We start from the raw sequence: 115,343 nt of genomic DNA, 5'->3' as shown, positions 1-115,343 counted from the left end.
GAGGCCCAGGGCGCAGGGGCAGGCGATGATCAGCACGGCCACGGCGGCGGTGAACGCGGCCGTCACCTCGCCCGTGGTCAGCAGCCACACGGCCAGGGTGCCCAGCGAGATCACCAGCACCACCGGGACGAAGACTGCGGAGACCCGGTCCGCGAGGCGCTGCACCTCCGCCTTGCCGCTCTGGGCGTCCTCGACGAGCTTGGCCATCCGGGCGAGCCGGGTGTCGGCGCCGACCCGGGTCGCCTCGACGACGAGCCGGCCGGAGGTGTTCACGGTGGCGCCCGTGACGGGGTCGCCGACGCCGGTCTCGACGGGTACGGACTCGCCGGTCAGCATGGAGGTGTCCACGGCCGAGGCGCCCTCGACGACGGTGCCGTCCGTGGCGATCTTCTCGCCGGGCCGGACCACGAAACGGTCGCCCACGGCGAGCCGGGCGACCGGGACGCGTACCTCCGTACCGTCCCGGAGGACCGACACCTCCTTCGCGCCCAGGTGCATCAGCGCCCGGAGCGCGGAACCGGCCTTCCGCTTGGAGCGGGCCTCCAGCCAGCGGCCCAGCAGGAGGAAGGTGACGACCCCGGCCGCGACCTCCAGATAGATGGTGGACGTGTCGCCGGTGTGCCGGACGGTGAAGTCGAAGCCGTGCCGCATGCCCGGCAGGCCCGCGCCCCCGAGGAAGAGGGCCCACAGCGACCAGCCGAAGGCGGCCAGCGTGCCGAGCGAGACCAGGGTGTCCATGGTGGCCGCGCCGTGCCGGAGGTTGGCCCAGGTCGCGCGGTGGAACGGCAGCCCGCCCCAGACCACGACCGGGGCGGCGAGGGTCAGCGAGAGCCACTGCCAGTAGTCGAACTGGAGGGGCGGGACCATCGCGAGCAGGACGACGGGGACCGCCAGCACGGCCGAGACGGTCAGCCGCCGCCGCAGCGCGTCGGCAGTGCCGTCGTCCTGGACGTCCGCCCTCTCCGAACCGCCCTCGGCGTCGTTCTCGGCCGCGTCCGCCGGGGCGGTGGGGGCCGGGGGAGCGGGCTCCTGCGCGGTGTAGCCGGTCTTCTCGACGGTGGCGATCAGGTCCTGTACGGAGACGTCCTCGCCCCGGTAGCTGACCTTGGCCTTCTCGGTGGCGTAGTTGACGGTGGCGGTGACGCCGTCCATCCGGTTGAGCTTCTTCTCGATCCGGGCCGCGCAGGAGGCGCAGGTCATCCCGCCGATCGCGAGTTCCGTGGTCGAGTCCTCCGGGGCGCGGGTCCCGGCCTCCGTGGTGCTGTGCATGTTCCGTGACTCTCCAGACGCCGACAGTTCCGGGGGCGCCGACAACTCCGAGAACGCCGACCGGGCCGTGCCCTACCAGTATCTGCTGGCGGGTCCGGCCCGGCTGGGGGAGGGGCGTCGCGGACGTGGCGGACGCGCCCGTGGCGCGGGGGTGCTCAGGCGAGGCCGACGAGCTCGTAACCGGCCTCGTCGACCGCGGCGCGTACCGCGTCCTCGGCCAGCGGGGCCGCGGAGACGACGGTCACCCGGCCCGTGGAGGCCACGGCCTTCACCGAGGTGACACCCTCGATGCCGGAGATCTCCTCGGAGACGGCGCCCTCGCAGTGGCCGCAGGTCATGCCGGACACCTGGTAGACGGTGGTCACGCCGCCCGACCGCGTACCGGCGTCCGCGTCGCTGTGGCAGGAGCCGTTCGGCGTGCAGCAGGAGCCGTTGGCCTGGGGGAGCTGGGTCTCGGCGGTCATGGTCTTCTCCTCTTCGGCGGGCAGGTAGGTGTGCGTCGCCGGAGCCCCGGGAGACCCGGTGCGTTCCGACGTGTTCCACTGTATACCCCTAGGGGGTATGAATGCGAGTCTCCTGCCGTCCATTTGTTCCGGTGCCGCGGGCACTGTGCGCCAGCGACCTCAGCCAGGCCAGCGCGATCAGCGTGATGACCACGATCCCGCCCACCGAGAAGAGGGTGAAGAGGTGCTGCTGCTGGGTGGTGGGGGTCGGGAGGTAGCCCTGCGCGAACAGGTCGCGGCTCAGGTTGGTGTCGGTGAGCCGGAGGACCAGCCAGAGCGCGATCCCGTGCATCGAGTCCCAGAGAGCGTGCAGGACGGAGACGCCGAGGTAGGCGCCGATCACCGGCGCGGCGAGGCGGAACCGCCCGTTCGGCCTCCGGTAGGAGAGCAGCACGCCACCGGCGATCGCGGTCCAGAGCCCGTGCCCGAAGGGGGCCAGTACCCCGCGCAGCACCTCGGTCTCCAGCAGGGCCCGCAGGTCGATGCCCCGCATCGTGACGGCCGCGTTGAAGGCGTACCCCGCGCTCTCGAAGGCGGCGAAGCCGAACCCGACCGCCGCGCCGAGCACCAGCCCGGCCCGCATGCCGCGCACCTCGGGATGGCGGCGGAGTACGAACATCAGGGCCAGGAGCTTCACCGCCTCCTCGATCAGGCCGACCCCCAGGAAGATCCAGACCGAGGGGTGCAGCAGATACGACTCCGCGACGGAGGCGCCCAGCACGCCCAGGATGCCGCCGGTCAGCGAGCAGCCGAGGATCAGCGGGGCGCCCAGGTCCCGGCCGTGCCGCTCGTACGCCCACAGGACGAAGACGGCCGGGACCAGGAAGCTGCCGAGCAGGATGAGCGTCGGCAGCAGATTGGTGTTCCGGGTGGTGTACGTGACGATCGCGGTCAGCAGCCACAGGAGGATGCCGCCCCACAGGCACCGCTTCCACAGGCCGCGACGCGGCTCCGCGGGCCCGGGTGGCCCCCGGTGACCGGCGGGCGGCGGCTGTCGGCCGGGTGCTCCGGTGGGTGGGGACCGCCATCCGGGAGGGGGCTCGGTGGGCGGTGACTGCCATCCGGCTCCGGTTGGCGGTCGGCGGCCGGGGTCGCTGGGCCAGTTCACTCGGACTCCCTCGCGATGGGCGCGTATCCCCCGATTTGTCCGCATCCTATGGCGAGGGATGCGGTGCGGCATGCGGGGTGAGGGAGACGGTGGCGAAAGGTCCGTCCTCCAGGACAGCCCTCAGCCGCAGGTGCGCAGGAACGCGCGGGTGCGGCGGGCGATGGGGAGGGGCCGGTCGGGCGGGCAGGGGTACATGTCCTGTTCGACGATGGCGAAGAGGTCCACGTCCAGCCCCCGGGCGGCGGCCAGCACCGGCTCCAGCGCGGGCACCCCGCCCGGCGGCTCGCACATCACGCCGCGCGCCACGGCCGGTCCGAACGGCACCCCGTCCGCCATCACGCCGGCCAGGATCTCCGGGTCGACCTGCTTGAGGTGGAGGTAGCCGATCCGTTCGCCGTACGTCTCGATCAGCTTCACGCTGTCGCCGCCGCAGTAGGCGTAGTGCCCAGTGTCCAGGCAGAGCGAGACCAGCTCGGGGTCGGTGGAGTGGAGGAAGCGGGCGACGTTCTCCTCGGTGTCGATGTGCGTGTCGGCGTGCGGATGGACGACGACGCGCAGTCCGAAGCGGTCCCGCACCTCGCGGGCCAGTCGCTCCGTCTGTGCGGTGAGATCGCGCCACTGCCCGGCGGTGAGCTCCCGATCCTCCAGCACCTCGCCGGTCCGGTCGTCGCGCCAGAACGCGGGGATGACGACCAGGTGCCCGGCCCCCGTCGACCGGGTGAGTGCCGCGATCCGGGCGACATGCGCCCAGGTCCGGTCCCAGACGCCCGGTCCGTGGTGCAATCCGGTGAAGACCGTCCCCGCCGAGACCGAGAGCCCGCGCCGTCCGGTCTCCTCGGCGAGCCGGGCCGGATCGGTCGGGAGATAGCCGTACGGTCCCAGCTCGATCCACTCGTAACCCGCCTCCGCGACCTCGTCGAGGAAGCGCCGCCAGGACACCTGCTTCGGATCGTCGGGGAACCAGACCCCCCAGGAGTCGGGGGCCGAACCGATGCGGATACGGGACGGGGCCGCTGCGGAGGAGGTCATGCGGTCCAGGGTTACGGCACGGTGACCGAGTGTCAATCAATGGTCCGTATGTCCGGACAAAGCATTGACAGGGGGGCGGGGGCGGGCTAGATCTTGGGGCGGTCCGCCGGGACGGCGGACGAGGTGGGGGAGACGAGGGGCGAGGCCGAGGAACGAGAGGCGGTGTCGGAGGGATGGGCATGTCTGATCGGTACGACGTCATCACCATGGGCCGTATCGGTGTGGATCTCTACCCGCTCCAGACCGGTCTGCCCCTGTCCCGGGTCGAGACCTTCGGAAAGTTCCTCGGCGGCTCACCGTCCAACGTCGCCGTCGCGGCGGCCCGGCTCGGCCGGCGGACGGCGGTGGTGACGCGTACCGGACGCGACCCCTTCGGGACGTATCTCCACGAGCAGCTACGGGAGTTCGGGGTCGACGACCGGTGGGTGACGCCGGTCGACGGGTACCCGACACCGGTCACCTTCTGCGAACTCTTCCCGCCCGACGACTTCCCGCTCTACTTCTACCGGCAGCCCAAGGCCCCCGACCTGGAGATCCACCCCGCCGAGCTGGACCTCGCGGCGATCCGGGCCGCCCGGGTCTTCTGGGCGACCGGCACCGGCCTCTGCGCCGAGCCGAGCCGCTCCGCCACCCTCGCCGCCCTGGCCGCCCGCGACCGCTCCGGCATCACCGTCCTCGACCTGGACTGGCGCCCGATGTTCTGGGACGCCGCGCGGGACGCCGACCCCGGGCCCCTCTACCGCCGCGCCCTCGCCCTGGCGACCGTCGCCGTGGGCAACGTGGACGAGTGCGAGATCGCGACCGGCGAGCGCGAACCGTACGCGGCGGCCCGTGCCCTGCTCGACGCGGGCGCCGAACTCGCCGTCGTCAAACAGGGCCCCGAGGGCGTCCTCGCCGTCCACCGCGACGGCACGGCCACCCGGGTCCCGGCGCTGCCGGTCGAGGTGGTCAACGGCCTCGGTGCGGGCGACGCCTTCGGCGGGGCGCTCTGCCACGGCCTCCTCGCGGGCTGGCCCATCGGGCGCGTCATGCGGTACGCGAACGCGGCGGGCGCCCTCGTCGCCGCCCGGCTCGCCTGCTCGTCCGCCATGCCCTTCCCGCACGAGATCGAGGTGGCGCTCCGCGAGAACGACAAGAGCGCGCAGCGGGGGGAGAGCAAGCGGACCGCGACGAACGAGGAGAGCCGGGCATGACGACCGACGGCCGCACCGGCCACCGCCACCACCTGCCCGCCGGGAGCGCGGCGTGCGGCGCGTACGCCCTGGACATCGACCCGGAACGGGCCGGCTGGGACCGCTCCGCCCTGCGCGTACTGGAGCTCGGCCCCGGCGGTGTCCACACCTTCGACACCGGGGACAGCGAGTGGATCGTGCTGCCGCTGACCGGTGGCTGTACGGTGCGTACCTCAGGTGAGATCTTTGAACTACTGGGCCGGGAAAGCGTGTTCAGCGGCGTGTCCGACTTCGCCTATGTACCCCGCGACGCCCATGCACAGATCGCCTCCGGCGCCGGAGGCCGCTTCGCCCTGGCAGGAGCGAAGTGCGAGCGACGACTCCCCGCTCGCTACGGCCCCGCGCCGGAGGTTCCCGTCGAACTGCGCGGCGCCGGGAACTGCTCCCGGCAGGTCAACAACTTCGCCGCCGCCGACACGTTCGCGTGCGACCGGCTGATCGCCGTGGAGGTCCTCACCCCCGGCGGCAACTGGTCGTCCTACCCGCCGCACAAGCACGACGAGCACCGCCCCGGCGCCGAGTCCGTCCTGGAGGAGATCTACTACTTCGAGGTGGAGCACGACGGTCTCGGCTACCACCGGGTCTCGCCCTCCCGGCCCGGCGGAACGGATCTGCTCGCCGAGGTCCGCTCCGGCGACGCGGTCCTGATCCCGGACGGCTGGCACGGCCCCTCCATCGCCTCCCCGGGCCGCACCCTCTACTACCTCAACGTGATGGCCGGACCGGGGGAGCAGCGGGAATGGCTGATCACCGACCACCCGGACCACCGCTGGATCCGCGACACCTGGCCCCACCAGCCGGTCGATCCCCGGCTCCCCCTCCACCGCCCCGAGGCACGCCCATGACGACCGGCACCCGCAGGCTCACCACCGCCCAGGCCCTGGTGGCCTTCCTGGCCCGCCAGTACACCGAGCGCGACGGCCGTCGACAGCGGCTGATCCCCGCCGTCTGGGGCATCTTCGGCCACGGCAACGTCGCCGGGATCGGCCAGGCGCTCGTCGAGTCCGCCGCCGAGATGCCCTACCTCCAGGGCCGCAACGAACAGGCCATGGTGCACGCGGCGGTCGGCTACGCCCGCCAGTCCGGGCGGCTCTCCGCCCACGCCGTCACCACCTCCATCGGCCCCGGCGCCACCAACCTCGTCACCGGCGCCGCCCTCGCCACCGTCAACCACCTCCCGGTCCTCCTGCTGCCCGGCGACACCTTCGCCGCCCGGCCCGCCGACCCGGTGCTCCAGCAGATCGAGGTCCCGGCAGCGGGCGACATCACCGTCAACGACTGCCTGCGCCCGGTCTCCCGCTACTTCGACCGGATCACCCGCCCCGAGGCGCTCGTCCCGGCCGCCCTGCAGGCCGTACGGACCCTGACCGACCCGGCCCTGACCGGCGCCGTGACCCTCGCGCTGCCGCAGGACGTGCAGGCCCAGGCGTACGACTGGCCGAGGGAGTTCTTCGCCGAACGCGTCTGGTACGTACGCCGGCCCGCCCCCGACCCCGGCGAACTCGACCGCGCGGTCCGGGCGGTGCGCGCGGCCCAGCGGCCGCTGATCGTGGCGGGCGGCGGCGTCCGGCACAGCGGGGCCGAGGAAGCACTGGCCGCCCTCGCCGACGCCACCGGCATCCCCGTCGCCACCACCCAGGCGGGCAAGGGCGTCCTGCGCCACGACCACCCCGCCGAGGTGGGCGGCATCGGCCACACCGGCACCGCGACCGCCGACGCCCTGGCCCGCACCGCCGACCTGGTCATCGGCGTCGGCACCCGCTACACCGACTTCACCACCGCGTCCGGCACCCTCTTCGCCCACCCGGACGTCCGCTTCCTCAACCTCAACATCACCGGCTTCGACGCCCACAAACTCGGCGCGCTCCCGCTGGTCGCCGACGCCCGCACAGCCCTCGAATCCCTCACCACCGCCCTGACGGAAACCACCCGCCACCGCGTCGCCCCCGCCCACGTACGCGAGTACACCGCCGCCAAGGAGGCGTGGGAGCGGCGCGTCACCGCCGCGTTCGCCGCCCCCGACCCGGCCGCCCGCCCCACCCAGGCCCAGGTCGTCGGCGCCCTCGACGCCCTGGTCACCGACGACGACATCCTGATCAACGCCGCCGGATCGCTCCCCGGCGACCTGCACAGGCTGTGGCGGGCCCGCTCCCCGGACCAGTACCACGTGGAGTACGGCTACTCCTGCATGGGCTACGAGATCCCGGCCGCGATCGGCGTCCAGCTCGCCGCCCCCGGCCGCCCCGTCTGGGCGCTGGTCGGCGACGGCACGTACCTCATGAACCCGACCGAGATCGTCACCGCCGTGCAGCGGGAGCTCCCGGTGAAGCTGATCGTCCTCCAGAACCACGGCTACGCCTCCATCGGCGGGCTGTCCGCGCAGGTCGGAGCCGAACGCCTGGGCACCGCGTACCGGATGCGGGCCCCCGACGGAACGTTCACCGGGGAGCCGCTGCCCATCGATCTCGCGGCCAACGCCGCCTCCCTCGGGATGCGTGTCCTGCGCGCCGAAACCGTGTGTGACCTGCGCGAAGCCCTGGCCGAGGCCCGATCGTCGGACCGCCCCACTTGTGTCTACGTCGAGACCGAAACGGCAGACACTCTGTCGGGCCCCCCTCCGGCACAGGCGTGGTGGGATGTTCCCGTAGCGGAGACGGCCACCCGGCCGTCGGCCCTGAAAGCCCGGGAAGAGTACGACCGCCACGTCGCCGACCGTCGCCACCACCTCTGAAGACGCCATTGAAGGAGTACCTGTCATGAAGACCGTCAACCACTGGATCGGTGGCAAGACCGTCGAGGGCGCGTCGGGCAACTACGGCCCGGTCACCGACCCGGCCACCGGTGAGGTCACCACCCAGGTCGCGCTGGCCTCCGCCGAGGAGGTCGACGCCGCGGTCGCCTCCGCCAAGGCCGCCTACGCCACGTGGGGCACCTCCTCGCTGTCGACGCGTACGGCGATCCTCTTCCGCTACCGCGCGCTGCTGGACGCCCACCGCGACGAGATCGCCGCGCTGATCACCGCCGAGCACGGCAAGGTCCACTCGGACGCGCTGGGCGAGGTCGCCCGCGGCCTGGAGATCGTCGAGCTGGCCTGCGGCATCACCACCCAGCTCAAGGGCGAGCTGTCCACCCAGGTCTCCAGCCGGGTCGACGTCTCCTCGATCCGCCAGTCGCTCGGCGTCGTGGCGGGCATCACCCCGTTCAACTTCCCGGCCATGGTGCCGATGTGGATGTTCCCGCTCGCCGTCGCCTGCGGCAACACCTTCGTCCTCAAGCCCAGCGAGAAGGACCCGTCGGCCGCCAACCTGCTGGCCGAGCTGGCCTCCGAGGCCGGTCTGCCCGACGGTGTGCTCAACGTCCTGCACGGTGACAAGGTCGCCGTCGACGGCCTGCTCGCCCACCCCGACGTGGCCGCGGTCTCCTTCGTCGGCTCCACCCCGATCGCCCGCTACATCCACCGGACCGCCACCGCCAACGGCAAGCGCGTCCAGGCGCTCGGCGGAGCGAAGAACCACATGCTGGTGCTGCCGGACGCGGACCTCGACGCCGCCGCCGACGCCGCCGTCTCCGCCGCGTACGGCTCCGCCGGCGAGCGCTGCATGGCCATCTCCGCGGTCGTCGCGGTCGGCTCCGTCGGGGACGAGCTCGTCGCGAAGATCAAGGAGCGCGCCGAGAAGATCAAGATCGGTCCCGGCAACGACGCCACGTCCGAGATGGGCCCGCTGATCACCGCCGCCCACCGCGACAAGGTCGCCTCCTACGTCACGGGCGCCGCCGCCCAGGGCGCCGACGTCGTCCTGGACGGCACCGGCTTCACCGTCGAGGGCTTCGAGAAGGGCCACTGGATCGGCCTCTCCCTCCTCGACAACGTGTCCACCGACTCGGACGCGTACAAGGACGAGATCTTCGGCCCGGTCCTGTGCGTGCTGCGCGTCGACACGTACGAGGAGGGCGTCGCCCTCATGAACGCCTCGCCGTTCGGCAACGGCACCGCGATCTTCACCCGCGACGGCGGCGCCGCCCGCCGCTTCCAGCTGGAGATCGAGGCCGGCATGGTCGGCGTCAACGTGCCGATCCCGGTGCCGGTGGGCTACCACTCCTTCGGCGGCTGGAAGGACTCGCTCTTCGGCGCCCACCACATCTACGGCAACGACGGCGTGCACTTCTACACCCGCGGCAAGGTCGTCACCACCCGCTGGCCGGACCCGGCCGACGCCCCGGCCGGCGTCGACCTGGGCTTCCCCCGCAACCACTGAGCGGATCGCCCCGTCCGCTCGTCCCCGGCGTCCCTGACCGGCGCCACGCGGAAGGGCCGGAGGAGAGCCCGTGCTCCCCTCCGGCCCTTCGGCCGTTCCGTCAGCGGTCGGAACCGGACTCCTCGGTGATCATGTAGATCATCGGAACCGCGCCCACCCGGCCCGACACCAGGAACGCGCCCACCATCGTCACCACCATGACGACCGTGCCGAGCCACACCATCGTCTCCACCGGCAGCGTGTACGCGCCCACCACCCGCACCACGCACTCGCCCAGCAGCGCCGCGCCCCACACCGTCGAGAACCGGTTCTCCGCCCGCCGGAAGGCCGCCGAGGCCGCCGCCGAACCACCCGCGAGCCGCTGCCAGGCCGCGTCCCGGGCCGGAACACCCTTCACCAGCCAGGGCCGCACCGCGTCGGTCATCATCGGCCGGCCCTTCAACGCCGTCACCAGGACGGCGAGCCCGATGAGGCTGCTCACCCCGCTGTCCTTGGCGAGCATCAGCCGCGGGTCACCGGACAGCAGGCTGGTCACCAGACTCACCGCGTTGACCGCCAGGATCAGCGCCGCCAGCCCGTTGAGCCGCCGCTCGCGCAGCACCCCCCACCCGGTCCGCACCGCCGGCAGCGCGCTGCTCCAGGCCAGCGCGGCGAAGAGGCTCAGCCCCGCCCCCTTCAACACGTAGTACGAGGCGAGCGGAACGGCGACGTCCACGAGCAGCGGAAGCAGACCGCCCAGCACCGTCCGGCCCCGCGAGGGCGCGGCGGCAACGGCCGGGGCCGCCGCGTACGTCGTGGCGGGGGCGGCGAGGGTGGCGGCCGGGCTGCTCATGACGGGGTCCTCCTCCGTGGCGGCGGGCTCCTCGGCGGCCCCGCTCTCGATACGTACAGACTGGCCCCCGGGCCCCGGTCCCCGGCAGAGCCGCGTGTACCGGACTCCGTATGACGAATGTCAGGTCCCGCGCATGACGGGCCCGCGCATGACGGGCCGCGGTAATCCGTTCGCCGTGCCCGGCGCCCCGGTGTTCTGATGAGGCCATGACCGTCCCGACCGGCCCGAACGCCACTCACGCCCCGGCTGCCCCGGACACCCCGAGCGCCCCGGACACCTCGGCCGTCCCGCCGTACCAGATCCGCGCCCGGCACACCGACACCACCGTCACCGTGTACCAGGCGTACCGGCCGGACCTCGGCCTCCCGGCCGCCCGGGACGGCCGCTTCCCGGAGGCGTGGAAGCGGGACCGGATGACCTGGATCAAGCCGAGCTTCCTGTGGATGATGTACCGCTGCGGCTGGGGCACGAAGGAGGGTCAGGAGACCGTGCTGGCCGTCGAGATCACCCGCGCGGGCTTCGACTGGGCCCTGGACCACGCCGAACTCTCCCACTACGCCAGGGAAGTCCACCCGGACCGCGACACCTGGCGGCGGAACCTGCGCCGCGCACCGGCCCGCGTCCAGTGGGACCCCGAGCGCGACCTCCACCTGGACCGGCTGCCGCACCGCTCCCTCCAGCTCGGCCTCTCCGGCGAGGCCGCCCGCCGGTACGCCGACGAGTGGACGGTCTCGATCCGTGACGTCACCCCCCTGGCCCGCCGGATCCACGGACTCGTACGCGACGGCCGTCTCGACGAGGCGGCCGCGCTGCTGCCCGAGGAGTCCCCGTACCCGCTGGGCGGCGCCCCGGTCCCGGACCGGACGGCGACACGACCGTAGGCGGCGACACGGCCGTAGGGATGGAAAATCCGGGCAAATCCCCCAGGTTGTTCCCAGGTCCCACTACGCTCCGCGCATGATCCCGCACGCCTTGATGCCCCTTGCCGCGTCCGGTCTGAAGATCGACTGGACCAGGATGCCGACCTACAACACGATCATGTCGGTGGCCGCCGGCGCCGGACTGCTGCTCGTGGTGGCGCTGGGCTACCGGCTGCTCGCCCCCGGGCGGGAGGTCTCCTTCGAAGGCTGGTCGCTCGCTTTCGCGGCACTCGGCTTCACCCTCGTCACCACCGGCCTGCACATGACCCTGACCTGGCCGCTCGCCGGGCAGGGCTTCCCGTTCGACAACGTCATCTTCGGCGAACCGGCCCTGGCCTTCGGCGTCTTCCTGCTCACCGCCTCCTTCTACCTGTGGAAGCGCGGCCCCGAACTCCTCGGCGACGACCGGGTCGTCCGCGCGGCCCGGATCACCGGACCCATCTCGGTGTTCGTCTTCGGCATGGGCCTCGCCTGCTTCGGGATCGCCGCGGCGGGCTGGAAGTACACCCTCTTCGCCGCCCCGCCGGAGGAGCCCATCTCCGGGGAGTTCGCGAAGTGGCCGCTGCTGGAGGCGAGTTTCATGTCCGGGCTGTACGTCCTGGTCGGGATCGGGGCGCTCCTCCTGCCGTTCGCGCTGCGGCGGCCCAGGGGCTGGATGGCCCCGGTCATCGGCGTGGTGTGGGCGATCGCCGGAATCGCCTTCCTGCTCTTCGGCGGGCTGAACTACTTCACCCACATCGGTCTCATCGTCAACACCATGTGAGGCGGGAGACGCCCCGCGGGGCGGAGGGGCGGGCCCGGCCCGGCGCTCACCAGCCCGTGGCGCCCACGACCTCGGCCGCGATGTCCGCGACCGTACGCCCGTCCGTGGCCACCCGGACCGTGTCCGCCGGTACGCCCTCCGCCAGGAGCCGGGCCCTGCGCCTGCTGTTCGCGACCTCGTACTCCAGCCCCGAGCCGATCTCCCGCCCCGCGAGCCGCTCGTACGTCGTGGCGTCGGAGGCGGTGAGCAGTACGCGGACCAGGCGCACGTCCGGCCCCATCGCCCGTTCGAACATCACCGCCGATTCCGGCAGGACGCACACGGTGTTGGTGTAGACGAGGCGGTGGTGGCCGAGCGCCGCGTAGTTCGCCCAGAGGGCCGTCAGATTGCGCCCGGTGATCCCGGCCCGGTGTGGATCGCCGGCCGGCGCCGGATGGACCTGGCCCACCAGATCGCCCTCCAGGAGGGCGTGGGCCGTCCCGGTGCCCCGGAGCAGCGCCGAGACCTCCCAGGCGACGGTCGTCTTGCCCACCCCCGCGCGCCCGCCGATGAGCAGTGCCTCGGCCGGCCGGTGGCGGTCCGTGTGCTCCGTGTGTCCCATGCGCGGCAGTGTGCCGGTCGGCCCGGCCGGACGCGACGGACTTTCCGGCGGGGCTTCTGGTGGGCCTCCCGGAGGGCCTTCCGGCGGAGCCGGTTCCGCTGCGCGCCGCCCGGCCCGCCGTGGGGCCGGGCCGGACGGCGCGGGGCTCAGAGCTCCGACACGTGGTACGGCGAGACGGTCATCCAGCCGTTGCCCGCGGCGCCGTTGCGCTTGCCGCTGCTGGACCTGGCGAGGCTGTACCAGGACTCGACGTAGTCCGGGTCGTCGGTCCACCAGCTGGTGGGGATGGCGTCGAGCAGCGCGTCGGCCAGCGGGATGTACACACCCTGGTCGGTGATGGTCAGCAGGACGGTGGCGATGGCCTTGGCCAGGGCCTGGTAGTTGGTGTCCCCGTCGTCCTCCATCATGACCGCGTCGGCCAGGTCGTACTTGTAGTTGGACCAGTTGACCAGGACCTGGCCCGGGTAGTAGGTGGTGTCCGCCTTGTTCAGGTACGGCATCTCCACGGTGTCCACGCGCGGCTTGCCGTCCTTGCCGAAGCCGGTGACCAGGGTGAAGATCTCGGCGTCGCCCTTGAAGAACGGCTCCTGGACGTCGGCGACCCGCACCGAGTCGACCCGGGTGGTGTCGATGCCCGAGGCGGCGGCCAGGGTGCTCGCGGTGGTGGCGGGCGCGGGGGCGTTGAGGCCCTTGGCGGCCAGGGCCCCGTCGATGACCTTCAGCCCCTCGGCGACCGCCTTCGCCCCGTCGATGCCGACGAGGTAGACGGGGCGGGAGGTGGGGGTGTCCAGGGCCAGCCGGTGTGCGGTGCCCCGGCTGTCGTACGCGGTGAAGGTCGTGGCGCCGTCGTCGTCGGACGGGGCGGCGGCGACCAGCGGGGCGGTGCCCGAGGCGAGCCGTCCGCGCATCGAGGCGTCGGCCAGCCCGATCCGCAGCAGCGGACCCGCGCCACTGCCGAGCCCCTTGGCGGCGGCGACGCCCCGGTCCGCCTCGGCGATCCCGGCGGCGAGGTTCCGCCCGGCCGGTGCGGCGGCGCGGCCGGTCAGCCCGCCGAGCCCGACGGTGTCCGCCGCCAGGGCGGCCCGGCGGACCTCGCCGCGCCAGGCCGGATCGGCCAGCGAACGGGCGAGCGCCCGGGCGGTGGCGTCCTCGATGCCGGAGACGGAGGAGGCGGCGGCCGGGGCGGCGGCGGAACCGCCGGACGCCGGATGCGCCGGGGCGGCCAGGGCGGTGCCCTGGAGCGGAACAAGTGCGGTCGCGGCCAGCGCGACCCCGATCAGGGCCGTGCGCAGCGGTGTGGAAGCACTCAAGACGATGTCTCCTGTGAAGAGATGGAGCACGACGGGGGGTGTCGAAGCGGCCACCGGTGTCCGGCGGTGGGGACGGGGGAGCGGCACATCGATCTATGCGAGTAGACCGTGATTGAGTGTCCATGACAAGACTTGCTTTTCTCTCCGGGTTCCGATCCTCGGACCGGACCCGACGGGCCGAACTCACCGTTCCTGACTGGTCATTCCGCCATATTTCCGGCCGTCGTTGCCGCATCGAGACCCATCCGCAACGGCTTCGTCTGCTTCCGGACGCCCGCCTTGAACGTCACATTCACAGCTGGCCGACAGGGCCACGAAGGCATCGAGGGGGACGAACGACGATGGAACGCCGAGCACCGGAAGGCCGGGCAGGGGAACGCCGAACACGGGAACGCCGGGTCGCGGGAAGCCGGGCGGCGGGAAGCCCGGCCACGCACCGGAGGCGGTACGCGCGTACCCGGCAGGGGGCGCTGGGGGCGCTGCTGGCGGGCGGCATGCTGCTCACCGGATGCTCGGCTCCCACGACCACCACCGACCGGGCCGCCTCCTCCGACCGCCGGGACGCCCCCGTCCCCGCGTACGGAGCGCCGGGCGGCGCCGAGAAGCCGGGCGGTGCCCGCGGGAAGGACAGGGCGGCGGAGAAGGGCGGGGTCGCGGAGAAGGACGGGGCGCGCGAGTCCGCCCAGCCCGACTACCTGTCCACCTTCGCGCTGGACGTCGACACCGCCTCGTACGGCTACGCCCGCCGCACCCTCGGCAGCGGCCGGCTGCCGGACCCCGCCACCGTGCGGCCCGAGGAGTTCGTCAACAGCTTCCGCCAGGGCTACCGCCGCCCGGCCGGCAAGGGCTTCACCGTGAACGTCGACGGGGCCCGCGTCGGGGACGGCGGCTGGTCCCTGGTGCGGGTGGGCCTCGCCACCAAGGCCGCCCTCACCCGCGACGAACGGCCGCCCGTCGCGCTCACCTTCGTCGTCGACATCTCCGGCTCGATGGCCGAACCCGGCCGCCTCGACCTGGTGAAGAAGTCCCTGGGCATCCTCACCGACGAACTCCGCGACGACGACTCGATCGCGCTGGTCACCTTCAGCGGCAGGGCGACGACCCTGCTGCCGATGACCCGGCTGCGCGACCACCGGGGCAGGATCCGCGACCGGATCGACTCCATGGAGCCCACCGCCTCCACCAACGTCGAGGCCGGTGTCCGCCGAGGCTACGAAGAGGCGGTCGAGGGCCGCGTCGAGGGCGCCGGCAACCGGGTCGTCCTGCTCTCCGACGCCCTTGCCAACACCGGCGGGACCACGGCCGGGGCCATCCTGGAACGCATCGAATCCGCCCGTCGCGCCTACGGCATCACCCTCTTCGGGGTCGGCGTCGGCAGCGAGTACGGCGACGCCCTGATGGAGGAGCTCACCGACAAGGGCGACGGCCACACCACCTACGTCGCCGACGAGGAGCAGGCCCGCAAGGTCTTCGTCGACCAGCTCCCCGCCCACCTCGAACTGACCGCCCGCGACGCCAAGGCACAGGTCGCCTTCGACCCGAAGACCGTCAAGCAGTTCCGGCTCATCGGGTACGAGAACCGCAAGGTCGCCGACGAGGACTTCCGCGACGACCGGGTCGACGGCGGCGAGGTCGGCCCCGGCCACACGGTGACCGCGCTGTACGCCGTACGCCTCAGGCCCGGAGCGGCGGGGCACGTGGCGACGGCCACCGTCCGCTGGCTGGACCCCACCACCCGGGCACCGCACGAGCGGAGCGGCACCGTCACCACCGGAGCGATCGGCGTCCCGCTCTGGGGCGGGACGAGCAAGCGCCTCCAAGTAACGGCCGTGGCCGCCTACTTCGCCGAGACGCTCCGAGGCGGGAGCCTCCCCGGCACCCCCCGGCTCGGCGAACTCGCCACCCGCGCCGCCGCCTTGGCCACCGCCACCGAGGACGCCTCGGTGCGCAAGCTGGCGGCGGCGATCGGCCAGGCCGACCGGATCAGGAACGGCGGGACGGACGACAGCGGCTCCGGGGCGGAACGGGAGGGCGAACTGGACTGACCGCCCCGCCCCGGAAACCGAGCGGCCGCGCGGCCGACGAACCCGACCGCGCGGCCCTCCCGTCACCGGGCTCGATCCGACTGCGCGTTCCGCTCTCCATCGGCCTTGACCGGGCTGCGCGTTCCGCTCTCCACCGGCGTCGATCCGGCCGCGCCGCGTTCCACTCCCCATCGCCTTCAATCCGGCTGCACGGCCCGCCCGGCACCGCGAGGATGTCCCCCATGCTGCCCTCTCTCCTCCTGATCCTCGCCATGATCACCACCGGCCTGTACGCCGGGTTCATGCTGACCTTCCTGATCGCGGTCATGCCCGGCCTCGCCGCCCTGCCCGACGAACAGTTCACGGCCGCCATGCGCCGCTTCAACGAGAAGGTGCCGGGCCCGCTCTTCCTGTGCCTCTTCCTCGGGGTGATCGCGTTCCCGGCGGCCGTGGTCGTCGTCGGTGTCGGCGACGACCACGGCGGCGGCGCCGACTGGGTAGCCGCGATAGCCGCCCTGGTCTGCGCGGTCGTCGGCCACCTGGTCACGATCGCCGGGAACATCCCGCTGAACACGGCGCTGGCCCGGTCCGAGGGCGGCGACGACAGCGCCGCCCGTACCGCGTTCGAAGCGCCCTGGAACCGCCTCCACCTGCTCCGTACGCTCCTGACGCTCCTCGCGTTCGCCCTGCTGGCCGCCGCGGGAGCCGGATTCTGAACGGCGGCGGGGAGGACCACCGTTCGCCGTCCGTTCGTGTCGTGGAGCTGTAACAGTCGACTCCCGGACACAACCGTCGCGCAGCACGGGCGGTCTGAATCTGCGCGGTGCCGAAGCCGGCACGACGGCCCCGGCGCCGCCCAGCAGACGACCGAACCCGAACGAAGGAGCCTCCGTGGCATCCCGCGCCCTCGGAACCACCGTGGTCCTCGCCATCACCGTGGCGACCGCCGTGATCACCCTCCCCTCCGCCCAGGCCACGACGCCCGACCGCGCGCCGGCGTCCGTGGGCCGGGCCGCGGCCGCACCGGCCACGAGCCGCGAGGACTTCAACGGCGACGGTTTCCCGGACCTGGCCTTCACCGCGCCCGGCGGGACCGTCGACGGCAGGGCCAAGGCCGGATACGTGGGTGTGGTGTACGGCTCCGAGAACGGACTGCGGACCTCCACCAAGCAGGTCTTCAGCCAGAACTCGCCCGGCATGCCCGGCGGCGCCAAGGCCGAGGGCGCCTTCGGCAGCTCCATGACCTCCGCCGACCTCGACCACGACGGGTACACGGACCTGGTGGTCGGCGCGAGCGGCGAGCAGAACGGCACGCCCCGGCTGGCCGGTTCGCTCACCGTCATCTGGGGCGGCCCGCAGGGGCTGTCCGGCGGTGCCACCCTTCTCTCCGGCGACGAGGAGTTCGCCCGCATCGGCACGCTCGCCGCGGCCGGCGACTTCGACGGCGACGGCAACATGGACGTCGTCACCCTCCAGGGCAGCGACATCCACCTCCTGTCCGGCCCGTTCGAGCGCGACGGCAGCGCCGCGTCCACCCGGCGCATCCGCGACATGAACGACCTGCGCTACACGGACATCGCCGTGGGCGACTTCAACGGCGACGGCCGCGACGACCTGGCCTCCGCCGTCCACGACGGCGACGAGTACGACGCCCGCCGCGTCCTGATCCACCAGGGCGGCGCGGACGGCCTCGCCGCCACCCCCACCACCGTCAAGCGGGCCAACGGCTACCGCCTCCAGGGCGGCGAGACCATCGCCGCGGGCAACATCAACGGCGACCGGTACGACGACATCGTGGTGGGCCGGATCGTCGAGGGCTACGACAGCGACCTCGACTACCCGCTCGCGCTCGGCGGCATGGTCACCTACGTGCCGGGCAGCCTGGCCGGTCCGCAGGGTGCCAAGGCCCAGGTGTTCAACCAGGACAGCCCCGGCGTCCCGGGCGTCGCCGAGGTGCACGACCAGTTCGGCGCCTCGCTGTCGATCGCCGACGTGAACGGCGACGGCTTCGGCGACATCGCCGTCGGCGTCCCCGGGGAGGACATCGGCAGGACGAAGGACGCGGGCTCCGTCCTCGTCCTCCCCGGCACGGCCACCGGTCCCACCGGGACCGGCACCATCGGCTTCAACCAGGACACCCCGGACGTCCCCGGCGTCGCCGAGGCCGGTGACCTCTTCGGCGGCGCCGCCAAGCTCGTCGACGCCGACCACGACGGCCGCGCCGAACTGGCCGTCGGAGCCCCCGGCGAGAACGACAAGGCCGGCTCCCTGTGGGTCTTCCCGTCCTCGGCGAAGGGCCCGACGGCCAAGGGCTCCTTCACCTTCGGCCACGGCGTCCTCGGCACGGTCGCGAAGGCCGCCGCCCTGGGCTCCTCCTTCAACCGCTGACCACACCCGGGCGGCCTCCCCGGCAACAACCCCGGGAAGGCCGCCCGGGCTCAGGCGCGCGGCTGCGGCCGTACGGTGAGGATCTGCTCGGCCTGCCCGACCGGCCCGTGGATGTCGTGCAGCACGGTGCTGGTCAGCCCCTGCCCCGTCGGCCCGAAGGTGACAGTGGTGTCCAGACCGGTCCACGGCCCTTCCGGCTGCCGGTGCAGATGGATCGTCAGGTCGACGTTGGGGAACATCCACTCGGCCGGGTCCTGCTGGACGGCGATCCCGTTCGCGGTGTCCACCAGCGTGATGTACGAGGCCAACGCGCCGCTCTCCTCGCCCGCGACCAGCGCGAGGGGCGTGGAGAGCCAGGCCGCCGTACGCCCCCTGCGGACCGGGGGAGTCCGGCGCACCTCGATGGACGCGATGTACCCCCCGTCCCACTGCCCGTCCATCTCCCACCGGGGCAATTCGTCCGGCGCGGGCATCGGCTCCCGGGGGCTGTCGGCGACGGACGAGGTGTCCAGGGACGCCAGCAGCCAGGCCCGCGCCCGGACCACCGCCCGGCCGCCGATGACGAGGGTCGCTTCGAGGAGCTCGATGGTCCGCCCCGGCCGGACGGTCTCCACGCTGACCTCGCACTCGTCGAGCGCGATCCGCCCCAGGATGTCGTACCCGATCCGCCCGACGACGAGCCCGCCCGCCCCACCCGGACGGCCCGCCAGATACCGCTCGATCTCGTGCGCCATCAGCCCGGCCACCGGACTGAAATGCTGCTCACCCGGACTCCACGCCCCACCCGCATGCGCCGTGGGCTTGAACCGGTCCGCCCCCGTCCGCTCGTAGTAGCTCTCACGGGCGGCGGCACCTGTGCTCACGGGACGGATCTCCTCGGCCGGGACATACGCGGATAGTTGCCTACTCCACGCATCCTAGGGAGCACGAACGCCCCGGGTCACCGTGGGCTGGGCCACAGCCGGGGTACCCCAATTCCGCACCGACCAGCAAAAAGACCCTCCCGAAGGAGGGTCCTCGATCGTGCGCCCCCGGCAGGACTCGAACCTGCGGCCAAGTGCTTAGAAGGCACTTGATGGATAGGGGAGTGGGGTGGCTCTGACCTGCACGGACGTCGTGTGCGGATGATGGGCGACGAAAACTTCGGCCGTTTTCGGGACGGAGGCAAGCTGGCGCACGCACCCAGAGGTGACAGGCCCCGGACTCGGCTGCGCTGTGTTGGGATGCCCAGGTTGGGGCGCGAGGCCATGCGACTGCTGTTCAGCATCCCGTTGTGCCAGCCCCGTAGGTAGCGGAGGCGGAGAGATGCCCTGGGATCTGCAACGGCCACGTCGGACTCCAATGCGGCCTGGCCGATCGCGGTGTACTCGGCGCGACCAGGATCGCTCCATGTGACGGTCCGCAGTTCGGGTGCCTCTATCCGGAGCAGGTACGCCGGATGCAGACATTGGACTTGGAGGACCCCTGCACCGCAGCCTCACGTGATGCCGGAGGCTGCGATGCGTGAGTTTCCCGCTAATGCTGCCGCTACATGTCCCGTACGTGAACAGGAGAGCCCAGTTCACGGATTCGTTCGGCAAGGCCATCAGCGGCCTGGCTGCTGACGACCATTTGAATGCTGCCCTGCAGGAACGAGACGTCGCCTCGATCGATGACGTCGTACAGCTGCCGGAAGAGCTGGCTCAGTGCCTCGGAGTTGCCTGTGTTGTTGAGCATGCTCTGGGTCACAGAAAAGGCGAGCTGCTTCTCCAGCGGCGCTGGCGCGTCCTCGTCCTCATCGCCGCGGCTCTGACCTCCATGGCTCTCGCCGTCACCTTCAGGGTTGGACTCGGATTCGGGCGCTGTATCCGTCCCGTCAGATGACGGTTCGTCGGCGTGAGGGGACGGAAGCAAGGGCTTGCCTAGCCTGAGTCGCTGGCTTGAGAGGTTGATCTCAGAGAAACCTGTGACCGCTACTTCCTCTCCTTCGCTGTCAACGATGCGTAGCAGGCTTGCCTGGACAGCGTCGAAGAGTGCCTGTCGTAGGTCGTTCTGTCCGCTGTAGAGGAGGGGAAGTCGAGGGGTGTTCCAGAACGAATCCCGCAGTTCGTCTAGCGGACGCCCGTAGTCGGATTCCCGGAGGTTGTGAAGCAGAGCTCTCTCTGTGAACGTCCCTTGGTCGAACGACTTGCCCTTTTCGACGAGCGCCTTCCACACGATGGCACCGTTGAGGGCGGTCTCCGTCTTATCGTCGAACGTCACTTCATCGATGACACGCGGCGCGTCGTCGTCAGGCTGAGCCAGGAACAGCACGTGCTGGAAGGCTCGCTTGATCGTCGTCTCGAGGTTACGCTTCGCCTCGTTGCGCTCAGCCACTGCCTTGGACTTCATATCGCCATCGTCTTGCGTCTCTTGGACACCAAGGACGCGCTCTGCAGCCAGGTATGCGGTCGCGAGACGGCGAGCAGCGTGTCGCTGTTGTGTGTTGGCCACAGCGAAGACCGCCGAGGAGGCCCACCTCGTGGGCAATTTCTCGGCTCCGAGCCCGACTGCCGCTTGGACTGCGTCGCGAGTGGCGCGATCTGCGCCATTGCGCAGGGTGAACTGCGCGGGATCAAGCACGACCAAGCGGGTGACGCGAGCATCATCGATGCTGGCACTCGCCAGTACCTCCCGAGGCGTCTGACCCTCTACAGAAGCCCGGACGAACTGCTTACGGTCGAACGGACCTGTGTCGGTGAGCCGTTCGGCGAAGTCGGCAATTACTGTGTCGCGCTCGGCGTCGGTGATGGTGTCACGCATCGCTCGCTGGAGCATGAGTAGCGTTTGCTCGGTGGACAGGAAGTACCGGGCCTGCTGCCCTTTCTGGCCGGGTGTGGTCTCGATGCTAACCAGGCCGGTCTCGGGGTCAGTGACATCTTTGATGACGGCATCAGCATCGGCGAACATGTAGGCGGGATCGGGGACGGCCGTCGCTGCCTTGACCTCTGCATCGGTAGCGCCACGGCGTCCCTGGCTTCGACCGGACACGATGGAGGTGAGGAAAATGGCCGTGGCCGCCCGCTCGGCGGCTCGTGGGTTGGAACGGTGCCAAAGCACGTCTTCATCGGCACCGCGGTTCGTGTCGAGGAGCCGAGCTGTTCCGCTTGTGTCCTTAACGCCAACGATGTCGTTCTGGGCCAGGGATCGGTAGTTGTTCTGGGTCTTGGTGTCACTGATGAGCCCGGAGCCGATGATGGACTCGCGGACCTGGGTGCTGGACAGGGGAAGGTCGCCCGGCCCGATGAGGAGCGGAGCCCAGGCTCCGGTTTTTCCTCGCTGCTGGAGGGCGAAGACGGTGGCGGCGAAGACCTTTATGGTCGAGCGGACCTTTTGGAAGCCGGTTCGGTTGGCCCATTCGTGTTCAGCCATGTGCATGAGCTGAGGGTGGAACGGATAGGTGCGGCTGACTTCCTCGCCGAAGTTCGCCGTCCATGGGGCGTGGAGGGCGTCATAAACCTTGGCCTTCCAAGGTCCGTTGCTCATTGCCTCGTTGTACTCGCGGACCGTGGCGTCGACGACCTCTTTGGCCGGCGGCTGAGCGAAGATGCGGCGACGGAGGATTGCCGCGAAGTCGTCGTTCTCGTGGACGCCGACGGGCTTGCCGTTCCGGTCGAGCAGCCGCTCGAGGTCGAGGCGTCGGCGCTCTCCTTCCGGACTCAGGGAGATGGAGTCCTTGTCCGAGGCGATCATGACGGCCAGCATCGCTGTGCGCTGGGTCTTCGTGACAGCGTCCAGGAGGGCGCGCATGAACGCCTGGTCCTGGGCCGTAAGGGCTTCGTCGCCGACGCCGTCCAGGCCGTTGCCGAAGTAGTTCATGATCTCATCGACGATTATCAGGACGGGCCTGTCGAGAGACCTGATGGCTTCGGAGATCTTAGAAACGTTGCTGAAGTGTTCGCGATAGGTGATGTAGCGCGAGTAGTCGCCGCCGAAGAGGCGCCAGAGGAAGCGCTCGTAGAGGCTCTTCGCCGGGCCGTCATGCTCCTCTACGGTCGCGCCCGGTGTCATGTTGTCACACGGAAGCACGACGACGTGAGGATTCTCAAGATTCTTCGGAAGCGGTCGGCCGAGGATTGTCTCGGCGTGTTCGAGAACGGCCTTACCAACGTCGGTTTTGCCGAGCTTGAGGGGGGCCTTGGCAAGGTGATACGCGCCGATGCAGGCGTGGGACTTACCGCCGCCCATGCCCTGGTCGAGCCGCAGGAGCGCGGGGGACTTGGTGTGTTCGTCGCCGCCGCCGAGCCTGATCGCGATGCGTGCCAGGAGGTCGGTGAGCGCCCCGGTGGGGTGGGTGATTTCGCCGTAGTACGAGGCATCTGCGTACTGGGGGCGCTGATCTTCTGTTCCATACACAGCGTGGTACAGCGACATCTGCACATCAGCGATGGACCCCGAGGCGTCCAGGATCTCAGGGCGGATCCGAAGCGCCTTCCACCACGGCGTCACACCGCTCTGCTTCACCACAACTCCTCGTTTCCTGATAATGGTCTTGATTGCTGCGTTGATTTGCGCTGCTCACCAAAGGGTGGGATGACCCTTTTCGGCAGCCTCGCGTGATGTGCGGATCTGCGCGCTCGCGATGTTTCGTGCTGCGACGTCGACGCCGCGCCGACTGCGCTGTAGACCGTTCCATGCGGCAACGTCGGCCTCGCCCTCGGGCAGTCTGTTCGCCAGGTAGGCGATCGCGGACCACAAGTACTCGTCGTCGTTGTCTCTGGCGGCGTCCACGAGGACTTCGGCGACAGCGTCCAGTCCATCAGGCCAAGACTTGGCCATGGCGAAGGCTACGTCGATGACGGAGGAGTCCGGCGTAATGGTGCTCTTGAACTCCTTTGTGGTGAGGAGGCGACAGCCCTTATCTCCCTGGTGCAGGAGATTCTTGACGTCACCCATATCCAGGTCGCCGGCCAGGACTTGCCATCGAAGTTCCGACTTGGGTGCCAGCTGTCGGCCGTAGAGGCGTACCCACCACAGGGCGAAGCGCGTGCGCGCGTCGAAGGAGTCCAGCGGCAAGGAGACGACCTTGATGTCTGCGGCGTCCTGGACGGCCTTTCGGGCAACGATCAGGAAGCGCTCCAGCCCCACGACATCGCCCGTTACATCCAGGATCTGCGAGTAGCGTCCTGTCACTTCCATCGCCGGTCCGGCGGATGCCATGAGCATGTCGGTGTGCGCAAGGCCCGACCGGTCCCAGAGTTCGACCCTCGACTTGACCTCGGCTTTTACCTGCGCCTCTACGGCGGCGAGGCGCCCTTCCCGACGGTCCAGGGGCGCAGGGCGGCAGGCCATGGTTAGAGTTGTGACGATGTTGGCGGCCGTCGCAGAAGCCCCTCCGGCCTCGGTCTTGGCGGGCCACGACCCTGTGAGGATCAAACCGGCTGCCGAGATCGCGCTGAGCAGGCGATGCCAGACTTCAAGGTCACCGTGTCCGAAGACGATGGTGACAACGCCGTCGTCGGTGACGACACGGCGAGCCTCTGCGAACGCTCGGGCGATGCTGCTGTCGTAATGCTCACGTGTGCGATGGTCCCCAGCGGGCCCGCCACCCCGCTTGACGATAATCTCCTCTGCCTTGTCCTGGACGCCCCCGGGGTGCGTAGTCATGGACAGCATCGGGTCGGCCGTGTTCATGGCCCGCTTCGCCCAGACGAAGAAGACGTCACTGGAGTCGCTGTAGTCGATCATGTCGTCGTACGGAGGGTCGGTGACGACAGCATCGAGCCAGTTGGGCCGGAACGGCAGCATGGTGGCACTGCCGCGTTGCACGGAGGCCGGCAGGGCTGAGGCCCGCTGCCGAATGTTCCGCAGTGCGGTGACAGTCTGCTTCGAAAGGGATTCCCAGGAACCAGGCCCAGACGACAGCCCGCTTTCGAACCAGTCGTAGGAGAAGGAGACTGCCGACTGATTGACGAAGATGTCGCCAACCTGCGCTCCGCCTGCCTTTTGCAGGCGGGCTCCCCTAGTGGAGCGGCGGATCTTGCGCATCATTGCCGCCGTGGCGTAGCCGGCGAGAGTGCGAGCGTAGTCGGGGGAGACGCCAGCCTTCAAAGTCTCCTGTGTCACATCGTTGATAGCGCGGGCCAGCCGGACCAGTCCCAGCGTTTGGCGCGCTTCGCATAGGTCACCATAAGTACGGTCCCCGTAATTTACAGACTGAATCGTCCAGGTATTCCCTGAAGGGATAAGTTCGTCCGGGCGTGCTGGCATCAGGCCGAAAGGCGGCTCATGTTCCAGTGCTTCCGCTGCCTGCTTCGCCGCAGAAAACTCTCGATCGGTAGGCTGTCGAAAGACCTTCGTCTTATCTTCCGGGTCAATATCGGCTGCCGCGAGGAGCATGTCCTCACGCATGCCTTCGGCGCTCAGGCGAGTGTGCACTGCCTTGGAGTGGACATGGTCACAGAACGGGCAGACAGCGACGCGACCGTTTGCTGAGTACTTGCTCTTGCCTGCTTGGACACGTGTCGGTGTGCCGACCGGCGGACCGTCGTGGACGAGAGCTTCGCAGACGCCCGTACTAGAGTCTGCATGGATACGGAAGCTCTGGCCGCTGTCTCCCTTTTTAGGGCGTGGGCGCCGCAACTCCAGTTCGCCGACCAGCGGAAAGCGTCTACCGCATTCCTGGCATGGAAGGGTTGAAGCCCAAAGGTAACCCCAGGGATAGGCGCCGGCGGACTTGGGATAGAACTCGTCCATCGACTTGCGGAAGCGGCGGCCGACTTCCTGGAGAAAGGTCTCTACGTCAGTGACGATGCGGTCCCTGTCCCCTTCGAGGGGCAGGGCTCCGTCGGTCTTCTGGAAGGGCAGAGACGGTTCCTGGCTCCAGTCCCGGAAGGGAAGGTCGGCGAGAAGGGAGCCTCCGAGAGCCGCGAACGGGGAGTAGTCGATGCCGAAGGCTTCGGCCTGGAGTCGACTTGCTTCGAGCGGGATCATGGCGCGTCCGGAAAACGGGTCCAGCACCCGAGGGCGCCGACCGTATTCCTGCTCAAGGATGGCCTGGATCTCGTTCGCACCGTCCGTATGGCCCTTGAGTGCCTTACGGACGAGATTCTGCAGGTCGCGCTGCTCAGCCTCGTCGTCAGGCCAGGGCAGAAGACTGGTGAGTACGGCCGCCTTGGCTTGGGCGACGGGACGCTTCGCGAACCACACCCAGAGGCTCGACTCGGTGTTACCGCTCCCCCAACTCTCGGAGCACGCATCACTGACCTCAGCGCAGGGAAACCAGCGTTCGATCATGCGTGTCATGTGGAGCTCTCCTGAGTACGGTCACGGGCAGTGCGCAGTGAGGACCCGGGGATCCGGAAGACGGCGTCGCCTCGGATGTCACCAGCGAACACGTTAATGGGGTCGCGGAAGCTACCAAAAAGCGCTCCCAGGCTGTCGTTGCACTGATCCACGACGTACAGCCAGTAGTCCCTCCGGTGCTGCATGGCCATGAGCACCTCGTTACCCGTCAGACGGATTCCTCGAGATGCTGCCGAGTCCCATACCCCCTTGACCTCGACCAGTTGCTGGTCACGGCCCCTCACCGCCCGCAGATCGTATCCCCGATTCTCCGTGTGCACGTCCGAGACGACCCACCCCGCCTCCTGGAGGAGGCGCTGCACGTGACGCATGGCGATGCGCTCGGAGTTTTTCTCCTCGACCGTCTTGTCGACCGCACTCGCATAGACCCGCATGCGGCCTACACAGGTAGGTGTGGTGATCTCCACCTTGCTCAGGCGCTCCAGCTCCTCCAGGCGCCGCTGTGCCTGAGCGCGCAAGCGATCACGCAGCGCCAGGCGCTCATCACGGTTCGGGATCTGGTGCGTGAGATCGACGGGTAGGTTCTCCAGGTCACGTCGGGCGGAGGCAAACCAGTCGTCGCGAACCTCCTGGTACTTCTTACGGGTGTCACTGGCGAGCTGGTTGGCACGCTCCTCGGCCAGCTGTCCGCGGGCCGGGTGCGGCACACCCCCCGACTTGGTCGTGGGCACTAGGTTGGCCAACGTCTCCCAGCGGACGGGGTACGCGTCGCCCGTCTCGTCGATGCGGATCAGCCCTGCCCAAGCAGTTCGGCGTTTCCCCCCAACCTCGGTCAGGGTGGCCTCGTAGGCATGCAGCTCGTAGCCGGTGATGCTGGTGGGATCCTCGGCTGCGCCCCCACGGTAGAGGTCGGGGGCAAGCCCATCAGCGACGTACCCGATGAGATCGCCGAACGCGAGGCTGCCGGGACCAAGAGGCAAGGCCCGGGACGTATCCGCGTTTCCTGCGTTGTCCCTCAGAGCCTGGCTGCTGGTGGCCACCAGAGCCTGGTCCCCACCCCCGAGCCCTGCAGGGAGGGCGGCGTCTGAGGTGAGGAGCAGAATGCCGTCACCGGCCGCGGTGTTCTGCACACGCAGAAGGTCGGCGGAATCGAGCCGTTTGAGGAACGCCTCGACGATGGCGGGGTTGATGCGTTCGAGAAGGTCTTGCTGGAGAAGGGTCAGCGCTGCCATGGCTTCGACCTTGCTGGCCAGCTCGGCTTCCTGCGCTCGGGCCTGCCGGGCCCGCCTGCGGAGGTCCGCCACGGTAATCCGGCGGGCGGCTTCTTCCGCGGCCTGCCGCCGCTCCGCGTCATCGCCGTAGAGGGCCTGGAGCCACTCCTCATACCGGATGCCGGCGAGCTCGGCTACGAGGGAGAGGCTGTCGAACATCTGACCGTCGAGCTCGTTGGCAGCAGTGACGAACCGATCGAGAAGGCGATGCAGGGTCGCGCCTTCCCGGGTGTCGACGGCGACGAGGTTGAACAGTTCAACATCTCGGGTCTGGCCGACACGGTGGATGCGGCCCATCCGCTGTTCAAGCCGCACCAGGGACCACGGGATGTCGTAGTTGATCAGGACGTGCGCCACCTGCAGGTCGATGCCTTCGTTGCCTGCGTCGGTGGAAACGATGATCTGGAAGTCGCCGCGCATGAAGGCGGCTCGCACCGCGTCGCGCTCGTTGTTCGGCTGCCGGCCGGAATACATGCGGGCGGTGTAACCCTCACGCTCAAGCCGCTCGGTGATCCACTCCGCAGTGTCCGCGAACTCCGTGAAGATCACTGCCTGCTGGTCGCTGCCGGGGTCGATGCCTTCGGGCGCCAGGCACCCATCGATAAGCACTCGCCACTTTGAGGGAGAGATCATCGGATCCTGGAGGACCTGGTCCACCTGCTCGACAAGATCAGAGATGGCCTTGCGCTCGGCGCGGGATGCGGCCGAGTCCGCGTTGACGACCTGAGCCTCCTCGCGGCCGGCGTCGTCCTCACCGTAGGGATCTGCCTGCACGGAGGCTTCGGCCGCGGCAAGCCGCCCCATATGCTCCTGCCGGCGCCTCAACGTCTCGCGCAGCGCGAAAAGAGAGGAGGCAGCCCGCTTGCCGTAGACCATGCGAGCAAGCGGCTGGGCATTAGGCAGCATGTAGCGGTCCACCATCGCCAGTGCCTGGGTGTAGACCGAGAGCTCCTGGCGGCTCAGCGGAATACGGTGATTCGTGGCCCGGCGGCGCTTGAAGAGACGACTTTGGCCGTCGTAGTCGACCAGGTCCTCCTTCATCCGACGAAGGAAGTGGATCGGTCCGGGCGTGAGCTTGGACAGTTCCTGCGACTGATCGTCGCCGGGATCCGGGTAAATGTCGGGGTCCACCAGATGTAGAAGATGGCGGAACAGCCACTCGGATCCGCGATGCGGCGTCGCTGTCATGAGGAGAGTGCGAGGCGCCCGGGACAGGAGCCGACCCACCCTGTGATACGTCTGCGCCGTGGGGGTCAGCCTGTGAGCTTCGTCGAATACGACGATGTCCCAGCCCGCGCGGTCCGGACGGATGGCCTCCTGTACGGCGCCGTTGACTGCCGCCAGCTCAAGTGACACAACCCACATGTCGTGAGTCACATCGAGGGCGTGCTCACGGACGGTGTCGGCGGTGATCCGGCGAAGCCCCCCATCGAAGAACCGGTCGAAGTCGGCCTGCCACTTGGACACCAGGTTGGCTGGCGCGACGATCAACGCCTTGCGGATGAGCCCGTACCGCTGCATCTCACGGAGATAGAGCCCGGCCATGATCGTCTTACCAGTGCCCGGCTCGTCGGCGAGCATGAAACGCAACCACGGCTGCGGCAACATGGCCCCGTAAACCGCGTTCGCCTGATGCGCATAAGGGTTCAAGGGTGACGACGCGAGGAGGGTGCTGCTCGCATTGGTCGCGGCGGCGCCCATCCACTGAGTCCACATGCCAGCCAAGATTCGAGCGGAGGGAGCACCGCCGTCCCTCACCAGCACCTGCACCCGGGCTGCTTCCTCGGCAGTCAGCTCGGCTTTGTGGAGAGCTTGGTGATCATCGATGACGTACAGAGACCACCCTCCATCAGGCAGCTTTCGCGCCAAGTCGACGGTCACCCAGCCGGGCACAGTTTTCGGCAGGCTGACGCGCTGCCCCTGCTCGAATGCCGTCGCCACGAACCTACTGCTCCCCGCTATGTGTCACGCTCGCTCCGGTCGACCGTCGATGTCGACGGTGCGACTACACCACCCTAGTACCGGGTGTCTGCGACTCGGGTGTGTCGCTTGCCGAGCCCGAAGAAGCAGAACGTAGCCGCAAGGCTCTGAGGGCCTTCCGAGGAAGATCCTTCGATCCGCCCCCGGTCGAAGCCTCCAGGACCTGCGCCCCCTGGCGCAGGTCCTCTCCCGCCCCTTCGGGGGCGGGTACGGCGGAAGCACTGCTTCCGCCCCAACTTGCTCCGCCCGGGGCAGGGCCGGTGGGCACCTGCGGCGGTGCGGGCCAGTCGCTCGGCTGAGGCGGGATTGTCGAGGCAGGGGTGGGGTGCTGCGGGGCGGGTGCCATGTGGGGATCCTTCGGTGGGGCGGCGGGAGGGGAAGTCCGTGCTTCGTGGATGTCTCGACGGGGCTGGAGGCTGTCCGGCAAGGCGGAGGGGACGAGCCGGTCGGTCCGGGTTGGGGCAACCCGGACCGACCGGAATGGGGTTGACCTGCGGTTATTTCCGGTCAGTGGTGCTCGGGGTTTCGGACGGCCCCTTGGGGACCGTTCCGTCGAGGCGGTTTACAAGCTCCGTGAGCCGTCCTAGGAATTCTGAGCAACCCGTCGACGCGCCGTGCCAGCAGGTTCGGTCACTTTAGGGTCGGATTCCCGGTTGGCGAAATCACCACCGGAAATCTCTACGCGGTCCGCATCGCTCACGGCAGACAGGAATGCCCTTCCGGACCGGTCGGCGCGCAAGCTACAACACCACCCATGCCGCCACGCCCCCTCGCCATCGGACCCGCCGGACACGCCGCCGCCCACGCCATCGAACGCACCCGTACCGCTCGCGGCTACTCCCAGCGCCAGCTCGCAGCCCGCGTCACCGCGCTCGGTCGTCCCATGACCTTCACCGCACTCTCCCGCATCGAACGCACCGTCCGCCGCTGCGACATCGACGATCTCGTTGCCATCGCCACAGCCCTCGGAATCGCCCCACAGATGCTTCTCGTCGACGCCCTCGAGTGCTCAGGGGCGGCCGGGCTGGGCGAAACATAGCCGACGATCCCCGGTTTCCCTAACCGGGGATTCTCCGGATCATTATGGGTCCCGGAACGCCCGTCGATCCGATCCCTGCCAGAGTCATGCCCATTTACCGAAAGGGAAACCTTGCGTCGATCCCTGATAACCGCCGCCCGTCGCTCCGAAGAAAAGCTCACCGTCGACGAGCTCTGCGAAGAGCTGCGGATTTCCCGGTCTACCTTCTACGACTGGCGCCAGAAGGGACGCGCGCCCCAGTGCGTGAAACTCCCGAACGGCAGCCTGCGCGTCCGCCGCAGCGACCTGGAGAACTGGCTCATCGACTGTGAGGCCGCTGCGTGACCAACCGGTCCTACAAGGTCCGCTTCTACAAGACGGAGGTCTACAAGGGGAAGCGCGGCACCACCCACACCGTCCGCTGGTCGGTCGACGGCCGGCGACACGGCGAGACGTTCAAGAAGAGCGCGCTCGCCGAGTCCTTCCGCGCCACCCTGCTCGTCGCCGCCAACAACGGCGAGCCCTTCGACCTGGACACCGGCCGCCCAGCCTCACACGCCGCGCCCTCCACCGAGATCACCTGGTACGAGTTCGCCCTCCAGTACGTCGACATGAAGTGGTCCCGCATCTCGGCGAACAACCGCATCAGCACCGCCAAAGCCCTGACCAAGGCCACGCTCGCCCTCCTCCGGGCCGAACCTGTCCAGTACGAGGGCGTCGACGTCCGCAAGGCGCTGCGCCGTTCCTCGCCAGGATCGCGGCGGCGGGCCACCGTACGGTTGACGTCGTCGGGCTGCTCGGCGGCATGGCCGAGAGCGAGGACGAGTACGGGGTGGCGACGGGCGGTGTCCGGGCGGCCGTGGCCGCGCAGTTGGAGCTGCTTCTGCCGTTGCTGGCCGATGCCGAGTCGGACGTCCGGCGGACCGCCGCCTGGGCGGTTTCACACACCCGCGACGGCAGAACCGTCCTGCCCGCCCTGGAGATCCGCTGGGCGGAGGAGACCGAGCCCGCCGTCCGGGCCGAGATCCTGGCCGGGATCGCTCGGCTCGACCCGCAGCGTGGAGCGGCTGAGGCGGCTTCCGTCCTGGACCCGTCCCAGCCTGCCGTGGTGCGGCTGGCCGCCCTCTTCGCCTGCCTCGACTCAGGCGCTCCGTGGTCTGATTCCCTGCACGCGACGATGCTGTCGCTCTTGCCGGCCGACTCCTTGCGCTCCGACTTCGACCTCGAACGCGGCGAGCCGCTGGCCGCTGTCGTCGAGGCTCTCCTGGGGCGGGATCACGGACCGGAGCGGGAGGCGGCGTTCGTCCTGGTCGACGCGGCCCTGCGCGACAGCCGGGCCGAGGTTCGGGCCGAAGGCACCTGGGCAGCCGACCGCGCCTGCATGCTCTCCCGCAGTGCCCCGCAGCAGTTGGCGGAGAGCCTGCGTGCCGCGGCTGTCGACGACAAGGCCGTGGTGGACATAGCCTCTCTCTTGGGGCGGTTGGCCCGCGCCGCCGAACCAGCTGCGGACGCGCTCGCCCCTCTCGCCGGACGGAACCTGGACCGGGAGGACGATCACGCCGACCGCGCTCTGGCCGCACTCGTGCTCGTCGCACCCGAGCAGGCCGCCCCGCTCCTCGCCGCCGGCCTCAAGCACCGCCCGCGCGCCCTCGACGCAGCGACCGGACTGTGGGACGAGGAGAGCGCGGCCTTCCCGTTCGACAGGGAACTCCTCGATGCCGTTCGCTCCCGCCTCTCCCAGCCCGCGGCGCTCAGCGGCAACGAACCGTGGCAGCTGACCAGCCTGTTGGCCGGGTGGGGCGCCGAGGCGGCGCCCGGCCAGGCCACCCGTGCCCTTGCTTCCGTCGCGGCAGACTGCGCTCCAGCGGATCGTGACACGGCCGTCACCGCGCTGCGAGCGGCAGCACAGTGGGACGTCCTCCCGGCGGCGAAGGCCCTGTACGACCTCACGGGCAAACCCGCGCCGCTACTGCAATGCCTCGAACAGGAACTCGGCCGGGGTGGCCGCGACCCCCGCGACGCAGCCAGGACCGCTTCCGTACTCGGTTCCTGCGGAGCGGCTCTGGCACCACTCCTGCGTGAGGCGCTCAGTGATCCGGGCAAGGACACCACGCCCGCGCTGGACACGGACACGGCCCTCGCCGAAGCTCTGTGGCGCGTCACAGGAGACCCTGAACCTGTCGTCGCCGTCCTCGCGTCGGTCTTCGACCGTGCCGCGCAGAGCCAGTGGGCCCGCTGGGCGGTGGTGAGGGCCGCCCGGACGACCGCGCTCCTCGGCCCTGCCGGTCGCCCGCTCACCGCCAGGCTGGAAGCGGCCCTCAGCGATCCGGTGCAGGCGTCGGCCGTCGTCCTGGCCCTCGTAGCCGTGGCGAACCCTGCCGCTCTGGACCAGGCCGCACTTGCCTCCGCCGTCCTGGCCTCGGCCGAGTGGGACGCCGATCCGGCAGGGGCCTGCGACGCCCTGGAGGCCCTCGGAGGCGCAGCCCTGAACGGCGACCACCTGCGCCGGCTCGAAGTCCTCGCAGACGGCGACGCCCGGGTCGTCCGCTCGGGAGTCGAGAACCGCATCATCCGCCAGGACGAAGCCTTCCGGGGCCGCGCCCGGGCGCTCCTCGCCACGTTCAGGAACGCCGCGACGTCCTGAGCGGACGACCACGAGTGTCGTGCCGGCGGCGCGGGACGTTCCCCTGCGCCCCGGCCTACTCGGGCGCCCCGGTCGACTTGGGTTTCGGCATGTGAACGGGCATGACGCCGAGAACGAGGTTCTCCATGGCCTCGGGCATACGGCCGAATCGGGCCGGCCAGTCGTTGACGACGTACAGTTCACCGTCCTCGTCCAGCCCGAGGAACGCGTGGCCGCCAGCGAGTTCTCCGACCGGGAAGAGGCGGTGGCCGATCTCCTCGCCCCATCCGCCGAACCGGTCGGCCTCGCCCAGCGCCAGGAGCGGGTCCAGGTCGAAAGGCTCCCTGGCGCGGGTGATGCCGGCGCCGCCGTGCCCGACCGTCAGCCCGCCGAACTCGCGCAGGAAGCCCTCGGCCGCGGCATGGGAGCGGAAGCCGTCCTGCTCCAGTCGCTGTTTCCAGCCCGCCGTATCGACGGTCCGTCCGGGGTGCCGGCCCGCTTCCCGCAGGACCTGCTCCACCTCGGACGACCAGGCGTGCGGCTCCGCCGGCCTCGCGGCGCCATCGGTGCGCACCAGGCCCGCCGCGAACACGACGGCCTCCGCCGGTTCGGGCGTCGCCAGCCGGACGACGTCTCCCCGCCTGTCGCGGCCCACGACCTCGTACCTGTCGGGGCGGGCGAACATCGCCGGAAGCGGTGCGCGTCCCCACTCCTCCCATCTGTTCCCCGTGGACACGCTCAGCTGCTGCATCGAGACCCAGGGGTACATCGCACCGAGCGTGGTGTCGCGGCCGGCCGCCTCGATCAGGCGTCCAAGGGACGGCGGCCCCTGCCGCTCGTCGGCAGGCCGAGGGCGGTACGTCTTCAACAGCTTCGACCAGGCTGCCGCGTGTGCGGGCGACGCGGAGGTGGAATCCATGCGCCGACCTTGACGGCGCCGAACGCTTCCGTCAATGGACGGCCCTGTGGCCACCGACATCAGCCGTGTGACGATCCCGGTGTGAACGCTCCAGAAGATCTCTCCGCCGCCGAGCGCGCATTCATGCTGAATGCCTTTGAGATCGACATCCTGCCGGGCGTCCGCGGCGATCTGGACGAACCCCTCGCATCGGCGCCGCCTGGAGAGCTGGTTCCCATACTCCTTCCCCTGATCGACAAGGGGTGGATCGATGTGTGCCGCGTCATCCCCTGGACGCCCCCGAGCGGAGGCAGCGGCTTCCAGCCCGGCCCGCCCCTCGCCCGCGAGGAACTGCTGAACGCCCTGACCGACGCGGACAGCTGGGAGTACCCGGAAAGCGGTGACTGGATCGGCTGCGTGACGCTCACGCACACACCGGCGGGCCGTCTGATCTCCTGGTGAGCCCCCTCTCCTCTCCAGCGGTCCGGAGAAGAGCCCAGTTCGCCCGAGGCAGACGGGGAAGAGCGCGAAAGGACTGGTCACGGCCCTGGGGCTATGTCAACGTGGACGACCGCCCGAGCCCTCGACCACGTGGAGGCGCCCCTGTACCCCCAACACTCCAGCGATTTCCGTCCTCCCGAACCTCCGTACTGGGTCACTCCTCGCCACTTGGCGGGCGATGACGAGGCCCTGGCTGACCAGGTCGGCGCGGCCCTCGCCGCCGCAGACTGGCGGATGTGGCCGACCGCCCGTGACACCCTCCTCTACACGAGCCCCAACGGGCTGTGCGGCGCCGAGTGGACGCGCGCCGCCTGCTCGTTCGAACTGGGAGACCTTCCGGTTGCCTGGCAGATCTCCGCCCGGTCGCATCCCGGCAGCACCCTGCCGGAATGGAACGCGTACTTCACCGCTGGCGTCCCCCACGAGACCCTGACTGACTTCCTTCTCGCCTCGACGCCCGCACGGATCCGGCCTTCTGCTTCGACAGCCCAGAGGCTGTCCTGGCGGCGGTCTGCGCCCAGGGCTGGGCCCGCGACATCGACCGTCCGCGCACCGCCGCTCTTGCCTCCGGACTCACGGCCGGAATCTCCCTGGAGGAAGTGCCTTCGCTCGTTCGCGATGCCGACCCGCGGCCCGGGAGACTCGGCTGGCAGGCGTGGGCCGAACCCCGCGTCGGTGATGCCTACCTGTGGTGTGCGACCTTCAGCGGCAGTACGCCGCATGACCTGGCCGCGATCTTCGCCTCCTCCCTCGCCTCGCCACACCCTGTGCAGCGCTCAAGCCTGCCCGCCGGGGTCGAAGGGCAGCTCACCGTCATCCACCCGGGGACCCAACGGCAGCGAAAAGCACGCGGACCGGAGTGAGGCAGGGCAGCGGGCGGCCCCGAAACTTCGGGAAGTTTTCGGGAAGTCCAGCCGCCAAGGGCCGTCTCTGACCGGATCCAGCCGGACGGATCCAGCCACCGGAGGTGCCCTGGCCAGCACCTCCTCCGCTGACCGAAAACCACCCCTGACCAGCAAAAAGACCCTCCCGAAGGAGGGTCCTCGACCGTGCGCCCCCGGCAGGACTCGAACCTGCGGCCAAGTGCTTAGAAGGCAACTTCACTAGCCAAGACTCTAACCAGGGGGAATGCGTTCTGGCCAGTCGGCTGCACCCAGCAAGGCACCTTGCCCAGGAACCCCTAGTGAAGGCGCCTAAGTTCTGTGAGAGCGATCCTAAGGCGGGCCCTCCTATGAGGGACCCGCCGTCAGGCTGTCAGCTCCAGCTCCTCCTTGATCTGCTTGTAGACCCTGGAGACGTACGGCCGAGACTTCCCTACCTTCTTGGCTGCATCCGTAGCGGAGAGCCCTTCCAGGTATGCATCCCTGATTCCCTGCTTGGTAGTGGAGAGCTGCGCCTTATTGGCTCCGCTCTCCGTAACCTTCTTGGGCGTAACCGTAACCTCTGGCGTAACCGTAACCGGCGTAACCATGGGCGTAACCGTAACCTCCTTCTTCCTCTTCTGGTTACGCGTAACTCCCCTCGTAACCTTCTCCTCCGTAACCTCCTGCGTAAGCAGTGCCTCCAGATCCCGGAACTTCCGGCGGTAGATGGGGGCAACCTCTGAAGCACAGATCAGGATTGCAGGGGCTATGGAGTGGATGGCCACTCCCACCCAGTCCCCATCCGCCACAGATCCCCAGGTGTTAAGGAACAGGGAAGCCAGCCCTGTAATCCACCTGAAGGCCACTGGCCAGCCTCCACCACTCAGGCCATGCCTAGAGAGAACTGCATCGGCGGAGATGGAGAGGATGAAGGCTGCATCGGTAAGGACACCTAGAGCCCAGCCAGACCAAGCCCAGGGGGAGTGAGAGGAGACCAGGGGAGTGCTGGTCATCAGTGAGTAGAAGACTGCCCCGGTTACGATCAGCCAGAGCATCGAGTTAAGGAGCTTGCGGGTACGGGTTACGCTCTTCAGTTCCTCGGTTACGTTCATTGGTTACGGTCCCTTCAGTGGTTACGGTTACGGTCTCCTGGTTACGCGTAACCTCCAGTTGGTTACGGTCTCCTGGTTACGAGAGGGCCCGTATAAGCGGGCCCCCTTGGTTACGCAGACTCCTGGTTACGCAGCCAGGACTGAGCAGCGGAGAGCTGGAACTCCTCTAGCTGCAACCTGTAGCGGAACAGGGGGCTGAGGGCGTTCAGCTTCCTGAGGATGGCTACTGCCTCTTCCTTCCGCCTCACCATCCCTTCCGCCCCTCGGTGCCGGTTCTTCCTGTCGGCAACTGCAAGCTGAGTAAGCAGAGCGTTGATTGCGCTGGAGTTGTTCACTGGTTGGCTCCTTGGTTGGTTACGGAGAGGGCCCGTATAAGCGGGCCCCTCCTGGGATACAGACCTATCGGTTACGTACAGCCGGAAGCAGATGGCGGAGGAAGGAAGGGTTGGTAAGCCAGTAAGGGTCCAGCTCCTTCAACTGCTTCCGAGTAAGAACGATGGTCTTGGGCTTCTTGAGCTTGTTCATGGTTGGTCCCTTCAGTTCAGAGCACGCAGCCTTAGCGGAGTGCTCGTGAGTGGTGATAGCTCTAACGGGGATGCCCTCCTTGGGTCGGGGCACCCCTGGACTACAGCTCTAATAGAATTGGCGGAGATGAAGAGGGCTGGCTACCAGAGCGCGTAGGCCCTAGCCGAAGTGCTCGCAAGGTCTGGATACAACTAAGGGCCCGTCTATGCGGGCCCCTGGTTCTCCTTCATCTCCGCCCCAAGGTACGCAGGCCCTAGCCGGAGTGCCGTCAGGTCTCTCAGGCTGTAGGCCCGTCATGCTGTGCGTAGCACGGTCTGACAGTTCTTACAGAGGGAGACTCTTACTCTGTGCATAAGTCAGTTCCAGGACTGCACCCTTACTAGGTACATAAGTCAGGCTCTCTACTCTGTGCATAAGTAGAGCCAGGCACGACGACTCAAAGAGGAGTGCCGGAAGGACCCTTACTCTGTGCATAAGTCAGTCGTCTTCTTCTATGCCGTCTTCCTCTCGGTAGAACCATCCGGACCGGTTGCCAACCTCCAGGGTGTAGGTGGTCTTGGCTCCCCTCTTCTGGCCAACCACGGTCTTGGTGATCCACCCAGACTTCTCCAGGATCTTGATTCCTCCCTGGGTGTAGGCGATGTGCCTGCCTGCCTTGTCGAGTACTCCCACGGCTTCGGCTAGGGACCGTTCGGGGATGGTCACCTCACAGCCTTCACCGGCAAGCCTGGCTATCTGCCGGGCCACATCCCTAGCACTCCGGGGGACATGCAGCCGGACTTCCCAATACCAGTTGGCGGCCTGTCCGATCGGGGGTGTGTGCTCTGCCGCCAGTGCGAATCCCCTCTTCTTCAGCTTCCGACACTTCTCATCCAGTTCCTCGGCGTAGTCCATGAAGAGCTGGCCCGTGGTGTCGTTCATGTACTGGTCTCCTTTGGGCATGCGGAAGGGGCCCTCACCGGTTCTGGTAAGAGCCCCTTGGTTGGTTGGGGGTACTGTTGTTCAGAAAGGGTGGAGGGGCAAACCCCCGACCCCTTCCGTGTGTTTTCCTATGGCTTCCAGCCGGCTGGAGAATGGACCTTTAGTCCTTCGGGCCTGCTGCATGCCTTCCTGGAGGACTTCCAGAGTTCCCCTGGCATCCGTGGCCCAACGGTGGCGAAGATGTGACGCGCGGACCTCACTGCATCAGTTCCCGGGTCAGCCGCTCGTACCTTTCCTGGCTGATGATGACTGCCTGAGTGTTCCCGTACCGGGTCAGCTCTACTGTTTGCCCCTGTTCTGCTGCCCGTACCAACTCGGGGAGCTTTGCCTTTGCTTCGCTGATCGCTGCCTTCATTACCAGTCAACCTCTTCCTCTTCGGTCTCTTCCTTGCCCCTAGGGTCCATGGCCAGTTCTCCAGTGAGCTTGAGTGTGGTGCCCAGTCGCTTTGCCTGCCCGGCTGCACCACTCCTCTTGGGATCCAGGTGCTTCCTTTCCTGCCACCCCTGGAACGCCTCGATCTCCGCTTCTGCGTCGGGGTGGATGCCTTGCTCCTCAGCCCACTTCAGTAGGGAGGGGTCGGCGTAGAACTGCTCCATGCGGCCGGAAACTCGAAGGTGTAGCCACTGGTTGTGTGCCAGAAGCTCTGTACTAGTCCCTCCCTGGAGAACTGCCAGCACCTGGACAGGAACACCCTTGCTCTCCTGAAGGCCGTTGGAGATGTCCTGGAGCCGTTCGCTGAGAGACTTCTTGCCGGTCCCCCCCTTGCCCATCTTTACGTTGCCGTTGTCCATGCGGATCACGTACGTCCAACCCTTGGTGGGCCCGAGGAGTAGGCCCTGCCCCTCTATCTCCGCCACAGCCTCTCTGGCCTTCTCTGCCTGGTGCGCGAACAGATCCCATACGTGGTCCCGGCAGAGAGTGATGTCTATGTCTTGAGTGACGTACTCCGGCTTAGCCTCCCTGGCGCAGCCGATCACTGAACAGCGGTTGGTCTCTTCCATCTCTGGTCCCTTCATCAAGGCGGGGGTATAAGCCTCCGCCGTAGTGCCTGTACGGCCGTCTCCAGGCCTCTGGCTGTCTGTCTGTGCAACTGGTGGTGCTGCTCCCTGACTGCCCCTTAGAGAGGCTTGCAGAGGGATGCCTTCCTCCCTCGCCTTCCAGCCCTGGGGTTGCAGTGCTTACCGAACTCATGGGCGGAAGGGAAGGGCTGGCGGCAGAGGGTGCACTTGACCGAGCCGTCTGCCTGCTTCGAGTAGTGGCGCTGCATGTTGGTCTCCCTTGAATCAAAAAAAGGGCATGCCGGTTATCCGGCTGCCCGTGGATGGGTGCTGCTGTCTTGGTCCACCTCTGGTCAAAAGCAAGAGGGCCGGTTGCCCTGGACTGTGCCTAGGGATCAACCGACCCTCTTGCTCCCACTGAAGGGACCAGCTTCTGTGTACCGCCCGTATAGACGGGCGGGGCTTGTGGAGTGGGGGAGCTGCTTGGCTCTGACCCTCACTTATAGATGTACCCGGATCGCTACTAGACTGGTCGGTCAGTTTGCCAAAGTGTGATGCGGGTCACACTGATTGCCTCTCGGGTGGCGGAGGGGAAGGGGTGTCGATAGTGCCGACGCTCAGTTCTTCCAGGGAACCTGGAGAGCGACTAGCCCTCACTTATAGATGTACCCATGACATGCCCACTTGGTCTCGCCCGATCCTGCAACTTCTTCAGATCTCATCCTTGAGTATGACTCGGCTGCTGCTCATGGAGTTCCGGAAGCATCACAGGAGCCAGTCACAAGGCGAGGGGTAATTCCCTCGCCGTTAGTTCCTCTAGAGATATCCATAAGAGGGTGGCTGCCCTCATGTGTATCAATGCCCATGCCCACGCCCTCTCTTCTTTCCACCTCCGCCGGGCTCCAGGTGAATGCAGAGGGACCGGAAGGCATGCAACGCACAGTGACCAAGACTTTCCCTGATATCGACACAAAGTGACCCGGGGATGTTTAAATGGCCGCGTGTGTATGTGTATGAGACCCACTGGAAATCTGCCATGCATCACAGGACCCAAGGGGATTCGGGGCTGGTCCTGGGCGGGGATGGTTATAGTGCCCCTCTCGATCCGCCATAGTAGTTGAAACATTCGACCACTTTGCCGGCTGGAGGTCATCATTTCTCTCCGCCCAACCGGAAGGGGAGCCCTTTATTGGGCTCCCCGTGAGCAGCTATCGACTGTGCGAGGCTGCTTTCGTGCCAGGCTTATGCCTGAGCACTGGTCTATCAATTCTTGCCCCCGCACCTGGGGCATTCGCACGGCGGGAAGGCTGCTGTCATGAGGGGTTCTCCTGGCTCGACTCCAGCGGTGGGCCGTAATACCTCCTTCTCTCCGGTCCACTGGTTGACCCGGTACACGCCCATGACCATCTGAGGGGGATCTTCCTTCTTCGGCATGACTGGAGAGTGGCCAACCGTAAGGGCGGGCCACGACGACACCAGGGGCGTCATGTAGGTGTCCTGGGGGGCGTCAAAGCGGTGTCATTGCACGGCTGTTCGGTCTACCGTGGCAGTCATGACCACACCTGATCGCTCCCCGTCTTATGCCGGGAGAGCTAACGCGACACTGCGAGCGGTCCGCATGGGCCTGCTGCTCAGTCAGGATGAGCTGGCGAGGAAGCTGAGGGAGGCGGGAGAGAGGGCAGGGGAACCGAACGGAGCATCCAAGCGGCTTGTGCAGCGCTGGGAGTCCGGAGCCAGCAGTTACCCCAGGGCTGTCTACGCAAGGGCTCTGGAGGCTGTTACAGGGCTCCCCATTCATGCCCTGGGCTTTGAGCCGCCGGTACCTGAAGGAGTTTCCGAGGATGGAATGGGAGGGCATGACTTGCAGCCGTCCCCTTCTTCCTCCGCCACTCCGGGACGGGCCCCTATTGTGGGGCCCGCCAAGGGGAACTACTCGGGTGTCTGGCTGTCCCGCTATGAGTACTTCTCCAGTGGCAGGGAGAACACTTTCACCGGACTGCATTACGTAGTCCTGCTCCAGCACGGGAACCGGCTTACTGCCCGCTCTCTTCCTGGCTCCTCCGACTCTCCTCTGACGATGGACCTTGCAGTGGAGGGGAATGTGGTTACGGGAACCTGGAAGGAGCAGACCGCCGGAGAGGGGTACTACCAGGGGGCTGTCTACCACGGAGCAATACAGCTCCTGGCAGAACCTACCGGGCGGAGGATGACAGGGAAGTGGGTCGGTTTCGGCAAGGAGTTTGATGTGAACACAGGCCCCTGGACTCTGGTGTTCAAGGAGTCCTCCACCAATAAGGCTGCCCTGGAGAAGTACAACCAGCGTCCCGAGGCATAGCAGCCGTTCCGGCAAGGTCGGACGGCAAGAGCGTCCGAAGTTCTTCGGCACGCGAAAGGGAGGGCCTGCCTAAGCAGGACCCTCCCGTAAGCCTGTATGACTGTCTGACAGCCTCCCGGTTAGTACCTGTCTCCTTGTGCCTTGACCGCCTTTACGGCCCGGCTGGTGGCCATGTCAGCCGCGTACCTCTTCAACATGGTCCGGTCCTTCCATCCCGCCACAGTCATGACGTCCTCTCCTGAAACCCCGGCGGAGAGAAGGTCATCGGTAAAGGTGTGCCGGAACTGGTGGGGGCTGACAGATCCATAGCCACAGTCCTTGGCCCTTCTCCCGAGCATCCGATACAGACCGGAGTAGGTGAGCCGTCCCCTGTTCCTGGAACCGAGCCACAGCCATTCCCCGCCGCTGAGCTTGTGAGCTTCCCGGACTCGGAGATACCGAGTCAGAGCAACCACGGTCTTGGGCTGGAGAGGAATGATCCGGCCTTCCCCTGCTGCTCTCGCATCCTTCAGGGGAACTACTTGCAACAGCCCCTGTTCCAGGTGGAGATAGTCAAGGCGGAGGGTGAGGAGTTCTTCTGCCCTGAGTCCTTCAGTGAGCACCCGGATGATGGCGTGATCCCGGACCTTCTCAAAGTCCCTGACACGAGGGTGCCCGTTGCCGGTCACCTTCAGCAGTTCCCCGATGAAGTCGGCCGAGAGGGTCTTGGGCTTGACCCCGGTAGGAGGGGCGTACCTCTGGAGCTTCTTGTCTCGGTAGGGGTTGGGTACGTCGTACTCGGCTTCCAGGTAGGAGCAGAAGGTTCGCAGGTTCCTCTGAAGGGTGTTGGTTCCTCCTTGGTCGTGGCCGGTGAAGTACCAGCGGAAGAACCGGTTGAGCATGGCTGTGTCGATGGAGAGGAAGTCCTCTTCCATCCCTTCCGCCGTCATCCACTGGTCCAGAGCCCTGACTGCCTTGCAGTAGGCCGTGACCGTCTTCTCCTGGTAGGGCCTGCCGTGCTTGTTGTTGGAGGCCCTGAGGTGGGTTGCGTAGTCGGAGAGGAAGGCTGCCCTGGCCTCTGACTGGCTCTGCTGGTCCGGGACTGCCCTGAGCTTGGGGCTGCTGGTGCTGGACCTGAGAGGGGACCGAAGCTGTGCCGACACGTCATACTCCCGAGAGTGGGAGCTAGGCAAGGTGGAGTCCGTTAGGCACCTCACCTAGCTGCTGCCAGTAGGTGAGTGTCGTTGCCCTCTGGGGCCCTCCCTGCCTGTTTGTGCAGGTCAGCAAGGAGGGTCCTCGATCGTGCGCCCCCGGCAGGACTCGAACCTGCGGCCAAGTGCTTAGAAGGCACCTGCTCTATCCACTGAGCTACGGGGGCCGGGTGGTGGCCTCGGCGGCCTGGAGCCCTGGGGCCGGGCCGGTCGGTGACCTGCCGGGACAAGGATAGGGCTCCGATCACCTTGTCCTGGTTGCTTCACCTGCGTGGCACGATGTGGAGGTTCGGTGAAGCGAACCGATAATCGCAGGTGGGTGGGATTCGTGCAGCGCTTTTGACGTCTGGCGCGCCGGGTGTTGTGCACTCGTTATGCCTGCACCCCCACTCGTCCGCTCTGTCCGGACTTATTTCCCGGGCGAACCGGCGCGCAGAGGTGTCTATACGCTTCAAAAAGGCTCCAAAGTTGGGCATTCTTCGCATGTGGTGACCTTGGACGTACGGCCTCAGCTCATCGACGCACTCTCCGCCCTCCGCGACCGTGTCGCTGCCGTGCGTCTTCCCCTTCCGTTGCCGGGGGCCGAGCGCGCCCGGCAGAGCCGGAGCGAACTGCTCGCCCAGCTCGACGACTATCTGCTGCCCCGGCTCAGGGACCCCGAGGCGCCGCTTCTCGCGGTCGTCGGGGGATCGACCGGGGCGGGCAAGTCGACCCTGGTCAACTCGCTGGTGGGACAGTCGGTCAGCCGGGCCGGGGTGCTCCGGCCCACCACCCGGACGCCGGTGCTCGTCTGCCATCCGGACGACCACCACTGGTTCGCGGGGGTGCGCGTACTGCCGCAGCTGACCCGGATCTGGCTGCCGCCCCAGGAGGCGGGGGACCCCGGCCGGTGCGAGGAGTTCGACGGGGTCGACCCGCTCGACGGGGCCGGGGAGGACGACGCCGGCGCACTGCGGGTCGAGACCGCGCCCGGACTGCCGCGCGGGCTCGCGCTGCTCGACGCGCCCGACATCGACTCCCTGGTGGTCCGCAACCGGATGCTGGCCGCACAGCTGATCTGCGCCGCCGACGTCTGGGTGATGGTGACCACCGCCTCCCGGTACGCGGACGCGGTGCCCTGGCACCTGCTGCGCACCGCGAAGCAGTACGACGCCTCGCTCGTCACCGTGCTCGACCGGGTGCCGCACCAGGTGATCGGCGAGGTGTCACGGCAGTACGGGGCGCTGCTCACCCGGGCGGGTCTCGGCGAGGTGCCCCGCTTCACCATCCCCGAACTGCCCGAATCGGCCTGCGCCGGCAGTGGACTGCTGCCCGCCACCGCCGTGGCCCCGCTGCGCGCCTGGCTCAGCCACCGCGCCCAGGATCCGGCGGCCCGCCAGCAGGCGGTCGGGCGCACGGCGGCCGGGGTGATCGACTCGCTGGACGTCCGGATGCCCGAGCTGGCCGGGGCCGTCGCCGCCCAGTACGCGGCGGCGGTACGGCTCACCGGGGTGGTGGAGGACGCCTACCGCGCGGAGAGCGCCAAGGTCCGGCGCCGGCTGCGCCGCGGCGGGGTGCTCGCCGGGGACGCCCGTACGAGATGGCGCGGCTACCCCCGGTACAGCACCTCGGCCGAGCTCCTGGACGCACTGGTCGAGAGCCTCTCCGCACTCCTCCAGTGCGCCGTGGCGGCCGCCGACGAGGAGATCCGTACGGCCTGGCAACGCGACCAGGCGGCACGGGAGTTCGGCTTCGAGGGGGTTCGCCGGGAGGAAGGGGGGTGGGGCCCCGCCGAGGACATCCGGGGCCGGATCGCCCTGTCCGTACGCCGCTGGTGGCGGGTGCTGGAGGAACTGGCCGAGGAGGAGGTGCGCGGCATGGAACGCAACGCGGCGCCCGACACCGAGACGGTGACGGCGCTGCTGGCCGCCGCGCTGCTCGGCGGCCGCCGTACCCGGGGCGCGGGGGAGCAGCTCGCCGAACGGATCGGTGCCCAGGGCGCGCTGCGGCTGCGCGACCGGGGCGGGGCGCTGCTCACCGACTGCCTCGACCGGGTGCTGGACGACGAGCGCGACCGGCGGCTGGCCCCGCTCGACGCCCTCGACGTGACCCCGGAGCCGCAGGCCGAACTGATCGCCGCGCTGTCCGTACTGCAGAAGGAGAGGTGGCAGCATGACTGCCGTCACTGACGAAGGGGCCGGTTCCGCCGGGAACCCCGGGTCCGGCGAGGGGCCGGAGGGGGAGACGCAACCGGGTCCGGAGAGGGAGAAGGAGCGGGAGAGGGAGAAGGAGAAGGAGAGCGAGCGGGCCCGGGGGGAGGGGCGGGGCTGGAACGACGGGCTCATCGCGCGGCGGGCCGTGGACCGGACGGCGGAGACCGGATCCGCGACCGACCCCGCATCCGGCCTCGGATCCGCGTCCGTCCCGGACGACGGGGACGCGGATCCGCCCCAGGTCGAGGCGTACGTACCCGCGAGCGGTCCGCTCCGGCCCCGGCTCGACGCGCTCCGTGAACTCGTCGGGCTGTCCCGGGCGCGGCTCGACGGGGACACCCTCGACGAGGCGGGGCGGGTGCTCGACGAGGCGGCGGCCCGGCAGCGGCTCTCCTCCCGGCACACCGTCGTCGCCGTCGCCGGGGCCACCGGCAGCGGGAAGTCGACGCTGTTCAACGCCCTCGCGGGGGCCCCGATCTCCGAGACCGGGCTGCGCCGTCCGACCACCGCCGCCCCGATCGCCTGCTCCTGGACCGACGGCGCCGCCGGGCTGCTCGACCGGCTCGCCGTCCCCGGCCGGCTCCGGCGCAGGCCGCAGCAGACCGGCGGGGGCGCCGACGAGTCCCTGGACGGCCTCGTACTCGTCGACCTGCCCGACCACGACTCGGCGGCGACCGAGCACCGGGAGCAGGTGGACCGGGTGCTCGCGCTGGTGGATGCGGTGATCTGGGTCGTCGACCCGGAGAAGTACGCGGACGCGGCCCTGCACGAGGGCTATCTGCGGCCGCTCGCCGGGCACGCCGAGGTCACCTTCGTCGTCCTCAACCAGATCGACCGGCTGCCCGGCGACGCCGCCGACCAGGTCCTCGACGATCTGCGCCGGCTGCTCGACGAGAACGGCATGGCGCTGGGCGAGCACGGCGACCCGGGTGCCGTCGTCATGGCCGTCTCCGCGCTGACCGGCGACGGGATCGACGAACTGCGCGAGGTGCTGGGCCGGTTCGTCCAGGAGCGCAGCGCGGCGGCGCGCAGGCTCTCCGCCGACGTGGACGCCGCGGCGGCCAGGCTCCGACCGGCGTACGTGGCCGAGGGGCGCGTCGGGCTCGACGAGCGGGCCCGGGAGGAGTTCGCCGACCGGCTGGCCGAGGCGGTCGGGGCGGCCGCCGCCGGCCAGTTGGCCGAGCGCGAGTGGCGCCGCAACGCCGGACGGGCCTGCGGCACCCCGTGGCTGCGGCTCTGGCGCTGGTACGAGTCGACCCGGCGGCCCGGGAGCCGAGATTCCCCGGCCCGGCCGGAGCCGCCCGAGCAGCGGATCACCGCCCGGCAGCGGGTCGAGCAGGCGGTGCGGACGGTGGCGGACGAGGCCGCGCACGGGCTGCCCGGCCCGTGGGCGCAGGCGGTCCGGGAGGCCGCGGCGCACGGCGCGAAGGAGCTGCCGGAGGCGCTCGACGCACTGGTCGAACGGGCCTGGACCGAACGGGTGTCGGGGGGAGGGGGAGCCGGCAGCTGGGGAGCCTCCGGCGCGCCCCGGGCCCGGGACGGCGCCGCGGAGTCCGGTGCTTCCGGAGCGTCCGGCGCCTCCCTCGCGCAGCGGGCGCTCGGGGCTTCCGGCGCGGTGCGGGGCTGCCGGGTGGGTGGAAGGCCGCCGAGGCCGAGGTGGTGGCCGGTCGCGGTGCTGGCGCAGGTGGTGATGACGCTGCTGCAGTTCACCGGCGCCTTCTGGCTGGTGGGCCAGTTGGTCGGTCTGTTCGCGCCGGGCTATCTCACGCCCGCCCTGGTGATGGTGGCCGGGGTGGTCGGCGGCCCGTTGGTGGAGTGGTCGTGCGCGGCGGCGGCGCGCGGCCCGGCCCGGCGGTACGGGCAGGAGGCCGAGCGGCGGCTGCGGGAGGCGGCGGCGGCCTGCGGCCGGGCCCGGGTGCTCGATCCGGTGGCCGCGGAACTCGTGCGCTACCGCGAGGTACGGGAGAGGTACGCGGCGGTGACGGAGATTTCCACAACCGGCGGGTAGTCCACAGGCCCCGGCAGGATTTCCGCCTTCCCTTCACTCTGGAACAGGCGACCGCGACCACGCGGTGGCCGTTTCGAAGACCGAAGGGAAGGCGGATCCATGAACGAGACTTTGGTGACCCTGGTGGGCAACGCGGCGACGGGAGTGGAGTTCCGGGAGACCGCGACCGGCGGAATGGCGCGATTCCGGTTCGCGGTGACGCCGCGCCGCTGGGACCGCGAGAAGCAGCTCTGGGCGGACGGGCGCACCAGCTTCTACACCGTGTGGGCCTGGCGGTCCCTGGCCTGGAATCTGTCCGGTTCCGTTTCGATCGGTGAACCGCTCCTGGTGCACGGCAGGCTGAAGGTGCGTGAGGAGGAGCGGGAGGGGCAGCGCCGTACGTCCGTGGACGTCGAGGCGGTGGCGGTGGGCCACGACCTGTCCCGTGGAACGGCGGCGTTCCGGCGGCTGTCGAAGGCCGAGCCGTCCCCGGCCGTACAGGCGGGGAGCGCGGACGCGGAGCGGTCCCCGACGGAACGTCAGGAAGGGGTGCCCGCACTCGCGTCGGCCCCCTGAGCGGGCCGGACCAGGGCCCCGGTGGCGGGCGCGGGGGCAAGGAGCGGGCGCGTTCGCGACCGGGCGTCGCGGCGGGAAGGAAGTGCCGCGAGAGGCGGTGGACGGGGCCGGAAGGTGAACGGCGGTGTTTCCGGGATAACGATTCCGATTCGGAATGGTTGTACGACGGTATGACGGGGGACTGTTCATCTCTTCGTCCTTAGGATTCCGAGTACTCACGGGGCACTTGAGTCGACTGGCGGGGCAATCCCCACACGCGCATCAGGCGCGGAGGGCCCCGCCCGGAGGGGAATTCTGTGTTTTCTGCTTCTTCAGCGACCGCTTCGTCGTCCTCGGAGGCGACGGCCATATCTCCGAGGCGGCGCGGCATAGCCCGGCTGGCCGCGTCGGTGATGGCATCCGGTCTGGTCATGGCGGGCGCCTTCGTCGGCGCGGGCAGTGCCGTCGCCGACGAGACGCCGCAGCACCAGGGCGGCGCGTCCGCGGTGCTGGACGGCTTGAAGACCTTCGACCGTGCCGTCCTGCACAGCAACGGCCGGAACCAGCAGCTGCCCGCCGGTCTCTTCGAGATGACCGTCGACGGCGGCGGCAAGCTCAAGACGTACTGCATCGACATCCACAACCCCACCCAGGACCAGGCGAAGTACCTGGAGACCCCCTGGAGCCAGACCTCGCTCAACAGCAACAAGAACGCGGGCAAGATCCGCTGGATCCTCGAGCACTCCTACCCGCAGGTCGACGACCTCGCGGAGCTCGCCAAGGCGGCCGGCACCGGCCCGCTCACCGAGAAGACCGCGGCGGCGGGCACTCAGGTCGCCATCTGGCGCTACTCGGACGGTGTCGACGTCGACGCGACCGACGCCCAGGCCGAGAAGCTGGCCGACTGGCTGGAGAAGAGCGCCACCGACCAGGAGGAGCCCAAGGCGTCCCTCGCCCTGGACCCGGCGGCGGTCTCCGGCCGCTCCGGTGAGAAGCTCGGACCGGTCACCGTCCACACCAACGCCGGACAGGTCTCCGTGACCGGTCCCGTCGACGCCGCCAGCGGCGTCAAGGTCACCGACAAGGCCGGCCAGCCCGTCACCACGGCGGCCAACGGCGCCGAGCTGTACTTCGACGTCCCGGCGGGCACCGCCGACGGCACCGCCTCGCTGACCGTCCAGGCCACCACCTCGGTCCCGGTCGGCCGGGCCTTCGCCGGCGTCACCAAGAGCCAGACCATGATCCTGGCCGGCTCCAGCGAGTCCACGGTCTCCGCGACCGCCACCGGTACCTGGGCCAAGAAGGGCGCCATCCCGGCCGTCTCGGCCCAGAAGAACTGCGCCAAGGGCGGCGTGGACGTGACCGCGAGCAACGAGGGTGACGAGGCGTTCACCTTCCAGCTGGCGGGCAAGGAGCACACCGTCGAGGCGGGCAAGACCGAGACGATCACCGTCCCGGTCGCCGAGGACCAGGCGTACGACATCACGGTCACCGGCCCGAACGGCTTCTCCAAGACGTTCAAGGGCATCCTGGACTGCAAGACCAGCGGCAGCGGCAACGGCGGCAACGGCGGCACCGACACGCAGACCGGCGGCGACAAGACCCCGGCCACGTCCGGCGGCAGCTCGACCGGTTCGACCGGCGGCTCGGGCGACCTCGCCGAGACCGGTGGCTCCAGCGCCACCCCGGTCATCGCGGGCGTCGCGATCGCCCTCGTCGTCGTCGGCGGCGGCGCGGTCTTCCTCCTGCGCAAGCGCAAGGCCCAGCCCACCGCGCAGTAGCGGCGGGCGGGAGCAGCAGTAGCAAGGGCGGCCGCGCGACAGCGGGCCCCCGCCGTCACCCCGGCCCCTGGCCGGGGTGACGGACGGACGGCGGACCGTCACCACCGCCCGTCGACGACCCCGGCACGCCGCACCGGCGCGCCGGGGTCGTCCCATGTCATCCGGCGTCCCATGTCATCCGTCGACCGCCGCGCCCCGGGCACGTGCCGACGCGCAGGGTGCCGGAGGGCGCCGGTGGACGCCTGGCGGGGCGTACCGGGGCGTGGCGGGGAAGTGTGCCGGGGCGCCCCGGGCGCAGGGCCCGCCTCCCCGCCGGAGGGCGTCCGGGCGGGCCCGGAATACACCGTGGGCCGTACTGGTTTCCATCCGGGTACCCCCGTCAGGCAAGATGGGTGTATCTGCCCACTCATCGATTGCCGGACGGTTTCTCTTGGCTGAGTACATCTACACCATGCGCAAGACGCGCAAAGCGCACGGCGACAAGGTGATCCTCGATGACGTCAACCTGAACTTCCTGCCCGGCGCGAAGATCGGTGTCGTGGGCCCCAACGGTGCCGGTAAGTCCACGGTGCTGAAGATCATGGCCGGCCTGGAGCAGCCGTCCAACGGTGACGCGTTCCTGTCGCCCGGCTACAGCGTCGGCATCCTCATGCAGGAGCCCCAGCTCGACGAGTCGAAGACGGTCCTGGAGAACGTCCAGGACGGCGCCGCCGAGATCATGGGCAAGCTCAAGCGGTTCAACGAGGTCGCCGAGCTCATGGCGACCGACTACTCCGACGAGCTCATGGACGAGATGGGCAAGCTCCAGGAGGACCTGGACCACGCCAACGCGTGGGACCTGGACGCCCAGCTGGAGCAGGCCATGGACGCGCTGGGCTGCCCGCCCGGCGACTGGCCGGTCGTCAACCTCTCCGGTGGCGAGAAGCGCCGTGTCGCGCTCTGCAAGCTGCTCATCGAGGCCCCCGACCTGCTCCTCCTCGACGAGCCCACCAACCACCTCGACGCCGAGTCGGTGAACTGGCTGGAGCAGCACCTCTCCAAGTACGCCGGCGCCGTCGTCGCGGTCACCCACGACCGCTACTTCCTCAACAACGTCGCCGACTGGATCCTGGAGCTGGACCGCGGCCGCGCCCTGCCGTACGAGGGCAACTACTCCACGTACCTCGACAAGAAGGCCGCCCGCCTCAAGGTCGAGGGCCGCAAGGACGAGAAGCGCGCCAAGCGGCTCAAGGAAGAGCTGGAGTGGGTCCGGTCCAACGCCAAGGGCCGCCAGACCAAGTCCAAGGCCCGCCTCGCCCGTTACGAGGAGATGGCGGCCGAGGCCGAGAAGATGCGGAAGCTGGACTTCGAGGAGATCCAGATCCCGCCGGGCCCCCGGCTCGGTTCCATCGTCGTCGAGGTCGAGCACCTCTCGAAGTCCTTCGGCGACAAGGTCCTCATCGACGACCTCTCGTTCACGCTGCCGCGCAACGGCATCGTCGGCGTCATCGGTCCGAACGGCGCGGGCAAGACCACGCTGTTCAAGATGATCCAGGGCCTGGAGACCCCGGACTCCGGCTCCATCAAGGTCGGTGACACGGTCAAGATCTCCTACGTCGACCAGTCCCGCGCCAACATCGACCCGAAGAAGACCCTCTGGGCCGTCGTCTCGGACGAGCTGGACTACATCAACGTCGGCCAGGTCGAGATGCCCTCGCGCGCCTACGTCTCCGCGTTCGGCTTCAAGGGCCCGGACCAGCAGAAGCCGGCCGGCGTCCTCTCCGGTGGTGAGCGCAACCGCCTCAACCTGGCGCTGACCCTCAAGGAGGGCGGCAACCTGCTCCTCCTCGACGAGCCCACCAACGACCTCGACGTCGAGACCCTCTCCTCGCTGGAGAACGCGCTGCTGGAGTTCCCCGGCGCCGCGGTGGTCATCTCCCACGACCGCTGGTTCCTGGACCGGGTCGCCACGCACATCCTCGCGTACGAGGGCGACTCCAAGTGGTACTGGTTCGAGGGCAACTTCGAGTCGTACGAGAAGAACAAGGTCGAGCGCCTCGGTGCGGACGCGGCCCGCCCGCACCGCGCCACGTACAAGAAGCTCACGCGGGGCTGATCGTCTTGGCCCGTCACCTCTACAGCTGTCCGCTGCGCTGGTCGGACATGGACGCCTTCGGGCACGTCAACAACGTGGTCTTCCTCCGCTACCTGGAGGAGGCACGGATCGACTTCATGTTCCGGCTGGCGCCCGGGGACGGCTCGCCGTCCTTCTCGGGCGGGTCCGTCGTGGCCCGGCACGAGATCGACTACGTACGGCCGCTGGTCCACCGGCACGAGCCGGTGACCGTCGAGTCGTGGGTCACGAAGATCGGTGCCGCGTCGCTGACGATCGCGTACGAGATCAAGGACCCGGACCAGGTGTACGTGCGGGCCTCGACCGTCGTCGTGCCCTACGACCTGGCCGAGTCGCGCCCCCGGCGGATCTCCGCCGAGGAGCGGCTCTTCCTCCAGCAGTACATGGCCGAGGAGCCCGCGGCAGCATGACGGTGCCCGTACGGTCGCTGGAGTTCGCCGACGCGAGGGAGGCCGAGGATCTCGCGGCCTTCCTCGGTCGGCTCCTCCACTACGACCGGGCCGCCGCCGTGCGGATGCAGGCGGGCGGCGGCGCGCTGGCCGTCTTCGGCAGGCCGCCGTCGTTCGAGGTCCTCGCGGTCCGGGCGGCCCGGCTGGCCGGACCGGACGGTTTCGACGTCACCGTGTCCGCCGGTGAACTCCTCGAATCCCTCGGGGAGTCCACCGGCACCGGCGCGCTCCCGGCCCCCGTCACCGGCCCGCCGTGGACCGGGGTCCTCCCGCCGCGCGGCGGCTGGCACGAACAGCCGGGGCTGCCCGGCCCGGTGGACCTGCGCACCGCGCTCTCCGCCGCCGTGACCGAATTCCGCGACCGGGACACGGCGCTCCCCGAGCCCCACCGCACCCGGGCGGAGCGGGACCGGATCGGCCGCGAGATCTGGTCGCGCCCGGTCGGCCCGACCCGGCTCCCGCTGCGCGCCGTGCACGCCGCCCAGTCGCTCGGCTTCCTCCGCGCGGCGCCGGACTTCCCCGTCGCCCTGCTCGCCGCCGGTTCCTGGCTGCGGCTGCGCACCCCCTTCGGCTCCATCGCCCTGCGCGCCCCCGGCAGCGGGCTCGGCGACCTCGCGGTGACCGTCGGAGGCTGACACCCCCTACGGGGCGGCCAGCGCCCGGTCGACCAGACGGAGCGCCGCCAGGTCCTGCGCCTCCTGCGCCGGATCGCCCATCCGCAGGGTGAACGTGGCGCTGGTCGCGGCCCGCGCGCCGTCCGCGGTCACCCCGCTCTCGGAGACGACCCCCAGATGCGTACCGCCGTGGAACCAGACCCCGCCCCGGACGCCGGGGACCGGGCGCCAGGCGATGCCCAGCCCGTACCGGACGCCCGGCGCCGGGCTCCAGTCCTCGGCCGCCACCGTCTCCTTCATCGCCGCCAGCTCGGCCGGGCGCAGCAGCCGCCCGCCCATCAGGGCGCGGAGGAAGACGCCGTGCTCGTGCGGGGTGCTGATGACGGCCCCGTCCGCCCCGCCGCCGGACGCCAGCGTGGTGTCGGTCGGCCGCTTCTCGCCGGGGAACCAGGTGTACGCGCGGGCCGCCGGCTGCGGCAGGTACGGGGAGGTGCCGGGGGTGGACGTCCGGCGCAGCCCCAGCGGCTCGACGATCCGGTCGTGCAGCTCCTGCGCCCAGGGGTTGCCGGTCACCGCCTCGACGACCAGGCCCGCGAGCAGGTAGTTGGTGTTGGAGTAGCCCCAGCGCGGCCTGCCCGGCTCCGGCAGCCACTGCGGCGGGCGGCTCAGCGCGGCGGCGAGCTGGTCGGCGGGGACGGCGGGACGGAACCGGGACCGGCGGTAGCCCTCGGGGGTGAACGCGTCCGCCGCGTCGGGGGAGACGGCCAGGTAGTCGTTGAGCCCGCTGGTCTGGCGGAGCAGATCGGCCACGGTGATCCGGCGGCCGTCGTTCCCGTTCCCCCGCACGGTGCCGGGCAGCCACCGCTCCACCGGATCGGTGAGCCCCAGCCGCCCCTCGCCCACCAGTTGGAGGACGAGCACGGCGGTGAAGGTCTTGGTGTCGCTGCCGATCCGGTACGAGGAGTCCCAGGGCACCGGCTCGTGCGGGGCGCGCAGATCGGCGGATCCGGCGCGGGCGACGGTCCGGCCGGCGGCGCTCTGCACCTCGGCCAGGACGCCGGTGGCGCCGGTGGCCCGGATCGCGTCCACCGAGCGCTGGAGGGCGGTACGGGGGCCGGCGGCGGCCGACGCGGGGGCGGCGGCCGTGGTGACCAGGGCGGCGGCGGTGGCAGCCAGGCCCGTACGGCGGCTGATCACCGGACCTCCCCGGCGGCCGGGCAGGTGAGGTCGGCGGCGGGCAGGGTGCCGTGGCGCAGGTAGTCGTCGACGGCCCGGTCGGCACAGGGGACCGGGGTGAGCCCGTCCGTGCCGCGCCCGAACACCCCGTGCGAGCGGATGTCGGCCGTCACCAGCCGGGAGCCGGTCAGCCGCCGGTGCAGGGCGAGGGCCCCCTCGTACGGGACGTTGTTGTCCCGGCGGGCCTGGAGCATCAGGACGGGCACGTGGTTGCCGATCGCCGTGGCGGGCTCGCGGGAGGGGCTGGTCCAGAACGCGCACGGCGCCGTCATCCCGTTGACGAACGGGCCGAAGACGGGCTGGCCGGACCGGCTGCGCTCCATGTTCCGCCAGTACGTCTCCGGGTCCTTCGGCCAGCCGCCGGCCGGCCAGCCCCGGTCCCCGCACATGAAGAGCGCCCCGCCGAGCATGCTGTCCGCCAGCTCCGGCGAGCCGAGCAGTTCGAGCAGTCCGGCCAGCTCCGGGCCGGGCTCGACCGGCCTGCCCGCCGCCGCGTCGGTCAGGTCGCGCACGGTGGAGGCGAGTGCCGCGTCGTACTCCGTGTGCTGGACGAACTGGCGCAGCACCAGCCGCAGCAGCGGGGCGTCGAGCGGGAGGCCCGAGACGGTGACGGGGCGGTGCTCCGCGCCGTCGAGCAGCCGCTGGACGCTCGCCCGGACGCGGGCGGGGGTGGTGCCGAGCCGGTAGACGGCGTGGTGCCGGGCGGTCCAGGCGGCCCATTCGTCCAGGCCCGCTTCGAGCGGCGCGCCGGACCGCTGGAACAGTTCGTACTGGGTGGCCGCCGGGTCGGTGGAGGAGTCGAGGACGATGCGGTCGGCGCGGCGGGGGAACATCTGGGTGTAGACGGCGCCGAGGTCGGCCCCGTACGAGACCCCGTAGTACGACAGCTTCGGCGCGCCGAGGGCGGCCCGGATCGCGTCCATGTCGCGGGCGACGTTCCTGGTCGTGGCGTGCGGCAGCAGCCGGGCGTTGTCCCCGTGCCGCAGGCAGCGCTCCGCCGTGTCGCGGGCGGACCGCACCGAGCGCTCGAAGTCCGCGCGGGGGCTGGTGACCGGGCCGGGCGCGGGCGCCGGGGCGGCCGGGTCGCAGCCGATCGGGGTGGACCCGCCGAGGAAGCGCGGGTCGAAGCCGATCAGGTCGTAGCGCGCCGCGACGTCCTTCAGCGCCGGGCGCAGCGACAGGGGGTGGGCGAGCCCGGTGCCGCCCGGCCCGCCCGGGTTGGAGAGCAGGATGCCGCGCCGCTCGCTCCGGGGTGCGGTGGCCCGTATCCGGGAGATCGCGATCCGGATCACCGGGCCGCCGGGGTCGGCGTGGTCGAGCGGGACGGTGACCTTCGCGCACCGTGCGCCGGCTTCGGTCAGCTCCGGCTGGTCGGCCGGACAGGGGCCCCAGTCGAGCCGTTGCCGGGCGGTGGCGGTGGCGGGGGCGGTCCCGGGGTCCGGGGCGGCCGACGCGGGCACGCCGCCCGCGAGCAGACCGGCCAGACCGAGCCCGGCGGTGACCAGTGGAACGAGGCGCATCGTGCTCCCAGCGTCGAGGTACGGCTTCCGTCCTCGACGCTAGGGGCGCGCACCCCGGGGAACCATCGGGCCACCCGGCGGAGCCGAGCGGGGGAAAACCCCACCCCAACTGCCGTTACTTGCCCGGCTGTTCACCGTCCGGCCAGATCTCGATGTGGTCCCGCTCCAGCTCCAGCAGCACCCGGTGCTCCATGCCGAGCGCCTCGGTGTAGTCGGCGGGCAACTGGAGCCGCCCCGCGCGGTCGAGCATCGCGTACTCCCGGGCCACCTGGGACTCCAGCCCCGTCGCGGCGTCGACCTCGGTGCGGCGCAGCACCTCCGAAGAGGTGCGACCGTCGCGGATCGCGACCGTGCGGCGCACCTCGTCGGCCACCGCCTGGTCATGGGTGACGATCACGATGGTGGTGCCGAGCTCCTCGTTGGCGCGGCGGAACGCGGCGAAGACCTGCTCGCCGGTGGCCGAGTCGAGCTCGCCGGTCGGTTCGTCGGCGAGCAGCACCGACGGGTTGTTGGCGAGTGCCACCGCGATGGCCACCCGCTGCTGCTGGCCGCCGGAGAGCTGGGCGGGGCGCCGGTCGCGGCAGTCCTCGACCTCCAGGATCCGCAGCAACGACTCGGCGCGGGCGGCCCGTTCGGCGCCCCGCAGCCGCTCCCGGCCGCGCAGCTGCATCGGCAGGGTGACGTTCTGGAGGGCGGTGAGGTAGGGGAGGAGGTTGCGGGCGGTCTGCTGCCAGACGAAGCCGACGACCTCCCGCCGGTAGCGGAGCCGTTCCTTCGGGCCCATCGACAGCAGATCGCGGCCCGCGACCGTCGCCGAACCCGCGGTCGGCACGTCCAGCCCGGCCAGAATGTTCATCAGGGTCGACTTGCCGCTGCCGGACGCGCCGACCAGGGCCATCAACTCGCCCTCGGACACCAGGAGATCCAGGCCCTGGAGGGCCTGCACCTCCACCCCGTCGGCGGAGAAGATACGGACCAGCCGGTCGCAGGCGATCAGCGCGTCGTGCCCGTAGGAGGGCCGGTCGCGGCGGGCGGCGGCCCGCTGTTCGAGCTCGGCGAGGCTGAGGCTGGTGTCGTCCGACGGCGACGTCATCGCGGGTCTCCTGACCTGAGTTCGGTGATCGGTCCGCGGCGGCTCGCCCACCACGCCTGGGCGGCGGCCGCCCCGACGGTGAGGACGACGACGCCGAGTGCCGGGAGCGTCAGCGACCACGGGGCGGGCCGCAGCAGGGCGGCGTCCGGTGCGGCGTCGTCCGTCCCGTTGAAGAGCGCCAGCCCCGCGAGGTCGACGCCCGGCGCCAGCAGCGCGATCGTCGCCCAGCCGACCAGCACCCCGCCGAAGGCCGCGGGCAGCGCCTGGGGCAGCGATTCCAGGGCCAGCAGCCGCCTGCCCTGCCGGGAGGTGAGCCCCATGGTCCGCAGCCGGGCCAGCAGCGCGGTGCGCTCCGGAGCCGTCCGCAGCAGCGACAGCAGGACCGCCAGCAGGGCGTAGCCCGCCCCGACCCCGACCGCCGCCGCGTAGATTCCGCGCGTGCCCCGCTGCATCGGGGTGTCGACGAAGGCCGCCCGCTCCTCGGCGCGTATCCGTACGGAGATGTCCTTGCCCGCCTCCCGGGCCGCGGACCGCAGCGCCTTCGGGTCCGGGGCACCGGCCACCAGCAGGGTGGTGGTCCACTGCCGGGTGAGCACCGCCGAGTCGACGAGCAGGAAGTCGTGGTCGGGGACGGCGGCGGTACGCGGCATGATCCCGGCCACCCGCACCCGGAGGTCCCCGGCCGGGGTGGTCAGGTCGCGCGGGCCGTCGCCCAGCTCGGCGGCGACGGACGGCGACGCGATCACCGGTACGGCCCCGGCCCCGCCCTTGCCCCGGTCCGCGCGCAGCCGGTCCGGCTGGAACGTCCCCAGCTCCGCCGTGCGGGCCAGCCGCGCGTACGCGTCCGGATCGACGCCCAGCACGGTCGCGTTCTTCATGCTGCCGGTACCGTCCGCGCCGGGCGGCAGCGGCACCCCGGACACCACCTGCACCTCGGCCACCCGCCGCACGCCGTCCGCCGCCCGGACCTCCCGGATCAGCCGGGCCGGGAGCGGCGCCGCGTCGAGCAGCCCGCTGATCCGGGCGTCCGCGCCGACCTCCAGCACCGCCGCCCGGTCCCGGGCCTCCGAGACCCCCGCGAGGACCGAACCGCCGAACGCCGCCGTGGTCAGCGCCAGCAGCAGCGCGAGCAGCGGCAGCGCACCGCCCGCCGAACCCCGCCCGGCCCGGGCCAGCGACAGGAAGCCGATCGCCCCGCGCCGCCGGGCGACGGCCCGCGAGGCCAGCCGCAGCGGCAACGGCAGCAGCCGCACCAGGACCAGTGCCGCGATCAGCCCGACGAGCACCGGCGCGGCGCTGACCAGCAGATCGCCGCCGCCCTCCGCCGTGCCGCGCCGCCGCAGCCCGACCACCGCGCCCACCGCCAGCACCAGCACGGTGAGCTCGGCGACCGTACGCAGCCGGGACGGGCGGGCGGTCATCAGATCGTCACGGGCCCCGGGCAGCCGCGGCCGCCGGTGCGGCGCCACCGCCCCCACCGGCACCGCCACACAGACCAGAACGGCGACGGCGACCGGCCCGGCCACCGCGAGCCCCGGCCGGGCCGACCCGAAGAACGGCAGCGCGGCCAGCAGCCCCAGCGCCGCCGCGGGCACCGCGACCACGGCCGTCTCGGCCAGCAGCCGCCCGGCCAGCCCGGCCAGCGAACCGCCGCGCGCCCGCAGCAGCGCCAGCTCCTCCCGGCGCCGCCCGCCGATCAGCCCGGCCGTCATCAGCAGCACCACGGCGGCGACGGCCCCGACCCCCACCGCGGCCACCGTGACGACCGGCCCGATCGCGGTGCGCAGCGTGTCGTACCCGGCGAGGATCTGGTCCAGGCCGGTCGTGAACACCGCGTTGTCACCGGCCGTCGCGCGCAGCCGCACCAGCCCCGGACCGCCCTCCAGCGAGGCGAGCGCCGTGCGCAGCCCCGGCACATCGGCGGCGGTCAGACCGGAGGCGTCCGGCGGGAACCGCCAGAACATCTCCGGCTCACCGGTCGAGCCGAGCAGGGCCGGCGCGGCGTCCTGCGGCAGCAGCACGGTCGCGGTCCAGTAGTGGCGCGGCGGGTCCAGGCTGGGCGGGTTCGAACCCGGCTCCGGCACCAGGGCCGGGGTCCGGAACAGCGGCTCGGCCGACCAGTAGGTGCTCCGCGGCTCCCTGGGGGTGACGATGCCGGTGATCCGTACGGTCAGATGCTCCCCGGCCCGGGTCGGCACGGAGACCGTCGCCCCGAGCCGGGCGCCCAGCGCCTTCGCCGTCGCCCCGGTGACCACGCCCTCCACCTCGTCGGTGTCCTCGGTGACCAGGCCGCGCACGGCGGGCCAGGACCCCGAACGCAGCGTGGCGTGGTCGCGGAGGTCCGACGGGGTGGCGTAGCTCAGTTTCGGGTCGACCCCCTCGGGCCGGGGCAGCCAGGGTTCCGCCGCGGCCATCGGCTGCGCGGTGCGGAAGCCGTACGAGGAGTCGGCGGCACCCGGCCGCACCTCGGCGGGCATCGCGGCGCGCGCCTTGTCGTGGACGGCCTTCAGCGCCGCACCGCGCACCGCCGCCTCGCGCTCGGCCGGGGGCAGTTGGAGGCTGGGCTGCGGGCTGATCAGCTCCAGGACGCTGCGCCCGGCGCCGGCGGAGGTGATGTCCTGGCGCAGCCCCTCGGTCCCCTGGTGCTCCACCGCGCGCGGGAAGACGGCCGAGAGGAACGCGGTGACCAGCACCAGCAGCGCCAGCGCCCAGGCGGTGCCGGGCGCGGTGCGCAGCCGGGTGCGCACCCAGGGCGCGTCGGCCGGGTGCCGGCCGGTGCGAACGGAACGCGAAGTCATGTCAGCTGTCCCCCTGGACACGCAGCGAGGTGGCGGTATCGATGCCGCGCAGGGCGAGGAACACCACGGTCAGCAGCGGAAGCACGGCGACCCCCGCGAGCAGCATCGCGGTCTGCCCGGCGGGCAACCGCACCAGCACCCCGGGGACCGGCGCGGTGGCCTGCCCGGTGAGCACGACGAGCGGCACGACGGCCCGGTTCAGCACCGCCCCGAGGACCGTCCCGACCAGCAGCGCGATCGTGATCAGCACCCCCTGCTCGACGGCGATCATCCGGGTCAGCCGCCTGCGCGGGGTGCCCAGCGCCCGCAGTACGGCGAATTCGCCGTTCCGCTCCCGCTGCGCGCCGACCGCGCTCACCGCGAAGCCGACCGCGGCCAGGGCCGCCGCGGTGACCGCCATCGCGGGCAGCGCGGACTGCGGCCCGGCGCCCAGCGGATCGCCGGTCAGCTCCCGGGCGATCTCGTCCCGCACCAGGATCCGTGCCGGTTCGCTGTCCGGCCGGGCCCGCAGCGCGGCGGCGGCCTCGGCGGTCCGCCCGGGTTCGGTGGCGAGCCACCACTCGTTGGCGGTGAGCACGGCGCCGGGGCGCTGGGCGAAGACCTGGCCCAGCGCCCGGAGGTCGATCAGCAGGGCGCCGCCGTCCCGGGCCGCCACAGGGGCGGAAGATTCCATACCGACACCGGTGGTCGGCAGTTGCCGGACCGTGTCCGCGATCTTCACCCGGACCTTCTCACCGGCCAGCGTGACATCGACGACCTGCCCCTTCCGGGCCCCGGCCGCCTTCAGATAGGCGTCGGTGGCGAGGGCGTTCGGCACCGGGGGCTTCGGGCGGGGCACGGTGACCCGCATCGAGTAGGCCGGGGTGTAGTCCCAGTCGTTCGGGGCGTAGGTGATGTCGTAGCCGACGGTCAGCGGGTGGTCGGCGGAGGCGGACGCGGTCAGCGGCTCGGCGGGCGCGGGTTCGCCGCCGGAGCCGGTGCCGGACAGCGCGGCCCGCCAGCCGAAGCCCGCGGGGACCGGGACCGCCCGCCCGGTGCCGTCCGGGCCCGTGGCCCGCAGGCCCTCGACGGTCAGCCGGTGCCGCTCGTTCCCTTCGAACGGGCGGTTGCCGGTCAGCTCGAAGCCGGTGACCGTGAAGTCGACGCCGTCCGCCACCTCGACGGTGAAGGGGTGCGCCCTGCCGTCCGTCGGCACCGCCCCGGCCACCACCCGGTACGGCAGCCCGTAGCCGTCCTCCACGAGCACCGAGAGGACCGGGTCGTCGCCCGTCGCCCGGTGCTTCGCGTCCGTGGTGATCCGCGCGTCGAACCGGAACCGGGTGCTGCGCCCGGGCAGCGGCAGCCCGGTCCGGGCGGGCCGCGGCGCGGCGAGCGGTTCGAACAGCCGCTGACGGGGCCGGTCGGTGAGGTCGTCGCGGATCAGCATCCGGTCGGGGGCGTGCGCGGTGTCCAGGGCGAGGACCGTGGCGGTGCGCGCGTCGGAGAGCTCGGTCTCCGTCCGGAGCGCGGGCGCCGCGTCCCGCACCCCGGGCAGCCGGGCGTAGCCGACCGCGGCCGCCGGATTGTCCTGGACCCCGGTCAGCACGCGCAGGGACGCACCGGTCCGGAAGTCCGCCTGGTCGCTCTGCGAACGGTCCCAGGAGGCGCGCTGCCCCACGGCCAGCATGCCCATCGCCACCGCGAGGACCAGCAGCAGCACCGGCCCGGCACCCCGCAGGGGGCGGCGGCTGAACTGCCAGCCGGACAGCGCGGCGATCAGCCCCCGGCCGCCCGCCGCCGCCCGCTCCGCGAGCCGGGCCGCCGGCGGCAGCAGCCGCAGCGTCAGCACCGTGCCCGCGAGCAGCAGCAGCGCGGGCGCCGCGACCAGCAGCGGATCGATCCCCAGATCGCCCCGGCGGTCCCCGCTCAGCACGCCGCCGCCGAGCTCCGAGGCCCGACGGTCCAGCTGCCAGTAGGCCACCCCCGCGATCAACAGCAGCCCGATGTCGGCGCCCGCCCGCAGCGGTCCGGGCAGCGACGCCGCCCGCCCCGCCGGACGGTCCCCGGCCCCGGCCGACAGCGCGGGCGCCACCACCGCCAGCGCGCACGCCAGCGCGACACCCACGGAGACCAGCCACACCGCCCCGGTGGCCCCCGCCTCGATCCGCACCCCGACCCGGGCCAGCGCGCCCCGGTCCGCGAGCAGCCGGGTCAACGGCCCGGCGAGCAGCGGGGCCACCAGCGCGGCGGGCAGCGCCAGCAGCAGCGCCTCGATCGCGGCGAGCGCCGTGATCCGGCCGCGCGAACCGCCCCGGGCCCGCAGCAGCCGGGTCTCCCCGGCCCGCTCGCTGCTCAGCAGCCGGGCCACCAGCAGCAGCGCGTACCCCGCGAGCAGCACCAGCTGCACCGCCACGATCATCAGCGTCGAACGGGAGACCAGCAGCGCCCGGTCGATCTGCTCCAGCACCCGGGGCAGCGAGGTCCGCGCGGAGGCCCCGCTCTTGAACTCGGGAGCGGACGTCACCCGCTTCGGGGCGGCCTCGGCGGAGGCCCGCAGCCCGTCGATACGGCCGGTGGTGACCGTACGGAAGTCGGCGGACGCCAGCCAGGACATCGTCCCGGCACTGACCCGCCCGGACCCGGGCACGGCCGCCCCCGTGAGCAGCGGTCCGTACGTGGTGAAGGCGAGACGGCGCACACCGCGCCCGCCCAGCTCGTCGAGCTGCCAGTACGGGTCGGCCGGGTCGGCGACCTCGTACACCCCGGTCACCAGGACGGGCAGCGGCTTGTCGGTCAGCCGGTCGGTGACCGTGAACCGGGCGCCGGGCTCCAGCCGCAGCGCCTTGGCCGCGGGCAGCGGCAGCGCGGCCTCGACGGGCCCGCCGTCCGCCCCGCCGTCCGGTGCGGGCGCCCGGCCCGAGGTGATCCGGACGCGGCTGCGGTCGAGCGCGGCGAAGTGGGCGAGATCGGGGTCGTCGGAGCGGAGGCGGGGGGCCCGCAGTCCGGTCGGCAGCGCGTACGCCCCCGAGGTCTCCAGCGTGCGCACGGTCACCGGCAGACCGTCGAAGGCCGCACCGGCCGCCTTCCGGGCGACGGCGTCGGCCGCCTCCCGCCGGTCGGGCGGCACCTGCGCGGACACCGCGAAGGAGGCGTCGGCCGCCGAGCGGTGGGTGAGGGCGTTACGGAGCGCCGCGTCGCCCACCGAACCGGAGAAGGCGGTCAGCGCCGCCAGCACCGATGTGGTCAGCAGCACGGCGAGGACGGCGGCGCAGAGCAGCAGCCGATGGGCCCGCACCCGCAGAAAGACGAACCCCGTCACTCACGTCCCCCTGAGCCCTCAGCACTCTCACGCCCCCCGGCGTGAGCTCGATGCTTTCAAGGGCTGGAGGCTCTTGGAAACCGCTTGCGTCCGTACTTGATTCGATTGTGACCGTTTATCGGTGCTGGAGGGTCGAATTCCGGCTTCAGCCCGAAGTGTTGATCATCGAGGCGGCGGCGTAGGTGAGGTAGTCCCACAGCTTCCGGTCGTGCTCCGGCGCCAGCCCCAGCTCGTCGAGCGCCACCCGCATATGGCCCAGCCACGCGTCGTGCGCCGCCCGGTCCACCCGGAAGGGTATGTGCCGCATCCGCAGCCGGGGATGCCCGCGCCGCTCGCTGTACGTACGGGGGCCGCCCCAGTACTGCATCAGGAACAGCGCGAACCGTTCCTCGGCCGGGCCGAGATCCTCCTCCGGATACATCGGCCGGAGCAGCGGGTCCTCGGCAACCCCCTGGTAGAAGCGGTGTACCAGGCGCCGGAAGGTCTCCTCGCCGCCGACCTGCTCGTAGAAGGACTGCTCCTGAAGCGTGTCGCGCGGAATCTCTGTCACCCGACCATGGTCGCAGACGCACCGGCCGAGGACCGGGGTCCTAGGTCCCTTCCCTTCCCCTCTTCTCCTTCCGTCCCCGTACCGAGTCCTGGCGACAGGGCGACCGGCGAGGCGGCAGCCGTGAGGACGAGCCCGCCGAGGCGCGCCCCCACGTCCTCCCACATGTGCGTCACCTCCCACCGCCTTACCGCGCGAGCCGGTGCTCAGTGCCCCGGGGACGGAGGTGCCGAGCTCCGGGCGCTGCTGACAGGGGGGAATCGTCGAGAAACCCGCGCGTCCCAAAGCCGGGGTATATCCATCATGGGCAGGCCCCCGGATTGCCCGGGGGCGCAGACTTGGGCAGGCAGGACAGAGACCGATGATCTACCAGCCACCAACGGCGCTTCCGCCGGACCTTCTCGGCGACGAGGACGTACAGCGCGCTTTGCGAGCTCACGATTTCGGGACCGTGTTCCGCATTGCGCGCGAGAGGGCCGGCATCAGCTACTCGAAGATCGCGACCGAGTGCGACACCAAGCCCGACCGGGTCGGGACCCTCGCGCGCGGGACAGGGCGCATCACGTCTTTCGAGAAGGTGGTGCGGATCGCGGACGCCTTACGCGTTCCGGGACACATGGTCGGTCTCGCTCCCCGCCCGTGGGAGTCGGAAAGGGCTTCTGCAGGACCGACGAGTACGAACGGACCGCGATTGCACCGCCGCACAATTCTCCACGTGGCCACCGCCACCGGCCTGGCCGCCGCTCTGCCCGCCCTCCCCGCCGAGCCTCCACCGGACCGGGTCACGAATTCCTACATCGACCGACTCCGCGAGCGTACTGCCCGCCTCCGCAAACTCGATGACGTCCTGGGCGGAGGCGACACCTATCGCGTCTACCTCAGCGAGGTGCAACGGACGAAGGCGCTCCTGCGGAGCCGGTCGTTCTCGGACGATTCCCGGCGCCGCCTGACCTCGCTCATTGCCGAGCAGGCTCAGCAAGCCGGCTGGGCGGCCTTCGACGCCGGCCACGGCCGGGAGGCTGCCTCCCTGTATCAGGAGAGCCGGGAGTTCGCCCGGGAAGCGGGAGACGGGGCGCTCTACAGTAACTCGCTGGCCTTCCTCGCGTACGGGACCCTCGCCAAGGACCGGAGGACCGCCGTCAGCTTCGCGGAGGAGTCCTGCACCACGATCACCGCGAGCACACCAGCCACGGTGCGCGCACTGCTCTGGGAGCGGTTGGCTTGGACCTACGCCGTCGACCAGCAGCCGGTGGGAACGGGCCGGGCGCTCCACGCCGCCCGGACGGCTCTGGAGGAGGCGCCAGACGGCGAGGCTCAGCCGCACTGGTCCGCGTGGGTCGACCAGCAGGAGTTGGACATCATGACCGGGCGCTGCTGGACGGAGCTTCGCCGCCCTCTGCGCTCCGTGCCGGTGCTGTCCTCCGCGCTCAGCCGGTTCCCGAACGAGCACGCGCGCGACAAGGCCCTGTACCTTTCCTGGCTCGCCGAGGCGTACCTGACGGCCGGGGAGATCGAGCAGGCGGCAACGACGACACGCCGCGTGCTCGAACTCTGCACGGGCGTGTCCTCGGCCCGGCCGCGCAGGCGACTCGCGATCGTGGTCGACCGCCTACGCCCATACGGAGACGTCGCGGAGGTCCGGGAGGTCGTCGACCTCGCGGACGCCTAGACCTGGGCCGGGGAGACGGATTCGCTGATCCACGTCTTGCACCGTTCGGCGCCGAGCACGATGGGGACGGCGCACACCTCCGGGTTGTCCCAAGGGTGGTTCTCCAGGAGGTACTTCTCCAGGTCCACATAGCGCTCGGTCGTCGTCTTGAGGAGGAGCTGCCACTCCTCTCCGGTGCCGTACTCCCCCAGGTGCCAGAAGACCGAAGTCACCGGGCCGATGATCTGGGCGCCGGCGGCGAGGCGGTTCTGCACGGCCGGCCCAGCGAGGGCGATGGCCTGCGCTTTGGTCTCCGTGGCGGTCGACACCTGCACGTATTCGCTCATGGCCGGAGCCTAGGCGCTGGCCGCAGTCCCTGGCGGGTGTGCGGCGACGGCCACGACACCCCGCCGTGTTGCCGGAACACCCGAATGCTTCCCCGGGCACTCCTCCCTCTTGCGATGCACCGCGTTCGACGCCGCACGCCGACCGTCGGGGAGTGCGGGGCAAGTTGGCCACGGGCCGAGCTTCACGAGATCAAGCCTTGACAACTCCGATGGGGCGCATGGGACTACGGCACGCACGCCCCCTCCATGGGGATCCCCTGCGTGGTCTGTTCACCGACCGGCCGTCGGTATGCACTGTCGCCATGACCATCCTTTTCGAGCGTGCTGCGTCCACCCCCGATGGCATCAACCCTTCCCGGGCCCGTGACGTCGTCCGGGCCCTCTACAACCGCCCACCGCTCACGGCCGCGGACCTGAGCGCACCTCTCCTCTCCCTGCCCGGGGGCGCGGAGGGTAGGTACTCGCTCCCCGGTGCCGTCCAGCTCTCCGAGGTCTCCACAACGGTGGCCCGCTGGGCGGATCTCGGCATCCGTGGCGTCAAGGTCTTTGCCTTCGGGCACGACCGCGACAGGTACGCCACCGGCGCCACCGCCCCGGACAACCGCATGATCCGCACCATCAAGGCAGTGAAGGAGGCCGCGCCGGCCACGGCCGTCACGACGGAGGTGTGTGGCTGCTCGTGGACGGACCACGGTCAGTGCGTGCTGCGCACCGACTCCGGGGACATCGACCTGGAGAGCACCTACCGCCTCATGGGCGCCATGGCTGTCATGCACGCAGAGGTCGGCGCCGACTGCGTGTCCCCCACCGCCATGCTCGACGGATCGATCCAGGCCGTTCGCCAGGTCCTCGACGCCGAGGGACACCGTGACGTCGGCGTGAACCCCAACCTCGCTATCCACACGAGCCTCTACGGCCCGTTCAAGACACTTATGCAGACCGACCCCCGGTCGGGACACCGCCGCGGCCTCCAGCTCGAACCGGGCCGCGCGCAGCAGGACACCCTCCTCCAGGCCCGCCGCTGGATCGCCGAAGGCGCCGACTCCCTCACCCTCCAGCCCGTCATGACGACCGGGGACGTCCTCGTACGGCTCCGCGACGAGCAGAAGGTACCGATCGTGGCCTACTCGACCTCGGGGGAGTGGGCCGCGCTCCAGGCCCTCGGCACGGCCGGGATGGTCGAGTATCTGGCCATGCTCGTGCGGGCCGGTGCGGACCAGGTCCTCACATTCGCCGCCGAGGCCGTGGCCGAGCACCTGGAGGCGGGCCATGCGTGACGTGCCCTGTCGGCGTCCGGCGCGGCTCGACGCGATTCTTGATGACGCAGCCCGCGCCGAGTTCGCGATGTCCTGCGAGGACCGCACCGGGAGCCTCCTGGCCACCCTCGCCGCGTCCAAGCCGAACGGGCGCTTCCTGGAGCTCGGGACCGGTGTTGGGGCCGGCGCCGCGTGGCTGACCTCGGGCATGACGTCTGGAGCCCGCCTCGTCACCGTGGAGGCGGACGCGACGGTCCAGGCCATCGCCCGCCGTAATCTGGAAGGCGATGCCCGGATCGAGTTTGTTCATGCAGACGCGGACGACTGGCTCACCCGGGAGACGGGGCTGTTCGACTTCGCGTACGTCGATTGCAGGCCCGGCAAGTACCTCCGGCTGTCGGATCTCCTCGCGCTGCTCAAGCCGGGCGCCCTCTACGTCGTGGACGACATGCTCCCGCAGGCCACGTGGCCCGACGGCCACCAGGCGCGGGTGGACGGCTTCCTCGAACGACTGCCCGAGGTGCCCAACTTTCGCGCCACGCCCCTGCGCTGGGCTTCCGGGCTGGTGGTCGCCGCCAGGATCTGAGGGTCTATCGTGCCCTCATGGCCCATGATCTGATTCGCATCGTTTCGCGCGATTCGCCGATGGCGCTCGCCCAGGTGGAGCGTGTCCGCGCCGAGCTGGCCATGCTCCACCCGGACGTCAGGACCACGGTGCTCCCCGTGAAGACGACCGGCGACAAGTGGATGGGCGACCTGGCGAAGGTGGAGGGCAAGGGTGCCTTCACGAAGGAGGTCGATGCCGCACTCCTCGCCGGCGAGGCCGACCTCGCGGTGCACTGCGTCAAGGACGTCCCCGCCGATCGGCCTCTCCCGGCCGGAACTGTGTTCGCCGCGTTCCTCAAGCGCGACGACATCCGGGACGCCCTCGTCCACCCGGGCGGCCTCACCCTGGACGAGCTCCCCGCAGGCGCCCGGATCGGGTCCTCCTCCGTCCGTCGGATTGCCCAGCTCGCCGTCTCCCACCCGCACCTGGAATGCGTCCCGATGCGCGGCAACGCAAACCGCCGTCTGGAGAAGCTGGGGAACGGTGAGGCGGACGCGCTGATCCTGGCTGTCGCCGGTCTGGAGCGGATCGGCCGGACCGACGTCATGACCGAGGTCCTGTCCACCGACGTGATGATGCCGCCGATCGGCGCGGGCGTTCTGGCGCTCCAATGCCGCGAGGGCGACACGGGGCTGATCGATCTGGTCAGCGACCTCGGTGACCGCGACGCGTACCGCGAGACCGAGGCCGAGCGGATGCTCCTCCATGTGCTCCAAGGGCACTGCAACTCCCCCATCGCGGGGTACGCCCGGGTCGAGCGTGGTGGGGAGCTCTCCCTGAGGGCCGCGGTGTTCTCACCGGATGGAAAGATCATGCTCAACGCGCACGAGTGGGCGGGGAGGCTGACCCCTGCCACACTCGGTACCTCCGTGGCTGTCGCGCTGCTGCGGCAAGGTGCCCGCGAACTGATTGACGGCATCCCGCATTAAGGTTGCCCACCCGGGGCCGGCTCCGTCGGCTGGAGGACGGAACGCTGGATCGATGCTGAGCCGTCCGGTCTCCGCGAGATCACGCCTCGCCGCCCGCTGCCGGACAAGTACGCCAAGGCCCTCACCGCGGAGTGGCCCCGCCATACCTGGCGGTCGATGGCATCCGCGCCTGCGAGATCTGCCGACCGGCCGTCGGGCCCCGGCAATCTTCGACCAGGTCCCTTCCGCCCCTCCCGCACGGGCTCCTGGCGACGGGGAGGCCGGCGCGGGAAGGTGGAGGCAGGGAAGGCGGAGGCAGGGACGCCCGCACCGACCCGTTCGCCGGGGCCGGTGCCGAGGAGCGGTGGGCGATGGTGGACGGCATCGTGGCGGGTGGTGGCCTGGGCGACCCGGCCTGGCGGGCCGCGTTCGAGCAGGTGCCGCGCCACCTGTTCGTGCCGTACTACTTCACCGGGGAACGGGACCGGCTCTGGTGCGAGGACCCCGACCCGGACCGGCGGGCCCGCTGGCTGCGCGGGGCGTACGTGGACACCCCGCTGGCCATCCGCATCCGGGACGGCGAACTGATCTCGTCCAGCAGCCAGCCCTCCCTCATGGCCCGGATGCTCGAAGAGCTGGACGTACGGGACGGCCAACGGGTCCTGGAGATCGGCACCGGCAGCGGTTACAACGCCGCACTCCTCGCCCACCGGCTCGGGGACGACGCGGTGACCACCATCGACCTCGACCCGGAGCTCACCGAGGCCGCCCGGCGCCACCTGGACGCGGCCGGACACCACCCGGCCGTGATCACCGGGGACGGCACCCGGGGCTGGCCCCCGCGCGGCCCCTACGACCGGATCATCGCGACCTGCACCCTGCCGTGCGTACCGTGGCCCTGGCTGGAGCAGTGCGTGCCGGGGGCCCGGATCCTGGCACCGTTCGCCACCGGGCTGATCTCCCTGCGGGTGCGGGAAGGGCCGCGGGGGAAGCGCGCCGAGGGGCGGTTCCTGCGTACGGCCGCCTACTTCGTACCGCTGCGCGGCCTGCCGGCCCGGACCGGGTACGACCCCCGGTTGACCGGAGTGCCCCGGCACATCGCCGAGAACGACCTCTTCCGCTTCCTGCTGGCGCTCACCGGGGCCGCTCTCGATCCGGGCGGGGCGCTCCGGCTCTGGCGGCGCGAGCGGCATCCCGGACGCGAACGCTTCGGCATCACGCTCGCCGACGGACGGCAGTGGGCCTGGCTGGACGACCCCGAAGGACCGTACACCTGGCCACTGCCGACCGCCTGACGCGAACGTCCGGAGCGGAACGGATCAGTCGCGGCGGATCGTGATCGTCGTCCACGCCCCGACGTGCACCCGGTCGCCGTCCTTGAGCGGGACGGGGACGTAGGGCTGGATCGGGTCCTCGGCGCCGTTGAGCGTGGTGCCGTTGGTGGAGTTCTGGTCGACGACGGCCCAGCCGCCGCCGGGCTGCTGCACCAGCACCGCGTGCTGGTGCGAGACGCCCGGGTCCTCCGGCGGCACCGACAGGTCGATGTCCGGGGACTCGCCCGTGCTCTGCCGGCGGCGGCCGACCGTGACCTGCGGACCGGAGAGCGAGAGCTGCTGCTCGGGGGAGTACGCGGGCAGGTTCAGCCCGGTCGCCTCGGGACCGCTGCGCTGCATCATCGCCAGGAAGTACTCACGGTCCGGGGCGATGACCGCCGTCCAGCTCGCGGGCGCCGGGTTCTGGCCCTGGCCCGGGAACGGCGGCTGCTCCTGCTGCGGCGGAGCCTGGGCAGGGGTGGGCGGCGACAGCATCCAGTCGTCGCCCCCGCCCTGCGGACCCTGCGGCGCGGGCGGCTGCGGGGCGGCCGGGGCGGGACCACCGGGCCGGTCGAAGGACGGCGGCGCCGAATGCTGCTGGAAGGGCGGCGGCGGTGCGGACTGCTGCTGGAACGGCGGCGGAGGCGGCGGACCCGGCTGCGGGAACGGCGACGGAGACGACTGCGGACCACCGGGGCCGGGCGGCGGCGGGGGCCCCTGCGGCCCCGGGGCCACCGGACCGGGAGTCTGCGGACCCGGCGGGGGAACCAGCGGACCCGGAGCGGGCGGCGGGGACGCCTGCGGACCGGGCGCCCCCGGACCAGGCGCGCCGGGACCGGGCGCGACGGGGCCCGGGGCCCCCGGACCGGGCGGCGGCGGAGGCGGGCCGGGGCGGCTCTCCGGATCGGTGGCGAGCGGCTCGGCGGACCGGTTCACCTGCGAGGGACGCGAGCCCTGGTACTCGAACGGATCGCGCGGCCGCGCCGGACCCGGCGGCTGCTGCGCCTGGAAACCCGGCGGCAGGTTCAGCCCGGGCGGCGGCCCGGAGACGTTGGGCGTGGGAGCCAGCGGCGTGTACGACGTCGCGGTGTTCGTGAGGTAGTTCCAGCGGCACTCCTCGCAGAACGGCGCCATCGCCTCGCGCGGCGTGCGGCACTGCGGGCAGAGCTCGGCCTGCTGGGTCGCGTCGGCCCCCGGCCCCTGCGGGAAGCCGTAGCCGGCGGCGGGCGGCGGGGGCGGCGGCGGGGGGACCGCGCCCGCGGGCGCGCCCGCGCCGGTCATGCGATGGCCGCAGACCTCGCACCAGTCATCGGAACCCGACTGGTGTCCGTTCGGGCAGGTCGGCATGTCGGCGCTTCCCCCTCTCCTGGGCCGGCCCCGGGGCCGGCGTTCTTCCGCTGCTCGACGCCCGGCGGGACCTTCCGACCGGGCGGCTCGAAACCGTGGCTCTGTGGTTATTTCTTGACGCGTACGGTCTTGGTCGAACGCGTTTCGAGGGTCATCTCGTCGGCGTCCGCGACCTTTGCCTTGAGTCGCACAGTACCGGTCGCGGCGTCCACGACGTCCACCACCTTCGAAAGCAGTTTCGCAGTGTCCTCGTTCCCCGAGGCCGACGCCAGCTGCACCGCGCGGCCCAGTTTCGCGGTCGCGCCGTCGAGGTTCCCGGACTTGCGGGCGTCCAGACCCTGCTGGATGACCTGGGCCAGCTCGGCCTGTCCGGTGTAGTGCGCGACCTGCGGATTGATCGAGGTGGACGCCGCCATGTCGTCCGTCCACACGGCCCGTACCAGCCCCTGCGAGAGCGTCTGCGGAGTGGCGCCGCCCGAGGGGTCGGGGAGGATCAGCGAGACCCGGGACGCCAGCATCTCCTGGCCGATTCCGGCCTGCGGGACCCGTACGCACACGTGGTAGTCGCGGGACTCGTCGCCCCAGGAACCCGTCGGATAGTCCCCGGCCCGGGGGCCCGCCGCGGTGCGCCGGCCGGTCAGGTCGACGACCGAGGGCGCGACCTGTTTCACGAAGACGATCTCGGCCCCGACCGGCGTCCAGAGCCGCAGCGCCACGTCCGCGACCTCCTTGCCCATCGCGTTCTCCATCATCCGCGTGAAGTCCGCCGCCAGCCCCGCCGGATCGGCGACGATGTCGGCCGTGCCGAGCAGCGCGGAGGCGATCGCTGTGACTTCTTTCACCTCCCAGTCGGTGCCGACACCGCGGGCGTCGCAGGTGAAACGGCCCGCGCAGGAGTCGAGCGCGGCCCGCAGGTCCTCCGGCGCCTCGTGCTCGTTGCGGCCGTCGGTCAGCAGGACGCCGTGCCGGATGTCCACGTCGGCGGCGCCGAGCAGCCGGTCGGCCAGCCGCAGCCAGGTCCCGATCGCCGTACCGCCCCCGGCGCTCAGCGCCCGCAGCGCCCCTCGCGCCTCGGCCCGGGTCCGGGCGTCGGCCACCGCGAGGGCGCCGTTGCCGGGATAGACCTCCTTGGCCACATGCGTACCGGCGACGACGGCGAACGAGGTGCCGTCGCGCAGGGTGTCGATGGCCGCCGCCGTCGCGTCGCGCGCGTTGCGCATCTTCGTGGGCGGGTAGTCCATCGAACCCGAGCAGTCGACCATGAGCACCACCGCGGCGCTCGCCGCCCGCCCCGCCCCGCGCGGGGCACCCGACAGCGGTGCGCCGCCGGTGGTGCCGCCCCCGGTCGAGGTGACCGTGACGATCGCGTTCACCTCGCGGCCGCCTTCCGGCAGGTAGGCGTTCTGGTACACCTCGACGGAGAACTGCGGCACGGTCGACTTGGAGAAGTTGGCCATCTGGTCGGCTCCTTGGGACTCCGGACGTCGGATGAGGACGGCCGTGAGAGAAGAGAGAAACAAGAGAAGGCGTCGGGGGAGCGGACGGTCGGGAAAGAGGAACCGGGCGTTACGGAACGAGGTTCACGAGGTCCCGCAGGCCGATCCTGCCCCCTGCGGCTCCACGGCGAACGGCACCAGAGCCACTGTTACGTTGTCGTGGCCCCCACCGTCCAGCGCGTGGCCCACCAGCACCTGGGCGCCGTGCAGGGGCCGTTGCGACGCGTCGGCCGGGACCACCGCGGCCAGCTCGGCCGCCGACTCCGCGTAGTTCCACAGGCCGTCCGTGCAGACCACCACCAGACCGGACCGATCCGGCTTGAACGACGCGGTGTGCGGCTCCAGGTCGTACGCGTCGGCGCCCAGCCACCCCGTGATGGCGTGGGCGCGCGCGTCCGCGTACGCCTCCGCCTCGTTCATCAGGCCCGCCGCCACCATCTGCGCGGCCCACGAGTCGTCCTCGGTGAGCCGGGCGGGGCCGGCGGTGCGGTCGTCGGGCACCCAGTACGCCCGGCTGTCACCGACCCAGCCGACGACCAGCAGGCCGTTGGCCATGATCGAACCGACCAGGGTGCACGCCGGGGCGTTCTGCCGGCGGTGCTGCTCCTGCTCCGCGGCCGGGCCGGGCTCCCGCGCCAGGGCGTTGACCGCCTCGGACGCCGCGAGGATCGCGTCGTGCATCGCCTGCTGCGGGTGGGTGCCGCGCGGCAGCGACTCCAGCAGCGACTCGTTGGCCGCGCCCGCCGCCGCCGCCGACGCCTCGTCCGGGCGGCTGGCCGAGGAGACGCCGTCGCAGACGATCGCGACGACCGCCGGGGAGCCGTCGGGCAGCGCCGTGGTCGACACCGCGAACGCGTCCTCGTTGCGGTGGTGGCGCAGCCCCCGGTCGCTGACCGCGGCCACCGAACCGAGCTCCTGCTCCATGTGGTCGCGCTCGCGCGGCTGGGCATGGCCGCAGTTCTCGCAGTAGCCGTCGTCGTCGACCCGGCCCGCCCGGCAGGCCACGCACACCTTTCCCCCGGCCGCCGGGGCAGCCGCCACCGGCTCCGCCGCGGGCGTACGGGGATCGGGCGCGGCGGGGCCGGCGGCGGGAACGGGACCGGGGGCCGCCGCGGCCGCCGGATCCGGCGCGGCCAGCTCGAAGTCGCCCGAACCGGCATCGGACACATCCGGCACGTCCGGCGCGTCCCCGGCGGACGCGGCGGGCGCGCCGGACGGGGCGGAGGGAGCGGGCGGCGGGGCCAGGGCGATCGTCGGCCGGTCCTTCGGGACGGCGGGGACGGCCGACAGGTCGTACCCGCACGCACCGCAGAACAGATCCCCCGGCTCCAGCGGCTCCTCGCAGCCGGGGCACTTCGACAGGGCCGTCTCCTGGGGTTTCTCCGACATTTTCACACCCACGTCCGGGGGCGGAAGCGGTTGGCCCGCTCCACCAGTTCGATCCTCTCATCACCGGGCTCCGCAAGCCTGGCAAGCATCCGGTACGAACGCTCGAGCCCGAACCGCAGGCCCCGCTCGTCCAGCTCACTGCCGAGCAGCGTGCCCGGTCCCGGCGGTACCGGGGCCGGGGCCCCGGGACTGCCGGAAAGCACCCAGTCGAGCGCCGTGCCCAGCACCTCGACCGACAGCTGTTCCCGGCGCACCGCGTCCAGCCCGAACGCGGCCAGCCCCGACACCTGCGCCGAGGCGGCCGTCAGGTCGGCCAGCAGCGGCTCGTCCGGCGCCCGCCCCCGCAGCCGGGCCCGCACCGCCGCGACCCGGGCCGCCGTGTAGTGGATCGACGCCTCGGGCACCGACTCCAGCGCGGCCACCGCCCCGGCCCGGTCCCCGGCGGCGAACCGCACCCGGGCCAGGCCGAAGGCGGCGCTCACGAAGCTCGGATCGGTCGTCCAGACCAGCCGGTAGTACTCCGTGGCGTTGTCCAGCTGGCCCAGCACCTCCGCGCAGATCCCCAGCGCCAGCTTGGGCGCCGGCTCACCGGGGAACGCGTCGTACACCGCGTCGAAGGAGAGCGCCGCGTTCTCGTGGTCGCCGGTCACCAGCGAGGCGACGCCCCGGTACCAGACCACCCGCCAGTCGTCCGCGTGCTCACCCTCCAGCGCCGCCAGGGTGCGGCCCGCGGCCTCCGGCTCGTCCAGCTCCAGGCGGGCGCGCAGCTCGCGCAGCCGGGTCTCCGGCGACGCGGCGGGCACCGCGCCCAGCGCGGCGATCAGCTCGGACGGCGCGGTGGTCATCAGCCCGGCCAGGAAGCCCGCGTTGGGGTCGCCCGCGTCGACCCGGGGCACCGGCAGCGCCAGCGCGGTGGACCGTACGTCGAGGCCGGCCGTCTCCGGACCGCCCGGGGCGGCTCCCCCCGCCACCGCGGCGACCGGCCCCCGGGGCCCCGGGATCGCCGCCGGGGCCGGGGCGGGGGACCGGGCCCCCAGCCGGGACACGTCCGCCGCCCGCTCCGGGAACAGCCTGCTGTCCGTGACCCGGACCTCCGGGCCGAACAGCGTCGACAGCGCCGGCCGCGGCCGCCCCGACTGGAGCGACACCACCTCGCGCAGCACCCCCGTGAGCTGCTCCGACATCTCCGCCGCCGAGGCGAACCGCCGCGCCGGATCCGGGTCGGTGGCCCGCACCAGCAGCCGGTAGAACGACTCGTAGGACCGGAACACCTCGATGTTGTCCGGGTCCGGCAGCGAGTCCACGAAGACGTTGGTGTAGCCCTGGAAGTCGAAGGTCAGCACCGCCAGCGTCCGCGCGACCGTGTACAGGTCGGAGGCGACCGACGGGCCGACCTCCGCGACCTCCGGCGCCTGGTACCCGACCGTGCCGTAGATCGCCGACTCGTCGTCGTCCATCCGGCGCACCGCGCCCATGTCGATCAGCTTCAGCTGGTCCTCGGTCTGGATCGCGTTGTCGACCTTGAAGTCGCAGTACAGCAGGTTGCGGCTGTGCAGATGGCCGAGCGCCTCCAGCGCCTCGATGCCGTACGCGCACGCCTGCTCGATCGGCAGCGGATCGCGCCGCCCGGTGGGGGTGCGGCGCTCGTTGGCGATCTCCTTGAGGGCCTTGCCCCCTACGTACTCCATCACTATGTAGCCGTCCAGCGAACCGGTCCGCTGGTCGAGGTGCTCGACGAAGTTGTAGATCCGGACGATGTTGGCGTGCTCGATCTCGGCGAGGAAGCGCCGCTCGGAGATGGCCGCCGCCATCGCGTCCTGGTCCCCGGTGTCCAGCAGGCCCTTGAGCACCACCCAGCGGTCGGAGACCGCCCGGTCCACCGCGAGGTAGACCCAGCCCAGCCCGCCGTGCGCCAGACAGCCGGCGACCTCGTACTGGCCGTGCACGACGTCCCCGGACCGGAGCTTGGGCACGAAGGAGTACGGATGCCCGCACTTGGTGCAGAACCCCTCCGTACGGCCCGCCCGCCCGCCGCGCGACCGGCCGACCGGCGCCCCGCAGTCGGAGCGCGAGCAGAACCGCTTGCGCTCGGGCACCTCCGGGTTCTCCATCACCGCCGACCGCGGATCGGGCCGCGGCACGTCCGGCACCTGCACCAGACCCGCCCCCAGCCTGCCCCGCGCGGAGGCGCCCGAGGTCGAACCGGAGGACCGCACCGACACCGAGCGCGACGTCGCCGCCCCGGACAGCGCCCGCGACAAGCGCCCGGACACCGAACGCCGCGAGGTCGACGAACGCGACGAGGAGCGCGCCGACGCCCGGGAGGAGGACCCCGAACCACTGCCCCGGCTGCCCGCACCGCCCACCTGCCCGCCGCCCGCGATCCCGGTCGGCGGCGAACTCACCATGCCGTCCCCAAGTTCTCGGCTTGGCTCGAACAGGGGAGACCCCATTGGTGAGACGACCGGCGCCAGACCGCAGGTGTCGCAGTACAGCTCACCGCCGCCCATGTCCTCGTAGCTGCCCTCGCACGCGGGGCGCTGGCACTGCGTACTCATGATCGGTCCCCTTGGTCGCCCCGCCGCCGCAGCGGCCCTTCCACCTCGCGCACCGCCCCGGTCACCGCCGGTCCTCCGGCTCCGGGCGCGGGGACAGCAGCTCGGCCGCCGCCTCCTGGTACCGCAGCACCGCCTGCCCCGCGACCCGCAGGTCGCAGGGCGCGCTCCACAGCATCCGGCGCGCCGCGTCGTACCGCTCGATCAGCAGCGGGTCCTCGGCCAGCCCGTGCCGGGCCACCTTCGCCCTGTACGCGTCGAGCCGCCCGCGCAGCTCCGCCCGGACCGCCAGCGGGGCCGTGACCGCGGTCAGCGACTCACGGGCCCGCAGCAGCTCCTCCTCGGCCTCCCGCTCCAACGTCTCCAGCAGCGGAGACAGCCGGTGCCACTGGGCCCGTCGGCGGTACTCCGAGGCGGCGACCAGCCGCTCCTGGAGCACGGTCGGCGGACCGCTCACCGCGGGCACCTCGGAGGCCGCGATCTTCGCGAGCACCTCGCCGCGCGCCGCCCGCGCCTCGGCCAGGGTGCGGTCCGCGCGGGAGAGCACGTCGCGCAGCTGGACCAGGCGCTGCTCGGCGTCCTGCCGGACCGCGAGGACCGCCTCGATCTCCCGCCGCACCTCCTCCAGCGCCCGCGCCGCCCGGTCGTACCGCTCCGTGTCCGGGCGGCCGCCGCCGGGCGCCGAACTCCCCGGCCCCGGACGCCAGAACGCGAGCGGGTCGGAGACCACCTGCGCCCGCAGCGCGGTCAGTTCGTGGGTGATCGCCTCCAGGTCGTCGCCGGCCGGATGCTCCCCGGGCCGTACGCCCACCGAGTGCGCCAGCGACCGGGTGCGGTGCAGCTCGGCGGCGAGCAGGTCTATCCGGGCGGGCAGCGCGGACCACACGGCGTCGGAGGCGACGACCATGTCCAGCGAACCGGCGTACAGCTCGTTCATCCGGGCGACCAGCTCCTCCAGCGTGAACCGCTCGGAGAGCCGGGCCGGACCGGCGGCCGACGGATCGGGGCCCGCCGCCGCGTGCGCCACCGTGACGCCCTGGCCGCGCAGCAGCTCGGTCAGGGCCACCAGGTCCTCGCGGTTGGGGTAGCGGCGGCGGGAGCGCACCGACCGCGCCTGGGCGAGCGCCCCCGTGTAGGCGTCGAAGTACCCCCACAGCAGGGTGATCGCCCGGTCGGCGGCGGCCCAGCGTTCCTTGGTGACCCCGGTCAGGTCGGCGCCCTCCAGGAGCCGGCGGCCGGCGTGGTCCTGCAGGGCCAGGAGCGAGGTCTCGATCGCCTCGTGCTCCGCGCCGAGCCGGGCCAGCGCACGGTCCGCCTCGTCCCGGTCCATCACCGGGACGCCGGCCGACCGGTCGGGGAAAGGGCCCGCGACGCCCATCGATCACCTCTCCGCTCTCCGCGCCGGGACGGGCCCCGGCAGAATTCTGTTCCGCTGTCTCCTCGGCCGGGGCCGCCCCGGGGGCCGGCCGGCGTCAGTCGCTCCGGTACTTGGGCGTCGGCGGTGCCGTGATGCCCGGCAGCCCCTTCTCCAGCCACCGCCGGTACGAGCGCATCCAGCGGCTGTCCTTCCCGCCCTTGCGGTAGTCGACCAGCACCTGGTTGACCCGGGCCACCAGGTCGTCGGCGCCCAGCTTCGCCGCCACACCGTAGAACTCGGTGGTGAACGGCTTGTCGCCCTTCAGCTCGACCGCCGGGTCCTGCGCGGCCTGACCGGCCGCCAGCGCGTTGTCCGTGACCACCGCGTCGACCTCGTTCAGCTGCAACCGCACCAGGCAGTCCAGCTGGTTGGGGACGGTGAGCCGGTCCTCGTCGGCCGGGGTGCCGTCGTGCCGGTCCCGGTAGACCGCGCCGTACGACTCCTTCTGCAGCGCCTCGTACGCGGTGGAGCCCACGGCCGTGCAGACCCGCTTGCCCGCCAGCGACCTGTCGTAGCCGGTGATCGGCGAGTCCTTCGGCGCGAGGACCTGCTGACCGGCCTGAAAGTAGGCGGTGGAGAACGAGACCTGCTTCAGGCGGGCGCAGTTGATGGTCATCGTCCGCACGACGACGTCGACCTTGTCGTTCTCCAGCGCGGCGATCCGCTGGTTGGTGGGGATGGCCCGGAAGATCACCGCGTCCGGGTCGCCCAGGATGTTCTCCGCGATGGCCCGCACCAGGTCGATGTCGAAGCCTTCGAGGGCGTCCTTCCCGGCGGCGGCCGCCGGATCGCGGTACCCCCAGCTGAAGCTGTTCTGGTCGACGCCCGCGATCAGCTTCCCGCGCCGCTTGATCCGCTCGATGTTCGGACCGCCGGCCGACGAGGGCGGCAGACTCGCCTCCGGGTCCGTGCAGTCGTCCGACCTGATCTGCACCGCCCGCGCCGGACCCGACCCCGCCGGGTCGCCGCCGAGGACCGCGGTGCCGTGCTGGGAGAGCGGCAGCAGGGTGGCCGCGGCCGTCATGGCGCAGGCCACGGCCATGCCCGCCACCCCGCCCCAGCCGCGCAGCCCACCGCGTCCGGGCCGCCCGCCCGTGCGCTTCCTGGTCATCGCTCCTCCGCTCACCGGTACTCCGAGAGCCTGCGGTTGACTCCGACAATCGCCGCCACGGCCCCCAGCACGGCCAGCCCGACGGCCCCGGCCGGCAGCCCGCCCAGCGCCCCGAGCCCGTCCTTCGCGGACCGGGTGAAGGCGACCTGCTCATGGGCGAGCGCCTGCTTCAGGGCGGCGTCCACCCGCTCGAAGGACTCCCCCGTGGAATCCTTCGCCCCGATGATCTGGGCCCGCGCGCCGTCGTAGTCGCCGTCGTCGTCGGCGGTACGGGCCGTGCGGTGGCGGCCCTGCCACTCGGCGACCGCGTCGGCCGCCCTCTTCACCGGGGCGCGGCCCCGGTCGTCGTCGGCGAGCTCCGCGGCCCGGCCCAGCTCCTCGCCGAGCGCCTTCATGTCCGTGGTGTAGTCCGTCTCGTACTTGTCGTTCCTGCCGTCCGGGGTCAGCACCGCACCCCGGGCCACCAGCGTCAGGTTCTCGTTGGCGCGGGCCTTCAGCGAGTCGATCCGCGCGTGGTTGAGGACGTCGAGGGAACGCTGCCCGTTCACCTCCGCCGAACGCAGTTCGGCGCGGGCCACCGTCTGCCCCACGGCCAGCCACAGCAGCAGTACCACGGACGTCGCCGTCGCGAGGAGCATCCCGTGGTTGAACACCCGGTTCGTCCGGCGGTAGTTGCGCCGCTGCGCCCACACCAGCACGGCCAGCGCCACCACACCGAGCCCGAGCGAGAGGAACGGCCAGGCACGGGCCGCGTCGTTGTCCTCGCCCAGCCGGTCCGTCTCCGCCGCGTACAGCCGCTCGGCGGCCGGCAGCAGCACCGTGCTCATCCGCTGGTTGGCGTACCGGAGATAGGCGCCGCCCAGCGGCAGGCCCTGCCGGTTGTTGGCGCGGGCCCGCTCGATCAGGCCCGTGTACCGGGGGAGTTCCTCGTTGAGGGTGGTGATCTCCTGGGCGGAGCGGGTCGACGCGTCCGTGTTGGCGGCGGCCTTCACCAGGAGGCGGGACGCCTCCCGGATGTCCTTCTCGTACCGGTCGTGGACGCCGGCCGGCTCCTGCGCCCCGGCCAGGAAGCCGCTCGCCGCCGAGGTGTCCGCGTCCGCCAGGGAACGGTAGATGGCCGCGGCGTCGGCGCTCAGCGGCTGGCTGCGGCTCACCACGTCGTCGGCGGCGGACGCCCGGTCGGAGATCTCCAGCGCCGTCACCGCGCCGAACGCCACGACCAGCAGGGCCAGTACGGCACCGATGATCTGGAGCCTGCCGGGCTCGGTGGTGGCCGCGGCCCGCACCCGGTCGGCCGCCACGGACAGCGCGCCGCGTCCCGGCGGGACGGGCGCGGCCGCGGGAACGGGCGGCCCGGACCGCCCCTGCTCGGGCGCCGTACGCACACTCGGCGGGTATGTCACTCGACCTCCCCCTCGGTCACTGACGGTGGCCCGGGCCCCGGCCGGTCGGGGACTGGTACCCGGCCATGAAGTATGGCCGCGGGGACCGACGTTCACACCGGGAACGTCCGGACAGACGCCGGGAGCTCCCGGACCGCACATCGGCCCACGGATGCGATCCCCCGCATTCGATCAAGCCATGCGCCGCCGATCAAGCGGATCGGCACACCGGTCCCCGGGAGCGGACCTGCCACCCCACCCCTGAACACGTCCGCAGCCACCGAACGGTTCCCACGCACGAGGGGCGCCCCGCGGCACGACACCGCGGAACGCCCCAGGCCGGCACCGGGATCAGGAGTACTGCGCGCGCAGCCTCCGGTGGACCTCCGCCGGGGCACCCGTACGGTCCAGTCCGAGCAGCGCCGCCCCCAGCACCGGAGGCTCCGTCACCACCCGGACCACCGCCTTCGGCGCGCGCGCCGCGAAGCGCTCGGAGATCATCGCGTCCAGCTGCGGATGCCGGGCGGCCATCACCCCGCCGCCCAGCAGCACCGGCGCCGCCACGTCCAGCAGATCCAGCCGCCCCAGGGCGACCGAGGCCATCGCGACGACCTCGTCCGCCAGCCGCTCCACCAGGGAGACCGCCACCGGGTCGCCGCCCCGCGCGGTCGCGAAGAGCACCGGGGCCAGCTCATGGCGCCGCTCGAACGCGATCCGGCCCAGGTGCAGCGCCTCGATCAGCGCGTACATCGAGTCCAGCCCGAAGTGCGCGGGCAGCGCACGGGCCAGCTCGGTCGGCCCGCCGCGCCCGTCCTCCGCGCGGGCGGCGAACCACAGGGCCTCGTCGGCCAGCCCGCTGCCCCCGCCCCAGTCGCCCGATATCTTCCCTATCGCGGGGAAGCGGGCGGTGCGCCCGTCCGGCAGCATGCCGACGCAGTTGATCCCCGCGCCGCAGACCACCGCGACGCCGCGCGGCTCGTCCACCCCGGCGCGCAGGATCGCGAAGGTGTCGTTGCGGACCTCGGCCGTACGGCCCCAGCCCCGGCCCACGACGGCCTCGGTCAGCTCGGCCTCCTCCACCGGCAGGTCGACGTTGGCCAGGCACGCCGAGACGTGCTCCACCCCGTCGACCTCCCGGCCGACCCCGGCCAGCGCCCGGTCGACCAGCCCGGCCACCACGTCCAGCGCCGCCGCCACCCCGACCGCCGGCGGCTGGAAACCGCCGCCCCGGGCCGTCGACAGCACCGTGCCGTCCTCGCCGATCAACGCCACATCGGTCTTGCTGTTCCCCGCGTCGACCGCGAGGACCGACACCTTCACGCCCACGCCAGGTGCTCCCGGTTGTGCGCGATCAGCTTGTCGGTGAGCGCCTCGGCGTACTCGAACTGGCCGATCAGCGGGTGCGCCAGCAGCGCCTTGAACACCCGGTCCCGGCCGCCGCGCAGCGCCGCCTCCAGGGCCAGGTCCTCGTACGCCGTGACCTGCGAGATCAGGCCGGAGTACAGCGGGTCCAGCATCGGTACGGCGAGCGGCGTCGCGCCCGTGCCGTCGACCCGGGCCTGCACCTCGATCACCGCGTCGTCCGGCAGGAACGGCATCGTCCCCCGGTTGTACGTGTTGACCACCTGCACCGCCGAGCCGCCCGCGCCGAGCAGCGAGGACGCCAGGTCGACCGCCGCCTCCGAGTAGAAGGCGCCGCCGCGCTTGGCGAGCAGCGCGGGCTTCTCGTCCAGTGCCGGATCGCCGTACATGGCGAGGAGCTCCTTCTCCATCGCGGCGACCTCGGCCGCCCGGGACGGCTTGGTGCCGAGCTCGCGGACGACCTCGTCGTGCGCGTAGAAGTAGCGCAGGTAGTACGAGGGCACCACGCCGAGCCGGTCGACGACCGCCCGGTCCATCCGCAGGTCGCCGGCGATCGCGTCGCCGTGCTCCGCGATCAGCCGGGGCAGGACGTTCTCGCCGTCCGGGCCGCCGAGCCGCACCCCGAGTTCCCAGGTCAGATGGTTGAGCCCGACGTGGTCGAGGTGGATCTGCCCCGGTGCGACGTCGAGCAGCCGGGCGAACTTCCGCTGGAAGCCGATCGCCACGTTGCACAGGCCGACGGCTTTGTGCCCGGCCTGGAGGAGCGCCCGGGTGACGATGCCCACCGGGTTGGTGAAGTCGATGATCCAGGCGTTCGGGTTGGTGCGGCGGACCCGCTCGGCGATGTCCAGCACGACCGGCACGGTCCGCAGCGCCTTGGCGAGGCCCCCGGCGCCGGTGGTCTCCTGGCCGACGCAGCCGCACTCCAGCGGCCAGGTCTCGTCCTGGTTGCGGGCGGCCTGGCCGCCGACGCGCAACTGGAGCAGGACCGCGTCGGCGTCGGCGACGCCCGCGTCCAGGTCCGATGTGGTGGTGATCCGCCCCGGGTGGCCCTGCTTGGCGAAGATCCGCCGCGCCAGGCCGCCCACCAGCTCCAGGCGGTCGGCCGCCGGATCGACGAGCACCAGCTCCTCGATGGGCAGCGTGTCGCGCAGCCGGGCGAATCCGTCGATCAGTTCGGGGGTGTAGGTGGACCCGCCACCCACTACTGCGAGCTTCATGGTCAGCCCTTTACTCCGGTCAGTGTCACGCCTTCGACGAACGCCTTCTGGGCGAAGAAGAAGACGAGGATCACGGGGGCCATGACCAGTACGGTCGCGGCCATGGTCAGGTTCCAGTCGGTGTGGTGCGCGCTCTTGAAGGAATCCAGGCCGTAACTGAGCGTCCAGGCGGCCGGGTTCTCCGAGGCGTAGATCTGTGGGCCGAAGTAGTCGTTCCAGGCGTAGAAGAACTGGAAGAGGGCCACCGCGGCGATTCCGGGTTTGGCCATCGGCACGACGACCTTGAGCAAGGTGCGCAGTTCGCCGCAGCCGTCGACCTTCGCCGCGTCCAGGTACTCGTCGGGGATGGTCAGCAGGAACTGGCGCAGCAGGAAGATCGAGAACGCGTCACCGAACGCCATCGGGATGATCAGCGGCCAGAGCGTGCCGGACAGGTCGAGCTGCTTCGCCCAGAACAGGTACATCGGGATGACGACGACCTGCGGCGGCAGCATCATCATCGAGACGACCAGCATCAGCGACAGACGCCGCCCCCGGAAGCGGAACTTGGCGAGCGCGTACGCCACCGGCAGCGAGGACACGACGGTCAGTACGGTGCCGACGCCCGCGTACAGCAGGGTGTTGCGCCACCACACCAGGAACCCGTCGGTCTCGAAGACCCGCCGGTAGTTGTCCCACTCGAAGGGGTGCGGCCACAGGTCGCGGGTGAGTGCCTGCTGGTCGCTCATGAGCGAGGTGAGCACCAGGAAGACGAACGGCAGGACGAAGAAGAGCGCGGCGGCGACGCCGAGCGCGTGCACGGCGATCCAGTGGAGCAGCGCCCTGCGGCGGGCGGTGCGCCCGGCCGGGGTGTCCCCGGCGGTCTCGGGAGCGGTGCTCCGGGGGGTGTCGAGAACCTGCGCCACGTCACTCACCTGCCTGGATCAGCCCGCTGCGGCGCCGCATCAGCAGTGCGGTGAACGCCATGGCGAGGACGAAGAGAATGAGCGCGACCACGCAGGCGGAGCCGTAGTCGAAGCGCTGGAAGCCGAGGTTGTAGACCACCTGCGGAAGCGTCAGTGTCGACTTGTCGGGATAGCCCGGTTCGAACTGCTGCCCGGAGCCGCCCATCACCCCGGACGCGACCTTCCCGGCCACGAACGGCTGGGTGTAGTACTGCATCGTCTGGATGATCCCGGTCACCACCGCGAACAGGATGATCGGCGAGATGTTCGGCAGGGTGATGTGGCGGAAGCGCTGGAGCGCCGTCGCCCCGTCCAGCTCCGCCGCCTCGTACTGCTCCTTCGGTACGTCGAGCAGCGCGGCCATGAAGATCACCATCAGATCGCCGACGCCCCACACCGCGAGCGCGGTCAGCGCCGGCTTGGACCAGGCGGCGTCGGTGAACCAGCCGGGGGTGGGCAGCCCCACCGCGTCGAGCAGTGAATTGGCCGGCCCGGTACCGGGGTTGAGCAGGAAGACGAAGGCGAGCGTCGCCGCGACCGGCGGTGCCAGGTACGGCAGGTAGAACAGGGTGCGGAAGACGCCGGCGCCCGTCTTGATCCGGGTGATCAGCAGCCCGATCCCGAGACCGAAGACCACCCGGCAGCTCACCATGACCACGACCAGCCAGAGCGTGTTGCGCAGCGCCGGCCAGAACAGCGGGTAGTCCTGGAAGACGTACGCCCAGTTCTTCGTCCCGCTGAACGCGGGCGGGGTGAAGCCGTCGTAGGTGGTGAAGGAGAAGTAGGCCGTGGAGATCAGCGGGTAGGCGAAGAAGACGAAGAACCCGATCAGCCACGGCGCCATGAAGGCGGCGGTGCGCAGCGCCGACCGGCGGCGCTTCGCCCGGAGCGTGTATGTGGTCATCGGGCCCCTACTTCGCCTGCGCGATCGCCGCGTCGATCTCCCGGGCGGTCTTCTCCAGCCCCGCCTTCACGTCGGTCTGCTTGCCCTTCTCGATGTCGAAGCCGAGGTTCTGGAGGGACGTCAGGTAGGCGCCGCCGTTCACCGAGGGCGGGGTGGTGGTGCTCTTCGGGTTGGCGGCGATGTCCAGGAAGACCTTGAACCGGGGGTCCTGCTTCAGCCGGGGCGACTTCAGCGCGGCCAGCGTGGAGGGCACGTTGTGGATGGAGTTGGCGAAGTCCACCACCGCGTCGGTGTCGGTCGTCATGAACTTGACCAGCTCCCAGGCCGCGTTCTGCTTCTTGGAGGTGGCGGCGATCCCGGCGATGGTGCCGGTCAGATAGCCCCTGCCGTAGCTGTCGGCCTGGTCGTCGGAGACGGGCATCGGGGCCACCCCGATCTCGAAGCCGGGCTTGGCCGCCTCGGCCATCCCGAGCCGCCACTCGCCGTCGATCTGCATGGCGACCTGGCCGGTGTGGAAGGGGTGCTTGGCGCCCCACTCGTCGCCGAAGGAGGTGCGGAACTTCTCCAGCTTCTCGTAGCCGCCGAGCGAGTCGACCAGCTTCTTCTGGGCCGTCAGCATCTGTGCGAACGCCGGGTCCTTGGCGATGTTCGACTTGCCGTCGGCGTCGAAGTACGTCGGGTCCCAGCTCCCGAGGTAGTGCTCGGTCGTGGACTCGTAGCCGTGGTAGTTGGGCATGAAGCCCAGCCGCTCGTACGAGTCGCCCTTGGTCTTCGTCAGCTTCCTGGCGTCCGCGGCCAGCTCCGACCAGGTCCGCGGCGGCCGCTTGATCCCGGCCTTCTCGAACGCGTCCTTGTTGTAGTACAGGCCGTACGCGTCGCCGAGCAGCGGCACCGTGCAGCGCACCCCGTCGAACTGCGTGTACTCGTTCATCGCCTTGGGGAAGGTGGTCTCCGGGTCGATCCCGTCCTTCTTCAGGAAGGGGTTGAGATCGAGGAACGCCTTCGACGAGCAGAACTTGCCGACGTTGTTGGTGGTGAACGACGAGACGACGTCCGGGGCGTTCGAACCGCCCGCCCGCAGCGCCTGGTTGATCTTGTCGTCGGTCATGTTGCCGACGACCTTCACATGGATGTTGGGGTGCGCCTTGGTGAAGGCGTCGACCACCCCCTGGATCGCCTCGACCTCACCCGGATTGTTCCAGCCGTGCCAGAAGGTGATCGTCGTCTCCTTGGACGGGTCGTCGTTGGCACCGGAGCTGCTCTGCCCCGTACAGGCGGAGGCGAGCAGGGATATGGCGGCGGTCGCGGCGAGTGCGACGGCCGTCTTCCGGCGGTTTCCGGACATGGCGGTCTCCCGGTGGAGGATGGGGGCGGACGTACGGAGGAACGGACGTGCCAGGAAGAGTCAGCGGGACGACGTGTCGAAGACCTCGTCGCGGGTGGTGGCGAGGGCGCTCTCCAGCGCGCCGCGCAGGACGGGACGGTGGATCACCTCGCCGGCGATCAGCCGCGGGCGGGAGGCGGAGAGTTCGGCGAGCTCGGCGGTGACCCGGCGGCGCAGCTCCTCGCCGCCGGCCGCGATCACCGCGCCGGACAGCACGACCACCTCCGGGTCGAGCACGGCGGCCATCGCGGCGACACCGGTCGCCAGGCCGGTGGCGAACCGGTCGAGGAGCCGGGGGTACGGGCCGTCCTCGCCCGCCGCCGCGGCCTCGGCGGCGCGGGCCAGCAGCCGGGCGGCGACCTCGTGGTGGGTCCCGGGGGTACGGATCAGCGCGTCGTCGATGCCGAGCTCGCGGCCGATCCGGGCCAGCACCTGGGCGCCCGCCAGCTCCTGGAAGCCGCCCGCGTTCACCTTGGTGACCTGGCGGACCAGCGGGACGCCCGGCACGGGCAGGAAGCCGACCTCCCCGGCGCCGCCGGTGAAGCCGCGGTGCAGCCGGCCGTTTATGACGAGGGCGGCGCCGAGCCCCTCCTCGTTCCACAGCAGGACGAAGTCCTCGTGCCCGCGCGCCGCGCCCAGGCGCTGCTCGGCCACCGCGACCAGGTTGACGTCGTTCTCGTACTCCACCGGCATGGGCAGGAAGGCGGCCAGCTCCTCCAGGAGCGTGGGGGAGTGCCAGCCCGGCAGGTGCGAGGCGTACCGCAGCCGCCCGGTGCCCGGGTCGAAGGCGCCCGGGGTGCCGATGACGACCCGGTGCACGTCGGAGCGGCTGAGCCCGGCGTCCGCGACCGCCCCGTCCAGGGCCCGGGCCACCTGGCGCACCACGCCGTCCGTCCGCCGCCCCGGGGTGGCCAGCTCGAACTCGCCGACCGTCTCGCCGGTCACATCGGCGACGGCGGCGACGATCCGGCGGGCGTCCACGTCCAGCCCGGCGACATGGGCGGCGCCCGCGTTGACCCCGTAGAGCTGGGCGTTGGGCCCCGGGCGGCCGGCCACCGTTCCGGTCGCGACGACCAGCCCGGCCGCCTCCAGCCGGGCCAGCAGCTGGGACGCGGTGGGCTTGGAGAGCCCGGTCAGCTTCCCGATCCGGGTCCGGGAGAGGGGACCGTGCTCCAGCAGCAGGTCGAGGGCCGCGCGGTCGTTCATGGCCCGCAGTACGCGGGGGGTCCCCGGTGTGGTTCCGGCCATGCGTCCTGCACCCGCCCTCTGTTAGGAAAGTTTCCTATTCGGTGAGAGGACCGTAAGGCGCCTTTGCCGGGCCGTCAATGGGCGGCACCGGCGCGGCAACCAAAGCGTTACCCTGCGGCCGCCTCCCGGTCGTGCGCGACACTCCGGGGGAACGCCCTACCTGCCCCGGGGCTGGGGCGCGGGCGGCGTGATCGGGTTGCTGGCCAGGGTCTGCGGGGAGGTCGCCGAGCTGAAGGCCGAGGGGGCGGCCACCGAGGCGGACGGGTCGGCCGGCGGCTCCTCCGCCTCCGGCGGGACCTCGCCGAACATCCGGATGCCGGCCGCGTCCAGCGCCACCTTGATCCGCCAGCGCAGCTCGCGCTCCACGGACACGGCCTTGCCGGGCATCGTCTTCGCGGCCACCTTGACCGTCATCGAGTCGAGCTGCACCGCGTCCAGGCCGAGCACCTCGACCGGGCCCCACAGCCGCTCGTTCCACGGGTCCTCCTTGGCCATCGCGGCGGCGGCGTCGGTGATGACCGTACGGACCCGCTCCAGGTCCTCGGAGGGGTGCAGGACCACCTCGACCCCGGCGGTGGACCAGCCCTGGCTGAGGTTGCCGATCCGCTTCACCTCGCCGTTGCGGACGTACCAGATCTCGCCGTCGGCGCCGCGCAGCTTGGTGACCCGCAGGCCGACCTCGATGACCTCGCCGGAGGCGACCCCCGCGTCGATGGTGTCGCCGACGCCGTACTGGTCCTCCAGGATCATGAAGACACCGGAGAGGAAGTCGGTGACCAGGTTGCGGGCGCCGAAACCGATCGCCACACCCGCCACACCGGCGGAGGCCAGCAGCGGCGCCAGATTGATCTGGAACGCGCCCAGGATCATCAGGGCGGCCGTGCCGACGATCAGGAAGGACGCCACCGACCGGAGGACCGAACCGATCGCCTCCGAGCGCTGGCGGCGGCGCTCCGCGTTGACCAGCAGCCCGCCCAGCGTGGTGCCCTCGACCGCCTGGGCGCTGCGGTTCATCCGCTCTATGAGCTTGGTCAGGGCGCGCCGGACGGCGACCCGCAGCACCACCGCGACAGCGGCGATGAGCATGATCCGCAGACCGGTGCTCAGCCAGACGGACCAGTTCTCCTGCACCCAGCTCGCGGCGTCGCCGGCCTGCTTGGCCGCGTCGTCCAGCGAACTGACCGGCTCGGGCGACGGGGCCGAGGCCAACAGGGCGGACAGGGACACGGTGGAACCTCCAGGTGGACGACGGCCTTCCAACCACACTAACGGGGTACCGAAGGTGCTCTGGTGCCCCGACAGAGGGGGCGGGAAACACATCAATCGGGGGATACCGAGGGACGTCGGCACGGGCGCGACGGCCCCCGCGGCGGCCTCCTGTGGCCGATCGCACACCCGGCGGCCCACCCGGCCGGGGCGGGCCTCCGTGAAAATCCTCCCGGCCCGTTACCCGCACGTGGTGGCGCTCCGACCAGGCAGGAGTGGAGACTGAGAGCGGATCGTCCCGGCGCGAGCCACGCGCCGCCGGCGTACAAGGAGGCATCCACCGTGCCGCATGTCCTGGTTCTCAACGCGTCGTACGAGCCGCTCGGCGTCGTACCGCTCCGCCGCGCGCTCGTGCTCGTCCTCGAAAACAAGGCCATATGCCTGGAGGAGTCCGGCGCCTTCCTGCACAGTGCCACCCAAGCCGTCCCGGCCCCCAGCGTCGTCCGACTGAAGCGGTTCGTCCGCATCCCCTACCGGGGGCCCGTGCCGCTCACCCGGCGGGCGCTGTTCGCCCGGGACGGGGGCCGCTGCATGTACTGCGGGGCCGCCGCGACCAGCGTCGACCACGTGATTCCGCGCAGCCGCGGCGGGCAGCACGCCTGGGACAACGTGGTGGCGGCCTGCCGCCGCTGCAACCACGTCAAGGCCGACCGGCACCTGCCGGAGCTCGGCTGGCGGCTGCACCGGCCGCCCGCCCCGCCGACCGGCCTGGCCTGGCGGATCATCGGCACGGGACATCGCGACCCGCGCTGGTTGCCGTACTTGCAACCGTTCGGCGCGGAGGACGCCATGGCCCGGATCGACGGCATATCAGCCTGAGATCCGGGCCTTCGTCGTTCCCGGGGCGGTACGGAGGACGGCTCCGTCACTCCGCCTCGGTGACGGCGTACGCCTCCACCGACCAGAGCGAATAGCCGTACTCGGTGGCCCGGGCGTCGCCCTGGACCCGGAGGTAGCGGACGTCCTTCGCGTCCATCCGGACCGACTCGCGCCCGCCCCGGCCCTCCTGGACGGTGGCCGCGGTGCGCCAGTTGCGGCCGTCCGCGGAGACCTGCACGCGGTAGCGGGCGGCGTACGCGTCCTGCCAGTGCAGCACCACCCGGCCGACCCGGGTGGGCCGCTCCAGCTCCGCCTGCCACCAGGAGTCGTCCTCGGCGGGGGAGGACCAGCGGGTCCCCGCGTCCCCGTCCGCGGCGGCCGACGCCGGGAAGTCGGGCGTCTCGTCGGCGGAGGACGACGCGGTGGCGGACCGGAGCAGATCCGGGCCCGCCGTGCGCGGGAACGCCCGGACGGTGAGCGTGCTGCGCTCGTCGCCGAACCGGAACGGCACCTCGTACTCCCCGGCCGGGGTGCCCGCCGGAACGGTGATCTCCACGGGCACCCGGGTACGGGAACCACGCGGCACCCGCGTCTGCTTCGGGACGTCCACCTTGATGCCCCGGGGCGCCCGCGCGACGAGCGAACCCCGCACCTCGACCGGGTGGCGGGCGTCCAGCCGGGCCTCGACCCGCAGCGGCCCGCCGCCGATCTCGGCGTCCGTCTCGTCGCGCGCGAGGTCGAGCCGGGCCGCGGGCTCGTCGCCGAACCACGGCACCAGCGCCCGCACCTCGGGGGCCGGTACGGGGGCCTGGACCGTGCGGCCCGGGGCCATCGGCGCCACCGTCCGGGAGACCACCGGGGGCAGCCCGGTGGAGCCGGTGGGCCAGCTGATCCGGACGGCGTCGGCCCGCAGCCCCTTCGCCGTCGTCTGGGTCCAGCCGGAGGACGAGAGCGCGCCCAGCCGGCGCCACCCCTCGCCCGGCACGTGTGCCTCCAGCACCGCCCCGGCCACGGTTCCCCCGCCGGGCGCGACCATCGCCGTCACGGTCTCCACCGGGCGGGGCCGGTCGAGCCGGACCGTGTAGGCGCCCTCGGACCGGGTCACCGAACCGGCGTCCCGGTCCGCGCCCGTCCAGGAGTCCGCCTCCCGGCGCACCCGGTCCAGGAAGGGGGCCAGCACCCCCTTGCCGACCGTCGCCTTGTCCGCCTTCGCCGCCCCGCGCACCGGCTCCAGGGCCAGCGAGGCCCGCCAGGCCGCGTCGCCGTCGCCGCGCGACTGCGCCTGGAGCAGGTCCACGGCCAGCTCGCCGGCCCGGCCGTACCGGGACAACTGCTCCGCCCACGGCGCGACTTCCGCGCCCAGCCGACCGCCCGCCAGGCCCTTCAGCCGCTGCGGGGTCTCCCGCATCACGGTGAACGCCTCCCGCAGCCGGCGCGCCGCCGTGTCCCGCGCACCGGTGTCGTGCCCCGCTCGGGTCGTCCAGAACGCCTCCAGCAACGGCCGCAGATACGCGGACTCGTCGCCGCCCAGCACCGACTCCGCGCTGTTCCCGGCCAGCGCCCGCAGCGCCTCCCGGCCGCGCGCGTCACCGCCCGCCAGATCGTCCACCGCCGCCCGCCAGGACTCCTGCGGCCGGTAGCCCTCCGGGTTCCAGGCGAAGTCGGCGGCGGTGAACAGCGGGATGCGGGACGCCGACGGCTGCTCCATCGCGTTGGCGAGCAGCGCCGCCGACCCCGTCGCCACCGCGGGCTCCCGGCCGGTGTACGGGCCGAGGAAGATCCGGTCCTGGGCGTAGTCGTTGACCGGGTAGTTGTCCATCGTGACCAGCGGGTGCCCGAACGCGGCGCGCGCCCCGGCCAGCTCCCCGCCGGTGATGGTCCTCGGCACGACCCCGACCCCGGTCCAGGCGACCTGCACCCGCGCGTCCAGCTCGCGGGCGAGCGCCGTGCGGTACTCGGTCGCCCCGTCCTGGTAGAACTCCGTCGGCATCACCGACAGCGGCCGCGCGCCCGGGTACCGCTCCGCGAGGTGGCGGGCCACCGCCCCGGCCACCCGCGCCTGCGCCCGCGCCGCGGCCCGGGGCCCGTTGCCGAAGGCGTCGGCGTCCGCACCACAGTGCCACTCGCTGTAGCTCACGTCCTGGAACTGGAGCTGGAAGACCCGGACACCCAGCGCCCACATCGCGTCGATCTTCTTCGTCAGGGCCCGCACATCGCCGTCCGACGACATGCACATGGCCTGGCCGGGGGAGACCGCCCAGCCGAGCGTCACATGCTCCGCCCGCGCCCGCCGGGCCAGCGCCCGGAAGTCGGCCCGCCGCTCGGCCGGGTACGGATCGCGCCAGCGGGACTGCCGGTAGGGGTCGTCGCCCGCCGCGTACAGATACCTGTTCTGCTTGGTGCGCCCCATGAAGCCGATCTGGGCGAGCCGTTCGTCGAGGGTCCACGGCTGCCCGTAGAAGCCCTCGGTCATGCCGCGCACGGCGGTGCCCGGCCAGTCGCGGACCGCGACCCCCGCGACCCCGCCGTCCCGGATGAGCTGACGCAGCGTCTGCACGCCGTGGAAGAGGCCGTCCTCGCCGGAGCCGTCGAGGGCGACGGTGTCCCGCCCCGCGACCCGGCCGACCGAGAGCAGATAGCCCCCGGAGGGCAGCTCGCCGCGTGCCGGGGCGCGCAGGGCGCGCAGCGCCTCCCGGGCGCCGTCGCCGCCGAGCCGGACGACCGGGCCGCCGCCGGGCAGGGCCTCGTGGACGGTGCGCACGCCCGCCTCCCGCAGGACCGTCCGCGCCGCGTCGACCGCGTACGGGTCCGCACCGGCACCGGCCACCAGCGTGACCTCGGTGGTCAGCGGGACGGACGGGCCGGCGGCCACCAGGGACTGCGGCCGGGGCCACACGGAGGGCGGCGCGCCGTCGTCCGCGCGGTCGGGGGCGGTCAGGGCGAGGGAGCCGGGATCGGCCGGGGCGGCGACGGCCTGCGTCCCCGTGGAGAGGATCCCGCCGAGCACGGCGACCGCGATGGCCGCCGCCTGCTTTCCACGCCTGAGCCGCATCGCCCGTCTCCCTCGTCCCGCTCTGCCCGTCGGTGGGCTTCGAGCCCACCACCCGGGGGCGAAGGTGTCAATGTACGTGGGCGGTGTGCCGGGAATGACCGTTGCGGCAGGTGGGGCGGGGTACGGGGCCGGAAGCGACCGGCGCCGCACGGAGGGCGGGGCGACCGGCCCGCCCGGTCCGGGCACGCCAAGGATGACGCCGGATGGCCGAAATCGGCGGACAACTTACGGAGAACTGGCCCGGGAAGAGCGGAATGTGACCCCGAGGACGTTGAATTCGTTGTGCTGGCGGCCATGTCCGCGACCGGTTTCGTGGGTAGGGCTGTCCCGTGGTCCCCGACGGACCGGCGTGCGGCGCCGGACGCGGTGCACCGTGGCGCGGAGGAACGTCCCAAGGGCCGGAGGTACGCGGACGTTCCGGCGGCGCGGCGAGGCACCGCGTCCGACGCCGCCCGCCCGCCGGGGCCACGAGACAGCCCCAGTGGCTCGCAGTGTCCCGTGTGTCCTGATTCCCACGGCCAGGAGGCCGCCATGCCCGTAGCCGCGAAGCCCCCGCTCCTCTCCTTTCCCGCACAGGCGTCGGCGCCCGCCGCCGCGCCGTCCGGCCCGCTGACCAGCGAACCGCCGCTCGCCGACGCGATACCCCTCACCAGCGAGCCCCCGCTCGCCGACGCCACGCATCTCACCAGCGAACCCCCGCTCGCCGTGCACGCCCCGCTGACCAGCGAACCGGTCGCGCCGAGCGGTGCGGGGGGACCGGAGTACCCAGGAGTCTGAATGGGCCTGTCCCGGCTCGCCGCCCTGCACGGCGTCGCCACCTCCGCCCCGTCCGCCGGCACGGGCGCCCCCGTCCCCGACGCCACCGTCGTCGCCGTGCTCGGCGCGCTCGGGGTGGACGCCACCACGCCCGGGGCGGTCCAGGAGGCGCTCGCCGCCGCCGAGTCCGCCGCCCGCTCCCGGCTGCTGCCGAGGACGGTCGTGGTGTGGGACGGGGAACCGCCGCCCGGGGCGCTGACCGCCCTGCCGCCCGGCACCGCGCTGGAGATCGCCCTCGAAGGCGGCCAGGCCCCGCCGCTGCGGATGCGGGTCGCGGCGCCGCCGGGCGGGGCGGCTTCGGCCGGGGCGGGCCGGGAGGAGGCGCAGCCGCCCGTCTGGTGGAGCCCGCCGCCGCTCGGGGTGCACCGGCTGGCCGCCCGGGCCCCCGGCGGCCGGAGCGCGTCCGCCGTGCTCGTCGTCGCCCCGGCCGCCGCGCCCCGGCCGCCCCGGCGCACCCACGGCCTCCTCGTCCAGCTCTACTCCCTGCTCTCCGCCCGCTCCTGGGGCATGGGCGACCTCGGCGACCTGGCCGACCTCGCCGCCTGGTCGGGGCGGACCCTCGGCACCGGCTTCGTCCAGGTCAACCCGTTGCACGCCGCCGTGCCCGGCCGCCCCACCGACCCCTCCCCGTACCGCCCGTCCTCGCGGCGCTTCCCCGACCCCGTGCACCTGCGCGTCGAGTCCGTCCCCGAGTACGGCCACGCCGAGGACCGGAGCATCCTCGACGACCTGCGGCAGAGCGCCGCCGCGCTCGGCGACACCGTGCTCAACAAGGGCGCCCTGATCGACCGCGACGCCGTACGCGACCTCAAGTACCAGGCGTTCGACGTCCTCCGCCGGGTGCCCCTCACCCCCGGCCGCCGCGCCGCCTACTGCGACTTCCTGGCCGGGCAGGGGCAGGCCCTGGAGGACCACGCCCTGTGGTGCGCCCTCGCCGAGATCCACGGCCCCGACTGGCACCGCTGGCCCGCCGGGCTGCGCGACCCGCGCTCCCCGGAGACCGCCCGCGCCCGCCGCGGACTGCTCGACCGGATCGACCTGCACTCCTGGCTCGCCTGGCTGACCGACACCCAGCTCGCCGACGCCCAGCGCGCCGCCCTCGACGCGGGCATGCCGCTCGGCATCGTCCACGACCTCGCCGTCGGCGTGCACCCCGGCGGCGCCGACGCCTGGGCCCAGCAGGACGCCCTCGCCCCCGGCATGTCCGTCGGCGCCCCGCCCGACGCCTTCAACGCCCGGGGCCAGGACTGGGGACTGCCCCCGTGGCGCCCCGACGTCCTCGCCGCCTCCGGCTACGCCCCGTACCGCGGACTGCTGCGCGGGCTCCTCGCCCACGCCGGGGCGCTGCGCATCGACCATGTGATGGGCCTCTTCCGGCTCTGGTGGGTGCCCGAGGGCCGCCCGCCCGCCGAGGGCGCCTACGTCTCCTACGACGGTGAGGCGATGCTCGCCGTCCTGGTCCTGGAGGCGCACCGGGCCGGCGCGGCCGTCCTGGGCGAGGACCTCGGCACGGTCGAGCCGGGCGTCCGCGAGGCGCTGGCCCGGCGCGGGGTGCTCGGCACCTCCGTCCTCTGGTTCGAACGAGACTGGGCGGGCACCGGCCGGCCGTCCGCCCCCGAGCAGTGGCGCGAGGACTGCATCGCCACCGCCACCACCCACGACCTGCCGCCCACCGCCGCCCGGCTCACCGGCGAACACGTCGCCCTGCGCCACCGCCTCGGCCTGCTCACCCGCCCGCTCTCCGAGGAGCTGACCGCCGACGCGGCGGACACCGCCGAATGGCTGGGCCTGCTCACCGCGCTCGGCCTGCTCCCCGAGGACGAGAGCGACGAGGAGGGCGCCGTCCGCGCCGTCCACCGCTACCTGCTGCGCACCCCCGCCCGCATGGTCGGCGTCTGGCTGCCCGACGCGCTGGGCGACCGCCGCCCGCAGAACCTCCCGGGCACCTGGGACCAGTACCCCAACTGGCGGCTGCCCGTCTCCGACTCCGAGGGCCGGCCGGTCACCCTGGAGGAGCTGGCCACCGCGCCCCGACTCCACCGGCTGATGGCGCTCTTCGCCCCGCGGTCCGGCGGCCCGGCCCCGCGCCACGACGGTCCGGGGCAGCTGCGGTGACCCCGTTCCGGCCCCGTACGGCACCCCCGGGCGCGCGCCCCTCGCGGGCGTTCGCTACGTTTGCACCGTGGACAAGAAGAACGCTATGCGCGCCGGCGCCGTCGCGGCCGGAACGACGCTGATGATGCTGCTCATGTCGTCCCCCGCGCTCGCGCTCACCCGCGACGACGGTGACGACCCGGGGCCCGGCCTGAGCGCGATGGAGACCGTCGGCCTCTACGTCGTCGCGCCCATCGTCCTGTTCCTGGTCATCACGGGCCTGGTCATGGTCCTGGACAAGTCCAGGAAGAAGGCGTAACGCCCACCCCTTCCCGTGCGCCGCGTGCACCACGCGGCGCACACGTGTGTCCGGACACGGAAACGCGGGCCCGGAGGCCACGGGTACGCGGGACCGCGGGGACGACGCGACCGCGGAGCCGTGACGCCGCCCGTAGGCTGCGGCCATGACCGAGTGGGACGTCAAGAAGCTCCGCATCCTGCGCACCCTGCGCGACCGGGGCACGGTCACCGCGACCGCGCGGGCCCTGATGATGACGCCCTCCGCCGTCTCCCAGCAGCTCTCCAGCCTCTCCCGGCAGCTCGGCGTCCCGCTCCTGGAGGCCCAGGGCCGCCGCGTCCGGCTCACCGACGCCGCCCACCTCGTCCTGCGCCACGCCGAGGTCGTCTTCGCCCAACTGGAACGGGCCGACGCCGAACTGACCGGCTATCTGCGCGGCGAGGCCGGCGAGGTGCGGATCGCGGCGTTCTCCACGGCCGTCCCCGCCCTCGTCGTCCCCGCGGTCCAGCGGCTGCGCGCCGAGCCGCGCCCCGGCCCCGACGTACGGATCCAGGAGGCGGAGGCCGGGCGGGCGTACGAGCTCCTGGCCGCCGGTGACGCCGACCTCGCGCTCTCCCTCGCCGCCCACGCCCCGACGGCCCACGACCCCCGGTTCGCGGTGCTGCCGCTGCTCGCCGACCCGCTGGACGTGGCGCTGCCCGCGCACCACCGGCTGGCCGCCGCCCCCGCCCTCCGGCTGGCGGACCTCGCCGACGACCCGTGGATCTACGGCGGCTCCGGCCCCTGGTCGCAGATCACCACCGCGGCCTGCGAGGCCGCCGGATTCGTCCCCGAGCAGGCGCACAGCGCCTCCGGCTGGACGGCCATCCTCGCCATGGTCGAGGCCGGCATGGGCGTGGCACTGCTCCCGCGCATGGCCTCGGCGGAGCGGCGCGGCCGGGACGGGGTGGTGATGCGGGTCCTCGACGCCGACCAGCCGCGCCGCCATGTGGTGGCGGCGGTCCGGCAGGGCGCCGAGCGGGGCCCCGCGGTGGCCAGGGTCCTGGCCGCCCTCACCACCGCCGCCGCATCGTTCACTTCCACTGAATAGACGATGCAAAAACATTCGATGGACCTGATGGGTCGTTCGCGCCGACAGTGGAGCCATGACCTTCGACGAGAACGAGCCCCGACACGACGACCCCCACGCCAACGACGCGGCCCCGTACGGCGGCGGTGACCCGTACGCCGACTACCGCAGCACCGACCTCCCCTTCACCGAGCTCGTCGACCTCGCCGACCGTCGCCTCGGCGCCGGCGTGATCGCCGCCAACGACGAGTTCTTCGCCCAGCGCGAGAACCTCCTGATCCGGGAGCGCGCGGTCTTCGACCCCGAGCACTTCGGCCACAAGGGCAAGATCATGGACGGCTGGGAGACCCGCCGCCGCCGGGGCGCGGACGCCGAGCACCCGTTCCCCGCCCCCGACGAGCACGACTGGGCCCTCGTCCGGCTCGGTGCCCCCGGCATCATCCGGGGCATCGTCGTCGACACCGCCCACTTCCGCGGCAACTACCCGCAGCGTGTCTCGATCCAGGCCACCGCCGTCGAAGGTTCGCCCGGCCCCGACGAGCTGCTCGCCCCCGACGTGAAGTGGGAGGAGCTCGTCCCGCCCACCCCCGTACGCGGCCACGCCGCCAACGGCTTCGAGATCAGCAGCACCCGCCGCTACACGCACCTCCGCCTGTGCCAGCACCCCGACGGCGGCATCGCCCGCCTCCGCGTCCACGGCGAGGTCCTGCCCGACCCGTCCTGGCTCGCCACGCTCGGATCCTTCGACCTGCTCTCGGTCCTGAACGGCGGCAGCTACGAGGACGCCTCGGACCGCTTCTACTCCTCGCCGACCCAGATCATCCTGCCGGGCACCTCCCGCAAGATGGACGACGGCTGGGAGAACCGCCGCCGCCGGGTCCGCGACACCAACGACTGGGTCCGCTTCCGCCTCCCCGCCCAGGGCGCGGTCCGCGCCGTCGAGATCGACACCGCCTACCTCAAGGGCAACGCGGCCGGCTGGATCGCCCTCCAGGGCCGCAACGGCGAGACCGGCGAGTGGTTCGAGATCATCCCCCGCACCCGCCTCCAGCCCGACACCCTGCACCGCTTCCCGCTCCGCGCCCAGGCGATCGTCACCCACGTCCGCCTCGACGCCTTCCCGGACGGCGGCGTCGCCCGGATGCGCCTGCACGGCAGCCTGACCGAGACCGGCGCCGCCGACCTGGCCGAACGCTACGAGCAGGCCCGCGCGTAACGACTCCCGCCCGTCGGACGGCCGCGCCACGGCGCCCGCCCGACGGGCGGTCTCCACCCCGGCCCCGGAACGCGGATTCGGAACGCGGCTTCGGAGCACAGAAGAGGGGCGCCCCCGTCACGCCGGGGGGCGCCCCTCACTGTCGTACGGCCGCTACCTTACGCCGTCGCGGCAGCCGCGTCCGCCGCCCGGGCCTTCAGGGCCCGCTCGACGCCGGACCGCGACTCCGACACCAGCCGGCGCAGCGCCGCGCCCGGCTCGGCCGAGGCGAGCCAGGCGTCGGTGGCCTCCAGCGTGGCCTCGGAGACCTGGAGGGCCGGGTAGAGGCCGATCGCGACCTGCTGCGCCATCTCGTGGCTCCGCGATTCCCAGACGTCCTTCACCGAGGCGAAGAACTTCTCCGTGTACGGGGCCAGCAGCTCGCGCTGGTCGGTCTGGACGAAGCCCGCGATGACCGCCTCCTGGAGGGAGTTCGGCAGCGTGTCGGACTCGACGACCGAGGCCCACGCCTCCGCCTTCGCCGCCTCGGTCGGACGGGCCGCACGGGCGGTCGCCGCGTGCCGCTCGCCCGCCGCCGTACGGTCGCGCTCGTACTCGGCGGCGATCTCCTCCTCCAGCAGCAGGCCGGCGGCCGCCAGCCGCTCCACGAACGCCCAGCGCAGCTCCGTGTCGACGGCCAGGCCCTCGATGGTCTCCTTGCCGTCGAGCAGCGACTGCAGGAGGTCCGTCTGCTGCGGGGTCCGGGCGGTCTCCGCGAAGGCGCGGGCCCAGGCCAGCTGGTGGTCGCTGCCCGGCTCGGCCGCGCGCAGGTGCGCCAGCGTCGCCTCGGTCCACCGGGTCAGCCCGGCCTCGCGCCACTCCGGCGCCGCGTACAGGTCCAGCGCCAGCTTCACCTGGCGGTGCAGCGACTGGACGACGCCGATGTCCGTCTCCTTGCCGATGCTGGACAGCACCAGGGAGAGGTAGTCGCGGGTGGCCAGCTCGCCGTCGCGGGTCATGTCCCAGGCGGAGGACCAGCACAGGGCGCGGGGGAGGGACTCGGCGAAGTCGCCGAGGTGCTCGGTCACCACGGCCAGCGACTCCGCGTCGAGCCGGACCTTCGCGTACGAGAGGTCGTCGTCGTTGAGCAGGATCACGGCCGGGCGGGCGGTGCCGGCCGGGAACGGGACCTCGGTGCGCTCGCCGTCGACGTCCAGCTCGATCCGCTCGCCGCGGACCAGCTTGCCGTCGGCGTCCAGGTCGTAGCAGCCGATCGCGATGCGGTGCGGGCGCAGCGTCGCCTCGCCCTTCGCGCCGGCCGGGAGCGCCGGGGCCTCCTGGACCACGGTGAACGAGGTGACGTGGCCGTTCTCGTCCGTGGTGATCTCCGGGCGCAGCACGTTGATGCCCGCCGTCTCCAGCCACGCCTTCGACCAGGTCTTCAGGTCGCGGCCGGAGGTCTTCTCCAGCGCGCCCAGCAGGTCCGACAGCCGGGTGTTGCCGAAGGCGTGCGCCTTGAAGTACGCCTGGACGCCCTGGAAGAACGCGTCCATGCCGACATAGGCCACCAGCTGCTTCAGGACCGAGGCGCCCTTGGCGTAGGTGATGCCGTCGAAGTTGACCAGCACGTCGTCCAGATCACGGATGTCCGCCATGATCGGGTGGGTGGACGGCAGCTGGTCCTGGCGGTAGGCCCAGGTCTTCTCGGAGTTGGCGAACGTGGTCCAGGAGTTCGGCCACTTCGTGCCCGGCGCGTACGCCTGGCAGGCGACCGAGGTGTACGTGGCGAACGACTCGTTCAGCCACAGGTCGTTCCACCACTCCATGGTGACCAGGTCGCCGAACCACATGTGCGCCAGCTCGTGCAGGATGGTCTCGGCGCGCCGCTCGTACGCCGCGTCCGTCACCTTCGACCGGAACACGTACTGGTCGCGGATGGTGACCGCGCCCGCGTTCTCCATCGCCCCGGCGTTGAACTCCGGGACGAAGAGCTGGTCGTACTTGGCGAACGGGTAGGCGTAGTCGAACTTCTCCTGGAACCAGTCGAAGCCCTGCCGGGTCACGTCGAAGATGTCGTCCGCGTCGAGGAACTCGGCCAGCGACGGGCGGCAGTAGATGCCGAGCGGGACGGTCCGGCCGTCCTTCTCGTAGCTGCTGTGGACCGAGTGGTACGGGCCGGCGATCAGGGCCGTGATGTACGACGAGATGCGCGGGGTCGGCTCGAAGGACCAGACGTCGTCGCGCGGCTCGGGGGTCGGCGAGTTCGAGATGACCGACCAGCCCGCCGGGGCCTTCACGGTGAACCGGAACGTGGCCTTCAGGTCGGGCTGCTCGAAGTTGGCGAAGACGCGGCGGGCGTCCGGCACCTCGAACTGGGTGTACAGGTACGCCTGCTGGTCGACCGGGTCGACGAAGCGGTGCAGACCCTCACCGGTGTTGGTGTACGCGCAGTCGGCGACGACGCGCAGCTCGTTGGAGCCCGCCACCAGGCGCGGCAGCGCGATGCGCGAGTCGCGGAACACGGCCGCCACGTCCAGCGCCTCACCGTTCAGCTCGACCTCGTGCACGGCGGGGGCGATCAGGTCGATGAAGGTCTCGGCACCGGCTTCGGCGGAGTCGAAGCGCACGGTGGTGACGGACCGGTAGGTCCCACCCTCCTGCGCCCCGGAGAGGTCGAGATCGATCTCGTACGCGTCCACGGTCAGCAGGCGCGCCCGCTCCTGTGCCTCTTCGCGGGTGAGATTGGTGCCAGGCACGCGGTCATCTCCTTGGATTGTGAGGTTTTGGCACATCCTTCCATGCCGGGTGCCCGGAGGGAGGAGGGCGTGGGGCGGTGCGTGGGAGGAGTCTGCGGAGGGTACGGAGAAGGGCGGCCACCCGGTGTGGGTGCCGCCCTCCTCGCTCCGGCCCTTCGGACTCCGCCCCTTCGGGCTCCAGCCCTTCCCCGGGACCTCAGCCCTTCAGCTCGTCCGCGACCAGCTCGGCGATCTGCACCGCGTTCAGCGCCGCGCCCTTGCGCAGGTTGTCGTTGGAGACGAAGAGCGCGATGCCGTGCTCCAGCGTCTCGTCGACCCGGATGCGGCCGACGTAGGACGCGTCCTGCCCGGCCGCCTGGAGCGGGGTCGGGATTTCGGAGAGCTCGACGCCCGGCGCGTCCTTCAGCAGCTCGTACGCCCGCTCCACACCGATCGGGCGCTCGAAGCCCGCGTTGACCTGGAGGGAGTGGCCGGAGAAGACCGGCACCCGCACACAGGTCCCGGACACCTTCAGCTCCGGGATCTCCAGGATCTTGCGGGACTCGTTGCGGAGCTTCTGCTCCTCGTCGGTCTCGAAGGACCCGTCGTCCACGATCGAGCCGGCCAGCGGCAGCACGTTGAAGGCGATCGGACGCTTGTAGACGCCCGGCTCGGGGAAGTCGACGGCCCCGCCGTCGTGGGTCAGCCGCTCGGCGTCGGCCACGACCGCGGTGGCCTGGCCGTGCAGCTCGGCGACCCCGGCCACACCGGAACCGGACACCGCCTGGTAGGTGGCGACGGTCAGCGTCCGCAGCCCGGCCTCCTTGTGCAGCGGGCGCAGCACGGGCATGGCCGCCATCGTGGTGCAGTTCGGGTTGGCGATGATGCCCTTGGGCCGGTCCGCGACCGCGTGCGGGTTGACCTCGGAGACCACGAGCGGGACCTCGGGGTCCCTGCGCCAGGCGGAGGAGTTGTCGATCACCACGGCGCCCTGTCCGGCGACCTTCTCGGCGAGCGCCTTCGACGTCGCGCCACCGGCCGAGAACAGCACGATGTCCAGACCGGTGTAGTCGGCCGTCGAGGCGTCCTCGACGGTGACCTCCCGGCCCTCCCAGGCGATCGTGGAGCCCGCGGAGCGCGCCGAGGCGAACAGCCGCAGCTCGTCGACCGGGAACTTCCGCTCGGCCAGGATCCTGAGCATGACTGTGCCGACCTGACCGGTGGCGCCGACGATTCCGACCTTCACAGGGACTCCTCCGAGCGTACGAACGGACACGGTTGCCGCGTCTGCCGCACCCATGATGCGGGTGGCCACGGCTTTCTTGTCCAGTCCATTGTCCGGGGTGTGGACGGCGGGCGCCCACCCGGGCACAGGACGGCGGGGCGGGAGCCCCGTAGAGCGCCCGCCCCGCCGCCTCGTCTGTCGTGCGGATCACACCCCGGTCGTTACGGAGTGACCTTCTCGATCACGACGCTCCCGGTGCCCGCGGCGGTGCCGCGGCTGTTCACCAGGTGGACCTCGCCGAAGAACTGCCGGCCCTCGGGGGCCGCACCGGCGGCCACGACCTCGGCGGCGATCTGCGTCGAGGCGCCGTTGGCCAGCTTCACGGCCTTCGACTCGTCGACCTTGATCGTGCCGAGCGACGGGGCGTAGTACACGTCGCGGTAGTCGTACGTGCTGGTCCCGGCCGGGACGTCGTAACCGTCGATCACGATGGTGTACGTGCCCGCGGCGGGCTTCGCCAGGCTGACCGCCTCCTCGGAGCCGGCGGTGGTCGACTTCCCGACCGCCTTGTCGCCCAGGTAGACGTACAGGTCCAGGTCGGCGTTGGCGTCCGAGGTGTTGCCGATGGCCACGTCCAGCTTCTCGACGCCCTCACCGAGGGTGACCGTGAACTCCTGGGTGTCGCCCGTCTTGATCGAGGGCTTCTCGACGTTGGCCGAACCCAGCGAGCCGCCCTTCAGGCTGCCCTCCAGGTCGCCCGAGACGTTGGTGGCCTTCCAGCTCACCGCGGCCGGCGTACCGATCTTCGCCTCGGCGATGGTCTGCACCGCCGGGTCGAAGGTGGCACCGAGCAGCGAGACATCCAGCTTGTACGGGTTGTCCAGCAGCGGCGAGGTACGCCGTGCCTCGACCTCGATCTCCCAGACGCCCGGCTGCGGGTCCTTGTACGAGCGGACGTCCGGACGGCAGGTGTTGGACGGGTTCTCGTAGTTCGGGTAGCAGTAGATCGTCGCGCTGTCCTCCACCGGCACCCCGTACGGGTGGATGGAGATGAAGCGGGTCTGGCTGCCCGAACGCAGCGCGCCGAGAGCGACCTCGAGGGTCTTGGCGCCCTCCGGCACGGTCAGGAAGTACGAGGTGCTGCTGTTGCGCTGCACCGAACCGGACGCCTTGAACGCGTACGCCGGCTTCACCAGCTCCTGGGAGACGATCACCGTGGAGAGGACCTGCTGGTCCACGCCCACGGTCTTGTTGTCGTCCACCTCCAGGATCGCGCTGTGCACACCCACGGTGCGCGGCTGCGCCTGCACCTTGACGGTGACGGGCTTGCCGAGCGGCAGGGCGACCGAGGCGGGGCCGGTCAGCTTGAACGTGCCGTCGTTGTTCTTCCACGACAGCTTGTGCTTGACGTCCTTGTCCGCGCCCGTGGTGCGGGTGAGGGTGACGTCGTACGACTTCTTCTGGCCGACCTTCAGGCCGCCGTCGCGGTCGTACAGGCCGGTGCCGAAGCCGGGGGTCTTGAGGTAGCTGGAGAGGACCGTGTCGACCGGGGCCTTCACGGAGAACTCGTTCGCCGGGGCGCCCTGCTTCTTGATCAGCTTCCAGGCGTCGACGATGTTGATCAGACCGGCGCCCTGGGCATGCGCGGGCACGTCCTTGATGTGGGTGGCGGAGCTGGTCAGCGCGGTGCGCAGGTCGGCCGGGGGCAGCTCGATGTGCTTCTGCTTCGCGGCGGACAGCAGCAGCGCGGTGGCACCGGCGGCCTGCGGCGAGGCCATCGAGGTGCCCTGGAGCATCGAGTAGCCGGCCGGCAGCGAGTAGCCCGCCTCCTTGACCGGGCCGCCGGGCAGCCAGGTCTGGGTGGTGTTGATCGCCGCGCCGGGGGCGGTCAGGATCGGCGCGAAGCCGCCGTCCTCACGCGGACCGCGCGAGGAGAAGGGCAGCATGTCGTACTTCTTGGTGACGTTCGAGCCGTAGTTGGCGGCCCAGGTCTCCTTGGAGATGGACGCGCCGACGGAGATGACGTGGTCGGCGAGGCCGGGGTCACCGATGGTGTTGACACCCGGGCCGTCGTTGCCGGCCGAGATGACCAGCTGGACGCCGTAGATGTCGACGAGCCGCTTGTACAGCTCGGCGCGGGCGTTGTTGCCGTCGTTCAGCGGCGGGAGACCGCCGATCGACATGTTGACGACGTCGACACCGCGGTTCACGACGAGGTCGATCATGCCCTCGGTGAGCGCGATGTTGGTGCAGCCGCCGTCCCAGGTGCAGGCCCGCGAGGACACGATCTTCGCGCCCGGCGCGGCACCGTTCATCTTGCCGCCGAACAGCCCGTTCGCGGCGGTGATGCCCGCGACGTGGGTGCCGTGCTCGCTCTCGATGACACCGATGTTGACGTAGTCGGCGGTGTCACCGGCGGCGTTGTAGACGACCTTCTTGCGGTTCTCGACGACGAACGGGATGCGCTCGGAGACGTCGGTGCGCGGGTCGTCCTTGCCGAAGTAGGCGACCTGGTGCTTCTCCTTGTACGGCACCAGCTTGGTGTCGTCGGTGAAGTCCGCGTTGTCGTTCAGGTCGACGCGGGTGGCGCCGGTGACCGGGTCGTAGAGCACGGCCCACACGTCGGTGGTGTCGCCGTCGCGGTTCAGGTCGCCCGCCGCGTCGCCGCCCTTGGTGGCGGCCTCGGCGAACAGCTTGATCCGGAAGTCGCCCTCGGGCGCCTTGTACGTACGGCCCTTGTAGGTGAAGACCGGGCCGGACACGGCGTCCGTCATCCGCAGCCAGGTGCCGTCGCCGTCGCTGACCGGGTCGGTCGCGGTCACCCAGTCGACGATCTTGCGCTCGCCGGTGGTGGTCTTCTGCAGCGCCGGGTGGCCCAGGTCGACACCGGAGTCGAGGACGCCGATGGTCACCCCGCGGCCGTCGGCCTTCGGGTTCTGCTTGACGAAGTCGACCGCGCCCGTCTCGAAGGACGGGTTGTACGGGTTCTTCGCCGGGGTGTTCTTGCCGGGCGCCGCGTAGGAGCCGGTCGCCTTGACCGAGGCCCGGGCCTTGGCCGTGCTGTCCCCGGCGGGCGTCGGGTCGTCCAGCATGATCTCCTGCTTGAGATCGATGCCGTGGACGGACGACAGCTTGGAAGCCGCCTTGATGGTGGCCTCGGCGGTCGCGGTGGGCACGGTGGCCCGCACGTAGCCGAGCTTGTCGTAGGTGCGCCCCAGCACGGAGCCCTTGACGGCGTCCAGCTGCTTGGCGACCTGTGCGGTCGCACCGGGAGCGGTGGCGACCATCATCGTGATGTTCTTCTGGCCCTTGGCCTTGGCCTTGGCCAGGAGCTGCTCGTCGTGGCTGCCCAGCTTGTCGGCCGCGGCGCCCTTGGCCGCGGACTTGACGGGAGCGGGGTCGGCGGTGCCGGCGGCGAAGACGGGCGCGACACCGGTGGCGGCCAGCGCGGCCACCAGGCCGGCGGCCGCGACGACGCGGGCCGTGCGTCTCGCCCCGGGTATGGAGCGGGGGGCTTCGGAGGTCATCAGCATCCCTGGATCGAAAAGAGAGAGTCCGGAATTCGGTACCGGATGACCGCTCACCCTTTCGCAGATGGCAGGGGTTTGTGGAGAGTTGGAGGGGGTCAGATGTTGCCATGGCGGACTTCCGCCACCGCTGCTGATGCGCCATCAGGGACAAAAGGTGAATACGTGGCGCCAGTGGCCCGTGGTGCCGACGCGTCATGGGGCGCGTCGGCCTGGCGCGGCCGTCGCGCCTCGTCACCCGTGCCGCCGGCCCGGGTCAGCCCCATTCGCCGAGTTTCGGGGTATTCGGGGTGGAAGAACCGGGAAAGACCGGCTGAAGGTACTCCTTGTACAGTCCTTCCCACTTCGATTCCTTGGCGCCGTCCCTTTCGAGGATCTTCCACAGGGCGTCCCGCACCTCCTTCTGCAGAAGGTCCTCGCCGGGTTTCATCGCGATTCCGTAACCCGTCGCTCCACCGTCGAATTCATCGGGCAACTTCCTGGTGGCTTCGTTCTCGTCGGCGTAGCCGGCGACGATGGCATCGTCCGTGACGACCGCGTACACCTTGGTGCTGTCGCTCAGCAGTTCCTGGACGCACTCCTCGTAGCTGGGCGGGAAGCGCTTCTCCGCGATGAGCCCTTTTTCTTCGATGTACTTCATGTACGTCGAACCGTTCGCCGTACAGACCTCGACATCGGGGTCGTTGGTCTGCAGATCGCGCAGACCCTTGATCTTCCGGTGCGCCTTGTCACGCACCAGCAGCCCTCCCAGGGGCTTGAAATAGGGGCCCACGAACGCCACTCCGTCAGCCGCAGCCCGTTCGGGACCTCCGCTGTAGGTGGCGAGGGTGATGTCCACGCGGTCGCTGTCCCGCGTGAGTTTGGCCCGGTTGTCGGACGTCACCCGTACGAATTCGATCTCGTCCCTGTCGTACCCCATGAGTGTGCCGATGAGCCGGGCCAGGGCGGGCTCGAATCCCTTGTACTCTCCGCCCTCCTTCTTGCTCAGTGCGGGTTGGTCCGCCTTGACGCCGACCTTCAGCACGGAGTGCGTGTCCCGGTACCTCTCCGGCTTCCCGTCCTTCTCCGACACGGCGTCGTTCTTCTCACCGGAATCGCTCAACTGCGCGCGGACGAACCACACTCCGCCCAGGAGCAGTGCCGTGCAGAGCACGGACACCGGTACCTTCCACCGGTCCCACCCCTTGCGGCCGGTGGCCGCCCCGGGGAGGGGGACCGCGTTCGCACCGGTGCCGGGCTCCTGCAGGGCCGGGGCCGGAGCCGGGGCCGGGGGCTGCCGGCCGTCAGGCGTGTCCAGGGAGGGGAAGTCCCGGGTGACCTCCTGGAGCATCGCCTCCGCCCGGGCGGCGTCCGGGCGTTGCCGGGGGTCCTTCTGCAGCAGTGCCGTGATCAGCGCGGTGAGCGGACCGGCGAACCGCGGCGGCGGCATCGGCGACTCGCGTACGGCGATCAGGATCTCGATGCTGCCGTGACCGTCGAAGGGACGCCTGCCCTCCACCATTTCGTACAGGGTGATCCCCAGCGCCCACAGGTCGGACGCCGGTGTGGCCGGGTGGGGCTGCTCGGCGCTGCGGCTGAGCAGTTCGGGCGCGAGGTACTGGACGGTGCCGATGATCTCGTGCGACCGGGTCACCTGCACGGCGCCCTCGAAGGTGGAGATCCCGAAATCCATGAGGAGGGCGCGCCCGTCGGAACGGAACAGGATGTTGTGCGGCTTCACATCGCGGTGCAGCACCCCGGCCTCGTGCACGGCGGCCAGCCCGCGCAGCACCTGGAGGCCGATCCGGGCGGCGTGCGGCACGGAGAGCTGCTGCTGCTCGCGCAGCAGGTCGGCCAGGGAGCGCGAATTGAGGAGCTCCATCACGATCCAGACCTGCTGGCCGTCCTCGATCACGTCGTGGACGGCGACCACGTTCTGGTGGCCGATCCTGGCGATCGCCTGGGCCTCACGGCGGGGCCGGCTCACCCACTGCGTCTGGGCGCCGGGGGTCGCGGCGCCGGGAGTGAGCAGCCCCTTCACGGCCACTTTCCGGTCCAGGCTCGTGTCGAGAGCCTCCCAGACCACTCCCATCCCGCCGTGTCCGAGACGGCGCAGCAGTCTGTACCGGCCGGCGATCACCGTGCCCGGCCCGTCGCCCCTGCCCTCACCGGTCGTGCCCTGGCTGTGCATCCAACCCCCCTGTGTACGCCGGTACCACAGGGTCACAGTAGCCATTTCGCCGGGTGCGAAGCGCGAATCGAGGGGCGGGATACGGTCAGGCTTCCGCCGCCCCGCGAGCGGGTCCCGCACGGGGGAGCGGGGCCGGGCCGGTGGTCTGCCCCCGGCCCGGCCCCGCCCACCGGTCAGGCCCCGGCCGCCCCCGCGTCGCAGCTCTGCGCCCGCAGCGCCCGCGCCAGGTCGTCCCGGGACTCCAGCACCAGCCGGCGCAGCGCCGGAGCCGCGTCCGCGTGGTCGGCCAGCCAGGCGTCCGTCGCCGCCAGCGTCGACGGGTCGTCCTGGAGCGACGGGAACAGGCCCCGCACCACGGCCATCCCGATCTGGATCGACCGGTCGGCCCAGACCTGCTCGATCGCCTCGAAGTACCGGCTCGCGTACGGAGCCAGCAGCTTCCGCTGCGAGGACTGTTCGAAGCCCGCGATCGTTGCCTCCACCAGGGCGTTGGAGAGTGCCGCCGACTCCACGACGTCCGCCCAGGCGGCCGCCTTCACCTCGGCGGACGGCCGGGAGGCCAGGCACCGCACCTGGTGGCGCTCACCGGACGCGGTGTCGTCGCGGGCCAGTTCGGCCGCGATCGCCGCCGCGTCGGCCACCCCGTGCGCGGCCAGCGGGGACAGGAACGCCCACCGCAGCTCCTGGTCGACGTCGAGCCCGTCGATCCGCGCCGAACCGTCCAGCAGCCCGGTCAGCAGCTGGAAGTCGGCGTCCGACCCGGCGACCGACGCGAAGAACCGCGCCCACGCCAGCTGGTGCTCACTGCCCGGCTCGGCGATCCGCAGCTCCCGCAGCGCCCCCTCGGACAGCGCCCGGCCGCCCTCCTCGCGCCAGGCGGGCGCCGCGTACTGCACCAGCGCGGTCCGGGTCCAGGTGTGCAGCATCTGGAGCACCCCGATGTCGGACTCCCGGCCCGCGAAGGCCAGCACCAGCGCGACGAAGTCGCGGGCCGGCATCAGTCCGTCCCGGGTCAGGTTCCACAGCGCCGACCAGCACAGCGCCCGCGCGAGCGGGTCCGTGATGTCGCCCAGGTGCTCCCGCAGCGTGGCCAGCGACGCCTCGTCGAAGCGGACCTTGCAGTACGTGAGGTCGTCGTCGTTGACCAGGATCAGCTCGGGCCGCTCGGCCCCCGCCAGCTCCTCGATCACCGTGCGCGCCCCCGCCACGTCCGCCTCGGCGCGCGCGTACCGCACCAGGTTCCCGTCGACGGCGCGGCGGTACAGCCCGACCGCGACCCGGTGCGGCCGCAGCTCCGGGTGGGACTCGGCCGCCTCCTGGATCACCGCCAGCTCCGTGATCCGGTCGGCGGCGTCGTACGTCACCACCGGGGTCAGCGCGTTGACGCCCGCGGTCTGGAGCCACGCCCGCGACCAGGCGGTCATGTCCCGGCCGGAGGTCTCGGCCAGCACGGACAGCAGGTCGCCCAGCCGGGTGTTGCCGTAGGCGTGCTTCTTGAAGTAGCGCCGGGCGCCCTCCAGGAACGCGTCCCGCCCCACGTACGCCACCAGCTGCTTCAGCACCGAGGCGCCCTTGGCGTAGGTGATGCCGTCGAAGTTGAGCTTGGCGTCCTCCAGGTCACGGATGTCGGCGGTGATCGGGTGGGTGGACGGCAGCTGGTCGGCGCGGTACGCCCAGGACTTCCGGTTGTTGGCGAAGGTGATCCAGCCGTCCTTGAACCGGGTCGACTCCACCATGGAGAACGCCCCCATGAAGTCGGCGAAGGACTCCTTCAGCCACAGGTCGTCCCACCACTGCATGGTGACGAGGTCGCCGAACCACATGTGCGCCATCTCGTGCAGGATGACGTTGGCCCGGCTCTCGTACGCCGCCCGCGTCACCTTGCCGCGGAAGATGTACTCCTCGCGGAACGTGACACAGCCCGGGTTCTCCATCGCGCCCAGGTTGTACTCCGGCACGAAGGCCTGGTCGTACTTGCCGAACGGGTACGGGTAGTCGAAGTTGTCGTGGAAGAAGTCCAGGCCCTGCTTGGTGATCAGGAAGATGTCGTCCGCGTCGAAGTGCCGGGCCAGTCCCTTGCGGCACAGCGCGCCGAGCGGGATCTCCAGCGTGCTGCCGTCCTCGAACGTGCGGCTGTAGGAGTCCGTCACGTAGTGGTACGGACCGGCCACGACCGCCGTGATGTACGTGGAGATCGGCTTCGTCTCGGCGAACCGCCAGACGCCGCCCTCCCGGGACTCCTCCGCCCCGTTGCTCCAGACCGTCCAGCCCTCGGGCGCCGTCACCCGGAAGCGGTAGGGGGCCTTGAGGTCGGGCTGCTCGAAGTTGGCGAAGACGCGCCGGGCGTCGGCCGGTTCGTACTGCGTGTAGAGGTAGACCTCGCCGTCCTCCGGGTCGACGAAGCGGTGCAGCCCCTCACCGGTCCGGCTGTACGCGCACTGCGCGTCGACCACCAGGGTGTTCTCGCCCTCGGGCAGCCCGTCCAGCGCCACCCGGGTGCCGTCGAAGACGGCCGCGGCGTCGAGCTCCCGCCCGTTCAGGGTCACCGCGTTCACGGACGGCGCCACCAGGTCCGCGAAGGTCGAGGCCCCCGCGCGCGCGTTGCGGAACCGGATCGTCGTCACCGAGCGGAAGGTGAGCGGACCGGCGTCCTCGCCCCCGTCGGGACCGCCGACGGCGGAACGCAGATCGAGCTCGACCTCGTAACCGTCGACGCTCAGCAGCTCGGCCCGCTCGCGGGCCTCGTCACGGGACAGGTTCTCACCGGGCACGGGCACACTCCTTTGTGTCACGTTCGAATACTTTGATCCTCCCATGCCGGTACCGGGCCCGGCCCGGGGGAATGACCGGTGCGTCCCGCGGTGTTTCCGCGCACGGATGTGATCACGCTTCATGAACCGTTCCCGCGCATCACGCCTACGCCCGCGCACACGCTTACGAGGAGAGACGATGTCCGACACCACCGCGGCGACCGCGACCGGCAAGACCCCCGTCGACTTCTGGTTCGACCCGCTCTGCCCCTGGGCCTGGATGACCTCCCGCTGGATGCTGGAGGTGGAGAAGGTCCGGGACGTCGAGGTCCGCTGGCACGTGATGAGCCTGTCGGTGCTCAACGAGGACCGGATCGACGAACTGCCCGAGGAGTACCGCGAGCTGCTGGAGAAGGGCTGGGGCCCGGTCCGGGTCGTCGTCGCCGCCCAGCAGAAGCACGGCGACGACGTCGTCGGCCCGCTCTACACCGCGCTCGGCACCCGCTTCCACAACCAGGGCGAGGGCGCCACCCCCGAGGCGGTCGTGGGCGCCCTCCGGGACGTCGGCCTCCCCGTCGAACTGGCGGAGTTCGCGGACTCCGACGTCTACGACACCGAACTGCGCGCCTCCCACAAGGAGGGCATCGACAAGGTCGGCCAGGACGTCGGCACCCCGGTCATCGCCGTTCCCGGCGCGGACGGCGAGCAGATCGCCTTCTTCGGCCCGGTCGTCACCCCCGCCCCGAAGGGCGAGGCGGCGGCGCGGCTGTGGGACGGCACGCTGCTGGTGGCGTCGACCCCCGGCTTCTACGAGATCAAGCGGACCCGCACCGAGGGCCCGGTCTTCGACTGATCCCGCCGGGCGGCGTCGGCCGCCGCCCGGACACGGCGCGGTGCGGGACCGGGCGGGCCCCGGCCCCGCACCGCGCTCACCCCGTTCCCGCCGCCCCTCGCGCCGAGGGGCGGGGCAGGGGGACCGTGGTCCGGGCCGCCCGGCGCCCGGCCGCGGACAGGGCCAGGGTCACCGCCAACGAGGCCCCCGCCATCGCCGTCATCGCCGCGGCCGGGGAGGTCCACTGGGCGAGGCTCCCCGCCAGCGCCGCCGCGACGCCCTGAAGAGTGAGCATCCCCGAGGAGTGCAGGCCCAGCGCCTGCCCGGTGAACTCGTCCGGGGTGAGCTCCATCAGCCGTTCCTGGTACAGCAGGCTCGCCGCGAAACCCACCGAGGCCAGAGCCGCCAGGGCGGACGCCACGGGCAGCGCCGGACGCACCACGAAGAGCAGGTACGGGAAGGCCAGCAGCAACTGCAACGGCGTGGCCAGCCGGCCCCGCCAGGCCCGGCCGGAGACGAACCGGCCCGCCACCGTGTCCCCGACGAGCATCCCCAGCGCCGCACAGGCGAAGAGCAGCCCGGCATGGGCGGGCGCGTACGGCACGAACAGCGACTCGCAGCCGACGACCAGCCCGTTCGGCACCCAGAGCGCGAGATAGGTCCGGCGGCGCGGCCCCGACGACCACAGCACGGCGTTGATCCGCCAGGTCTCGGCGGGCGTCGGCCGCCCCGAGGCGCGCGGCGGCCGACGCGCCAGCCCGAACCGGGCGACCGCCGCCCCCGCCAGGTACAGGGCGGCGGCGACCAGCAGCGCCCCGCGCGCGGAGACCGCCGCCACCAGCAGCCCGCCGAGCGCGAAGCCGCCGATCTGGGTGAGCCCGGTGCACATGTTCAGCACGGAACGCCCCAGCAGATAACCGTCCTTGGGCAGCACCTCGTTCAGCAGCCCGTACCGCACACCACCGCCCACCGCGGCGACCACCCCCTGGCCCAGGATGATCGCGAAGGCCGCCGGGAGCGGCAGCCCGGGAACGGCGAGCACGGCGGTAGCCAGGGCGAAGACGAGGGACAGGCCGGTCGTCGCGGCCCGGGGCGGCAGCCGGTCCGCCGCCGACATCAGCAGCGCCGCACCGATCACCTGGGCGAGCGAGGAACCGAACATGGAAACGGCGGCCAGCAGCGGTGACGCGGTCGCGGCGTAGACCAGGGTGGCGAGGGCCAGCCCGCTCATCGTCGTCGCGGCCACCTGCACGGCGCCGACCGCGAAGAGCGGACCGAACTGCGGCGTGCGGAAGAGTTCCCGATAGGTGCGCATACGGGGAGTCTCGGAGGGAGCACGCGCCGGGCGTTACTGTTTCGCGCGGTGGCGAAACGTGCGGGTGGCCGCCTCGACGACGAGCGGGGAGGCGCGGGCGTCCATGGGCCTGTGGCGGATCGATACGGACACCCTGGCCGGAAGCCGGTTCGTCGTCTCACCGCTCGCCGAGACCATCGCCGCCGTGCACGCCCTGGAGCGGGGGCGGCCCGCGCACCCCGGCGAACGGGCCTGGCTCGGCGCCCATCTGCCCGCCTACCGCGCCCGGCAGGCGGCCGACCCGGTCGCGGCCCGCCTCGTACCGGCCGGGCTCGGCGGCAACTGGAACGCGGACTTCCTCACCCCCACCCCGCGGGGCGAGGGCACCCCCGGCTTCGCGGAGGAGCTGGCCCCGGTCAGGGCGACCACCCCCGGGCGCGCCCGCGCCGACCTGCTGGTCTCGCTGGGCGGCGGCCCCCTCCCCCCGCTCCTGGACCGTGACGACCTGGCGCAGCGCGCTGCCGACGTCCTGGAGTGGGTCTGGCACCGCACCGTGCTGCCGGACTGGCCGCGCCGCCGCCGGATCATCGAGGCGGACATCGTCGCCCGCACCGGCCAGCTCAGCCAGGGCGGCTGGGCCGCCGCCCTGAGCGGGCTGCGCCCCGGGACGCGATGGCTGGGCGACGGCCGGCTGCGGATCAACGCGCACGACTACCCGACGAAGCAACTCTCGGGCGTACGGCTGCTGTTCGTCCCGGTCACCCAGCACGCGGGCTGGGTCTCCTGGGACGACGACGCCGAACGGTACGCGGTGGTCTACCCCTGCTCCGGCACCCTGGCCCACCCGGACCGGGCGCGGGTGCCGGACAGCCTCGCCCGCCTCCTCGGCCCCGCCCGCGCCACGGTCCTGGTCCTCCTCGCCACCCCGAAGAGCACCACTCAGCTCGTGGCACTGACCGGCCAGGGCCTCGGCTCGGTCGGCCGCCATCTCCGGATCCTCCTGGACAGCGGTCTGACCGCCCGCCGCCGGGTGGGCCGTTCGGTCCTCTACTTCCGCACGGAGACCGGCGACGCCCTGGTCTCCGCCCAACGCGCCCCCTGACGGGCCGCCCTCCTGCGGTACCCCCTGCGGTCGGCGGCCCGCACGGCTACGGTGGGTCCGTATGACCCACACCGACACCGAGATCACGGCGGAACTCGTCCGCGACCTGCTGCGCGACCAGCACCCCGACCTGGCCGACCGCCCGGTGCGGCTCGGTGCGCGGGGCTGGGACAACCAGCTGTGGCGGCTCGGGGACGACCTCGCGGTACGGCTGCCCTGGGCCACGGAGTCCGCGGACGAGCTGCTGCTCAAGGAGCACGCCTGGATGCCCGTCCTCGCCCCGGGCCTTCCCCTGCCGGTTCCCGTGCCGCAGCGCCTCGGGAAGCCGTCCGCGCGGTACCCCCGGCCCTGGATCGTCACCACCTGGGTGCCGGGCACCCCCGCCGACCTCGCCCCGGCCACCGGCGACGCGTCGGCCGACGCACTGGCGGCGTTCCTGACCGCCCTCCACCGGCCCGCCCCCGCGACGGCACCGGCCGGCCGCACCCGGGGCGGACCGCTGACCGAGTGGGACGGACACTTCACCGGGCTGCTGGACTCGGCGGCCGGGCGGGGGCTGGTCCCCGACCCCGGGGCCGTCCGGTCCGTCTGGGACGACGCCCTCGCCGCACCCGGCTGGGACGGGCCGCCGCTGTGGATCCACGGCGACCTGCACGCGGCCAACGTCCTCACCGAACACGGCACCCTCTGCGGCGTCATCGACTTCGGCGACCTCTGCGCCGGCGACCCGGCCTACGATCTCGCCGCCGCGTGGACCCTGCTGCCCGACGGCGCGGCCGACCGCTTCTTCGCCGCCTACGGACCGGCCGTGGATCCGGCGACCCTGCTCCGGGCCCGGGGCATCACGGCGCACCGCGCCCTGGTCTGCATCGACATCGGGGACGCCGGTACGCACGGCCGCCCCGGCGGCAAACCCACCTGGGGCCCGCCCGGCCAGGACGCGCTGCGACGCCTCGTCGCGACGGCGGCCGACTTCCGGACGGCGCCGGAGCGGCCGCCGGCCCGGTCCGCGGTGGAGTGAGGGCCGGGGCCCCACGCGCCGCGGTCGGCTACGCGTCGAACCGTGCGACGACCTCGACCGCGTCCCCGACCCGGATCGTGCCCTCGCGCACCACCGCGTTCTTCGCGCCGAAGCTGACCTTGTTCCGGTACTCCGGTTCACGCCGGTACGTCGAGAGGGTCCGGATCGGCTCCGGGCCCGCGCGGTGACCGGTCGACTGGTCGACCATCGGGACGGCGCAGCGCATCGCCCGCACCGAGTGGGCGAGTTCGACGTCACCGATGGTCATCCGGCGCACCCGGTCCTCGAAGTGCGGGGTGTCGTCGCCGGTCAGGACGATGTTGGGGCGGAAGCGGTTCATCGGGACCGGTTCGGCGTCGCCCCGGGCGACGATCCGGTCGTTGAGGTGGTCCAGGGAGGCCGTCGAGGCGACCAGTACCGCGTGGGCGTCGGCGAAGTTGACCTTGCCGGGGGTGTCGCCCCAGCCGTCGCGGTCGAAGCCGGGGGGCACCCGCACCAGACGGGAGCCGGCGCCGAGCACGTCGGAGAACCACTCCGCGACCGCGTCTCCCTGGTCCACCGCCGTACCGAGCGGGCGGTCGAACATGCTGACCTCGCGGCGCGGGCCGTCCCGGTCCACCTCCAGGCGCAGCGCCCCGGCCCCTTCGGCCGACAGGGCCAGCGCCGTCCCGCCGTCCAGGACCTCGACCCGGACGGCGGCCATGGCGGGGTGGGTGCGCTGGCTGCGGAAGGCGCCGTCCGTCGCGTCCACCACCATGAAGGTCCGGTCGTGCTCCAGGCCGGTGCCGAGGACCGGCGCCGAGTCGACGACGGTTCCCGCGCAGCCCTTGACCGGGTAGTACACCAGCTCGCGAACGGTGATCATGGTGCGATGCCCTCCGGGGCGGCCGCTTCGAGCGCGTCGACGCTGCCGGACATGATGGTGCGGATGTGCCGGGTGAGGTGATCGAGGGGCCAGTCCCACCAGGCGACGGCGAGCAGCCTGGCGATGGTCTCCTCGTCGTAGCGGGTCCGTATGAGACGGGCCGGGTTCCCGCCGACGATGCCGTAGTCGGGCACGTCGGAGGTGACGACGGAACCGGCGCCGATGATCGCGCCGTGCCCGATCCGCACGCCGGGCATCACCATCGAGCCGTAGCCGAACCAGACGTCGTTGCCGACCACCGTGTCGCCGCGCGAGGGCAGCCCGGTCAGCAGGTCGAAGTGGTCGGTCCAGGAGCCGCCCATCGACGGGAACGGGAACGTGGACGGGCCGTCCATCCGGTGGTTGGCGCCGTTCATGAGGAACCGTGTGCCCGTCCCCAGCGCGCAGAACTTCCCGATGACGAGCTTCTCCGGGCCGTAGTGGTACAGCACGTTGCGGGTCTCGAACCCGGTGGCGTCGTCCGGGTCGTCGTAGTACGAGAAGTCCCCGACCTCGATCAGTTCCGACTTCACCAGGGGCTTCAGCAGGACGACCCTGGGCTGTCCCGGCATCGGGTGCAGCGCGGTGGGATCGGCGTGATCAGGGCTCATGGCGCCCATCATCGCATCCACCTCGCGTGAGGTAAGTTCCTCTTGGGAACTCACTGATCCGCGAGAGAGGGCAGTCATGACGGACGCGCGATGGGCCGAGGTGGACGGCTACTTCAACGGCCTGCTGGTGGGACCGGACGAGGTTCTGGACGCGGCGGTGGCGGCGAGCGAGGCGGCGGGGCTTCCGGCGATCCAGGTCGCCGCCAACCAGGGCAAGCTGCTGAACCTGCTGACCCGGTTGCAGGGGGCGCGCAGGGTGCTGGAGATCGGCACCCTCGGCGGCTACAGCACCATCTGGCTGGCCCGTGCGCTGCCGGAGGGCGGCAAGGTCGTCACGCTGGAGGCCGACCCGGCGTACGCGGAGGTGGCCCGGGCCAACGTCGGGCGGGCCGGTCTCGGGCAGGTCGTCGAGGTCCGGGTGGGCCGCGCCCTGGACACGCTGCCGGAGCTGGCCGCTGAGGAACCGGAGCCGTTCGACGTCGTGTTCATCGACGCCGACAAGCCGAGCAACCCCGAGTACCTGGCCTGGTCGCTGAAGCTGACCCGGCCCGGGAGCCTGATCGTCGCGGACAACGTCGTACGCGACGGCGAGGTGGCCGACGCCACCAGCGACGACCCGAAGGTGCGGGGCGTCCGCCGGTTCACCGAACTCGTCGCGGCCGAACCGAGGCTGAGCGCGACCGCGCTCCAGACCGTCGGCGAGAAGGGCTACGACGGCCTGATGATGGCACTGGTCACCGGCTGAACA

The 115,343-nt window shown here is 71.5% G+C and carries 86 protein-coding genes, 2 tRNA genes and 2 pseudogenes (1 of these 90 running past the window's edge); 39 read left to right on the top strand and 51 right to left on the bottom strand.

What is annotated here, in order from left to right:
* From ACWC97_RS13415 to ACWC97_RS13400, 4 genes are all read right to left on the bottom strand, one after another.
* Positions 1-1,269 carry part of the coding region annotated (locus tag ACWC97_RS13415) for a heavy metal translocating P-type ATPase (protein ID WP_352275446.1) on the bottom strand (this coding region is incomplete at its 3' end). 30 nt of the annotated region lie to the left of the window's left edge, so 1,269 of the 1,299 annotated nt are shown.
* Positions 1,270-1,424: 155 nt separating this feature from the next.
* Positions 1,425-1,733: a heavy-metal-associated domain-containing protein gene (locus ACWC97_RS13410; protein WP_352275444.1), complete on the bottom strand. Its 309-nt coding sequence runs from the start codon at positions 1,731-1,733 to the stop codon at positions 1,425-1,427.
* An 88-nt stretch (positions 1,734-1,821) separates the two neighbouring features.
* Positions 1,822-2,709, bottom strand: a complete 888-nt coding sequence (locus ACWC97_RS13405; RefSeq protein WP_352275470.1) for a PrsW family intramembrane metalloprotease — start codon at positions 2,707-2,709, stop codon at positions 1,822-1,824.
* A gap of 291 nt (positions 2,710-3,000) precedes the next feature.
* The gene (locus tag ACWC97_RS13400) at positions 3,001-3,909 is read right to left on the bottom strand and encodes a sugar phosphate isomerase/epimerase family protein (protein ID WP_450649229.1); all 909 of its coding nucleotides are present in this window, start codon (positions 3,907-3,909) and stop codon (positions 3,001-3,003) included.
* A 179-nt stretch (positions 3,910-4,088) separates the two neighbouring features.
* Between ACWC97_RS13400 and iolC the strand changes: the two genes are divergently transcribed.
* Genes iolC through ACWC97_RS13380 form a run of 4 tightly spaced genes read left to right on the top strand, consistent with a single transcriptional unit; the run spans position 4,089 to position 9,397 of the window.
* Positions 4,089-5,102 carry a 5-dehydro-2-deoxygluconokinase gene (iolC, locus tag ACWC97_RS13395; protein WP_352275441.1) on the top strand — a complete coding sequence of 338 codons (1,014 nt, stop codon included), beginning with the start codon at positions 4,089-4,091 and terminating at the stop codon, positions 5,100-5,102.
* A complete protein-coding gene (iolB, locus tag ACWC97_RS13390) occupies positions 5,099-5,986 on the top strand; it encodes a 5-deoxy-glucuronate isomerase (RefSeq protein ID WP_450649226.1) in 888 nt (295 codons plus the stop codon). Before iolC ends, iolB begins: the two co-directional genes overlap by 4 nt.
* Positions 5,983-7,872, top strand: a complete 1,890-nt coding sequence (gene iolD / locus ACWC97_RS13385; RefSeq protein ID WP_450649224.1) for a 3D-(3,5/4)-trihydroxycyclohexane-1,2-dione acylhydrolase (decyclizing) — start codon at positions 5,983-5,985, stop codon at positions 7,870-7,872. The genes iolB and iolD overlap by 4 nt, the downstream gene beginning before the upstream one ends.
* Before the next feature lie 25 nt (positions 7,873-7,897).
* Entirely contained in the window at positions 7,898-9,397 is a 1,500-nt protein-coding gene (locus ACWC97_RS13380) for a CoA-acylating methylmalonate-semialdehyde dehydrogenase (protein ID WP_352275438.1), read from the top strand.
* 100 nt (positions 9,398-9,497) lie between these two features.
* Here the strand turns inward: ACWC97_RS13380 and ACWC97_RS13375 are convergent, their stop codons facing one another.
* A complete protein-coding gene (locus ACWC97_RS13375; protein ID WP_450649222.1) occupies positions 9,498-10,229 on the bottom strand; it encodes a VC0807 family protein in 732 nt (243 codons plus the stop codon).
* Between the two features lie 206 nt (positions 10,230-10,435).
* On the opposite strand from ACWC97_RS13375, the gene ACWC97_RS13370 reads away from it, so the two are divergent.
* On the top strand, positions 10,436-11,110 hold the full coding sequence (locus ACWC97_RS13370; protein ID WP_352275436.1) for a DUF4291 domain-containing protein: 675 nt from the start codon (positions 10,436-10,438) through the stop codon (positions 11,108-11,110).
* Between the two features lie 76 nt (positions 11,111-11,186).
* Positions 11,187-11,912 carry a DUF981 family protein gene (locus tag ACWC97_RS13365; RefSeq protein ID WP_352275435.1) on the top strand — a complete coding sequence of 242 codons (726 nt, stop codon included), beginning with the start codon at positions 11,187-11,189 and terminating at the stop codon, positions 11,910-11,912.
* Between the two features lie 46 nt (positions 11,913-11,958).
* Here the strand turns inward: ACWC97_RS13365 and ACWC97_RS13360 are convergent, their stop codons facing one another.
* Together ACWC97_RS13360 and ACWC97_RS13355 are read right to left on the bottom strand one after the other, a co-directional pair.
* Positions 11,959-12,513, bottom strand: coding sequence for a DEAD/DEAH box helicase family protein (locus tag ACWC97_RS13360; RefSeq protein ID WP_352275433.1), 555 nt, complete (start codon positions 12,511-12,513; stop codon positions 11,959-11,961).
* Between the two features lie 146 nt (positions 12,514-12,659).
* Positions 12,660-13,823, bottom strand: coding sequence for a DUF3103 family protein (locus ACWC97_RS13355; RefSeq protein WP_450649219.1), 1,164 nt, complete (start codon positions 13,821-13,823; stop codon positions 12,660-12,662).
* A gap of 341 nt (positions 13,824-14,164) precedes the next feature.
* Between ACWC97_RS13355 and ACWC97_RS13350 the strand changes: the two genes are divergently transcribed.
* The 3 genes from ACWC97_RS13350 to ACWC97_RS13340 all read left to right on the top strand — a co-directional run bounded on the left by ACWC97_RS13350 (position 14,165) and on the right by ACWC97_RS13340 (position 18,235).
* Positions 14,165-15,868: a YfbK domain-containing protein gene (locus ACWC97_RS13350; protein ID WP_450649217.1), complete on the top strand. Its 1,704-nt coding sequence runs from the start codon at positions 14,165-14,167 to the stop codon at positions 15,866-15,868.
* Between the two features lie 212 nt (positions 15,869-16,080).
* The gene (locus ACWC97_RS13345) at positions 16,081-16,563 is read left to right on the top strand and encodes an anthrone oxygenase family protein (RefSeq protein ID WP_450649215.1); all 483 of its coding nucleotides are present in this window, start codon (positions 16,081-16,083) and stop codon (positions 16,561-16,563) included.
* A gap of 175 nt (positions 16,564-16,738) precedes the next feature.
* Entirely contained in the window at positions 16,739-18,235 is a 1,497-nt protein-coding gene (locus ACWC97_RS13340; RefSeq protein ID WP_450649213.1) for an FG-GAP-like repeat-containing protein, read from the top strand.
* 50 nt (positions 18,236-18,285) lie between these two features.
* Here the strand turns inward: ACWC97_RS13340 and ACWC97_RS13335 are convergent, their stop codons facing one another.
* The 5 genes from ACWC97_RS13335 to ACWC97_RS13315 form a co-directional block, all read right to left on the bottom strand.
* A complete protein-coding gene (locus ACWC97_RS13335) occupies positions 18,286-19,098 on the bottom strand; it encodes a thioesterase family protein (RefSeq protein WP_450649211.1) in 813 nt (270 codons plus the stop codon).
* Positions 19,099-19,261: 163 nt separating this feature from the next.
* Positions 19,262-19,401, bottom strand: a tRNA-OTHER gene (locus tag ACWC97_RS13330).
* Between the two features lie 361 nt (positions 19,402-19,762).
* A complete protein-coding gene (locus ACWC97_RS13325; protein WP_450649209.1) occupies positions 19,763-22,717 on the bottom strand; it encodes a DUF499 domain-containing protein in 2,955 nt (984 codons plus the stop codon).
* A 54-nt stretch (positions 22,718-22,771) separates the two neighbouring features.
* On the bottom strand, positions 22,772-25,498 hold the full coding sequence (locus ACWC97_RS13320) for a DUF1156 domain-containing protein (RefSeq protein WP_392281568.1): 2,727 nt from the start codon (positions 25,496-25,498) through the stop codon (positions 22,772-22,774).
* On the bottom strand, positions 25,495-28,710 hold the full coding sequence (locus tag ACWC97_RS13315; RefSeq protein ID WP_450649207.1) for a helicase-related protein: 3,216 nt from the start codon (positions 28,708-28,710) through the stop codon (positions 25,495-25,497). Before ACWC97_RS13315 ends, ACWC97_RS13320 begins: the two co-directional genes overlap by 4 nt.
* A gap of 793 nt (positions 28,711-29,503) precedes the next feature.
* On the opposite strand from ACWC97_RS13315, the gene ACWC97_RS13310 reads away from it, so the two are divergent.
* Both ACWC97_RS13310 and ACWC97_RS13305 read left to right on the top strand, forming a co-directional pair.
* On the top strand, positions 29,504-29,788 hold the full coding sequence (locus tag ACWC97_RS13310; protein WP_392281566.1) for a helix-turn-helix domain-containing protein: 285 nt from the start codon (positions 29,504-29,506) through the stop codon (positions 29,786-29,788).
* Between the two features lie 111 nt (positions 29,789-29,899).
* Positions 29,900-30,112: a helix-turn-helix transcriptional regulator gene (locus ACWC97_RS13305; protein ID WP_450649205.1), complete on the top strand. Its 213-nt coding sequence runs from the start codon at positions 29,900-29,902 to the stop codon at positions 30,110-30,112.
* 40 nt (positions 30,113-30,152) lie between these two features.
* On the opposite strand, the gene ACWC97_RS13300 is transcribed toward ACWC97_RS13305, so the two are convergent.
* Complete coding sequence (locus ACWC97_RS13300; RefSeq protein ID WP_450649203.1) at positions 30,153-30,443, bottom strand: hypothetical protein; 291 nt, start codon at positions 30,441-30,443, stop codon at positions 30,153-30,155.
* Between the two features lie 129 nt (positions 30,444-30,572).
* On the opposite strand from ACWC97_RS13300, the gene ACWC97_RS13295 reads away from it, so the two are divergent.
* Positions 30,573-32,411 carry a hypothetical protein gene (locus ACWC97_RS13295; protein ID WP_450649201.1) on the top strand — a complete coding sequence of 613 codons (1,839 nt, stop codon included), beginning with the start codon at positions 30,573-30,575 and terminating at the stop codon, positions 32,409-32,411.
* A 55-nt stretch (positions 32,412-32,466) separates the two neighbouring features.
* On the opposite strand, the gene ACWC97_RS13290 is transcribed toward ACWC97_RS13295, so the two are convergent.
* Positions 32,467-33,309: an SUKH-3 domain-containing protein gene (locus tag ACWC97_RS13290; protein WP_450649199.1), complete on the bottom strand. Its 843-nt coding sequence runs from the start codon at positions 33,307-33,309 to the stop codon at positions 32,467-32,469.
* An 81-nt stretch (positions 33,310-33,390) separates the two neighbouring features.
* Here ACWC97_RS13290 and ACWC97_RS13285 point away from each other — a divergent pair, with 81 nt between their 5' ends.
* The 3 genes and pseudogenes from ACWC97_RS13285 (at position 33,391) to ACWC97_RS13275 (ending at position 34,652) form a co-directional block, all read left to right on the top strand.
* On the top strand, positions 33,391-33,750 hold the full coding sequence (locus ACWC97_RS13285) for a hypothetical protein (protein WP_150228245.1): 360 nt from the start codon (positions 33,391-33,393) through the stop codon (positions 33,748-33,750).
* 93 nt (positions 33,751-33,843) lie between these two features.
* Positions 33,844-34,179 (top strand): annotated as a pseudogene (locus ACWC97_RS13280) (hypothetical protein); the annotation flags it as partial.
* 209 nt (positions 34,180-34,388) lie between these two features.
* Positions 34,389-34,652 carry a DUF317 domain-containing protein gene (locus ACWC97_RS13275; protein ID WP_450649197.1) on the top strand — a complete coding sequence of 88 codons (264 nt, stop codon included), beginning with the start codon at positions 34,389-34,391 and terminating at the stop codon, positions 34,650-34,652.
* Positions 34,653-35,035: 383 nt separating this feature from the next.
* Here ACWC97_RS13275 and ACWC97_RS13270 read toward each other — a convergent pair whose 3' ends face one another.
* The 5 genes from ACWC97_RS13270 to ACWC97_RS13250 all read right to left on the bottom strand — a co-directional run bounded on the left by ACWC97_RS13270 (position 35,036) and on the right by ACWC97_RS13250 (position 38,272).
* The gene (locus ACWC97_RS13270; protein ID WP_450649195.1) at positions 35,036-35,764 is read right to left on the bottom strand and encodes a hypothetical protein; all 729 of its coding nucleotides are present in this window, start codon (positions 35,762-35,764) and stop codon (positions 35,036-35,038) included.
* A gap of 110 nt (positions 35,765-35,874) precedes the next feature.
* Positions 35,875-36,099 carry a hypothetical protein gene (locus tag ACWC97_RS13265; RefSeq protein ID WP_450649193.1) on the bottom strand — a complete coding sequence of 75 codons (225 nt, stop codon included), beginning with the start codon at positions 36,097-36,099 and terminating at the stop codon, positions 35,875-35,877.
* 667 nt (positions 36,100-36,766) lie between these two features.
* Positions 36,767-37,210 carry a hypothetical protein gene (locus tag ACWC97_RS13260; protein WP_450649191.1) on the bottom strand — a complete coding sequence of 148 codons (444 nt, stop codon included), beginning with the start codon at positions 37,208-37,210 and terminating at the stop codon, positions 36,767-36,769.
* Between the two features lie 256 nt (positions 37,211-37,466).
* Positions 37,467-37,625: a type II toxin-antitoxin system Phd/YefM family antitoxin gene (locus tag ACWC97_RS13255; RefSeq protein WP_450649189.1), complete on the bottom strand. Its 159-nt coding sequence runs from the start codon at positions 37,623-37,625 to the stop codon at positions 37,467-37,469.
* Positions 37,625-38,272 carry a hypothetical protein gene (locus tag ACWC97_RS13250; protein WP_450649187.1) on the bottom strand — a complete coding sequence of 216 codons (648 nt, stop codon included), beginning with the start codon at positions 38,270-38,272 and terminating at the stop codon, positions 37,625-37,627. Before ACWC97_RS13250 ends, ACWC97_RS13255 begins: the two co-directional genes overlap by 1 nt.
* Positions 38,273-39,821: 1,549 nt before the next feature.
* Here ACWC97_RS13250 and ACWC97_RS13245 point away from each other — a divergent pair.
* Entirely contained in the window at positions 39,822-40,604 is a 783-nt protein-coding gene (locus ACWC97_RS13245) for a helix-turn-helix domain-containing protein (protein WP_450649185.1), read from the top strand.
* A gap of 119 nt (positions 40,605-40,723) precedes the next feature.
* On the opposite strand, the gene ACWC97_RS13240 is transcribed toward ACWC97_RS13245, so the two are convergent.
* Positions 40,724-41,746, bottom strand: coding sequence for a tyrosine-type recombinase/integrase (locus ACWC97_RS13240; RefSeq protein ID WP_450649183.1), 1,023 nt, complete (start codon positions 41,744-41,746; stop codon positions 40,724-40,726).
* Between the two features lie 142 nt (positions 41,747-41,888).
* A tRNA-Arg gene (locus ACWC97_RS13235) sits at positions 41,889-41,961 on the bottom strand.
* A 327-nt stretch (positions 41,962-42,288) separates the two neighbouring features.
* Here ACWC97_RS13235 and ACWC97_RS13230 point away from each other — a divergent pair.
* From ACWC97_RS13230 to ACWC97_RS13200, 7 genes are all read left to right on the top strand, one after another.
* Positions 42,289-43,962, top strand: coding sequence for a dynamin family protein (locus tag ACWC97_RS13230; RefSeq protein ID WP_450649263.1), 1,674 nt, complete (start codon positions 42,289-42,291; stop codon positions 43,960-43,962).
* Positions 43,946-45,994: a GTPase gene (locus ACWC97_RS13225; RefSeq protein WP_450649181.1), complete on the top strand. Its 2,049-nt coding sequence runs from the start codon at positions 43,946-43,948 to the stop codon at positions 45,992-45,994. Before ACWC97_RS13230 ends, ACWC97_RS13225 begins: the two co-directional genes overlap by 17 nt.
* A 99-nt stretch (positions 45,995-46,093) precedes the next feature.
* Positions 46,094-46,549: a single-stranded DNA-binding protein gene (locus ACWC97_RS13220; protein ID WP_352275421.1), complete on the top strand. Its 456-nt coding sequence runs from the start codon at positions 46,094-46,096 to the stop codon at positions 46,547-46,549.
* 296 nt (positions 46,550-46,845) lie between these two features.
* Positions 46,846-48,309 carry a Cys-Gln thioester bond-forming surface protein gene (locus ACWC97_RS13215; protein ID WP_352275419.1) on the top strand — a complete coding sequence of 488 codons (1,464 nt, stop codon included), beginning with the start codon at positions 46,846-46,848 and terminating at the stop codon, positions 48,307-48,309.
* 430 nt (positions 48,310-48,739) lie between these two features.
* Positions 48,740-50,404 carry an energy-dependent translational throttle protein EttA gene (gene ettA / locus ACWC97_RS13210; RefSeq protein WP_352275418.1) on the top strand — a complete coding sequence of 555 codons (1,665 nt, stop codon included), beginning with the start codon at positions 48,740-48,742 and terminating at the stop codon, positions 50,402-50,404.
* Between the two features lie 5 nt (positions 50,405-50,409).
* Positions 50,410-50,832: an acyl-CoA thioesterase gene (locus ACWC97_RS13205; RefSeq protein ID WP_352275417.1), complete on the top strand. Its 423-nt coding sequence runs from the start codon at positions 50,410-50,412 to the stop codon at positions 50,830-50,832.
* Positions 50,829-51,506 carry a hypothetical protein gene (locus ACWC97_RS13200; RefSeq protein WP_352275415.1) on the top strand — a complete coding sequence of 226 codons (678 nt, stop codon included), beginning with the start codon at positions 50,829-50,831 and terminating at the stop codon, positions 51,504-51,506. The genes ACWC97_RS13205 and ACWC97_RS13200 overlap by 4 nt, the downstream gene beginning before the upstream one ends.
* Positions 51,507-51,512: 6 nt before the next feature.
* Here the strand turns inward: ACWC97_RS13200 and ACWC97_RS13195 are convergent, their stop codons facing one another.
* The 6 genes from ACWC97_RS13195 to ACWC97_RS13170 all read right to left on the bottom strand — a co-directional run bounded on the left by ACWC97_RS13195 (position 51,513) and on the right by ACWC97_RS13170 (position 61,980).
* Positions 51,513-52,682: a serine hydrolase domain-containing protein gene (locus tag ACWC97_RS13195; protein ID WP_450649178.1), complete on the bottom strand. Its 1,170-nt coding sequence runs from the start codon at positions 52,680-52,682 to the stop codon at positions 51,513-51,515.
* Positions 52,679-54,241, bottom strand: a complete 1,563-nt coding sequence (locus ACWC97_RS13190) for an alpha/beta hydrolase (protein WP_450649176.1) — start codon at positions 54,239-54,241, stop codon at positions 52,679-52,681. Before ACWC97_RS13190 ends, ACWC97_RS13195 begins: the two co-directional genes overlap by 4 nt.
* A 115-nt stretch (positions 54,242-54,356) precedes the next feature.
* On the bottom strand, positions 54,357-55,334 hold the full coding sequence (locus tag ACWC97_RS13185; RefSeq protein ID WP_450649174.1) for an ATP-binding cassette domain-containing protein: 978 nt from the start codon (positions 55,332-55,334) through the stop codon (positions 54,357-54,359).
* Complete coding sequence (locus tag ACWC97_RS13180) at positions 55,331-58,132, bottom strand: FtsX-like permease family protein (protein ID WP_352275410.1); 2,802 nt, start codon at positions 58,130-58,132, stop codon at positions 55,331-55,333. The genes ACWC97_RS13185 and ACWC97_RS13180 overlap by 4 nt, the downstream gene beginning before the upstream one ends.
* 1 nt (position 58,133) lies before the next feature.
* Entirely contained in the window at positions 58,134-61,430 is a 3,297-nt protein-coding gene (locus ACWC97_RS13175) for an ABC transporter permease (protein WP_352275408.1), read from the bottom strand.
* Positions 61,431-61,575: 145 nt separating this feature from the next.
* Positions 61,576-61,980, bottom strand: a complete 405-nt coding sequence (locus ACWC97_RS13170) for a globin (RefSeq protein WP_352275406.1) — start codon at positions 61,978-61,980, stop codon at positions 61,576-61,578.
* A 358-nt stretch (positions 61,981-62,338) separates the two neighbouring features.
* Here ACWC97_RS13170 and ACWC97_RS13165 point away from each other — a divergent pair.
* Positions 62,339-62,584: pseudogene (locus ACWC97_RS13165) on the top strand (helix-turn-helix domain-containing protein); the annotation flags it as partial.
* A 108-nt stretch (positions 62,585-62,692) separates the two neighbouring features.
* The gene (locus tag ACWC97_RS13160; RefSeq protein WP_450649261.1) at positions 62,693-63,646 is read left to right on the top strand and encodes an XRE family transcriptional regulator; all 954 of its coding nucleotides are present in this window, start codon (positions 62,693-62,695) and stop codon (positions 63,644-63,646) included.
* Here the strand turns inward: ACWC97_RS13160 and cutA are convergent.
* Positions 63,643-63,972: a divalent-cation tolerance protein CutA gene (cutA, locus tag ACWC97_RS13155; RefSeq protein ID WP_450649171.1), complete on the bottom strand. Its 330-nt coding sequence runs from the start codon at positions 63,970-63,972 to the stop codon at positions 63,643-63,645. The two genes, ACWC97_RS13160 and cutA, sit on opposite strands and share 4 nt — an antisense overlap.
* A 302-nt stretch (positions 63,973-64,274) precedes the next feature.
* Between cutA and ACWC97_RS13150 the strand changes: the two genes are divergently transcribed.
* The 4 genes from ACWC97_RS13150 (at position 64,275) to ACWC97_RS13135 (ending at position 68,038) form a co-directional block, all read left to right on the top strand.
* The gene (locus ACWC97_RS13150) at positions 64,275-65,249 is read left to right on the top strand and encodes a hypothetical protein (RefSeq protein WP_450649169.1); all 975 of its coding nucleotides are present in this window, start codon (positions 64,275-64,277) and stop codon (positions 65,247-65,249) included.
* The gene (locus ACWC97_RS13145) at positions 65,242-65,814 is read left to right on the top strand and encodes an O-methyltransferase (RefSeq protein ID WP_450649167.1); all 573 of its coding nucleotides are present in this window, start codon (positions 65,242-65,244) and stop codon (positions 65,812-65,814) included. The genes ACWC97_RS13150 and ACWC97_RS13145 overlap by 8 nt, the downstream gene beginning before the upstream one ends.
* 17 nt (positions 65,815-65,831) lie before the next feature.
* Positions 65,832-66,764, top strand: coding sequence for a hydroxymethylbilane synthase (gene hemC, locus ACWC97_RS13140; protein ID WP_450649165.1), 933 nt, complete (start codon positions 65,832-65,834; stop codon positions 66,762-66,764).
* A 350-nt stretch (positions 66,765-67,114) separates the two neighbouring features.
* Positions 67,115-68,038: a methyltransferase domain-containing protein gene (locus ACWC97_RS13135; protein WP_450649163.1), complete on the top strand. Its 924-nt coding sequence runs from the start codon at positions 67,115-67,117 to the stop codon at positions 68,036-68,038.
* A 24-nt stretch (positions 68,039-68,062) separates the two neighbouring features.
* Here the strand turns inward: ACWC97_RS13135 and ACWC97_RS13130 are convergent, their stop codons facing one another.
* The 14 genes from ACWC97_RS13130 to ACWC97_RS13065 form a co-directional block, all read right to left on the bottom strand.
* Positions 68,063-69,403: an FHA domain-containing protein gene (locus ACWC97_RS13130; protein ID WP_450649161.1), complete on the bottom strand. Its 1,341-nt coding sequence runs from the start codon at positions 69,401-69,403 to the stop codon at positions 68,063-68,065.
* Positions 69,404-69,510: 107 nt separating this feature from the next.
* Complete coding sequence (locus ACWC97_RS13125) at positions 69,511-70,860, bottom strand: vWA domain-containing protein (RefSeq protein WP_352275403.1); 1,350 nt, start codon at positions 70,858-70,860, stop codon at positions 69,511-69,513.
* 123 nt (positions 70,861-70,983) lie between these two features.
* Positions 70,984-72,288: a protein phosphatase 2C domain-containing protein gene (locus tag ACWC97_RS13120; protein ID WP_450649159.1), complete on the bottom strand. Its 1,305-nt coding sequence runs from the start codon at positions 72,286-72,288 to the stop codon at positions 70,984-70,986.
* 2 nt (positions 72,289-72,290) lie between these two features.
* Positions 72,291-74,846, bottom strand: a complete 2,556-nt coding sequence (locus ACWC97_RS13115; protein ID WP_450649157.1) for a tetratricopeptide repeat protein — start codon at positions 74,844-74,846, stop codon at positions 72,291-72,293.
* Between the two features lie 61 nt (positions 74,847-74,907).
* Positions 74,908-76,221, bottom strand: a complete 1,314-nt coding sequence (locus ACWC97_RS13110) for a hypothetical protein (RefSeq protein ID WP_352275398.1) — start codon at positions 76,219-76,221, stop codon at positions 74,908-74,910.
* 94 nt (positions 76,222-76,315) lie between these two features.
* Positions 76,316-77,371, bottom strand: a complete 1,056-nt coding sequence (locus ACWC97_RS13105) for a glutamate ABC transporter substrate-binding protein (protein ID WP_352275396.1) — start codon at positions 77,369-77,371, stop codon at positions 76,316-76,318.
* Between the two features lie 11 nt (positions 77,372-77,382).
* Positions 77,383-78,774 carry a hypothetical protein gene (locus tag ACWC97_RS13100; protein WP_450649154.1) on the bottom strand — a complete coding sequence of 464 codons (1,392 nt, stop codon included), beginning with the start codon at positions 78,772-78,774 and terminating at the stop codon, positions 77,383-77,385.
* A gap of 330 nt (positions 78,775-79,104) precedes the next feature.
* Positions 79,105-80,079, bottom strand: coding sequence for an N-acetylglucosamine kinase (locus ACWC97_RS13095; RefSeq protein WP_450649152.1), 975 nt, complete (start codon positions 80,077-80,079; stop codon positions 79,105-79,107).
* Positions 80,070-81,335, bottom strand: coding sequence for a 6-phospho-beta-glucosidase (locus tag ACWC97_RS13090; RefSeq protein ID WP_450649150.1), 1,266 nt, complete (start codon positions 81,333-81,335; stop codon positions 80,070-80,072). The genes ACWC97_RS13095 and ACWC97_RS13090 overlap by 10 nt, the downstream gene beginning before the upstream one ends.
* Positions 81,336-81,337: 2 nt before the next feature.
* Entirely contained in the window at positions 81,338-82,240 is a 903-nt protein-coding gene (locus tag ACWC97_RS13085) for a carbohydrate ABC transporter permease (protein ID WP_352275392.1), read from the bottom strand.
* Position 82,241: 1 nt separating this feature from the next.
* Positions 82,242-83,183, bottom strand: a complete 942-nt coding sequence (locus ACWC97_RS13080) for a carbohydrate ABC transporter permease (protein ID WP_450649148.1) — start codon at positions 83,181-83,183, stop codon at positions 82,242-82,244.
* A gap of 7 nt (positions 83,184-83,190) precedes the next feature.
* Positions 83,191-84,528 (bottom strand): ABC transporter substrate-binding protein, encoded by a 1,338-nt coding sequence (locus ACWC97_RS13075; RefSeq protein ID WP_352275388.1) that lies wholly within the window; start codon positions 84,526-84,528, stop codon positions 83,191-83,193.
* A 60-nt stretch (positions 84,529-84,588) separates the two neighbouring features.
* Complete coding sequence (locus ACWC97_RS13070; protein WP_352275387.1) at positions 84,589-85,815, bottom strand: ROK family transcriptional regulator; 1,227 nt, start codon at positions 85,813-85,815, stop codon at positions 84,589-84,591.
* 156 nt (positions 85,816-85,971) lie between these two features.
* Entirely contained in the window at positions 85,972-87,042 is a 1,071-nt protein-coding gene (locus ACWC97_RS13065; RefSeq protein ID WP_352275385.1) for a mechanosensitive ion channel family protein, read from the bottom strand.
* Positions 87,043-87,363: 321 nt separating this feature from the next.
* Between ACWC97_RS13065 and ACWC97_RS13060 the strand changes: the two genes are divergently transcribed.
* The gene (locus ACWC97_RS13060) at positions 87,364-87,900 is read left to right on the top strand and encodes an HNH endonuclease (RefSeq protein WP_352275384.1); all 537 of its coding nucleotides are present in this window, start codon (positions 87,364-87,366) and stop codon (positions 87,898-87,900) included.
* Between the two features lie 46 nt (positions 87,901-87,946).
* Here the strand turns inward: ACWC97_RS13060 and ACWC97_RS13055 are convergent, their stop codons facing one another.
* Positions 87,947-90,952 (bottom strand): beta-N-acetylglucosaminidase domain-containing protein, encoded by a 3,006-nt coding sequence (locus ACWC97_RS13055; RefSeq protein ID WP_450649145.1) that lies wholly within the window; start codon positions 90,950-90,952, stop codon positions 87,947-87,949.
* 531 nt (positions 90,953-91,483) lie between these two features.
* Here ACWC97_RS13055 and ACWC97_RS13050 point away from each other — a divergent pair.
* From ACWC97_RS13050 to alc, 5 genes are all read left to right on the top strand, one after another.
* Positions 91,484-91,729 (top strand): hypothetical protein, encoded by a 246-nt coding sequence (locus tag ACWC97_RS13050; RefSeq protein WP_450649143.1) that lies wholly within the window; start codon positions 91,484-91,486, stop codon positions 91,727-91,729.
* On the top strand, positions 91,730-93,883 hold the full coding sequence (gene malQ, locus ACWC97_RS13045; RefSeq protein ID WP_450649141.1) for a 4-alpha-glucanotransferase: 2,154 nt from the start codon (positions 91,730-91,732) through the stop codon (positions 93,881-93,883).
* A 67-nt stretch (positions 93,884-93,950) separates the two neighbouring features.
* Positions 93,951-94,181, top strand: a complete 231-nt coding sequence (locus ACWC97_RS13040) for a hypothetical protein (RefSeq protein ID WP_352275378.1) — start codon at positions 93,951-93,953, stop codon at positions 94,179-94,181.
* 145 nt (positions 94,182-94,326) lie between these two features.
* Entirely contained in the window at positions 94,327-95,250 is a 924-nt protein-coding gene (locus tag ACWC97_RS13035; protein WP_450649139.1) for a LysR family transcriptional regulator, read from the top strand.
* A gap of 55 nt (positions 95,251-95,305) precedes the next feature.
* Positions 95,306-96,445, top strand: a complete 1,140-nt coding sequence (gene alc / locus ACWC97_RS13030; protein WP_450649137.1) for an allantoicase — start codon at positions 95,306-95,308, stop codon at positions 96,443-96,445.
* 158 nt (positions 96,446-96,603) lie between these two features.
* On the opposite strand, the gene pepN (ACWC97_RS13025) is transcribed toward alc, so the two are convergent.
* From pepN (ACWC97_RS13025) to pepN (ACWC97_RS13005), 5 genes are all read right to left on the bottom strand, one after another.
* Positions 96,604-99,180, bottom strand: coding sequence for an aminopeptidase N (gene pepN / locus ACWC97_RS13025; protein WP_352275373.1), 2,577 nt, complete (start codon positions 99,178-99,180; stop codon positions 96,604-96,606).
* Between the two features lie 196 nt (positions 99,181-99,376).
* On the bottom strand, positions 99,377-100,405 hold the full coding sequence (locus ACWC97_RS13020; protein ID WP_450649135.1) for an aspartate-semialdehyde dehydrogenase: 1,029 nt from the start codon (positions 100,403-100,405) through the stop codon (positions 99,377-99,379).
* A gap of 200 nt (positions 100,406-100,605) precedes the next feature.
* Positions 100,606-103,917: a S8 family serine peptidase gene (locus ACWC97_RS13015; protein WP_450649133.1), complete on the bottom strand. Its 3,312-nt coding sequence runs from the start codon at positions 103,915-103,917 to the stop codon at positions 100,606-100,608.
* Positions 103,918-104,167: 250 nt separating this feature from the next.
* Entirely contained in the window at positions 104,168-106,081 is a 1,914-nt protein-coding gene (locus ACWC97_RS13010; protein WP_450649131.1) for a serine/threonine-protein kinase, read from the bottom strand.
* Positions 106,082-106,254: 173 nt separating this feature from the next.
* A complete protein-coding gene (pepN, locus tag ACWC97_RS13005) occupies positions 106,255-108,852 on the bottom strand; it encodes an aminopeptidase N (RefSeq protein WP_352275368.1) in 2,598 nt (865 codons plus the stop codon).
* A 178-nt stretch (positions 108,853-109,030) separates the two neighbouring features.
* On the opposite strand from pepN (ACWC97_RS13005), the gene ACWC97_RS13000 reads away from it, so the two are divergent.
* Complete coding sequence (locus tag ACWC97_RS13000) at positions 109,031-109,684, top strand: mycothiol-dependent nitroreductase Rv2466c family protein (protein WP_352275366.1); 654 nt, start codon at positions 109,031-109,033, stop codon at positions 109,682-109,684.
* A 76-nt stretch (positions 109,685-109,760) separates the two neighbouring features.
* Here ACWC97_RS13000 and ACWC97_RS12995 read toward each other — a convergent pair whose 3' ends face one another.
* A complete protein-coding gene (locus ACWC97_RS12995) occupies positions 109,761-110,978 on the bottom strand; it encodes an MFS transporter (protein ID WP_450649128.1) in 1,218 nt (405 codons plus the stop codon).
* A 103-nt stretch (positions 110,979-111,081) separates the two neighbouring features.
* On the opposite strand from ACWC97_RS12995, the gene ACWC97_RS12990 reads away from it, so the two are divergent.
* Together ACWC97_RS12990 and ACWC97_RS12985 are read left to right on the top strand one after the other, a co-directional pair.
* A complete protein-coding gene (locus ACWC97_RS12990) occupies positions 111,082-112,059 on the top strand; it encodes a transcriptional regulator (RefSeq protein WP_450649259.1) in 978 nt (325 codons plus the stop codon).
* Positions 112,060-112,120: 61 nt separating this feature from the next.
* The gene (locus ACWC97_RS12985) at positions 112,121-113,080 is read left to right on the top strand and encodes an aminoglycoside phosphotransferase family protein (protein ID WP_450649126.1); all 960 of its coding nucleotides are present in this window, start codon (positions 112,121-112,123) and stop codon (positions 113,078-113,080) included.
* A 28-nt stretch (positions 113,081-113,108) separates the two neighbouring features.
* Here the strand turns inward: ACWC97_RS12985 and ACWC97_RS12980 are convergent, their stop codons facing one another.
* Positions 113,109-113,945 (bottom strand): MOSC domain-containing protein, encoded by an 837-nt coding sequence (locus ACWC97_RS12980; protein WP_450649124.1) that lies wholly within the window; start codon positions 113,943-113,945, stop codon positions 113,109-113,111.
* A complete protein-coding gene (locus tag ACWC97_RS12975) occupies positions 113,942-114,595 on the bottom strand; it encodes a CatB-related O-acetyltransferase (RefSeq protein ID WP_352275360.1) in 654 nt (217 codons plus the stop codon). The genes ACWC97_RS12980 and ACWC97_RS12975 overlap by 4 nt, the downstream gene beginning before the upstream one ends.
* 76 nt (positions 114,596-114,671) lie before the next feature.
* Between ACWC97_RS12975 and ACWC97_RS12970 the strand changes: the two genes are divergently transcribed.
* Positions 114,672-115,340, top strand: coding sequence for an O-methyltransferase (locus tag ACWC97_RS12970; RefSeq protein WP_352275359.1), 669 nt, complete (start codon positions 114,672-114,674; stop codon positions 115,338-115,340).
* The last annotated feature ends 3 nt before the right edge of the window (positions 115,341-115,343 follow it).

It is taken from the genome of Streptomyces sp. NPDC001108, assembly GCF_053598535.1.
The sequence above is the reverse complement of the archived record's forward strand: the minus strand, read 5'-3'. Positions and strand labels throughout refer to the sequence as shown.

Excerpts from the sequence above, each read along its gene's own strand:
- ACWC97_RS13410 (WP_352275444.1), bottom strand. The coding sequence starts at position 1,733 with ATGACCGCCGAGACCCAGCTCCCCCAGGCCAACGGCTCCTGCTGCACG.
- ACWC97_RS13400 (WP_450649229.1), bottom strand. The coding sequence starts at position 3,909 with ATGACCTCCTCCGCAGCGGCCCCGTCCCGTATCCGCATCGGTTCGGCC.
- iolC (WP_352275441.1), top strand. The coding sequence starts at position 4,089 with ATGTCTGATCGGTACGACGTCATCACCATGGGCCGTATCGGTGTGGAT.
- iolB (WP_450649226.1), top strand. The coding sequence starts at position 5,099 with ATGACGACCGACGGCCGCACCGGCCACCGCCACCACCTGCCCGCCGGG.
- iolD (WP_450649224.1), top strand. The coding sequence starts at position 5,983 with ATGACGACCGGCACCCGCAGGCTCACCACCGCCCAGGCCCTGGTGGCC.
- ACWC97_RS13380 (WP_352275438.1), top strand. The coding sequence starts at position 7,898 with ATGAAGACCGTCAACCACTGGATCGGTGGCAAGACCGTCGAGGGCGCG.
- ACWC97_RS13375 (WP_450649222.1), bottom strand. The coding sequence starts at position 10,229 with ATGAGCAGCCCGGCCGCCACCCTCGCCGCCCCCGCCACGACGTACGCG.
- ACWC97_RS13370 (WP_352275436.1), top strand. The coding sequence starts at position 10,436 with ATGACCGTCCCGACCGGCCCGAACGCCACTCACGCCCCGGCTGCCCCG.
- ACWC97_RS13365 (WP_352275435.1), top strand. The coding sequence starts at position 11,187 with ATGATCCCGCACGCCTTGATGCCCCTTGCCGCGTCCGGTCTGAAGATC.
- ACWC97_RS13360 (WP_352275433.1), bottom strand. The coding sequence starts at position 12,513 with ATGGGACACACGGAGCACACGGACCGCCACCGGCCGGCCGAGGCACTG.
- ACWC97_RS13350 (WP_450649217.1), top strand. The coding sequence starts at position 14,165 with ATGGAACGCCGAGCACCGGAAGGCCGGGCAGGGGAACGCCGAACACGG.
- ACWC97_RS13345 (WP_450649215.1), top strand. The coding sequence starts at position 16,081 with ATGTCCCCCATGCTGCCCTCTCTCCTCCTGATCCTCGCCATGATCACC.
- ACWC97_RS13320 (WP_392281568.1), bottom strand. The coding sequence starts at position 25,498 with ATGACACGCATGATCGAACGCTGGTTTCCCTGCGCTGAGGTCAGTGAT.
- ACWC97_RS13310 (WP_392281566.1), top strand. The coding sequence starts at position 29,504 with ATGCCGCCACGCCCCCTCGCCATCGGACCCGCCGGACACGCCGCCGCC.
- ACWC97_RS13295 (WP_450649201.1), top strand. The coding sequence starts at position 30,573 with ATGGCCGAGAGCGAGGACGAGTACGGGGTGGCGACGGGCGGTGTCCGG.
- ACWC97_RS13290 (WP_450649199.1), bottom strand. The coding sequence starts at position 33,309 with ATGGATTCCACCTCCGCGTCGCCCGCACACGCGGCAGCCTGGTCGAAG.
- ACWC97_RS13270 (WP_450649195.1), bottom strand. The coding sequence starts at position 35,764 with ATGAACGTAACCGAGGAACTGAAGAGCGTAACCCGTACCCGCAAGCTC.
- ACWC97_RS13260 (WP_450649191.1), bottom strand. The coding sequence starts at position 37,210 with ATGAACGACACCACGGGCCAGCTCTTCATGGACTACGCCGAGGAACTG.
- ACWC97_RS13255 (WP_450649189.1), bottom strand. The coding sequence starts at position 37,625 with ATGAAGGCAGCGATCAGCGAAGCAAAGGCAAAGCTCCCCGAGTTGGTA.
- ACWC97_RS13250 (WP_450649187.1), bottom strand. The coding sequence starts at position 38,272 with ATGGAAGAGACCAACCGCTGTTCAGTGATCGGCTGCGCCAGGGAGGCT.
- ACWC97_RS13245 (WP_450649185.1), top strand. The coding sequence starts at position 39,822 with ATGACCACACCTGATCGCTCCCCGTCTTATGCCGGGAGAGCTAACGCG.
- ACWC97_RS13225 (WP_450649181.1), top strand. The coding sequence starts at position 43,946 with ATGACTGCCGTCACTGACGAAGGGGCCGGTTCCGCCGGGAACCCCGGG.
- ACWC97_RS13220 (WP_352275421.1), top strand. The coding sequence starts at position 46,094 with ATGAACGAGACTTTGGTGACCCTGGTGGGCAACGCGGCGACGGGAGTG.
- ACWC97_RS13200 (WP_352275415.1), top strand. The coding sequence starts at position 50,829 with ATGACGGTGCCCGTACGGTCGCTGGAGTTCGCCGACGCGAGGGAGGCC.
- ACWC97_RS13190 (WP_450649176.1), bottom strand. The coding sequence starts at position 54,241 with ATGCGCCTCGTTCCACTGGTCACCGCCGGGCTCGGTCTGGCCGGTCTG.
- ACWC97_RS13185 (WP_450649174.1), bottom strand. The coding sequence starts at position 55,334 with ATGACGTCGCCGTCGGACGACACCAGCCTCAGCCTCGCCGAGCTCGAA.
- ACWC97_RS13180 (WP_352275410.1), bottom strand. The coding sequence starts at position 58,132 with ATGACTTCGCGTTCCGTTCGCACCGGCCGGCACCCGGCCGACGCGCCC.
- cutA (WP_450649171.1), bottom strand. The coding sequence starts at position 63,972 with ATGAGCGAATACGTGCAGGTGTCGACCGCCACGGAGACCAAAGCGCAG.
- ACWC97_RS13150 (WP_450649169.1), top strand. The coding sequence starts at position 64,275 with ATGACCATCCTTTTCGAGCGTGCTGCGTCCACCCCCGATGGCATCAAC.
- ACWC97_RS13145 (WP_450649167.1), top strand. The coding sequence starts at position 65,242 with ATGCGTGACGTGCCCTGTCGGCGTCCGGCGCGGCTCGACGCGATTCTT.
- hemC (WP_450649165.1), top strand. The coding sequence starts at position 65,832 with ATGGCCCATGATCTGATTCGCATCGTTTCGCGCGATTCGCCGATGGCG.
- ACWC97_RS13135 (WP_450649163.1), top strand. The coding sequence starts at position 67,115 with ATGGTGGACGGCATCGTGGCGGGTGGTGGCCTGGGCGACCCGGCCTGG.
- ACWC97_RS13130 (WP_450649161.1), bottom strand. The coding sequence starts at position 69,403 with ATGCCGACCTGCCCGAACGGACACCAGTCGGGTTCCGATGACTGGTGC.
- ACWC97_RS13125 (WP_352275403.1), bottom strand. The coding sequence starts at position 70,860 with ATGGCCAACTTCTCCAAGTCGACCGTGCCGCAGTTCTCCGTCGAGGTG.
- ACWC97_RS13120 (WP_450649159.1), bottom strand. The coding sequence starts at position 72,288 with ATGTCGGAGAAACCCCAGGAGACGGCCCTGTCGAAGTGCCCCGGCTGC.
- ACWC97_RS13115 (WP_450649157.1), bottom strand. The coding sequence starts at position 74,846 with ATGAGTACGCAGTGCCAGCGCCCCGCGTGCGAGGGCAGCTACGAGGAC.
- ACWC97_RS13110 (WP_352275398.1), bottom strand. The coding sequence starts at position 76,221 with ATGGGCGTCGCGGGCCCTTTCCCCGACCGGTCGGCCGGCGTCCCGGTG.
- ACWC97_RS13105 (WP_352275396.1), bottom strand. The coding sequence starts at position 77,371 with ATGACCAGGAAGCGCACGGGCGGGCGGCCCGGACGCGGTGGGCTGCGC.
- ACWC97_RS13090 (WP_450649150.1), bottom strand. The coding sequence starts at position 81,335 with ATGAAGCTCGCAGTAGTGGGTGGCGGGTCCACCTACACCCCCGAACTG.
- ACWC97_RS13080 (WP_450649148.1), bottom strand. The coding sequence starts at position 83,183 with ATGACCACATACACGCTCCGGGCGAAGCGCCGCCGGTCGGCGCTGCGC.
- ACWC97_RS13075 (WP_352275388.1), bottom strand. The coding sequence starts at position 84,528 with ATGTCCGGAAACCGCCGGAAGACGGCCGTCGCACTCGCCGCGACCGCC.
- ACWC97_RS13070 (WP_352275387.1), bottom strand. The coding sequence starts at position 85,815 with ATGGCCGGAACCACACCGGGGACCCCCCGCGTACTGCGGGCCATGAAC.
- ACWC97_RS13055 (WP_450649145.1), bottom strand. The coding sequence starts at position 90,952 with ATGCGGCTCAGGCGTGGAAAGCAGGCGGCGGCCATCGCGGTCGCCGTG.
- ACWC97_RS13050 (WP_450649143.1), top strand. The coding sequence starts at position 91,484 with ATGCCCGTAGCCGCGAAGCCCCCGCTCCTCTCCTTTCCCGCACAGGCG.
- malQ (WP_450649141.1), top strand. The coding sequence starts at position 91,730 with ATGGGCCTGTCCCGGCTCGCCGCCCTGCACGGCGTCGCCACCTCCGCC.
- ACWC97_RS13035 (WP_450649139.1), top strand. The coding sequence starts at position 94,327 with ATGACCGAGTGGGACGTCAAGAAGCTCCGCATCCTGCGCACCCTGCGC.
- alc (WP_450649137.1), top strand. The coding sequence starts at position 95,306 with ATGACCTTCGACGAGAACGAGCCCCGACACGACGACCCCCACGCCAAC.
- ACWC97_RS13015 (WP_450649133.1), bottom strand. The coding sequence starts at position 103,917 with ATGCTGATGACCTCCGAAGCCCCCCGCTCCATACCCGGGGCGAGACGC.
- ACWC97_RS13010 (WP_450649131.1), bottom strand. The coding sequence starts at position 106,081 with ATGCACAGCCAGGGCACGACCGGTGAGGGCAGGGGCGACGGGCCGGGC.
- ACWC97_RS13000 (WP_352275366.1), top strand. The coding sequence starts at position 109,031 with ATGTCCGACACCACCGCGGCGACCGCGACCGGCAAGACCCCCGTCGAC.
- ACWC97_RS12995 (WP_450649128.1), bottom strand. The coding sequence starts at position 110,978 with ATGCGCACCTATCGGGAACTCTTCCGCACGCCGCAGTTCGGTCCGCTC.
- ACWC97_RS12990 (WP_450649259.1), top strand. The coding sequence starts at position 111,082 with ATGGGCCTGTGGCGGATCGATACGGACACCCTGGCCGGAAGCCGGTTC.
- ACWC97_RS12985 (WP_450649126.1), top strand. The coding sequence starts at position 112,121 with ATGACCCACACCGACACCGAGATCACGGCGGAACTCGTCCGCGACCTG.
- ACWC97_RS12980 (WP_450649124.1), bottom strand. The coding sequence starts at position 113,945 with ATGATCACCGTTCGCGAGCTGGTGTACTACCCGGTCAAGGGCTGCGCG.
- ACWC97_RS12975 (WP_352275360.1), bottom strand. The coding sequence starts at position 114,595 with ATGAGCCCTGATCACGCCGATCCCACCGCGCTGCACCCGATGCCGGGA.
- ACWC97_RS12970 (WP_352275359.1), top strand. The coding sequence starts at position 114,672 with ATGACGGACGCGCGATGGGCCGAGGTGGACGGCTACTTCAACGGCCTG.